Consider the following 82108-nt stretch of genomic DNA (forward strand, 5'->3'; position numbering starts at 1 on the left):
GGCTCATGCCGACAATCATTGCTTTGCCAGCCATCGCGGCAGAGCGTGTTTCAAAGTGATCGACAATATCTGCCGCTACCGAGTTGATCCTGGGCTCCGCGCCCACCAGCTTTTCAAGGGTCGACCACTTGCTCTTTTCGCGCTCGCGGGCCGATAGGTCCTCTTCATCTTCCAGGACTTCATCAAATTCCTGATCGAGCAGCGCCATTTCTTCGGGTTTGAGGTCCAGCTTCGCGAGACGGCTTTCATAATAGATTTTTACCGTCGCACCATCTTCTACGGCGTCCTGAATGTCATAGATGCTGACATAGTCACCAAACACCGCCCGCGTGCTCACATCAGCGCTTTCAATGGGGGTGCCGGTAAAGCCGATGAAAGTTGCGTTCGGCAGCGCATCCCGCATGCTTTTGGCATAGCCATATTTATATTCGCCCGTCTCGCCCTTCAGTTTGGCGGACAAGCCATACTGGCTGCGGTGCGCTTCATCTGCGATGACGACAATGTTGGAGCGGTCCGAGAGAATGGGGAAGCGCGCTTCGCCCTCAAGCGTTGAAAACTTCTGGATCGTGGTAAATATGATGCCACCCGCCGGACGCCCCAAAAGGGCTTCGCGCAGATCATCGCGGCTGTCCGCTTGCAGGGGGTCTTGCTTCAACAACATCTTGGCGCTAGCAAATGTTTGAAACAATTGACCGTCGAGATCGTTGCGGTCGGTTACCACCACCAGTGTCGGGTTGTTCATCTCGGGCTGCTGCAACAGGCGGCCTGCAAAGCACGACATGGATATGCTTTTGCCGGACCCCTGCGTATGCCACACTACGCCGCCGCGCCTGTCGCCGCCCGCGCCACTGGCCTTGATAACCGCGGCGACCGCTTCCCGCACGGCATGAAACTGATGATAGGCGGCAATCTTTTTGATTGTCTCGGCACCGTCTACCTCAAACAGAATGAAATGCTGGATATAATCCATGAACAGGGTGCGGTCGAAGAAACCGCGCACAACTTTCTCCAGTTCCCACTCCAACAGCGGTTTGTCATGTTCGTTCTTGACCGTGCGCCAGGGCGTGAAACGTTCGCGCGGTGCGGTGAGCGAGCCGACGCGGGCATTATAGCCGTCCGAGATCACGAGCACTTCGTTATAGACCATCAGGTCTTCAATTTCGGCCTTATAGGTTTGCAGTTGGTTATAGGCCTTCCAGATATCGGCGCTTTCATGGGTTGGTGTTTTCAGCTCCAGCACACCAAGCGGCATGCCGTTGATGAACACAATCACATCCGGGCGGCGCGGCCCCTTGGTACCCTGAATGGTATATTGGTTAACCGCGAGAAAGCGGTTGTTAAGCGGGTTCTGGAAGTCAAACAGCTTGACCCGGTCGCCGATGCGCTCACCGCCCCGTTCATATTCCACCGGCACACCTTCCAGCACCATTTCATGAAAGGCGCGGTTGTTGGCAATCAGGCTTGGCTGTTTGGGTTTTGAAAGCACGTCAACAGCTTCATCAATCGCAACAGCCGGAATATCGGGGTTTAGCTGTGTCAGCGCCGCCCGCATCCGGCCCAGAAGAAGGATTTGCCGCGTGTTCGCCCGCTCGCCATGCGGGTTATCTTCATGCGCCAGCAAGCCGGGGCCATAGGCCACTTCATAGTCAGCGTCGCGGAACCAGCCGAGCGCGAGTTGTTCGAGGTTGTCTTCGTTCATTTCAGACCCTCAAGAATTGCCGAAATTACCATATCGCGGATACTGGGCGGATAACCATGTTTGCGTAACGTCTTGCGAATGGCGTTCCTTAGTGAGGCTTGCGCACTTTCTCTAGTTTGCCAATCGACTACCAGGTTTTTTCGAATTTCAGTGTCCAGGCTTTTCACCAACCCATAGAGAACGTCCTCAGGTGTACCGGGAGAACAGTCTTCAAGCATCCTAGCCAAGAAGGTGTAGCGATCTTCATCTGCCCTTCTGGAGAATACGCTATCGGGCTGCTGATGAGGTACTTTGGGCGTTTCCCGAGTGGGGATAATTTGCTCAGCCTCACTCTTTGGCTGCGGTTGAGAAGAAGCCTCCATATCAGCTTCCTTCTCAACCAGACGCTCTATCAACTCGCGATCGCGGGGGTCGTTCTTTCGAACCACTTCCTCTGCCAATATAGCGTTGCAGTATTCGGAAGCACCGATCAGATCAGGAAACAAACTGGCAGGATGCACGTTCATTTGCCTCAAATGCCTAAGGCAGGCGGACCGATCATCGGCCGAATTGGGGATGTAGATTTTACATATGTGGTTGGCCACCTCTAACACTGCTTCTTCATCATCTACTTCAGCGTTTTCCAGCACAATATTGATGATTTTATCTTCGATGGATTCGCCATAAGGCGTGTGGATAAAGAGGCCCGCCTGATTGACGAGCCGACCATGATCGTCTTTGCGGGGTTCAATAATCCGGAGTTCATCAAATTCCTTGTGGGTATTCAGGTATGTTTTGTTGAGCGCATAGATAACCCGGTAAGGATTGTTACTTTCATATTCAACGTCGGCACCAAAAAACGCAAAAAACAGCGCGACATAGGGGGAGTGAGTCCAATCAAGAAGCGGCGTATGCAAGCCGTAATGCTGACCAACTGCCCAAAGTTCGTCAGTCTCTGCTTCTTCAACGACGGAATGATCTTGTATCCTGCCCCTGACCGCTTTTCGGAAGCGTTCGATTTGAGCATCCGCCAATTCCTCAGTTACGAACCCGCGTTTATCGTGCCTCCCCAGCGTGGGGCTTAAAGTCCAGTCGAACCGGCGCTGTCCACGAAAAACCCATTCGATGTTGGGGTAGTTGAAAAATTCGCCTTCCAAAAGTTCTGGCAGGTCACGCCAACTGGATAGCTTGGTGACGGGTATGTGGCCACTGGGGTAGCTCCCCGCTACAAGCATAGGATTGACCGCGAAGTCAAAGCCTTTCCAATCGGGTACCGCGCTAAAATAGCGTTGAACATCGTCGTTGGTGATGATGTCCAGCATATATTCGCTTGCCAGTGAAGTGTTGACGACGAAGGTTTCCTTGTCTTCCTCAAGGGTGATGATCTTTTTGGCTGAAAAAATCTTCAGTACGGCGAGGTCGGGGATAAGAAATTTTTCGCCTTGTAACTCAATCCCGCGACCAGGCAATCGTTCCGGGTCTGATAGTGTTAGATACGTTGTAAGATAGGCCCGGTCGCGGTCTGTGATCTCAGGGTGGTTTGGTTCTGGCGTTTGCGTCCATCCAATCAGTTCGCTTTTTGCGCGCGGTGATTTCCGCACACTAAAGCTGGACGGAGCAGATCGACCCACGGCATGCAGGTTTCTGATCAGTTCCGCTTTGGCGTCTTCCTCAGTCCAGAGTTTCGCCATCCTCAAACACCCTCAACTTCATCTTGGGCTTGACCAACAGAGATTTCGCCGGAAAGCAGTTTGGGGAGAAGGACATCGCGGGTTTGCGCAAGGGAGTGGGCCTCCCATCGGTTGGATTCCAATTGGGAAACTAACGAGGATATCAACTTTTCGTAGACTTCAATTAAAGAAGTTGTTGGAAACACCAGTTGCATTTTATGTACAGCAGGAGGTTTAGCCCTTTGTCGCGAGCCAGTTGAACCCGTGACGGTTTCAAGCATGCCTGCCTGAAAATTCGGGCTTTCAATCATTCCGTACAAGAACCCTATGCCCGACAGTTTTTGATTAGGTACAAACTGCATGAACTCAGTGGAACAGATTGAACATGGTTTGGGCTCGCAGATAACCCAAGTACGCTTAGTCGTGGGGTTGAGTTTAGAAACCAAAACTGTGGGCTGCGATATTGCGTATTTGCTACTTTTAATGTTTGAGCCAGCATCGATAATTGGCAGATGATTTGCGTCATAAGCAGGAATACTATAATGCACCCAATCCTTATTCGGGTCTTCGAATGGTTTAACTCCTGTAGTTACCAATGTCGCGTAGTCAGAAAATGGGCGAACTCTCCAGCCATCAGGGATTGGGCCAAGTTCGCTGTCTACCAACTTATTAGGAAATAGGGCTAGGATGTCGGGGGTGATTTTGAGGCGGTTGCAGATGCTGGCTTCGCTTTCGCCGCTCCCTTCTTTTTGGGCCATTTTGGCGCGGGTGGGTTCAAAATCGACAAACCAGCACTTGAAAATCGCCTGCGCCATTTCCTCCAGCGTTTTATTCATCCGCTGGTTCAATTCAATTCGCGCGTCTAAGGTATATAGGATGTTCGCGATCTTCTCTTCGGAAGCACCGATTCTAGGGATTTCTAGCTTCTTTAGTACTGGAATTCTAAGGTTACTAACCGTCGAGCCTGTCCCTTCATTCCAGAAGATTTGATGACGTACTGCTGGAGACTGCAAAGCATAAAATACGTAGGTTGGGTCAACCCCTTCTTTGACCCTGAGCAAAACCTGCCTTTGTCCGACACAACATTCTAGCCCTTCCGGGACCAGGCAGACCTCACCCATCGGAGCTTCACGAGTAAAAATGATATCGTTGGCTTGCGGCTTTGCTCTACGAATTCTATGTGCAAAATGCTCGGCATCCGTATAGCTCTTTGAACTAAGGTCTAACCGACCATTCCGAATATTTTGGTTACGGATAACCAAGAATCCTTGGTCTGTCCATTTAGGTGTTGAGTGCGGACAATCTACAATCAACTCGCACACACCTTCGAGACTTTCTGTTGGCAGCGGCGAACTAGAGCTCATACCCCAGCCCCCCGAGGCTTTGTTTGATCTGGTCTTCGAGCTTCGCTCCTTCTTCAAATTGCGCTTTCAGCTCTGCGGTCAGGCGGGCCATTTTTTCCTCAAACGGTTCTCCGTCGTCCTCTAAATCAGCGGCACCAACATAACGACCGGGGGTGAGCACAAAATCATGCTTTTTGATCTCGTCAAGGCTGGCTGACTTGCAAAAACCGGCCAAGTCTTTATAGCCTTCGCCTGCTTGCCAGTTGTGGAAGGTGGTTGCAAAATCCGTGATGTCATCCGTGGTGAAATCCCTCAGCACACGGTCTTTCATGAAGCCGCGCTCGCGCGCGTCGATGAACAGTATCTCGCCTTTGCGTTTTTTGTCGCGGGCCAGAAACCAGATGCAGGCGGGAATTTGCGTATTGGTGAACAACTGCCCCGGCAGCGCCACCATGCATTCCACCACATCTGCTTCCACCAGCCGTTGCCGGATGGCGCCTTCATTGCCGGTGGATGAGCTCATGGAGCCGTTGGCCAGCAACAGGCCCATTCGTCCCCGCGGTGCAAGGTGGAAAAACATGTGCTGCAGCCAGGCAAAGTTGGCATTGTTTTTTGGTGGTTCGCCAAACTGCCAGCGCTTGTCGCCCTCCAGCTCACTTGCGCCCCATTCGCTCATATTAAACGGTGGGTTTGCCATCACATAATCGGCGCGCAGGTCCGGGTGCAGGTCTCGCCTCAGGGTATCTGCCGGTTCACCGCCGAAGTTAAAATCAATGCCGCGCAGCACCATGTTCATCGCTGACAAACGCCACGTGGTGGGGTTGCTTTCCTGCCCATACACGGAAATATCGCCGCGCCTGCCTTCGTGCTGTTCAATGAACCGCTCGCTGGAGACAAAAAAGCCGCCTGAACCCATGGCAGGGTCATACACCCGGCCCTTGAAGGGCTGCAGCATTTCCACCACCAGGTTCACGATGGATTTTGGCGTATAGTATTGCCCACCCTTTTTGCCTTCCGCGAGCGCGAACTGACCGAGGAAATATTCATACACATGGCCGAGAATGTCTTTTGCGTGCATACGCTGGTGCGCAAAGGGGACGGTGGCGATCAGGTTGATCAGATCACCCAGCCGAGCATCCTCCACCTGCAGCCGGGCATAATCTTTATTGAGAATGCCTTTAAGCTTGGGGTTTTCGCGCTCAACCGCCGTCATGGCATCATCAAGCAGGCGGCCAACGCTTTTGAATTCCTTGCCCCATGGCAGCTTTGCGCCGGGCGCGAGCTTGGCGCTGTTCTGCAGGTTTTTCCAGCGCGCCTCAATAGGCACCCAGAAGATATTGCTCTCCAGGTAATTGTCGCGAATTTCCAGCTCTTCGGCCAGCATCTCGGCGTCGCCGTCCAGATAATCATCGCTTTCGGGGTTGGTGAAGCGCTTCTCAAGCGCCATGCGGCGCTCATCAAACGCGTCGGACACATATTTCAGGAAGATCAGGCCCAGCATCACATGTTTGTAAACAGCGGCATCAAGGGCAGGCAGCAGTTTGTTCGCGCCAACCCACAGCTTTTTTTCAAGCTCTTTCAGAAATTCACTTTCGGTCATGGTCTTCCCTGATTACTCGGTCACTCGAAAAATTCTTCGTCAATCTTCTTAAGGTGCAATGTTTCTTCATCGCGGCAGCCGATGTTATAGCGCAGCATTAATTTGGCAAGGCGTTCACCGTCAATCAGTACAATACGCATGCCAAGGTCTTTTGCTGTTTGTATCGCGTCACTGCTGAAAGCAGACGTTGTGAAGAATATGCCTTTTTGTGCTTTTCTGAGGTTCAGCGCACCAAAAAAATCCCGGATCGCGCCGGGGCCAATGTTGTTACCTTCCTTGTAGCGCTTGGCTTGCACGTATATCTGATCCACCCCCAGCGGGTCCTGATCGATAACGCCATCAACCCCACCGTCGCCAGAGCCGCCAATGCGCCGCCCCGCCTCCTCTGACGCGCCGCCGTAGCCCATGGCCAGTAATAGCTCGACGATCAGGTCTTCAAAAAAATCAGGCGTTGCCTCGCGCACCCTGTCTATCAGGTCGGCTGACAGTGCATGGTTAATTTGCCGGTGTGCGGCACGCAGGACTTCATCTGGTGTTTTGCCGGACTGCTCGGACACATTTAGCACGCTGGTTTCAGCTTGTGTCTCCGTTGGGGTGCCCTTGCGGTTGCGGAACTCCTGAAAAGAGTCAAACTGTGACAGGAACTCAGCATCGATGCTTGTTGGGTTTTGCCCCAGTACCTGAAGGCCCGCCGGGGTGATAACAAAGTGGCCGTATTTGGTATATTTAACCAGACCGGCCTGTTTCAGATAGCCCTTTGCCCAACTGACACGGTTGCGGAAGGTGGTTTGTTTGCCGCTCGGCAGCAGGTGTTCGCGCTCTTCCTCCGTCAGGGAAAATTCGTCAGCCAGACGGTCGAACACCTCAGTATTGGAAACCTCGCCGTGCGCGCACGCCTGCAACACTGGCAGCATCAGTGTTTGATAATCTGGTATCATAAGCCCCCCCCCCGCTGGTTTTTATTTCATGTGAATGGTACACCTATTCACGCAGCTTGTGCGAGTGTATTTTCACCGCTTGGGTAGGGCTATTCGTTTAAGGCAGTTTTCAAAGGGAGTGATATGGCAATTTTACTTTCGGGTATCTGGGACATCCAAAACCGGGAAAGCTATAAAATTCATTTTGCCAGGTACAATCAACATTCGCAGCCACTGGAAGTGTGGGTTCGTGATAAAAGAGAATGGCAGGGTTGGCAGGAATTCAGGCCCGGCCGAAATGACTTCAACCTGCCGTTCATATTCTCCATGATGCAGTTTTATCATGAGCCCGAGACATGGCTGTTTGGTGGCGTGTTTGAGGTGACAGCCAGATATGAGGACCGATATGAAGTTGTGCTAACTGAGCAGGGTAAAGATTTCATTGGCCGCCTTAAAATTCGAACGCCCTATAAAAACAGGGCTACCCGTACCTGTATGGAGCCCTGGTTCAATGACTTCGAGGTCAAAGAAATATTGGCTGAGCCATACACAGGGCAAGCATTTCCAGGCTTTCAGGAAATCGACCTGTCCTTTGAAGAGCTAGAGGCATTGGCCAAGACAGGCCGCCCAGATTGGAAGGCGGCTCTTGAAAGTGTCAAGGGCGTCTATCTGGTGACAGATTGCCGCACGGGCAAAAAGTATGTCGGGGCAGCATACGGTGACCACGGCGTTTGGTCTCGGTGGATGTGCTATATTGAGAGCGGCCATGGCGGAAATGTCGGCATCCATTCACTGATCAAAGAGCACGACCTTGATTACTGCCGGAAGAATTTTCGGTTCGCCTTGCTTGAGCACAGTCTATTCAATGAAACGCGCGACAAGATTCAAGCGCGTGAAGCGTTTTGGAAGAACGTGTTATTCACTAGAGGGGCGCGGGGGCTTAATCGCAACTGAATGGTATGCACCGTAGCTATAATTTGGAGATGCTTCGAGCGAACTAAACTCCACGCGAAGACTAGGGCGCCAAATGCTTCGGTATTGCTTCCGTGAATGCGGAAGCAATTGGGCGAAAAATCGATTCCAGTTATAAGTTATTGAAAAATAAGGGGAAAATGGTGCCGGCACCAGGAGTCGAACCCGGGACCTGATGATTACAAATCAACTGCTCTACCAGCTGAGCTATACCGGCACATCACGGCCTGCACGCGGGGCCCGGCGTTGATCGGTATCCGGGGGCGTGCGTTTGCGTGGCGCATCTTCTAACACAAAAAAAAATACGATCAAGAGCTATATTGACACTTTTTTAAACCGGGTTTTTGCCGGGGTTTTTACGCGCGGGAGCGGTGGGCTGCCGGCCGCTGCCGGTGCCTGCACAAAATATGCACATATTCTGCGCAGATTTGGCAGAATATTGTCGTTTTACTGCACACATCCTGCACAGTTTTGGGCCCTGTGTGCAGGCCTCTTTTTTGCCTGTTCAGCGCGCCCGGCGGAAGGTCAGGTTGTACCTCAGCGCGCCGATGCGCGGGTCCGTGGCTGCCGCAACGGGCCTGATGCCATGATAATACATTCGGGCCTTGCCGCCAAGGATAATGACATCGCCGTCATGGAGCGTTATGTTTCGTGCGCCACCACTGCGGGTTGGGCCAAACAGTTGAAATGTCGCCGGAATTCCGACCGACACTGAGACAATCGGCCATGACTTTTCCGTCTCGTCCTGGTCGATATGCGGGCTCAGCCGCGTGCCAACCCCGTAGCGGTTGATCAGGCAGACATCCGGTTCAAATCCGCTGTACCCCGCAGCAGAGGCTGCCTGTTTCGCAAGCGTTACAAATGCGGTGGGCATCGCGGGCCACGGTGCACCTGTCAGCGGGTCCGTGGTGTCATAACGGTACCCGGTGGGCGCGGAAATCCAGCCATAGCGCCCGCAATTACTCATCGCTACCTGCATTTTCCGTCCGCCGGGTGTGGTCATGTGCCGGAAAGGGGACCGCGCGGTCAGCCTCGTGATTTCCGCGATAATCGCATCGCTGTCGGCAAAGCCCGGCAGTAGGAAAGCGCCGTCACCGAGAGCTTCGACTGCGGGCCGAATATTGGAAAAAAGATCCATTATTACAGGTCCTTACAGTGCATCATGATAGATTACGCCAAGAGTGAACCGGGTGCCCGAGATCACATCGCTCACCCCATGCCGGAGGCTGACCTTATGGTACCCGCTTTTCCCCATCTGTGGCCGTTCGTTAACCGCGAAAACCACTGCGTCCCCGCGCCTGAGCGGCACAACCCGCGCCCGGGATTGCATGCGCGGCCGGTTCTCCACCAGGATAAATTCGCCGCCCTCAAATTCTTCCTCCGGCTCACTCAGCAGCACCGCCATCTGGAAGGGGAAATAGACCTCGCCGTAGAGGTCCTGATGCAGCCGGTTATAGCCGCCTGCCGTATATTTCAGGATGAGCGGGGTTGGGCGTGACTGGCCTTTCTCGTGGCAAAGTTGTTGAAATTCATTATGATTTTCCGGGAAGCTCACGTCGCGGCCAAGGCGTCTGGCCCATTCGTTTGCAGCGTTTGCAAGCGGGGGGAAGCTCTCACGCCGGAGGACGTTGAGCGGGTCCGGCAGCGGGTATCGATAGTAGCGGTAATCGCCTTCACCGTAACCATGCCGCGCCATGAACACCTGCTTGCGGTAGAGGTTTTCATCCTCATAGAGTGCGCGAAAATATGAGCATTCGGCGGCCGTAAGTATTTGGGGGATCACCGCAAAACCTTGATCCAATAGTGCATTTTCCATCGCGCTCCAGTCAAGCGAGCGGATGCGGTGGGCAAGGGGCGCTGCGGTGGGGACGGCGTTCATTCGGATGCCTCCCTGGCCGATACCTCCCTGGCAAGAAGCTTACGTTTGCGCCCTACGCCCCAGCGGTAGCCACTGAGGCTGCCGTCGCTGCGGACCACGCGGTGGCAGGGAATAGCCACTGCAAGGCGGTTGTTCGCGCAGGCGTTGGCTACAGCGCGCACGGCTTTGGGCTTGCCGATAGCTGTGGCAACCTCGGCGTAGGTCGCGGTCTCTCCGGCCGGGATGTCTTGCAGCGCTTGCCATACCTGTTGCTGGAAGGCGGTGCCGCGAATATCAAGCGGCAGGGTTTGCCGGGTGGGCTTCCCGTCCTCCACGAGCGAAAGAACGCTTACGAGCCAACTATCAAGCGTTTCGTTTGCTGGCAGCAGTTGGGCCGCGGGAAATTCAGCGCGGAGCTCGTCTAACAGTGTGTCTTCGTTGTCGCCAAGCTGGATGGCGCATATGCCTCGGCCGGTCGCGGCGACGAGCAAAAAGCCCAGAGAGCATTTCTGAATGCCATAGTGAATATGTTGGCCCTTGGCGCCCGCGCGGTATTCTTTTGGTGTCATGCCAAGAACGCCTGTCGCGGTCTCGTAGAAACGGCTATTGGCGTTATACCCTGCGTCATAAATCGCTTCGGTGACCGTACTGCTGTGTTTCAGCCTGCCTTTTACGTTTTTGGTGCGGTGGCTTGCGGCATAGGCTTTTGGCGTGATGCCGGTAATCTCTTTAAAAATGCGGTGAAAATGATAGGGGCTGAGGCCTGCCTGTGCGGCAATATCAGCGAGCACGGGGGTGGTCTCTGCCGCTTCAATGAAGCGACAGGCACGGGCGACCAGATTTTCTCGCGCCGTCCAGGCCGGAGTTTCATTGGGCTTACAGCGTTTACAGGGGCGAAAGCCGGCGGCTTCGGCATCTGCTGGCGTGTGGTGGAAGGCGACGTTCTCGCGCCGAGGCTGACGGGCGCCGCACGAGGGGCGGCAGTAGACACCGGTGGTTGCGACAGAAAAGAAAAACGCGCCGTCGGCGGTGGCGTCGCGGCGGAGGACCGCCTGCCATCTGTCGTCATCAGAGCTAAACGTGCTGTTGTTCATGCCGGGGACCGATTTTATAATTGCTGCATGTGTCATCGTTCATTCCTCATGTCATATGTCAAGCATTGCCGCGATCATAATTGTGGTGCTATCCAAACGCTCTCCGAAGCTTGCTGCCGAATTCAGTTTTTGGTGATATGAGCGCACAAGGCTTGAGCGCACCGTACACACGGGCCATATAAGAAGTTGAAAAAGCCAAGAACAAACAAAGATGAGGCAGTTTCATGTGGCATAAAGTTTCCGGGCTCTTGGGGCTCGGGTCGACAAAAAAAGACAGCAAGGCCAATGAGGTCCAACTCGCTACGGCGGCGCTGATGGTGCATGTGGCGTCAAGTGACGGCATGTTTTGCGACGATGAGCGTGAACGCCTCACCGATTGCATGACTGAGCATTTCTGGCTGTCGTCGGAAGAAGCGGAAGAAATTATAGACCGCGCGCACGCCGAGGAGCAGAGCGCCCCAAGCCTGTATGGCTTCACACGTGCTATCGCCAAGGAGCTTGATCAGGACGAGCGGCAGGAGATTGTTCGGCTATTGTGGCAGGTGGCCTTCGCTGATAACCACATTGATAACTTCGAGGCCAATGTTTTGGCGAAAATTGCTGGCCTGCTGGGTGTGACGGAGCATGACCGCATCCGCATCAAACATGAAGTGGAAGCCGCGGGCGCCTGACGCCCGCGCCGTTCCGGTACGCTATACCAGAAACATATAGACGACGAAGCCGCTGACCGCAGCAAGGTTGAGGACGGTTACGACCCTAGATATGCCGCCTGACGGGCCTGATCTCTGATGTGTGTGGTTTATGTTCATGTTGGTCTCCTGTCGTGTCGTAATTTATTATTATGACGTTTAAATAGGTTGCCCCTTGTCGCTTTACCAGTGCTAAAATGTGAAACCTGTCGTTGTGTATTGCTCAACGTGGTTGCCGGGCGGGTTTGGTTATGCGATGAGCCGAGCTTGAAAAGATACCGACCGGTATGTATATAAGGTAATGAAATTCAGCCCAAGAGGTCGGGAAGCTACACGAGGTTGAGATGACAAAAACAAAAAACACGCGCGAAAAATTGCTGGATACCGCGATCGATCTGATCTGGAAGAGCAATTATACCCGCGTTGGTGTGAATGAAATTTGCAGGTGTGCCGGTGTTACCAAGGGTGGTTTCTATCACTATTTTGAAACCAAGGCTGATCTGTTTTATGAGGCCTCCATGCACCACTGGGCGCAAAAACAGCCTGAGCTGGATGAGGTGTTTTCGCCTCGCTATTCGCCCATCGAGCAGTTGGAGAATCTGATCAACCATATTCTTGCCCACCAGAGCGAAGAAGCCGGTGACGATAATCCGGTGCTTGGATGCCCGTTTTTTACCGCTGGTGCGCAGGTCGGCTCCGGTGACGATAAGGTGCGCGAGGCAGGGCGGATGATGTGTGCCAATGCGCTGAAGTATGACATTGCGCTGGTCCGTAGCCTCAAGGCGGACGGTTACCTGAACAGCGATTGTGACAGCGAGCAGGTTGCGCGCATGATGTTGCAATATATTCAGGGCTTGTTGTTGTACGGTCGCACCCACGCAGACCTGGATGTCGTCAAGCGGGATATTCGTGCAGGCCTGCACCGCTTGCTTGATATTAAAGCAGAGTACCGCGAAGTCGCCCAGCCCCGGGCGGCGTGAGTCGGCGCCCGCGCGGCCCCTTGTTCAGGTAATAAGTTTAACACAGGTCATTTTGGCTCCCCGGCATATGCAGGGGAGCTTTGCGTTTGACGCGTGGCATGCATCAAAAACCGCAGAATTGCAAGGCTATCACGTTCGTGAATAGCCGCTATTAGAATTAAAAATCACCTCATATCTTGAAAACATACCGATCGGTATGCATTTTAACCTCAAGCGAAACAAACCGACCGGTATGTAAGCCGGTGTCACGACAGGAACCGAGGATCAGAATATGAGCAGCACAAAAGCCTATCTGAAACGTCACACAGCAATTGCCGCCCTGCTGGCCGCAACACTTATTGGTGGTGTTGGTGCCTATCATCTTGATGATGCCCATGCAGGCGAAGCGCCGATTGCAGATGCACCGGCGGCACCCGAAGTGGTGGTCACCACGATTGCGCCAGAAGTTATGCGACAGTGGAGCGAGTTCTCTGGTCGTTTGACTGCGGTGGATTATGTGGAAATTCGCCCCCGTGTTGGCGGAACCATCCATAAAGTCGCTTTTGAAGACGGTGATTTTGTCAATAAAGGCGACCTTTTGTTTGTGATTGACCCACGTCCGTTTGAGGCAGCCGTTGCGCGCGCCGAGGCGCAGCTTGCGTCAGCTAAGTCACAACTGGTGCTTTCGGAGGCTGAGCTCAAGCGTGCAACTGAACTGGTTGAAAGCAGCTTTGTTTCCAAAAGCGCCTATGACCAACGCCAAAACGACTTTGCTGTCGCACAGGCTGCGTTGAAGTCCGCCCAGGCTGAGCTTACAACGGCGAAACTCAACCTTGATTACGCCCATGTAACAGCTCCCGTAGCGGGCGTGGTGAGCCGTGCAGAAATTACCGAAGGCAACGTCATCGAAACCGGCGCATCCGCCCCCGTGCTGACGACGATTGTGGCGAACGACAGGCTCTATGCCGAGTTCAATGTTGACGAGCGCACTTATGTGAACGCCAAGCGGCAAGGTGCTAAAGGCGGCAAGATGCCGGTTATCATGAGCCTTGCAGGTGATGCCGACGTTTCTTACGAGGGTGAGCTGTATTCGTTTGATAACAAGCTTGACCTGCGCTCAGGCACTATTCGCGCCCGCGCGGTATTCGACAATACCGATGGTGCGCTTACCCCGGGTATGTTTGCCGAAATACGCCTCGGTTCACCGACCAAGGAAGAAGTGCTTGTCGTCAGTGACAAGGCCGTTGGTACCGATCAGGACAAAAAGTTTGTCTATACAGTGAACGACAAAAACGTTGTTGTGTACCGGGAGGTCAAACTTGGCCGCGCGGTGTCGGGTGGCCGTGTCGTATTGGCAGGCCTCGATGCCGGAGACCGGGTGATCGTGAACGGCCTGCAGCGGGTCCGCCCCAATGTTACTGTGACTGCGCGCAACCAAGATAGTTCCGTTCAAACGGCGAGTGCATTACAAAGCCGTTAAGGCGGTACCTTGTTCAGGTACGCTATTCGGTAGGCTTCCAGTATTATATCGCGGTAATATATACAGCGCCTCGGTTTCAGCCGGGGCGCGGTCCGGAAAGATTGCATCTGTTGGATGCCTGTATTTTACCAATTTCCCAGTTTGGCCATCGAGTTTGGTTGCCATTTTATTCCGTGCGTCGGCGCTTTTGCGCGCCAGAGCCAACGAGGCGGAGACGATAGATGAATATCTCCAAGTTTTTTATCGACAGGCCAATCTTTGCTGGCGTGTTGTCGATCATTGTTTTTATGGCTGGCCTGATTGCCATGTTCCGGTTGCCGATATCAGAGTATCCGGAAGTGGTACCGCCTTCCATTGTGGTCAGCGCCCAGTTCCCCGGTGCAAACCCCAAAGTGATTGCCGAAACGGTCGCCACTCCGCTTGAGGAGCAGATTAACGGCGTTGAGGACATGCTCTATATGTTCTCCCAGGCGACTTCAGACGGCAATATGACCCTGACGGTAACGTTTAAAATTGGTACCGACCCTGATCTCGCGCAGCAGCAGGTGCAGAACAGGGTGGCGCAAGCCACGCCGCGCCTGCCTGAAGTCACACGCTTGTTGGGGGTGACAACGGTCAAAAGTTCGCCAGACCTGACGATGGTGGTGCACCTGCGCTCACCCAATGAGAGGTATGACCCGCTTTACCTTAGAAACTACGCAGTGCTGAACGTTAAAGACCAGCTTGCGCGTATTGAAGGGGTTGGGCAAGTACGTGTGTTTGGTGCGGGTGACTATGCCATGCGCCTCTGGCTCGACCCTGAGAAGATTGCTGAACGCGGCCTGACCGCCGGCGAGGTTGTTGGTGCCGTACGTGAGCAGAATATTCAGGTTGCTGCCGGTGTGATTGGCGGTGCGCCGTATGATAGCGGTATAGAAGTGCAACTGCCGATCAACGCCAAAGGCCGGCTTGAAAGCGTGGCCGAGTTTGAAAATATCATCATTCGGTCGGGTGAGAATGGCCAGATAACGCGGCTCAAGGATGTAGCGCGTATTGAGCTGGGGGCCCAGCAATATTCAATGCGTTCCATGCTTGATAACAAGCCGGCAGTCGGTATCCCGGTCTTTCAGGCGCCTGGCGCCAACGCGATCGAAATTTCTGACAATGTCCGCGCGACCATGGAAGAACTCAAGAAGAACTTCCCTGAGGGTGTGGACTATGCCATCGCCTATGACCCCACGGTATTTGTCCGTGGGTCGATTGAAGCTGTCGTGAAGACGCTTCTGGAGGCGGTCGCGCTGGTTGTTCTTGTTGTTATCATTTTCCTCCAGACATGGCGGGCATCCATCATTCCGTTGCTCGCCGTTCCGGTGTCGATCGTCGGTACCTTTGCATTGATGCTTATGTTCGGATTTTCCATCAATGCTCTCTCTCTATTTGGCTTGGTGCTGGCGATCGGCATCGTGGTGGATGATGCCATCGTAGTGGTCGAAAACGTTGAACGGTACATTGAAAAGGGCCTCGCGCCGAAGGAAGCGACCTATCAGGCTATGCGGGAAGTCTCCGGCCCGATTATCGCTATCTCGCTGACGCTTGTTGCGGTGTTTGTGCCGATCGCGTTCATCAGTGGCCTGACCGGCCAGTTTTACAAGCAGTTTGCGCTGACTATCGCGATCTCGACCGTGATCTCGGCGTTCAACTCGCTGACGCTCAGCCCGGCGCTGGCGGCACTGTTGCTGAAGGGCCATGGTGCGCCGAAGGATCGGCTGACAAAAGGCATTGATTTTGTCTTTGGCGGTTTTTTCCGCCTGTTCAATCGCGGATTCAAGAAAAGCTCGGACGGCTATTCCTCAGGCGTTAGCAGGATACTGGGCCGCAAGTCCATTGCTGTGGTGCTGTACGTCGTGCTTCTTGGCTTTACCTATCAGGGCTTCAATGAAGTGCCGCCAGGCTTTGTTCCGGCGCAGGACAAACAGTATCTGATCGGTTTTGCGCAATTGCCTGACGGCGCAACGCTTGAGCGTACCGATGCCGTGATCCGTGAAATGGGCGAGATTGCCCTCTCGGAACCCGGTGTGCAGAATGCGGTACAGTTCCCGGGTCTGTCGATCAACGGTTTTACCAACAGTTCAAGCGCGGGTATCATCTTCGTGGCGCTCGACTCCTTCGATAAACGCAAGGGGGAGGAGATGTCAGGCGCGGCAATTGCGGGCCGTCTGCAACAAAAGTTTGGCGGCATTGAAGAGGCTTTCATCGCAATCTTCCCGCCACCACCAGTGCAGGGCCTTGGCACCATTGGCGGTTTCAAGCTGCAGATTGAAGACCGTACCGCCCTTGGCTATGAGGCGCTGAATACTGCGCTTCAGCAAGTGCTGCAGAAAGCATGGGCAGCGCCTGAACTGGCCGGTGTGTTCTCAAGCTACCAGATCAACGTGCCGCAACTGTTCGCGGACCTCGACCGGGAGCGTGCCAAGCAGCTTGGCCTCAACATTGATGAAATCTTCACCACGATGCAGATTTACCTTGGTTCGCTGTATGTGAACGATTTCAACAATTTCGGCCGCACCTATCAGGTGGTGGCACAGGCCGACAAGCAGTACAGGTCCACCACACAGGACGCCTTGCAGCTGAAGGTGCGCAATGCGGCGGGCGACATGATTCCGCTGGCGGCGGTAATGACGCTGGATGAAAGCTATGGGCCGGAAAGCGCCCAGCGCTACAATGGCTTCCGCGCCGCAGACCTGAACGGTGACGCCGCACCTGGCTATTCAAGCGGGCAGGCGCAGGCCGCGATTGCCAAGATCCTTGATGAAACCCTGCCCAAAGGCATGGAGTATGAGTGGACGGATCTGACGTATCAGCAGATTCTGGCCGGGAACACGGCGATATTTGTCTTCCCGCTGTGTGTGTTGCTCGTGTTCCTCGTGCTGGCTGCGCAATATGAAAGCCTTGCTCTACCGCTCGCAGTCATCCTGATTGTGCCGATGGCTGTGCTGTCTGCGATTGTCGGTGTGTGGTTGACGGGAGGTGACAACAATATCTTCACCCAGATCAGTCTCTTTGTGCTGGCGGGACTGGCGTGTAAAAACGCGATCCTGATTGTCGAATTCGCCCGCGAACTTGAGATGGAGGGCCGTTCCACCGTTGATGCCGCGATTGAAGCCGCGCGCCTGCGGCTTCGGCCCATCCTGATGACATCGTTTGCGTTCATCATGGGCGTGGTGCCGATGGTGCTTTCCACTGGTGCGGGTGCAGAAATGCGCAACGTGATGGGTATTGCGGTTTTCTCGGGCATGCTGGGCGTGACTTTCTTTGGCCTTTTCTTCACGCCGGTCTTCTACGTGTTGCTGCGCAAGCTGGAGACGCGGGGTAAAGCGAAAGCATAGAGTCTCATAGCCTCTGCTTATGATCGGAGGAGGTTAATGGCCTCAGGCTTCGGCCTGGGGCTTTTCTTTTGTCAACTGAGAAGGCGTGGGTCTGCAAGCCTGTTTGACAAATATCCCCAGGGGTGTATGTGCTGGTGGCTGTGATTCCATAGAAAAAGGTTATGGGTAATGCGACTGCGGCATATCGAGGTGTTCCACGCGGTATACAGCACAGGTTCAGTCAGCCGGGCGGCCAAGGCGCTTCACGTATCGCAGCCATCCGTCAGCAAGGTGCTGCGGCACGCGGAAGATAGCCTTGGGTATGCTTTGTTTGACCGCGTGAAGGGTAAGATGGTCCCGACACCGGAAGCGCATGCGCTGTTCAGTGAAGTTGACGCGATCCAGGGTCAGTTGGCATCACTGGAAAGCAGAGCTCGTAACTTGGCTGGGGGCAAGTCGGGTCATGTGCGCCTTTCGGTTATGCCCGCACTTGGTCTTCATATATTGCCCTTGGCAGTCACGCGTTTCCGGGAACAATTCCCGGAGGTTACCTTTGACATCAACACTGCGCATTTTGCAGACATTACAGCGGCTATACGGGGGCAAAACTGCGACATAGCCATTGCTTTCAACCCGCCGTCGCTGGCTGGGGTTTCACGCCGGAAGCTCGGCGCTGGCGAACTTTATTGCGCTCACAAGGCTGGCGAATTCGCTCACCGTGGCACAATCAGCCTGGCGGATTTGCAAGGGCGTGACATTATCGGAATCAAGGATAGCGGTCCGTTGTCTCAGTTGTTGGCACAGCGCGCACAGCAAGAGGGTGTCTCGCTGGACGCGGTGGTAACCGTGCAAACCTATTATGTTGCCCGAAATCTGGTGCGCTATGGGGCAGGTGTATCCCTTGTCGATCATCTGACTGCGGCAGCGGGGGAGGCCATTGGGTTGGCGTTTACCCCGCTATCACCGCCGATTCGTTATGATGTCGCGGCGCTCGTCGATGAAAACAGGCCCCTGTCAACGGTGGCAGCGCGCTTTCTTACCTACTTGGGGGACATAATCCATAACCTGAGGTTATGATGTGCAAAAGTCTTTGTATTTTTCTGCTTTTGTCAGGTGTCGTAATGTCCGCGCAGATTTTAAGCACGACAGGGATGAAATCCAAGATGATCACAGCCCCTTATCTTTTGTTCCTTGGTGAAGCGCAGGACCCCATCGCGGTGAAGACCGCGCGCGGTGTGGCCCAGTGGCGCCCGGAGAATTGCCTTGGCGAATATGGCCTGCCAGGCTGTACGGTTAGCCTGGGCCTTCCTTCGATGTCTCCAGCGGCAGCTGCTGTGCTGGGGGCCAAAACATTTGTGATTGGCCTCGCAAACGCTGGCGGTACTATCTCCGACAGTTGGATTGATGCGATCCTTGAGGCGCTGGATTCCGGAATGGACGTGGCCAGCGGGCTGCATCGTCGCCTCAAGAGCGTACCGGTGGTGCGGGATCGTGCCGCGACGCTTGGGCGCCGGTTGCTGGATATCCGCTTCACGGACGAAGCCCTGCCTGTAGGCACTGGCCTGCCAAGGACCGGCCGCCGGTTGTTGACGGTGGGTACCGATTGTTCGGTCGGTAAAATGTACACCACACTTGCGCTTGAACAGGCCATGCGTGCGCGCGGCATGGACGCAAACTTCAGGGCCACGGGGCAGACAGGTATTCTGATCGCGGGCGCTGGTTTGCCGATTGATGCGGTGGTGTCTGACTTTATCTCCGGCGCGGTGGAAAAGCTGACGCCGAATGCTGCACCGGCGCACTGGGATCTGATCGAGGGGCAAGGGTCACTGTTTCATCCTTCCTATGCGGGCGTGAGCCTTGGTCTGCTGCATGGAGCACAGGCCGATGCCCTTGTGGTATGCCACGAACCCGGCAGGCCGCATATGCGAAGTTTACCGCATTATCCATTGCCTGACCTTGGGGAGACAATTGACGCAAACCTTGCTTTCGCGCGCCGTACGAACGAAGCGGCAGCGTTGGTTGGTATTGCCTTGAATACCTCGGCGTTAGGCAAGGAGGAGGCATATGAACTTTGCGCAGACACAGCGCGTCAATATGGTGTAGCTTGCACCGACCCACTGCGCATGGGTGTGGATGAGATTGTTACAGCGTTGGAAAGTTTGCCTCACTCATGAATAGACAAGCCGTTTTCCGGGCCGAAACATGGCGCCTGAAAGAACCTTTCCACATTTCCCGCGGCGTTCGTACAGAAGCTATTGTGACCGTGGTTGAGATATCTGCGGCTGGCCATGTCGGTCGCGGTGAATCCGTGCCATATGCACATTACGGAGAAAGCCAGGACAGCGTTATCGCCCAGATGCAAGGTGTGCGCAAGGCCATCGAAGGGGGCTGTAGCCGGCAGGATCTGCTACAACTCATGCCTGCGGGTGCCGCTCGGAACGCTATAGATTGTGCACTGTGGGACCTTGAGGCAAAAATGGCAGGGAGGACAGTTTATGAACTGGCGCAGGCCAGACCTGCGCTAGCACCTGTTACCGCACTGACGATCGGGATCGGGACGGTTGGCGAAATGGCGTTTAAGGCCGCGATGTTGCGCGATTGTGGCTTGATCAAGGTTAAGCTGAACCGCCATGACGTGGTTGAAAAAGTCCGCGCGATCAGGGCGGAGGCGCCCAAGCCGCGAATGATTGTTGACCCGAATGAGAGTTGGGACATTGAACTGTTATCCGAGGTTCATGGAGACCTGGCCACCTTGGGTGTTGACATGCTTGAGCAGCCGTTGCCCGCAGGTGCGGACCAGGTACTGGATGATTTCCGTTGCATGGTTGCGTTGTGTGCCGATGAAAGCTGTCATACCACAGCCGACCTCACAACCCTTGAGAACCGCTATGATATCGTCAATATAAAGCTTGATAAGACGGGGGGCTTGACGGAGGCGCTCGCGCTGAAGAGGACGGCAGAAGCAAGGGGCTTTCGTGTCATGGTGGGTTGCATGATCGGCACCTCGCTTGCCATGACACCTGCTTTGGTTCTTGCGAATGGGGCCGAGTTTATTGATCTGGATGGGCCGGTCTGGATGGAGCAAGACCGCGTTGGCGGTCTGCTTATCGAGGATGGCCGTATTGAGCCGGGCCCGAAGCCACTTTGGGGACAATAGCAACGGATATTGCCGGCCAACTCTCCTCCCGGCACTGATGGCTTAAGCTATTTGAATGCTCTGCTGCTCTGGACAGTGACGGGTTCCGCTTTGCCTGCCGTATTTCCCGCACTGGACGGTTTACCATTAGCCTCTTTATGCTTTTTTTATATGGATGCCGTGCGTCCGTATCGAAAACTCATGCCGTTTATCTGATCCTTCGTTTGTCTGAAGGAGGTCGACAATGAGTGCGACGACGATGAAAAATGTAACCAAAACGGAGTTCGACAAATTTGCAGCAAAGCTGCAGGCGTGTCTGCGTCTCCACGAGGAAGCATTGAAAGCGGAAGGGCTGGAAGACGAGGTCAAGGAGCTGTCCGAGTGGATAGATCAGGTTTCCGCTGGCTCCGTCACCGTCATAGAGGCTCTCGAAATGCATGGGCCGCAGAATCTTCTCCATCTTAAAGAGAGGATCGCGCTTGCGCTTGAAGAGCAGCAGCGCATTGCAGAAGAGTCCCCAGCTGTGAATCGCAAGAAAGACAAGGAGCAGGGCAAGTATGCCGCTGCTTTTCATGATGTTTCAGAGGCGTTGGATCAACTCATAGAGGCATCAAGTTCTTTTAATATCAAAATTAACAAAGGAGATACTGGCGTGAAGCTCGTAACCCCCGTAGAAGATGGTCAACCCATCGATAGTGGCATTAATGATGAAAACCGTGCCGAGGTAGCAGAGGCGCTGGGCAGCATGCTGGCGTCAACCTATTCGCTCTATGTGAAGTCGCTATTTTACCACTGGAATGTCACAGGCCCTCATTTCCACAGTTTACACAACCTGTTCGAACAGCACTATCAGGACCTGCATGAAGCGGGAGACGAAGTTGCCGAACGCATTCGCGCTATTGGACACTTTACGCCTGGCACGCTCAAGGCCTTTGGTGCGCTCTCGAAAGTTCAGGATGACGATGAGCTGCCAGGGTCTGCAGAAGATATGCTGCGAAACCTCAAAAAAGCGCACTCCGTTTGTGCTGCTGAAGCTCGCAAAGTGCTGAATATTGCTGAAAAGGCGGGCGACGAAGTGACCGTTGATTTGATGGTCGAGAGAATGCGCTTCCATGATGAGGCCGGCTGGATGCTGGGTTCATCACTCTAAGAAATTTTAACGCTCTGGTATTCAATGGAGGAAATAATGAGTAACAATTTGAAAATTCTGCTTGCTGTGGTTGTTGCCGCGATTGTCGTGTTTATGGTTGTAGACCGTGATGATGATCTGGGTGATCAGATTGAGGAGACGGCTAACGACGCTGGCCGTGAGCTTGAAGACGCGACTGAAGAACTGAAAGAATAATTGACCTGCATGGGTCAAAGATATTGAAAAACGGGCCTCGGCCCGTTTTTTTATGCTTTCTTTGTGTTCCTAATGGAATATTTATATGGCGGTTTCTAGCTTGGAATAGGGCGAATTAAAACGAGGGCTGCATGTCACTGGATGTACTTGTATGTGTTAATGGACACCCCAGAAGCCACATGGTTGTTGATGCAGCCCTGAAGAAGGTCCAGGAGACGGGGTCAAGTTGGCGTGTGCTGTACGTTGACTTGGTTGACAGTGGGCCGGGGCACACACGTCGTCACGAGCGCACCATGCGCCTGCTTGAACGTGCGGCTTCCGCTGGGGCCGAAGTTGTGCATCTGGAAGTTGCCGACAGCGGGACTGCAAAAATAGATTACATTCAGGCGTGTCTGGACGCCGGTGAGATAATCTCTCACATATTTATCGGCCAGGTGGTGGAGACCGGGCTATCCTCTTTTTTTAAAAGCTCGCCTGCAGACCGCATCCTTCGCCGGTTTGGGAATTTGACACAAGTTACGGTTGTTCCCCTGGAAGGTGGGCTGGCAAAGCCGAGCCTTTGGACCCGGCTTAATATTGATACGATCTCGTGGGAGGCTGTCGTGGCTCCGGTCGTGGCTGTTGCGGGCGCTTTTCTGGCAGCCGAATGCGTGCGTGCCATGTTGCCCATGATCATGCACCGGATCAACATGCACAACATTGCGCTCATCTTTCTTCTTGCCTGCGTGATTGTGTCGCTTCGCTATGGCTTGCTGTCCGCATTGATTGCGTCTGCCCTCAGTTTTGGGGTTATCAACTATTTTTATGTTGTTCCTGTTGGGCAATTCAATCTCAGTACGATGACGGATTTCATCAATATCGCAATCTATCTGGGTGCGGCGATTATCGTTTCCTTTATGGGAGGACATGTCCGGGCAAGCGTCGAAAATGCAAGGCTGAAGGAGCGGCGATCTCGCGCGCTTTACGATATTCACCAACTGACAGCGGGTGCTGATAGCAAACATCAGGTGCTTGAAATTCTGGATAGGGAAGTTCATAAGCTTTTCAATATGGAGGTCGCCTTTTTTCTCCCGCAGGATAAGTCTGCAGAGGTGAGTGACAAGGCCGGTGTGGTGTTCTCACAATATCCTACAGACACGCACCTGGAGGATAAAGACCTGTTGGCGCTGCAGAAATGTTGGAACCAGGGCCAGACCGCAGGGTTCGGCGCCATGCTGGGGATCGGCTCAAGCTGGCGTTTTGAAATGATGGGCACAGGTCAAAAGAGGTATGGGGTTTTCGGGGTTAAAATCCCGATCAAGGCCCGGCTTGATGCGGGATTTGGTCAGTTGATGAACTCCATGACAGACCATGTTGCAGCCACGCTCGAACGGGTCGAATTGATGAATGAAATGACGGATAGCCGTTTTCGGGAGGAACGTGAGAAACTGCGTTCCATGCTGCTCTCTAGTGTCTCCCATGACCTGAAGACACCTCTGGCTTCGATCATAGGCAGTGTCAGCGTACTACGCAGTTTACGCAAGTCGGGCCGCATTACGGATGAACAGGAAGACACACTTACGGAGACCGCACTTGATGAAGCCCAACGACTGGACAGTTTCATTACCAATATTCTTTCCATGACGCGGATCGAGAGCGGCGAGATAGAGTTCTCCAATAGTTCACATGACCCCAAAGAGCCGGTGAGGACCGTGCTCAAAGCGCTGCGTTCCAGACTGAAGGGACGGGAAGTCCAAGTAACGGGTGACACAGACAATGTACACGTTATGATGGATGCTATGATGACCACGCAGGTGCTCCAAAACATTGTTGACAATGCCGCCAAATACTCTCCAGCGGATACGGAGATCGAGCTTTCTATGGAAGTTGCGGGCGACAATTTTTACTATCACGTGCGGGACCATGGTCCGGGTATTCCCAAAAACATGCTGACTCGTGTATTCGATAAATATGAGCGACTGAATAAAACCGATAGTCAAGTAGCCGGTACAGGGCTTGGACTTGCGATAGCCAAATCAGTGATGCGCGCGCAAGGCGGTGACGTGACGGTTAATAACCATGAAGAGGGTGGCGCGATTTTCACCTTAAAGTTCCCTTATAACAGCAGAGAAAGGATGGAGGCCGCCCAATGAATGTACTGGAAAATGCCAAAATTCTTGTGATTGATGATACGCCGTCCATCAGGACATTTCTGCGTATCTCCATGACAGATTATGGTGCGGTGTTTCTTGAGGCAGCTACTGCGGGGGAAGGGCAAGCATTAAGTACGGAAGAGAAACCCGACGTCATTATTCTCGATCTGGGCTTGCCTGATCGCGACGGGCTTGATTTGTTGCCTGATCTTCTTGCTTCGGGAGATGAAGATACGCCTAAAATTGTGGTTCTGAGCGTGCGTAGTGACCGTAGAACGCGCGAGCTCGCCTATGAGCGCGGCGCAAACGGCTATGTCACCAAACCCTTCATTATGGAAGACCTGATTGAGACGATCGAAAGCGTCATTAATTAGAGGGCGCGGACCTTTCGCGCACCTGCATCAGCTGTCTTGCCTCTTTCTGTTTATCCTCTCTTTATGCTTTCGGGCCCGCCTTCGCATTGTTCTCTAAGTCGTTAATCGTCATTCTGTACTCATCAACGCAGCGCATTAGTGATTTTAGAAAGCGCATTGCGGGTAATTTGAAAGACAGGAGAACGACGATGGCTACCGCTCAGCAGGAAATCAAAAATCTGAAGAAAGACCTGAACCAGATCAAGGAAATGCTCTCCGCTCAGGTTGAAGATGTTACACCAAATGGCGCCGCTGGTCCGCGCATTGACGTGGATGCGATGAAAGACCGTGCACGTGAGGCAGGCGAGAAGGCGCGCGAGTATCTTCGCAGCAAGCAGGACCAAGCAGTAGTGGCACGTGATAAGGCGGAGCAGACAATTAAAGACCGTCCGTTCGTGACGACAGCTGCTGCATTTGCCAGTGGTGCGATTGTAGCCGCTCTTCTGAGCCGTCGCTAAGAGCGACGCAGGAGCCGCTGCAGATGGTTGAAAGCCTTATAAAACTGCTGGCCGGGCAGGTCTTGACATCGAGGCCTGCGCTGGAGCGCCCCATTACCCAGGCAAAGTATGGCTTGCTCGGGGCGCTCGCGGTCGGTCTTGTTTCGGCGGCGGCAGCCCTAACTCTCGGCGGCGCGCTTTACGTTTGGCTCGCCGCGCTGGGAGTGCATCAGGCTTTGAGCCTGCTCGTAGTGGGAGCTCTGCTGGTTATCACAGCATTCGCCATCTGGGGTGTTTCGCGCCGCATGATGGAAAGAGAGATCAGATACCAGGAGATTCGAGCTGAAATCGAAGCCCAGCAGACAGCGCCTGCTGCAGGAGCCGATTTATTGATTATGGTGTCCAGCCTTCTGCAGGAAACCGCCAAGGGCTTTGCAGAGGGGCTAACTACCCCAAAGCCGGGCGGTGATCGGCATACATCGACAGGGGCTAGAGACACAGAAGAATCGCAGTAAAATCTGGAGACCGGCGGTTGCTGCCCGCCACTCCGGACACGCCCCAGGGGCCGTTTTTAACGGGTTTCCTCGCTTCCCCTGGGGCGTTATTCTTACTTTTATTTTCCCTAAACAGCGCCACATCATGGATCCGTTGCGCGCCTATAGACGGGGCCTATCTTGGCGATATCCTGCCGAACAGGCTGGGGCAACCAGAACTTCCTCAAGACTTACCTATTCCTCCTGTAAGACCTCACGTTTCAGCGCGTATAGCGTATTTATGGCTCCTTTATGCCAACCTCCTGCTCCGCCAATCGACCCCTGACGCCGACAAGGGTATTTTGCCTTATACAGAATGCAAATGAATGAACGGAGTTAGATATGACCAAATTGACATCAGTGATTTTTCTGATCGCCTCTCTTTTTGCGATTAGTGCATGTAACACTATTGAGGGTGTCGGCCGGGATGTGGAGTCCGTTGGTGATACCGTCGCGGACGAAGCCAAGGACTAAAACTCGAATACGACGCACAATCTACCCGAGGGGAGCAGCAATAATTTGCCTGCTCCCTTTTGCGTTTACGGACGGCAACAGGCCAGACGGGGCGCTATGTATGTGAAAACAACGCCATTTAGAGAGAGAAGACTACAAGCGACGTTTATCGGGCCATATCAGGCCAAGCTTGCGCACAAACAGGTGTCACCTTGGGGGGCACAAGGAAGGTCACTTCGAGCTGCCGTGACGCGCTCATTCTCTCATGCCTGGAAATAAGGGAGCGGCTCTTTACCTGGATGTCTTATTGCCGGACGGCTGTTGATCTTCTGGCTTGACCAGCTCTTCTTCAGCCATCGGGGCGCGGTCATATACGAAAGTGTCGGGCACATCTGCACCACCTGAGATAATAAAGGACATTGCCTCATCCAGCTTCCAGTTGGTGGGAACAATGTTTTCCACAGGTACGATCTCGAGATAGCCTGATGTTGGATTGGGGGTTGTTGGTACATACACGGCCGCCAGTTCACGGCCAGTACGGCTGTCTTTGAATGTTCGGGTTACGAGCCCCACTGTTTTCATGTCAGCCGAGGGAAATTCGATTAGCACAACGCGTTCTACTTCGTCGGAATTGGTTTGCATGGCTTCGGCCAGCCGTTTGATTGTATTATAGATGGTGCGGGCGACCGGAACGCGCTGGATGAGGTCATCGAGTAGTTTGAAAAATTTTTGGCCGAGCCAGCGCGAGGCCAACCAACCCACGAAATACAGAAGGCTCAACATTATGATAACGGCGAGCGTGGTTTGGAACCAGGGGTCCTTGACGACCCGAAATGCGGCGCCTCCGGGGTCGGCCCAAGCCGTCAGGAGATTGATCGCCGGCGCCGCCATCTGATGAATGAAATCCAGTATGACTCCTAGGAGCAGTAAGGTGAGCCAAATAGGGATAAGGGTGAAAAGGCCCACGATCATATTGTGCCTGGCCTTTGCCCAAAACGAATTCTTGTCCCCATGACTCATGACGTATCTCCAGATTACGTGGCAGGCTTAGAAGGGTAGTATGGCACCGGGGAGCCCTGCTGCAAGATGTTTTGATTTTCTGGTGTCGTTTCTTATACGAAATGACCTTTCCTGCGCTCTGGCGTGCGCGGATCGGAAATTTTTTGTGACAGGAAACGACCGAGAATAAGCAGAACAACGAGAGCGCCGGCCATAAGGCTCATTTCCACACTGGCGATATCCTCGATGGATTTCATCTGGGCAAGCTCACCACCCGCGACCACGTAAAACGCAATCCATGGCACCACGCCAACCAGTGAAGCCAAAAAGAAACGCAGGGCGCTGATATTCGTAACGCCCATGAGCAGGTTGGTCAGGCCAACAGGAAGGCCGGGGACGAGACGCAGTAACAACACGTAAAACCCGCCCATTTCTTCGATCGCCTTATCTATGGAAATAACCTGCCCTGGAAAACGCCCCCTGACCGCGTCCTGAAGGATGTAACGCGCGACCAGAAACGCCGCTACTGAACCCAGTGCCGCGGCAAAGCTGGCTGTAACGGTTCCGACGAGGGGACCAAATATTGCCCCAGCCATCAAGTTTAGCACAAAAGGACCCGGGATGTAGAGCGCCACGAACAGAGTGTACCCAAGCATGAAAGCCATCACAAACAGTGCCGGCGTGGCTTCATATTGGCTGCGCATAAATTCAAGGTTTTTCTGCACTGCATCAAGCGTCAGATAGCCTTCGTTCACCAGAAAGAAACTGCCAACACCTGCAATCAACAGCAGGGCGACGGTTAGTTTTGTCTTGAAGGTCATCCGGGGTCTCCTCAGGTAATGCGTGTCGGGTAACACAGCTCACGCTAAGGTGTCACAGGATATATAAGGGATAAATGCTCACCGCGGGAGCGCGGATAAAAAAGCCATAAATATCTGTGGAGCCCATGCCCTGCTAATGAGATCGCCGGTTTTTATGTTTTTTTTATGCACAGCCTATCCGGCGCGCATCTCATTTTTAGCGGCCTGCCTATATGCTTAGATGCAAGGAAAAAGGAAAATAGAGTTATGCGAGTACCGGAAAATTCCAAGGCTGTCACGCGGACGGAGCGTGGGCGAGCGCGCAAAGTAGGGTTTGAGATAGAGTATGCCGGAGTGCCGTTATGGCGGGCTGCGCGTATTGTTCAAAAGCTATTTGGCGGTGATATTGAGGAACTTTCGAAGGCGGAATGGTATGTCGCTGACACGACTTTAGGTCACTTCAGATTGGAGATCGACGCCGAGCCGGTAAAAAAAATATTAGCAGGCATGGAATACAAAGCCAAAACGAAACCGGACGGTTTCGACCGCCTGATGAAGAAGACGGCCGATGCCGCCGGAGACGTGGTTACATCTATTTCGGAAAAAATCGCTCCGCTAGAAATCATTGCGCCCCCTATACTTATAGACGAGATTGCCGAGCTTGACCGGTTGCGTGAAGCGCTTTTTTTCGAAAACGCGCAGGATACCCAGTCATCACTGCACCATGCCTTTGGTTTGCATATTAATCCGGAAGCGGTGTCGTTGGAGGCAAAGAGTGTTGTAAAGCACATTCAGTCTTTTGCGCTTTTATACCCATTGCTCAAGGAACTGCATGCGGTTGATATTGCCCGCCGGATGACACCTTTTATCGAGCCGTATAGCGATGACTACCTGCAGCACTTGCTTGCAGATGACTATGAGCCCACCATGAACCAGTTAATCAGGGATTATCATCGTTTTAATCCCAGCCGCAACAAGGCACTGGATATGTTACCCATGTTTGCTGAGCTAGACAGCAAGCTGGTGCAGGAGCTTTACGGTGAAGATGAAAAAATCAATGCACGCCCCACCTACCATTATCGTTTGCCTAACTGCGAAGTCTCGAACGGGAGCTGGTCGTTAATGACTGAGTGGGACCGGTGGTTGTTGGTAGAAAGCCTCGCGCTTGATGAAGACCACCTGAAAGATATGAAGCGAGAGTACCGGGAAGACCCGCAAACATTTTCCGACAAGATGAGCGAGCAGGGCACGGTGAAAGCTGGCCAGCGTCTCTCCGTCGGAGGTGGGTAACATGACAGTTGTACAGGAAAACAGCCGTCCCTTAATAGGCATCACAACGGGAGCAAAAGCCAATTACCTTGCATATACAGCGATCGGATACGGTATCTGGTTGGCTGGAGGTCGTCCCGTACGGGTGAGCCCGAAACATAACCTGAGACTTACGCGGAACCTGACTGGACTTGTAGTTTCGGGCGGTGCCGACATCAATCCAAAACTATATGGCCAGACTAATACGCATAGTGTCGGCTTGGACCCATACCGGGACAGGCTTGAAGCCGAATGCGTCGAGATGGCTTATGCAGCCAAGCTTCCTCTCCTTGGCATATGTCGTGGCGCGCAGATGATCAATGTTGTCCGTGGTGGCGACCTGCATCAGGATGTTCCCTCGATCTTCGATGGCTTTTTGCCCACTCAAAGTACGTTTGGTAAGGTTTTTGCGCGTCGTAAGGTGATTATTGACGGGAAAAGCAACTTGCGTACTCTACTTGATAAGCCTGACGATCTTTGGGTGAATAGCCTTCATCATCAGGCAATCAACCGCTTGGGCGATGGCTTGCTCAGTATTGCCCACGACGCCGAGTTTGGCATGGTGCAGGCAATAGAGGGAGCTGATCGAGATCATTTTGTTATTGGCGTCCAGTGGCACCCGGAGTTTATGTTGTATGCCAGCGCCCAGCGCCGTATCTTTGCCGCGCTGGTGGCCGCAAGTGCCAATGGCGGCTCTCTCGCAAAGGACCGCCGTGAAAATTATTCGCGGGACATCAAGGCTCAATTGTTTTCAGACAACCCTGCTTAGGGAACATTGCTAAGCTGGGACCATATGGGATTATATTCATATTAAATATGTTGTGAGAGGGACCTGACTGGTACCGCAGCATAGGGGGATAGATTATGAAACAGAAGAAAAGCACGATTCTGGTGGTCGATGACGAACCTCAGATCAGGAAACTCCTTAAAATTTCGCTGGAAGCCAATGACCTGAAGTGCGAGGCGGCGGAAAAAGGTGGTGAAGCGGTCAGGTTGACTGCGTCTCTCAAGCCAGACCTGATCCTGCTGGACTTAGGCCTGCCTGATATGGACGGTAAGGATGTTATTGCACAAATAAGGGAGTGGACCCAGGTCCCTATTATCGTTTGTTCAGTAAGGGACGGTGATAAAGAAATGATTGAAGCCTTTAATAGAGGGGCAGATGATTATGTTACCAAACCCTTTAATCCGGATGTCTTGCTGGCAAGGATTACGGCAAACCTCAGAAAAGCCGCTACACAGGAGGCAGGTGAGCCAATTTTGAAGAACGGCCGGATCAAAATGGATCTTGTGCGGCATGAAGTGCTGATTGACGACGAAAAGGTGGATTTTACACCGAAAGAATATGACCTATTGCGCTATTTTCTGGTGCAGAGGGGCAAAATGCTTACCCACCGGCAGATCCTGCATGAGGTCTGGGGACCAGCGCATGGCGACGACATGCAGTATTTGCGTGTCTATGTAAGTCAGGTCAGGGAAAAGATTGAGCTGGACCCAGCCAGCCCCGACTATATCGTGACGGAATCCGGTATTGGCTACCGCATGGAGTTGGTGGAAGACTGAGCAGGGGTGTTGCTCGTCATGGCGGCTACTGCGGAATTTATCGTCGCTTTATGAAAGCACGCGGCAGTGCATATCGAGAATTCATCTGAAGCCTCTTAAACTGCATACAGTTGCAGATTTTGCCTGTTCAGGAGGTTCTAATGAAGAAGATTTTATTGACATTGCCGCTCGCTTGCGCGCTTACAGCTTGTGCATCGACCGGTCCCCGCTACATTGCTGCCGATGAACCCGGTGACTTTGGTTATTATGAAAGTGTGATCGAAAAAAATCGCTATCGTATTGCTTATAAAACTGAAGGCGATGATGCGGGTTTGGCCCGCGACTACGCCTTGCTGCGTGCGGCCGAGCTAACATTGGAAAAAGGTTATGACTGGTTTGAGGTTGTAGACCGTGACACGGATATCGACCGCGGTGAAGGTCATGCTCATGCGGTAACCCACATGCGCGTTCATGCGACCACATACCGTGAATGCGGTGTGTTGTCCTGCCGTACGGTGACCCGGCCCGCTTACATAGAACCGATGACAACGGAGACGCGCTATCGTGGCCGCGAAACTACGGTTACGTTAGTTGAAATCGTCATGGGCGAGGGTGACAAGCCTGACGGCGGCGCTTTTTATGAGGCGCACGGTCTCGTTGAAACCATGCGCGAACGTCTCTAATTACCAGGCCGAGCTTAATAGAGGAAAGGCACAGCCCGGTTTGGCTGTGCCTTTTTTTTCATCATTATTTTCTGGGGGTGCGTTCGGTGTGCTTATCCAGCGACAGTTTATCTGCAATGCGTTCCCAAGGCACCAGCTTGAAGTTCTGACGTTCAGCTGGGGCAATGTTGCGTCCGTCTTGTGCAACAAATACACCATACGGGAACCGCGGCCCTAGAGGGGTGCTGATGATATCCAGACCATCTGTCTCGGAGGAACCGTCGATACCAGCTTCGCTGTTGGCAATCACGCGGAATGAACCCCGATAGGTGTGTGGTGCCTGCCGGTCAAAGAGCGCATAGCTATTGTTGCCTTGGCTTGATAGCACAATATAGCCATTTTCTCCTTCACCATAATATATCGAGACACCTTCAAGGTCATCTTTGAGTGCCGGATTCATAGTGGGGTCAGTGATTTTTGTACGAGTTGCACCGGAATCTGGCTCCGCACCATATTTCCACAGCGCCACGTCTTCTTCCGCGACAAACAGCGACCCGGTGTCGTCGTCTGCGGTACAGCCTTCAGCGGTACTGCCAACTGCAAACTCACGCACAGCCGTTGTTTTAACCCGACCATTGGTTCCCTCTTCAAGGCGCCATTGGCGTACAAGGCCATCTTTTTCGTTCATAAAGACATAAGTGTTATTGTCGTTGGCGCTTTGATACATACACAGGCCGTACGGATCATGCATGTCTGTCTTCTGAACGCCATCTGCGATGTCCGATAGCATACCGCTATCCTCATCCATCACATAAATCGATATGCTTTCATCGGTCCGGTTACTGGCCGTTACAATGGTTAGCTTTTGGTCACCAATGGTGACGCCGTAGCGAATGTCTACGTTATTTACCCGGCCATCCGGAAGATATTGATGAACGGTGCCGTCCAGCTTGTAAGAATATAATCCGCCTTGTTTGTTGGTGCCCAGAATCAAGCTTTCGGCCGGATCGGTCGGGTGCACCCAGATAGCCGGGTCGTCGGCCGCATCGCCGCCGTCAGCCACAGGAGCCGTTTCCAGCGTCGGCTTGACAAGAGCAAAGCTTGAGCTGGCGTCGGCGCCGTCTGAAGCGGTGAAAGTGTCAAAAGCGTATGTTTTGGCGATTTCGTCGATTTTTACCAACTTGAAATTAGTGGCGTCGTCGCCGTTGTCTTCGTCCGCTAACACCAGATATCCGCTGCCAGCGAACAGGCTACCGGCGTTATCAACCGCGTCATAGAGCCCACTCGCTGTAAATTTGGCGCTGCCTACATAGCGGTGATCATCCTCAACGTCATATAGGTTGACTTGGCTCGTTTCGACATCCGACGCAAAAAGTACAGCTTGGCCACTTGCTGTATGATGCAATGCCAGCCCGCCTACTTCACCATTGAAGTGACCAAATTTTTTCACGTCTATCAATTCAGGTACTGTCTCTGCCTCGACGTCAGCGTCGAACTGCCAGACGCCGACCGCTTCTTCTGTTACGTAAACTGTGTTGCGGTGGCTATCGGTTACACAGAATTTTGGCTCGGTACCCAGTTGCAGGGACCTGATGAGCTTACTTTTAATTTCGCCGTTATCGGCACTATAGATATTCCATTGCTCGACCTGACCATTGCTCGCGAGCAAAAACGCATAAGTCTCTCCGTCCAGTGGGCTTTTTAGGGCACACATGCCTTCCAGTAGTTGGGCAGACTTGATGGCTCCGGCCTGCTTTTGTTGCAGGGTGCCATTCACGAGTTCGTATGCATTCAAGCTACTGTCCGATGTATCAAGCGCCAGCAGGAGACCGGGTGAGCTACTTCCCAATCCTGGGACGATGTCGAACGATTCAATCTCCCCCCCTGATGTTTTGGAGAGCAATTGCCCGTTGGCGTCGTAGACTTCAATGCCATCCTCAACAGCGCCCAGTATATATTCAGGCGCATTATCTGTGCCTGGCCAAATCAGAGCCGCAGCAGCGCTGTCAGACGTGCTGGGTACTGTCTCCAAGGTGACGGCAACGGTTTTTATTGCAGGTAAACCGCTGGTATCGCTGTCTTTTGCTGATTCTGCTTTTGGCGAGCAGGCGGCGAGAGCGATGACTGCAGCAGTCGCTAAATATCGGTTGAATTTCATTTTGGTTCCTCCCTTTCAGGCTTCCCGAACCTCCAATATGCGTTGTTTCGCATAGCTTTCAAGAGGAAAAGAAAGAAAATTTTCATTTCTGTTGAAAAAAAGAATATAAATTCTATAATAACTCAAACGGAAAAGGTAATTCCCATCATTAATGGGCTTCTGTATCCGTCGGAAGGTGCTTCGCGCTCAGGTACATCTGCTCGGTCGGGCGCGGGTGAAAAGGTTATCAGATGAAACAAAACAGGGAACCTGGGGAGGTTAACATGAAACACGCAATATTAAAGAGCCGACTATTATGTTCGTGCATGATATTGGCTTTGGCGCCGCAGGCCATGGCGCAGGACGAAGAGGTCTCTGATCAACCTGCAGCAGATATCAATTTGGAAGAAATCGTGGTTACCGGTAAAATTGTTACACGGAACCGCACGGCATCCGTGTCGCCGGAACTGAGCTACGATACCGAATTTTTCCAGAAGTTTGAGCCTATTTCTGCAGGCGACATGTTGAAACGCGTGCCAGGCGTGGCATTCACAAGTGATATTGGTGAATATGATGCCCCGCAAATGCGCGGTATGGCGGATGGTTTCACCCAGGTGCTAATCAACGGCCGCCCGGTTCCCGGGGCAGGGAATGATCGTACGGTTCTGGTGGACCGTATTCCTGCTGAAATCATCGAAAAGATTGAAGTTATTCGCAGCCCGGGCGCCGACATTGATAGTCAGGGCGTCGGGGGAACCATCAATATAGTGCTCAAGGAGGGGGCAACCCTTCCTGAGGGCGGGTCTATTCGTGCCAGTGCATTATATTCGGCTAAAGACAAAGAGCTACGCGGTGCCGGTGCGGTTTCCTACGCAGGGCGCAGTGACAACGACAGGGTCTTTTATTCTGTTACCGCAAATATCCAGCAACGTTTTAATGCCAAGAAATTTGTCGAGGAGACTATTGTCGCCGGTGATTTTCCCAATTCCGTTGATGGCCGGGAGCTTTTTGCTCCTGATGATTTTAACGCATCTGTCGCCGATGGCCGCGCGCACCAGCTTGACAGCCGCGAGAACCTAGACATCTCTCTCAATGCCGATGTGACCTTCAAGGTCGGAGATGCTGGTGAGTTTCGCGTGGATGGCTTTTATATTGATACCAACCGTGACGAGCGTGAGGATACGACCGAATGGGAGCGTGACGACGGCGAATTGGTTGGTGACAAAGTGGCAAGTCAGGATACCGCGATTGACCAAAAAAGTTTTGGCATAAGCGGCCTTTACGAGACAAGCCTGTCAGATATTACATCCTTTGATGCTATGGTGCGCTATAGCAAATTCGAGAATACAGAAGATCAGTATGATCGTGAATTTGACTTCGATGATGGCAGTGAAAGTCTTGAAGACCGAGAGCGTGAGCTTGTTGACAGTGTAGACAAGGAATTCGCCGCAGATTTTGGCATCGAGCACGAGCTGGACTTCATGTCATTGAAATATGGCGGGTCCGCCAAGCTCAAGAAACGCGATTATGGCCTTACTCTCATGGAAGCTGATGACGCGGGGGTTCTTGACGTCGATAGTGAAAGCGACTTCGAGGTCAAAGAGAACCGCTACGATGCTTACGTTGTGGGAGAATGGCAACTGGGCAGTTCGATGACCGTTGAGACAGGCCTTAGGCTTGAGCACACCAAAACAACTGTCAATACGGTCGGCGCCGGTGAAGCTTCCAGCACGGTTACGCTCCTGAACCCGTCTCTGCATGTGCAGAGGGATCTGGGTGAAAACGGCCAGTTGCGCCTTAGCGTCGCCCGTACGGTGCGGCGTCCCACCTTTGACCAGTTGGTGCCCGCCGAGTTGCAGGATGAACCGGATGATGACGATATCACCATTGGTAACCCTGATCTGGCGATGGAAAAGTCCTGGGGACTTGATGTTGGCTACGAACATGTCCTGCCCAGCAACGGTATTTTCGGGGTGAATTTCTTTTACCGCAAAGTTTCAGACCTTTCCCAACTGGTGCGAACCGGGGACACTGAAGACGGTGGGCTCTACAGCTATGCTAATGTCGGGGACGGCAAAACATATGGTGTCGAATTTGACGTCAGTACACCACTTTCGTTCCTTGGGCTGGATGAAACGGGTTTCTTCGCGAACTATACCCGTATCTGGTCCAGTAGGTACGATGAGTTTTTGCAGCAAGACGTGCGCTTTAATCATCAGCCCAAATATGTCTATAACTTTGGGATGACGCAAAACTTCCCAAGTATCGAAGCAACAACAGGCTTCAGCTATCAAAAGCAGGGCTTGGCGCGAAGCGTGTTTTTCGCGGAGATCGAAGATCAGTATTATGGCGGAAACCTCGAACTCTTTGTTGAGAAACGCTTCGATTTCGGCTTGGTGTTGCGCCTCACGGCGAACAATCTGCTTAATGCGGAGAGCAATCAGGCAGAGCGTAATTTTGACAGCCTTGCCGATATGCGGGCGGGCGTGGTTGACGAATTCGAGGTTGAGCGCGAAAAGTCAACTCGCGTCTTTCTTCTGACAGCACGATATAATTTCTGATACTCCTTTCCCATGTGCTTTGGGGCACATTTGGAGACTGGGGCCGGTTTTCCGGCCCCTTTTTTTTGCAGGACAATGAAACAAAAAAAGCCGACACATATGACTGTGTCGGCTTTTAGTGGTGAGGATATTGACGTTATAGCGCGACGGTTACCCCTTCTAAGAATGATCGTGACGCCGCTTCTGCCAGAACCAGGGCTCGCAGGCCGTCTTCGCCAGACGTCAAGGGCTCTGTGCCTCCGTCCAGTATATCTCTGAAGTGCAATACTTCGCGCCGGTAGGCCGAGGCGTAACGTTCCAGGAAAAAATGCTGAATTTTATCTGTTGATTCGCCACTGCCCGTATTAATGCGAACAGTACTTTCGTGCCTGTTGCCTGCACAGGCGAGGCCAAGGCTGCCATGGACCTCAATCCTTTGATCATAACCATACACAGCGCGGCGGCTGTTGGATATCTGGCACAGTTTACCGGACGCGGTGCGAAGGGTCACGAGCGCACTGTCGATATCACCTGCGTCCGCAATCTGGGGATCGATGAGGCAGCTTGCCTGCGCGGTCACGAAGGCCGGTTCTTCACCAAGCAACCAACGCGCCATGTCAAGGTCATGGATCATCATGTCTTTGAATAGCCCGCCACTTGTTTTGATATAGGATACCGGTGGAGGGGACGGGTCGCGGCTGGTAATGTGTACCATCTCGACGTCGCCAATTAGTCCCTCACTGGTCCGACGTTTAAGCGCTGCGAAATCGGGATCGTAGCGCCGATTGAAACCAAGGAGCAGGGGCACGTTCCGTGCAGTCGCTCTCGCGATCGCCTTTTCCGTTCGGCCAACATCGAGCGCGACCGGTTTTTCGCAAAATATTGCTTTGCCTGCGTCGGCTGCCTGCTCAATCAGGTCCGCGTGGGTGTTTGTAGCGCTGGCAATGACGACTCCGTGCACGGCAGGGTCTGCCAGTGCGGTCTCAAGATCCGTCACCTGCCCACCACATTGCCCTGCGATTCTGGCCGCTGCCTCTGCTACCGGGTCCACGATGTGTCGTAACTCGATGCCGTCTGTCGCTGCTATATTGGCAGCATGTATCAATCCGATGCGACCTGCGCCAATCAGACAAATCCCATGACTCATATTGGGTTTCCTCCCAGAAAAATTACAAAACAGAATTAAAATTCTTGACCTATTATTAAAATAGAATAAATATTTCTTTTCGTAAATGGTATTTATATACAAAGGTCATCGCGCATCGTACCACGGGCGTCAATCTACCGGGGAGGGCTTATGTTTGAGCATATCACAGACTATCGCAATGGTTTCGAAGTGGGCTATACCGCTATCACGGAGCACACCGATCCAAACGAACCAACCGGGATTGGCGTTGCAGTTTGGCGATTGCAGGCAGGCGACAGTATAAGCGTGCAGTTCAAGAACGAGACAGCGTGGCTTCTCATGAGCGGCAAAGTCACCCTCAAGATTGGCGGCAAAGTGTTGACGTGGTCGCGGGGGTCATTGTTTGATGAACATCCCTCCTGCGTGCACGGAGCAAAGGGCGTTGAGTTTCAGGTAATCGCCGACACCGATGCCGAGTTTACCATCTATCAGTGCGACAATACTGCGACGTTCCCGACTGAAGTTTACGCCCCCGAGAAGGGGATTGATGAACCGCGGGGCAAGGGGCAGGTTGGTGGAACCTGCTTGCGTTTTGTGCGCACTATCTTTGATGACACGAACTCGTCGCCTGATGCCCAGCTTGTTTTGGGTGAAGTTATCACGATGCCGGGGAAATGGTCATCCTATCCGCCGCATCATCACGCTCAACCCGAGATATACCATTACCGCTTCACGGACCCGCGTGGTTGGGGGCACGGTGAGTTGGATGATGATGTGCTTAAAATTCGCCCCTATGACAGTGTTCGTATACTTGATGAAAAGACTCATGCGCAGGTCGCAGCACCTGGGTACGGCATGTACTATGCCTGGGTTATTCGCCATCTGCCGGACAGTCGTTATGGCATCCCCGAATTTGTTGATGAGCATGCCTGGACCATGGATAAAGACGCGGACTTCTGGCAGCCCAAAGGGATTACCCTATGACACGCGAAAAGTGCCTTGATGTCATCTGTATGGGGCGAGCTGGCGTCGACCTCTACGGTGAGCAAGTGGGCGGATTGCTGGAGGATATGAGCAGTTTTGCCAAGTATATTGGCGGCTGTCCGGCGAATATTGCTGTGGGGACGGCCCGGTTGGGGCTCAAAAGCTCCCTTCTCAGTCGTGTAGGGGATGAGCATATGGGCCGCTTCATCCGTCAGACGCTTGTCGCGGAGGGTGTGGATGTCAGCCACCTCCGCACAGACAAAGACCGGCTTACCGCGCTGGTGTTTCTGGGGATACGTGACCGGGATACCTTTCCGCTGATCTTTTACAGGGAAAACTGCGCCGATATGGCCCTGGACGCAGATGATTTTGACGCCGACTACATCGCATCGGCAAAAGCCTTGGTCGTGACGGGGACACATTTGTCCAAACCCGGTGTGCGGCATGCCAGCTTTAAAGCTGTAGAATATGCAAGAGCCGCAGGGACTAAGGTTGTCTTCGATATAGACTACCGTCCAGTACTTTGGGGGCTTACGGCGCTTGGTCTTGGTGAGGAACGTTTTGTGGCGGATTCAGCCGTTAGCGAAAGCGTGGCCGAAATACTTCCGCTTTGTGATCTGATCGTCGGCACAGAGGAAGAGTTCCACATTGCGGGGGGCTCCACTGATACGATGTTGGCACTGAAGCAAGTGCGGCAGAAAAGTGATGCGACGCTGGTGCTGAAATTGGGTCCGGAGGGTTGCACAGTTTTTGAGGGTGATATCCCTCACAAGCTTGAGGAAAACAAACTCCAACCTGGTTTTCCGATTGAGGTGTTTAATGTTCTGGGGGCAGGGGATGCCTTCATGTCGGGCTTGCTGCGAGGCTATATTGCCGGGCGCGATTGGGACGAAAGCTGTCGCCTTGCAAATGCCTCCGGTGCGCTGGTCGTTTCACGGCACGGCTGTGCACCTGCCATCCCCAGTTACGAGGAAATACAGCACTTTATCGCCAAAGGTAGTGCGCATCATAGCTTGCGCCATGATCAGGAACTTGAGCAATTGCATTGGTCCACCACACGCCAGCGAAAGTATGACGAGGTGCTGGCGTTCGCCTTTGATCACCGAAAGCAGCTTGAAGACATGGCCAGAGATGCGGGCAAGGGCACCGAGGCCATCGCTGAATTTAAGACGCTGTGTTTCAAGGCATTTTCACAGGCGAAGGTCCATTATAGTGGCCGGGGTCTCGGCTTGCTGTGTGATAGCCGGCTTGGGCAAGATGCCCTTGATGAGGCCAGCGGTGGCGATATATGGATAGGACGGCCAATTGAATATCCGGGGTCGAGGCCCCTTAAGTTTGAGGGTGGCCCCAGCCTGATGCAGACACTGCGTGAGTGGCCTGAGGAACACTGCGTGAAATGCCTCGTTTTTTACCATCCCGACGATACTGAATCGTTGCGGGCGGAACAAGAAGCTGAATTGCTTCGTCTGGCAGCTGCAGCGCGGGCAACGCGCCATGAACTGTTGGTCGAAATTATACCGCCTGTTGATCTGCCTCGGTCAGATCACACTATCGCCAACGTCATAGAACGCCTCTACGATATCGGCATTTATCCTGACTGGTGGAAATTACCTAGCCCGTTGTCGGATGATGAATGGCAGACGTTGTCAGACATTGTGCGCGAGCGTGACCCACATTGCCGGGGTATTGTCCTTCTTGGCCTTGATGCACCCGAAGCGGATGTGATGGCGGCAATAATAACTGCTGCGCAACATTCTGTCTGCAAGGGCTTTGCTGTTGGCCGTACCATTTTTGGTGACGTTGCCCGCGGCTGGTTTGCGGACGATATTGCAGACGAACAAGCAGTGGCAAGTATGGCGGAACGATACCGGCGTTTGATTGATGGCTGGATCACTGCCCGTGAAACAGCCTCGGCGAAGCAAAAGGTAAAGGCATGAAAACGACACGCTTAACGATGGGTCAGGCGCTGGCGCGCTACCTGATTGCGCAATCCGTTGACGTGGACGGAGAAATATTGCCAATGTTTGAGGGTGTTTTTGCGATCTTTGGGCATGGCAATGTTGCAGGCTTTGGGGAGGCACTGTCACAGGTACAAGACAGCCTCCCGACGTTTAGGGCACATAATGAGCAGGCTATGGCTCATGCTGCAATTGCTTTTGCCAAAGCCAAGCGACGGCGCCAGATGATGGCATGCACTACCTCTGTAGGGCCAGGAGCGACCAACATGGTTACGGCCGCAGCGCTTGCCCATGTCAACCGGTTGCCGGTGCTGTTGTTACCGGGTGATACGTTCGCGAACAGGCGTCCGGACCCGGTCTTGCAGCAGATAGAGAACCCCCAATGTTCTATTGAAGTTGCGAATGAATGTTTCCGCCCGGTCAGTCGCTATTTTGACCGTATTACGCGACCTGAGCAGCTTGTAACAAGTTTACCGCAAGCCATGCGGGTGCTGACGTGCCCGGCGGATTGCGGCCCGGTTACACTTTGTTTGCCACAGGATGTGCAGGCGGAGGCTTATGACTTCCCTCAGGCGATGTTTGAGCCTCAGGTGCACAGGATGCGCCGTCAGGGGCCTGATCTGCATGAGCTTGAGAGGGCGGTACAATTGCTTTCCAAGGCTTCCAGGCCACTCATTATTGCTGGTGGCGGTGTTTTGTACAGCAAGGCGGAAGAAGCGTTGTCTTCTTTCGCGCATCATCGCGGTATTCCTGTTGCAGAAACGCAAGCGGGTAAAGGTAGTCTGTCGTGGGCGTCTGAACTCAATGTTGGCGGTATCGGGGTTACCGGCACCAAAGGCGCCAACGAATTGGCGATGGAAGCCGACCTGATTTTGGCGGTTGGCACCCGGCTTGCTGATTTCACGACCGGGTCGCGGTCGCTGTTTGCGAACCCCGACGTGCAGATATTAAATCTCAATGTAGCAGCGTTTGACGCGGTGAAGCATCGTAGCGTGCCGTTGGTCTGTGATGCGAGGTTGGGGCTCTCTTTGCTTGAAGAGGTGATGCCTCCGGCTGAGGGACGCCGAGTGCAGGCCGCGGAAAAAAGAAGAGAATGGAATGAGGTCACTCAGAACGTGACCAAACCGGATACCCGTCCGCTGCCGTCCGACGCACAGATTTTGGGCGCACTGAACCGTGCGGTGGATGCTCGCGATGTAATTGTCGCCGCAGCGGGCGGGTTGCCTGGAGAATTGCACAAGCTTTGGCAGGTCAAAGCACCCGGTACATATCATCTGGAATATGGTTTCAGTTGCATGGGGTACGAAATCGCTGGCGGTTTGGGCGTTAAGATGGGGACCCATGACTGTGATGTGTTCGTACTTGTAGGTGACGGTTCCTACCTGATGATGAACTCTGAGCTTTCGACATCCATTTTGATGGGCCAGAAGCTGATTGTGGTGCTTGTGGACAATGGTGGCTTTGGCTGTATCAACCGACTGCAAGCGGGCACCACGTCGCGTCCCTTCAATAACCTTTTCGACAGCGGTACACGCATTGACGGGGTGAGGCCGATTATTGATTTTGTGGCTCATGCTCGTTCGCTTGGTGCGCGTTCTGAAAAAGTAAACGGGATAGGAGATCTGGCCTCTGCGGTACGCCGCGCGAAGGTTGCAGACAAAACCAGCGTCATCGTGATTGACGCTGACCCTTCGGTCAGCACCGATGAAGGTGGCCACTGGTGGGATGTGCCCGTTGTAGAGCAATCGGATAGCGCTGGGGCCGATGAACGGGTTTCGCATTATAACCAAATGAAAAGAAAGCAAAAAATTGATGGCTGATAACGTCCGTATCGGCACCAATCCGATCGCGTGGTCCAACGACGACATGCGTGAACTGGGTGGTGCGACCCCTCTTGAGGTTTGCTTAAGCGAGGCAGCAGAGGCGGGATATACCGGGATAGAACTGGGTCACAAGTTCCCGCGTGACGCAAATCTACTTAAACCTATCTTGGCGGCGCATGACATTGAGCTTGTTTCAGGATGGTATTCTTCCGAACTGCTCTCTCGCTCCGTTGAGGAGGAAATCAGGGCTCTTGAACCACACTTGTCGCTGTTGACGGCGATGGGGTGCGAGGTCGTCGTCTGGGCGGAAACCAGCCGCTGTATACACGGCGAGCAAGGGGCCAAACTCTCTTCACGTCCTGTTATGACTGAGGAAGAATGGCCGGTGTTCACTCAGCGGCTGTCTGAGATTGCGGCGCACCTATCCAGACGTGGACTGAAACTCGCATATCACCATCACATGGGTACGGTAATTGAAACCGAGCCGGAGATTGATCGCTTGATGGTTGAAACGAGCGATGATGTTGGTCTTTTACTTGATACGGGGCATTTAACCTTTGCTGGCGGCGATCCTCTCGCGGCGGTGCGTCGCCATATAACCCGTATTGTGCATGTTCACTGCAAAGATGTGCGCAACGCTGTGTTGGCGGGAGTGAAAGCGGAGGATACCAGCTTTTTGCAGGCTGTTGTCGATGGTGTGTTTACGGTACCTGGGGACGGAGACGTTGACTTTCTGCCTTGCCTTCAAGTGCTGGCAGCTGCGGGTTACAAAGGCTGGCTTGTGGTTGAGGCTGAGCAGGACCCCGCGAAAGCTAATCCGTTTGAATATGCCAAATTGGGATACAACACACTTTCTCAACTCTCGCGGGAGGCCGGGCTTGCATAAGCCCGGTTTATCTCTGATTTATTAATCAAGGTTGAGCCAAGTTCGTTGCTCGGCTGACGTAATCCATGTGTCAATTATCCGCTCAATGTCGCGCGCCTGATAGAGGTCGACGGGTACGGGGGCGCCCGCCACAATCGCTTTCATCAACCTGTTCACCTCAATGATCTTAAGGTCGTTGTAGCCAAGGCCATGTCCCGGAGCAGGGCAAAATGCGCCAAAGTCCGGACAACTGCTATCCACCAGCAAGGTCTTGAAGCCCGCGCGCCCAATCGGTGCATTGGCTTCATACAGCCTCAGTTCATTCATGCGCTCCTGATCAAACTCAATACTGCCTTTGGTGCCAACGATCTCGAAGGCAAGCCCCTGTTTTTTGCCGAGGGCGATACGGCTGGTTTCGAGGATGCCCATCGCACCGCTTTCGAATCTCACAAGTGCTTGCGCCTGATCATCGTTTTCCACGGTTCGCATCGTACCTGTGTGATCTTTGCGTCTCTGGATGACCGTAGTGGTATCGCCCGACAATGAAGAGGCCGGCCCGGCAAGATGCATGGCCATGCCTATAATATGGGACCCCATGTCGCCTAGCGCGCCGGTGCCTGCTGCGGTGCGTGAGCAACGCCAACTGAAGGGCACGTCAGGGCTGGCCATGTAATCTTCGTTATGTCTGCCGCGGAAATGTACGATCTCTCCCAGTTCCCCGCTGTCGATCATGGTTTTTGCAACGCTGATCATCGGATTGCACAGATAGTTGTAGCCCAGCATATGGACCAATGGATTTGTATTTGTTGTTTGCGCTTCGTACGCATTGATGATTGCTTCAGCTTCTGTTGCATCGAGAGCGAGCGGCTTTTCGATATAAACATGTTTACCGGCTTGAATTGCCGCGATGGCCATTTCTTTGTGTAGCGCGTTCGGCGTCGCGATGGCGATGACATCAATATCGTCGGCATCCAGCAAGTCTCGCCAGTTTCCGGTGCCGCGTTTGAAACCAAGGGATGTTGCTTCTTGGTCGGCTTTTTGCTGGTCAATTTCGGCGAGAGCCCGACAAACAGGCCTTGCGGGTCCGCCAAAAACCGCATTGTGCGCTGCGTAAGCGATAGCGTGGGTTTTGCCGATGTAACCGCTACCAATTAACCCAATACCTATGTCTCGCATAAGCTTCCTTCCCGAAGTCTGTGCGTGAGTTTATTTGGGCGCTGCAGGAATATATATTCTGCAGCGGAAATTTGCATTCCTTTTTTTACATGGCGGGCTATACTTGCCCACTAAGTCATAAACGCAGCAGAAACTTCACCTAACAGGAGGCCAGTGGGGCATGGTAAAAAGCGAAGGCCGGGCAGGGTATAGTTTTGACCAATTCAATATCGTACTTGCGGGCCGGTTTGATGGTTTGAGCAAGCAGCTCAAGAAGATTGCGCGTTTTATTCTCGATAATCCGGTAGATACGGCGCTCGATACGGCGGCCGATATAGCCAACCGGCTTGAAGTACAGCCGTCAAGTTTGATCCGTTTTGCGCAAGCCTTGGATTTTGAAGGTTTTTCGGAGATCCAGAAAATCTTCCGGAATAATCTGCTGCAGCAGCTACCTGGCTATTCGGCAAACTATTCGGACCGCATCCAGAAATTGAAAGAGGGTGCATCGGAAGGGGGTGACGGCGTTCACCCCATACTCAACGTGTTCCTTGAGGCAAACAGGGATGCGCTTGCCGGGCTGCAAAGCGAGGTGTCCGTTGCAAGGCTCGACGAAGCCATCGACATGATCAAGGCTGCCAGCAATGTTTATATCCTTGGTCAACGCCGATCATTTCCGGTTGCCAGTTATCTATACTATATGATGCGGAATATGGAGATGCGGGCCTTTTTGCTGGACGGCGTTGGCGGTAACTTGACTGAACAGGCGCGTCTGATTAGTGAAGGTGATGTGCTGGTGGTTGCAACTTTCCCCAATTACGCGGATGAAGTGATCGGTGTAGCGAAACAGGCGCGTGATAGTGGTGCTAAAGTCATTGCGATGACAGATAAATTGGTGAGCCCTATCGTTAAGCTTAGCGACAGCTATTTTCTCACGGACAAAGTGACAGTAAGTGGGTTCCGTACCGTCACTGGTACAATGTGCCTGGCGCAAGCCCTGGCTATTGGCCTCGGATTTGACGGTGAACAGATCGTCGCCAAATGAACCTTTAAAGCCAATCATCTGCCAGAAAATCCGAGGCGAGTAGGCCAATCAGAATTGATATATTGACATTGTCCAAAAAAAGAATAAAAATTCTAAAAATAGGTCACAAAAAAATGTAAATTCTTAACGGGCGCTAAGCTCTCTGGGGAGGGGGATTATGTTGGCTCTGGTAACTTTTGTCGCGTTTACCGCATTTGTGGCGATCGTGGCTTACTGGAAAACAAAAGACGATCACATGGACAGTTCCGATGCCTACTTTTTGGGAGGTCGGTCACTGACAGCTTGGGTAATCGCGGGCTCGCTTATGCTCACGAACCTGTCGACGGAACATCTTGTCGGGCTCAATGCAGATGCCTTTAATCATACAATAGCCGTGATGGCGTGGGAAACCACAGCTGCGTTGGCTATGGTGGTTACGGCACTATATTTTTTACCGAGATACTTAAAAAGTGGCCTCACCACTATCCCTGAATATCTGGCGAACAGGTTTGACCAGCAGACGCGGACGATCGCATCACTCTTGTTTCTGTTCTCCTATGTTATTGCAATTTTACCAGTTGTGCTTTTGTTTGGCGCGACGGGACTTGAAAGTCTGTTCGATGTTTCCGCGACGTTTGGGATCAGCAAACCTGCGGCCACGTGGCTCATGGTTTGGGGGGTCGGTACACTTGGCTCTTTATACGCGATATTTGGCGGCCTTAAGGCTGTGGCAATTTCCGACACAGTAAATGGGGTGGGCTTTTTGATTGCCGGGTTGCTGGTACCTGTACTGGCTCTGATGGTTGTGGGGGACGGTGATGCCTGGGCGGGCCTACAGGAAGTTTATGTTGACGAGCGACCCAAATTTGACATCACCGGCGATGAACCGGGCTCTTTCTTGCCGTTTGGTGTGCTGTTTACCGGCATGATCGTAAACCAGATTTTTTTCTGGTGTACCAATCAGTCCATTATCCAGCGAGCTCTTGGCGCCAAGAATTTGGCTGAAGGACAGAAGGGGGTACTGATCGCGGCATCCTTTAAACTTCTGGGTCCCTTTATTATCGTGCTGCCGGGGGTTATTGCCTACCACATGTTCAAGAATGAATTAGCGCCGGAAGATTATCTTCTTGCGTATCCAATGTTGGTCAAGACGGTGCTGCCTGACGCTCTTGTGGGCTTTTTTGCCGCGGTTATGGTCGGTGCGGTTCTCAGTACCTTCAACAGTGTGCTCAATAGTTCCGCAACACTTTTCAGCCAAGGCATCTATCGCGGGCTGATCAATCCGTCTGCGGACGGACCGACAATGGTTAGAAGCGGGCGCTATTGCAGTGTGGCCTTGGCGTTAATAGCGATGGGCTTTGCGCCGCTGATCGATACTAGTGGCAGCTTGTTTAACTATCTGCAAAAGATCAATGCAACCTTCTTTGGCCCTATGTTGGCCGTTATCCTGCTGGGCATGACCACGCGGTTCGTTTCTGCACGTGCGGCAAAAGCGGGCATGGTGTTGGGGCCAGTCATTTTCTATCTGCTGGTGTTTGTATTTGCCGACAGTGTGCAAGTGTTTTTTCAAGGGATTCTTGGGACCGAAGAAAATATCCACTTCCTGCATTTTCTGGCGCTGGTATTTGTCGTGACTACGCTTCTTATCTTGGCCATTAGTAAGATTTACCCGGCATATACCGGATATAGGGAAGTATATACAAACGAGGTAGATATCACACCTTGGCCACATGCGCGCAAGGCAGGGGCAGCGATCTCAGTTGTCACAATTCTCTTTTATGTGCTGCTGGCACAGTGAAACGTCAGGAGATGATGATGTTCAAGTTTAAACCAACAATAACCGTAGCTACAATTGCCTTGCTGGCTGGCGCTGCCTGCGCGCAAGAGAGCGAGCAAAAGCGATCTGGCTCTGAGACTATCTCGTTTCTGGCGTTCGGTGATAGCGGTTATCATTATGGCTACCAAAAGAAGAAGCTTTGGGAAGAACCGTTTCGCACGCTGGAGGCGTTCGAGGCAGATTATCGCGCTGATTGGCGTGAAGATAAAAAGACGCCCTCCGAGTTTCAGATGCCGTCGCTCTATTTTCATCCGGAGATGGGCGGCTATATTATGCGCAGTGGGCAGCAACCCGTCGCTGATGCGATGAAGGCTTACTGTGAAGTCAACGCCTGTGAATTCGGGATGATGCTTGGCGACAATATATATCCTGACGGTGCAACGCTTGGCGCTGATGGTATAGATGATGACAAGCGCTTCGAGGATATTTTTACCATTCCATATCAAGGGCTTGGCGCGGATGATCCAGAATTCCGTATCTATACCGCCTTGGGGAACCATGATTGGCACACCTCGCGAGAGGGGGCGATGGCGCAGGTTGATTATATGGAAAAATCGGACCAGTTTTACATGGACGGTATTTTCTATCGCGTGAAGCCCGAGGCAGGGAATGGTGATGTAGAGCTGTTTGTCATCGATACCGAAGTGTTGCTGTCAGGTGTCGGTTATCCGGAAGCGATCCTCAACGAAGATGGTAGCGAAATGAAAGGCACTGGACCGGACGACATTGACGAATGGGCAAAACCCATCAATGACGCCGAGCGCAATATGGTACCCTGGCTTGAGGATGCGCTTAAAAACTCCACCGCGAAATGGAAGTTTGTAGTTGCGCATCACCCCCTATGGTCGACTGGTGGGTCCAAGTTCGAACAGGCCAAAGCGCTTAGAGAGCTTTTGCTGCCGACACTATGTGAGTATGCGGACGTGTATTTTGCGGGGCATGAGCACTCTCTGGAAGTGCATACGGACACGTGTGAAACTACCCCGCAGGGAAAACGTGAAAAACCTTTGCTGCATGTGTTGTCTGGCGCGGCTTCCAAGGAACGCTCAACCCACAACAAATTCGCGGCCTTTCAAGCTGAAGCCTACCCACAGCAGACAGCACACTATGTGCGCGGGATGATCTGGGGTTTTACCCATGTTGAGTTGAAAGGGGACGAAGGTGTTGTCCGGGTAATTTCCACGCCAACAGACGGATCGGGGGAACCTTACGTGGAGTATGAGCACAAGTTTGAAAATCGCGGCCATTGAAGCGAGTGCGCGGAATGCCCTCTAAGGGGCATTCCGTTTCCCAGTTTGCGAACCGGCGCCTATCTCTATTCTGAAGTCATACTCGTGCGGCGATCGTTTATCAGTTTATTCTTTCTCAGCCAGCTTTGATCTATGATAATACCTCATCAACCATGGTACCGAGGGGGTGTTGTCAGTTTTATGGTGTTTAAACGTTTTTCGAAATTGTGTTGCCTCGCTGCGGTCCTGTCAGCTTGCGCACCACAGGCGGAAAAGCCTGTGGAATATGATTATATCATCAAGGGCGGGGCTGTTTATGCTGGCGGCGGCAATCCGGTGCAATATGTCGATATTGCAGTCCTTGGCGATCAAATTTCCTACATAGGCCCGAATGAGGCAAAAGACATCCCTGCCCGGGAGGTCATCGACGCAACCGGACTGGTCGTGGCGCCCGGGTTTATCGACCCGCATACCCATAGTCTTGGTGACCTTCAGTCGAGCGGGAAAAATCTTAACCTCAATTATCTCAAGCAGGGAGTTACTACCGTATTCGCGGGTAACGATGGTGCTGGAAGCCCGAATGTCGCTGAGGTTATGAGGGGCTTGGAACAAGGCGGTGTGGGCACCAATATAGCGCTTTACATTGGGCATGGAGCGGTAAGGCGCGCCGTTATGGGTGATGAAAGTCGCGCGCCGACGCCTGCCGAGCTGGATACAATGAAGGCACTGGTCAAAAGCGGCATGCAGGAAGGGGCGCTTGGCTTGTCATCTGGGCTTTATTACGCACCGGGCAGTTTTGCGGATACCGATGAAATTGTGGAGCTGGCGTCGGTGGTTGCTGGCTATTGCGGTGTATACGACAGCCATATCCGGGATGAGAGTTCCTATACAGTGGGGCTGTTGGCTGCTGTCACCGAGGCCATTGAAATTGGCCGCCGCGCGGGGGTGCCTACTCATATCTCTCACATTAAGGCATTGGGTGTTGATGTGCACGGTATGAGCAATGAGGTAGTGGCTTTGGTGGATGAAGCCCGTGTCGCTGGCCTTAAAGTCACGGCCGATCAATATCCATGGCTGGCGTCCGGTACAAGTATTGCGGCTAGCCTTGTTCCCCGCTGGGTGATGGCCGGAGGCGGTGACGTTATGAAGTCGCGCCTGGTGGATGCCGATTTAAGGCTAAAAATCCGCGCTGAAATGGCGGAAAATCTTCGTCGCCGCGGCGGAGCAGGAAGCCTGCTTCTAGTCGGAGAAAACACTGAATGGCGAGGAAAAACACTTGCGCAAATGGCGGCCCGGTGGGGGGATGACGCCATAGATGCCGCTATCAGAATTATAATGGCCGGGGACACAAGCGTCGCGTCGTTTAATATGAACAAGGATGACGTTGCGTATTTTATGCAACAGCCCTGGGTTATGACAGGGTCGGACGGCAGTTCTGGGCACCCGCGAAAATATGGGACCTATCCACAAAAATACCAGCAATATGTTGTGAAGGATCGGGTGTTGTCTTTGGCGGAGTTTGTTCACAAGAGCAGTGGGTTGGTGGCGGATACCTTTGGCATGGCACGGCGGGGTTATCTGCGTGAGGGATATGTCGCGGACATTGTTGTTTTTGATCCGCACGCTTACCGCAGCAATGCCAGCTACACCGAACCCGACCGTCTATCCTCGGGGGTGCAGTATCTTTTTGTTGGTGGCCAGCCTGCTATTTGGGCAGGTCAGGAAACCGCAGTTATTGCCGGACGCATTATCAGAAATGAAGCGAATTGCGCTGTAGGGCGATCGGGGCGCTGATACCTGGTACCCGGTAGCGCACCTGGGTTGCGTCTTGTGGCTGGACTCTGATGCAGCCCTGTGGCAGGGCTGGCAGGAATCGTATTAGTGAGTTAACGTGGATCGAATAAAATCAGATGAACCAAGCTTTCCCATTGCTTGATAAGCTTCGCCGGGGCACTGCGGATTTGCATGAAGCATTGCACGAGCACCCGCTATTGTATCCTCTGCAGAATGAGGGCATCACACAAGAGCATTTCGGCGTGATTTTGCAAGCCTCCCACGCAGCCTATTCAGTCATGGAGGCCGCCCTGGATTATTCATCATCGTTGGCGCCGCTTTCCCGTTTTCCGGATACCGACGTGCTCACTCTTTTGCAGAGCGATCTTGCCCGGCATAGTGTTTCCCCGTGCCCAGTCCCTGCTATTGATTATCCAGCGGTGGATACGATCAGCAAACTAGCGGGTTATCTGTATGTAAAGGAAGGGTCCAGTCTAGGAGGGCAAATAATTTCACGAAATCTAGAGCGTCATTTAGGCTTGCGACCAGGGGAGGATCAGCGGTTCTTCGCCGGGTATGGGAGGGAGACTGCCAGTCGGTGGCGTCATTTTCTCGCCCTGCTGCGCGCGGACGCGGCTGAAGTGGATGCGGATGAAGCCATGGAGCAGGCACGAGCGTCATTTTTGGCTGTTCACGCGAGTTGCGACTATGTCGCAAGCCGGGCTGGCGTTGACTAACTCTTGTTTTTTGAGGGGTACACGCCGTGTAACACTGTCTCAAAGTGGCGGAAAACGAGATCGTCGCAGTTGCAGGACATTTGTCTGATAAGATCAATATCCTTGATAATAAGGCGTCCCCGAGCGGTCTCTACACTTCGATTTGATTTGAACCCGGCCATGACCCGCGCGATGTAACTTCGGCCAACGCCCAGCATATTGGCAAGTTCTTCCTGTCGTATAGCTATCACCAGATCATTCGTACGTGCAGTTGATGCCAGAATCCATTTTGATACACGTTGTTCTATGGTGTGAGTGGCGTTACAGGCGACAGCTTGAAAAATCTGTGAGATCAGACAATCCGCGTAGCGCGAGAAAAGACTGGCAATACTGGCGGATTGTTCTTTGGCACGCTCCAGGTTTTTTGATGTAATTTTTATACCAATGCCGGGCATGCGAACTTCGGCTCGGCAATAAGCTGGTAGGTGGCCTTTGCTGACAATGCCGCCAACCGCGCCTTCGCGTCCAATAAGTGCGGTTTCAACCGCGCGAGCATCTTCCAGCATCACCATGAAAGATATCAGGGCTTCGTTGCAGGGAAATATTGCGTGATGCACATCGTCGCCCGCCTCATAGACCACGTCACCGGCATGAAGGGCATACGGTTGAATATATGGTACGAGCAATGCCTTATCCGCAGGCTTCAACGTTTTCAGCAGGTTGTTTTTTTCTAATAACAGTTCATGGCTTTGGTCGTGTTTCATTGTCAGTGCTTTGTTTGCCGGTTAGTCGATATCAGCGAAGTTGTGTATACTTGTGCGCATACACTTGCCAACGATTATGTATAAGAGGAGGCTGTAAATAGCGAACTTTAAATTTATCTGTTTTTCCGGGTCTGTTATCTTAAGTATATACGCTCAAGGTCTAATTCTTGGTGACGTGGGTGTGAACTTCGCTTAAGTTGCAGGAGAGATATGTAGACTAATTCGGGGGTCAAGCTTGGTGAACGTACCGAGAGAGCAACTTTCAGAAGATCAGCTAAAAGAAGCGCTTGATCATTGCGCTAGTGAGCCCATCCACATTCCTGGCTCTATACAGCCCCATGGTTTGTTGGTTGTGTTGGCTGATGACTTGACAATTACCCGTGTGAGCCGCAACGCAGAATTATTTCTTGGTATTAAGCCGGAAGACTGTATCGGGCAGAATATTTCTGCGTTTATTGCGACGGGGCAGATAGAAAAACTGAAGGAAATAGCGCGTGATGCGCCGTTGCAGCCTATTCAGTCTCTCGAACTCACTCTCGGAGAGAGGGTGTGCAGTGCTGTGGCCCATATAAGTGGGTCCGCTTTGATTGTTGAGTGTGAATACATCCCGGTGGAAGCGCCTGCTGCCAGTCGTCTCCATGATCATTTGCGCAATTTTGCTATCGGGATGCACCAAGCCACCCAGTTGCCCACGATGTTTGCTCATATGACAGAGAGCATCCGCGCATTAACTGGCTTTGACCGAGTGAAACTGTATCGTTTCGATGCAGATTGGCATGGAGAAGTGGTGGCTGAAAGCCGTAGCGAGCATATGCCAAGCTATCAGGGGCTACATTTTCCGGCGTCCGACATTCCGGAGCAGGCACGCCGCCTTTATATGCAGCAATATCTCCGCCTGATTGCCGATACCAGTTACCGGCCTGTTGCACTTTACCCCGCTTTCGACCCGGCGCTGGAAGCGCCTCTTGATATGAGCCAGTGTATGCTGCGTAGCGTTTCACCCGTGCATATTCAGTATCTTGAGAATATTAATATCAAGGCATCCATGTCTATTTCGGTCATCCAGAGTGGTAAGCTGTGGGGCTTGGTCGCATGTCATCATAGCAGCCCCCGCCATGTGCCATACGCGGTACGCCATATATGCGAAATAATGGGACATATTTTTTCCGCACAGCTTTCGATGCTGGAGGGGGCCGCAAAACGGGAAGCGCAGCAAAAGCGCGACGAACTGGTTCGCGAATTGGCATCTAATCTTGATCTCAATTCATCGGTAGACAAGCTGCTGGATCAAACTCACCAATTGGCAAGTGAAGCACTGAGCGCACAAGGTCTCGTGGTAAAAGTTCATCCTGAAATATTGAGGTACGGGAATGTTCCATCCCGCAAGATTGTCGCCCAACTTGTCGATTGGCTGAACAAACAAAATGACTGGACGTTTTTGCACACAGATGATGCACAGACATATTTCAAGGGCGTTGAAGGGCTGGAGGGACTGACTGGCGGGCTGCTGGCTGTTCCCATCAGCTCCAAGAGCTACGATTATATTATCTGGTTTCGCGATATGAGGGTTCAGGAAGTTGTTTGGGCGGGTAACCCTGAAAAGCCGGTTGAGGAAACCAAAGCCGGTTATCGGCTGACACCGCGCAGTTCCTTCGAATTGTGGAAACAGACAGTCAGTCAGAAATCACCCCCCTGGACTGCGGATGATATCGAAACAGCCAAAGGTGTAGTTAACGTTCTGTTGGAGACAGAAAAGTTGAGTGCAGAGGAGGCCAACAAGGCTAAGACAGAGTTCCTTGCAAATATGAGCCACGAAATCCGAACGCCGATGAACGCTATTATCGGTTTGTCCCGTATGTTGATGCAGCGGGGCCAGTTAAACGAAGAGCAGGCTGAAATTGTTCAGACCTTGCAGCTCAGTGCAGATGGTTTGCTGGCTCTTATCAATGATCTGCTGGATATTTCCAAGATCGAAAGCCGTAATCTGGAGTTTCAGAAAATAGCATTTGATTTGCCCAAGCTTCTCGAAGACGTCATCAGGATAATATCGGTGTGGGCAGACGATAAGGAGTTAAGTGTCAAGCTAGACCAAAGGCTTGACGGTTTAACCCAGTTTCAGGGCGACCCTGCGCGTATTCGGCAAATTCTGCTGAATTTGGGTAGCAACGCCATCAAGTTTACTAACGAAGGCACGGTCATTGTCTCCGCCGCAGTCAGGCGCGAAGTTGATGAAGCGGTTACCATTGTTGAGTTAAGCGTCACTGATACAGGTATAGGTATCGCTGCCGACAAGCAGGATACGATTTTCCATAAATTTGTTCAGGCGGATAGTTCTATTTCCCGCGAGTATGGGGGCACGGGGCTTGGTCTTGCCATTAGCAAGACATTAGCAGAAGGGATGGGCGGTGATATCTCGCTAACCAGCGTGGCGGGAACAGGCTCGACCTTTACGGTAGCTATTCCTTTGCCTGTCGTAGAAGGGGGGCTTTCGACTGGTGACGCGGATGCGCAGGAAAGTACTGTCGAGCCAAAGCAGACCAAGGTTCTTCTCGTTGAAGATTATCCAGCAAATATATTGGTTGCGAGCTTCTATCTTGAAAATGGAGGCTTCGAATTCGATGTAGCAGAAAGCGGTGAGAAGGCGATAGAGCTTATAAATGAATATAGGTACGCAGCGATCCTGATGGACGTGCAAATGCCGGGACTGGATGGCTTTGAGACTACGGCCGCCATTCGGAAAATGGAAGCTGGGGCAGGCCACGTTACCCCGATTATCGGGATGACGGCGCATGCTCTCGCGGGGGATCGCCAGCGATGTCTCAATGCTGGCATGGACGATTACATCGCGAAGCCTATCGACGAAGAAGAATTACATAGCAAATTAAACGCCCACATCACATAAGCCGGTCAATAGCTTAACAGGGAGGTTCTGACTGTTGCTTAAAGTCTTGATGGGCGGGCTGGTATATAGGCACCACCACCATAGTTTGATTAAAGATAACTATGGCGGAGGGTTCTTCATGCAACGACCGCTGGCACACTATGCCTTGTCAGTCAGAGATATCGGCTTTGTCGTGACGTTCACGTAATTGATCATCAGGTTCGCCCCATGTGCGATTGACTTTGACGCCGCGTTTTACCGCCGGACGATCTGCAATCTGTTCGGCCCACCGGATAACGTTTTTATACTCGTGAACAGAAAGGAATTCGGCGGCGCTATAAAGACCTCCACGTACCAATAGTCCATACCATGGCCAAATAGCTATGTCCGCGATGGAGTAATCGTTCCCAGCCATATACTCATGATTCGCCAGGTGTTTATCAAGCACATCCAGTTGACGCTTCACTTCCATGCTGAAGCGATCGATTGCATACTCTATTTTTACCGGGGCATAGGCGTAAAAATGACCAAACCCACCGCCAAGATATGGCGCGCTACCCATTTGCCACATGAGCCAGTTCATGCATTCTGTACGTGCCTTTGCGTCCGTCGGTAGCAACACACCAAACTTTTCTGCCAGATAAAAAAGTATCGAACCACTTTCGAAGACACGTGTTGGTGTTGACGTACTATGATCCATCAGTGCCGGGATTTTGGAGTTAGGATTAACGTCAACAAAACCTGACCCGAATTGGTCGCCTTCCTGAATATTGATGAGCCACGCGTCATATTCAGCATCCTCATAACCAGCTTCCAGAAGCTCTTCCAGCATCACGGTCGCCTTCACCCCGTTGGGCGTGGCCAGAGAATAGAGTTGTATTGGATGTTTGCCCACAGGAAGAGGTTTGTCGTGGGTAGACCCTGATACTGGACGGTTAATATTGGCAAACCTGCCTCCGCTTCCCTTCTCCCACTTCCATATTTCTGCTGGAGAATAATCGGAAAGTTCCTGGGTCATAATTTGTGTCCTTCAGTTTCGCGAAACCTTGTCCAGTTTCAAGAGGGGGTCGTCCAGCATCCATTGCCGTGCCCTTCAGCTATGTAGGTCCGCGTGCCTCGTTATCCAAGGAAGATGACTTAATTTATATCAAAACATGATGGTGGGGCGTCAACCATGAGATGCCGGTATCGCAGTAGATGACCTGCTTCTATCAAGGCATCGGACGGATGACTGCACTCGGTTCAGTCGTTACGGCTTTCCAGACTAAAGGGTAAGGACTTTTTTTGCAGGCTGCGCATCCGATTGTAGGCTGACATTACATGAGACTGCATCGAGTGATCAGCCCAGTCGCCGTCCCGTGCTTCCATGCTGTCGATAATTTCCTTGTGGTGAGAATTACTCCGCGTAAGTTCTGCCGCTGTGAAGTTGTGGGCAACTTTGTAGACAATGGGTGGAGAGATGAGCCGCTCAAGCGCTTGAGCCAAAATTTGACTGTTCGCGGCTGATACAATGGTCTGGTGAAATGCGGCGTTCTCTTCAAGGAAACCTGGAATGTCAAAAGGAGGGCCGCTCGCCAGAATTTTGTCGATCTCATCTGTATGGCGGCGAAGGGCGGCAATCTGTTCATCTGTTATATATTTGCTGGCGCGGCGGGCAACCAAACCTTCAGTCATTGCTCGCAGTTTGAAGATGTCTTCAAGTTCGTGTTCTCCCCAATCTGCGACAGCAACGCCAGAATTCGGCCGCATGACCAGATAGTTATCGGCCGTCAATTGTTTGATCGCCTCTCTGATCGGGGTGCGGGATACACCGATCAAAGCCACAAGCTTTGCCTCAATGAGGCGCTCACCTGGCGTGAATGTTCCATCCAGCACGGCGTTTTTTATCACGTTATAAGCTTTGTCCCGCGATTTACTCACTTCCGGCCCTCAATTTTGAAATTCATCGCCCGTGGTTGCCACGGTCAGCCTTGTGGATAAAGTTTTTAAACGCATTGGGCGCATGGGGCAAGAGAGGTGGCGTTATGGATCGAGGTAACAGCGGTATTTATGACCATCCGAGGATGGTCAGTTACAATTAAATTATTCCTTCATCGGCGAGGGCCTGAAGGTCGGTCTCGCTGTAGCCCAGAACCGCTCCATATATGTCCTGATTATGTTGCCCCAACTCTACCGGCCCGGGCCAGTTTACCTGCCCCGGCGTGTCGGACAGCTTGGGAAAGGTATTTTGCATGGCGAGTTTGCCAAAATTTGGGTGATCAACTTCTATCAGGGCTTCGCGTGCTTTGTAATGGGGGTCCTTGAACATATCCTCCGCTTTGAAGATTTTGCCAGCAGGAATTCCGTGCTCATCCATCATTGTCTGGACGTCCTGCGCAGACTTATCCTTGCTCCAGTCTGCTATCATCTTGTCCAGTTCCTGTTGTCGTTCACCGCGCGCCTTATGGGTCGCATAGCGTGGGTCTTCGGCAAGTTCAGGTTTGCCCATGGCCACTGCAAGGCGTTTCCACACGGTATCCTGATTGGCGGCGATTAGAATGTCCCCATCTGTTGTCGGGTAAGCATTCGATGGGGCTACTTTGGGTAAGATTGATCCGGTCCGCTCTCGGTTGTACCCGCTATGGGAATACTCGGCGGCGACGGATTCGGTCATTGCCAGTACGGCCTCATAGATCGCGCTGTCCACGACCTGACCTTTCCCGGTCTTTTCGCGATTGTAAAGTGCCATCAGCGCGCCAATTGTGGCGTATGTTGCAGCCAGTGAATCGCCAATTGACAAGCCGATCCGGCTCGGTGGTGTGCTGGGGTCACCCGCCAGATTTCGCATGCCGCCCATGGCTTCGCCAATGGAGCCGTACCCGGCTTTTGAAGAATAGGGCCCGCTTTGGCCATAGCCGGACACGCGAATCATGATCAATCGCGGATTGATGGCGCTCAATGTTTCATAGTCGAGACCCCAGCGTTCCATTGTGCCAGGGCGGAAGTTCTCAAGAATAAAGTCGGCTTCTTTTACCAGTTCCTTGAGGATGTCCTGACCTTTCGGCTCCCGCAGATTCAAGGTAATGCATTTTTTGTTCCGGGAAACAACAGGCCACCACAGCGGCGCGGCTTGGCCCCATTTGCGCATGGGGTCACCGATACCGGGCGCTTCAATCTTGATGACTTCAGCCCCGTGGTCAGCCAACAGTTGCCCACAAAACGGGCCGGCGATGAGCTGCCCGAGTTCCAAGACTTTCAAGCCTTTCAGTGCGCCGAAATCCAATGACCCTGCCATTTTACCTCTCCCGTAACCGAACGTTCTGACCATTTATAACGTCATTTTTTCAAAAATGTATACAAAATATAAGAATATGGCAAAATAAACTGATTATATCTTGATATTGTATGCAATTGATGTTTGGATTGCATTAAGCCTTAATGGAAAGCAGTGGGTAGGGCATGGAACCATCAGTCGAAATCGTGGAAGTCAGCGCTCGTGACGGGCTGCAAAATGAAAGTGCGGTCTTTGAGACATCAGAAAAGGTGCGCTTGATCGAGGCGGCCTTGAGTGCTGGGCTTAAGCGGCTGGAAGTGGCCAGTTTTGTTAACCCCAAGCGTGTGCCGCAGATGGCGGATGGCGAGGCTGTTATAGCAGCGCTGCCAGACAAATCTGATGTCACTTATATCGGCCTAGTGCTGAACAAGCGCGGTCTGCTTCGCGCGCTGGAGACCAGGTCAGGTGGCAAGAGAGGCGTTGACGAAGTCGGCCTTGTTGCTGTGGCGACAGATACATTTGCACAGCGCAATCAAGGGCAGACCAGTCTGGAGTCTGCTGAACTTTGTCGCGATATGCTGGCGCTTGCCAGCCGAGAGGGAATGCGAGGGCAGGTTACATTGTCTGCTTCATTTGGCTGTCCATTTGAGGGGCGTGTCAGCTTCGACCATGTGATTAATATGGCAACCATCGTTGCCGAAGGCGAACCTGTCGAAATCGCTATTGCTGACACAATCGGCGTCGCCAGTCCGGCCCGCGTCACAGAATTGGTGGAGCGTTTGGGTGCTGTGTTGCCGGAGATGCCTTTAAGGGCCCATTTTCATAATACGCGAGGTACTGGGCTTGCCAATGCTTACGCAGCGTACCATGCGGGCGTGAAAACCCTTGACGCTTCGATCGGTGGGCTTGGTGGTTGCCCTTTCGCGCCCAAGGCTACGGGTAATATCTCGACGGAAGAACTTGTTTATATGCTGGAAGAAAGCGGGATTGGCACGGGGGTTGACCTGGCCAGGCTTTTGGAAAGTACAAAGTGGATAGAAAGCCATCTTGGCCGACGGCTACCGTCTTTGGTGGCTCAGGCGGGGGCGTTCCCAACACCGGAAGTTGCCTGTCTTTGAATTAATACGAGGTGACATGGGCCGTGAGCTTTATCGCATCCGTGGCATTGAGGGAGGAATAGATATATGACATACAGACTGGGCGTTGATGTGGGGGGCACATTCACCGACCTTCTTCTTATTGACGAAGATACCGGGCGAACCTGGCGTGACAAAGTGCCAAGCACGCCTGAGGATCCTTCGCTTGCAGTGGTCGCAGGTACGAAGGCAATTACTCAGGCTGCAGGCATCAACCCTTCCGAAATATCTCAGTTTTTACACGGTACCACCGTTGCCACCAATGCAGTGCTTGAAGGCAAGGGCGCAAAAACCGGGTTGGTGGTCACCACCGGCTTTCGTCAAGTTTTGCAGGTGGCGCGTTCGTTGGTGCCGGGTGGCCTCGCAGCTTGGATCACATGGCCTAAACCCGAGCCTCTGGCCGCACTTGAAAACACGGTTGAAGTCTCGGGCCGTATGGACGGGCAGGGGCAGGAAGTGTCACCCGTGGACAAGGCCCAAGTTCGCGAGGCACTTGCCCAGCTACAGTCGAAGGGCATCGAAGCCCTTACCATTTGTCTTATGAACAGCTACATAGACGGCAGCCACGAACGCATTGTCGGTGAGGTGGCGCGAGACATGTTCCCTGATATTCCGGTCTCGCTTTCTCATGAAGTGTTGCCAGAGATGAAAGAGTACGAGCGTGCGCTGACGTCGGTCGCCAACTCTCTCGTGCGGCCGGTGATGGCTATGTATGTCTCCAACCTGCGCAAGGAACTGCGCAAGCTGGGCATGGATGCACCAATCAACCTTCTGCGCTCGGACGGAGGCCTGATGGGCAGTGAGAAGGCGGAACTTGAACCTGTCAACCTGTTGATGTCAGGTCCCGCCGGTGGCGTCACCGGTGCTTTGTGGGTCTCTCACAAGGCGGGTATCGGCAATATTTTAACGCTGGATGTGGGCGGTACCTCTACCGATGTAGCGCTTATTGAAAATGGCGCGCCAAAAGTGCGCCGTGAAACCAGTGTTGGCCACCTGACCGTGCGCGCGTCTTCGCTGGATGTCAAAACCGTAGGCGCAGGTGGTGGTTCTATCGCTCATGTGCCGGAACTGACAGGTGCGCTGCGTGTCGGACCTGAAAGCGCAGGCGCTGTGCCGGGGCCGGCATGTTATGGCAAGGGGGGCGAGGCGCCAACGGTTACCGATGCCCATCTGGTGCTTGGTAACCTGCCGGAAGCCTTGCTTGGCGGGTCTTTTAAGCTCGACAAAGATGCTTCCCAAAAGGCTGTGCAGAAAATTGCCGATGCGATTGGGGTCACCCTGCAAGAAGCGGCACAAGGCATCATCGATATTGCCAATGAAAATATGTATGGCGCGCTCAGGCTGGTGTCGGTCCAGCAAGGCTATGATCCGCGTGAATTTGCGCTGATGGGCTTTGGTGGTGCAGGCTCTCTGCACTCCAATGCCGTGGGCAAGCTTATGGGCAGTTACCCGGTCATCATCCCGGTGAGCCCCGGTGTGTTGTGTGCGACGGGAGATGCCACCACACAGATGCGATATGAACATGCGCGGTCTTACAATAAGGGCGTTAGCAAAACCACAGACGATGAGATCGCCGAATGGCTCCGGGATATGAAGGAAACAGTGCACCGCGAACTGGATGCAGAAGGTGTTGCCCGCGCTGACCAGCAAGTCGTCTTCGAAGCTGGCGTGCGTTATATGGGGCAGGGGTTTGATGTCGATATGACAATTAACCTTGAAGCATTTGAGGCCGGATATGGCATTGAAGCGCTGAAAGCTGCATTCGATGAAGAACACAAACGTCTGTTCACATTCAATCTGAATGTTGAGCATGAAGTCGTGATCTTGCGCGCGATCGGGCTAGGCACCGGGGCAGAAATGCCGGCCGCTGAACTGCCTGAGGGCAACGGCGATCCGACTGATGCCGTGCTTAATGATCATGAAATGTGGGTTGGCGGCCAAAAGCACTCGGCGAAGATTTACGATCGGTTGAAACTGAAGTCGGGCGACAAAATACCTGGCCCTTGCATCATTTGTGAGATGGACAGTACCGCGGTTGTCCTGCCCGACCATGTAGGCACAGTCGACGGCTTTGGAAATATTCTCATCAACCCGGTTTCAGAAACGTAGGAGGGCGTAATGACGGCACAGATTATTGAGCGCAACACGGCGTCCTTCAACAAGGTTGATGTCGATACGATCACGCTGGATATTATCGAAAACGCATTGAGAAATGCGCGGGAGGAAATGGACGCAACGCTGTTCCGGGCTGCCATGAGCCCAGGCATCCGGGAGCAGGGCGACGCCTTTCCACTAATTGCGGACCGTGGCGGCAAGATGATTGTCGGTCAATTTGGCAGCTTCATTGACGGTTTCCTGCGTGGCTATGATGGGACGATTGAAGAAGGCGACATGTTCTGGCTTTCCGATCCCTATAGCTGTGAGGGGGCTGTCAGTCATAATAACGACTGGCTGATACTGAGGCCGATATTCCGAGACGGTCGCTTGTCGGCCTGGGCGTGTATGTTTGGTCACATGACCGATATTGGCGGCAAGGTGCCGGGCTCATTGCCCACCGATGCGCTCAGCATTTTTGAGGAAGGCATCCGCATACCGCCAATCAAGATTTTCAAGAAAGACGAACTTCAGGAGGACATCCTAAAGCTTGTGTTGCATCAGACACGGATGCCTGAGTGGTGCCGCGCTGACCTCCACGCTGTGATTGCCAGTTGCCGCGTGGCGGAAAAACGTGTGAATGAAATATGCGACCGCTTCGGTGACGATGTATTCGCGGGCGCGACGGACGAACTGTTGGAGCGCAATAAGCGCGCCATGGGCCATCTGCTCAATACCACTGTATCCGAGAAAAAAGTCAGCTTTGAAGATTATGTTTGTGACGATGGCCGCGGATACGGGCCCTATAAAATAAAATGTGCCATGTGGCGTGAGGGTGAAACCGTCATCCTGGATTTTGAGGGCACCGACCCGCAGGCGATGGGGTCTATCAACTTCTATCTCAATGAAAATATGCTGAAGATGTTCTTCGGTATCTACATGGTGATGGTTTTTGACCCACAGATCATGTTCAACGACGGATTTTACGACCTTGTGGATGTTCGCATTCCCGAAGGGTCACTGCTGAAGCCCAAGTTTCCGGCTGCACTATCTTGCCGCACCCATGCACTTGGCCGCATTTTTGATGTGCTCGGGGCGCTTCTCGGCCAAGGGCAGCCTGAGTTTTTGAACGCTGCTGGGTTTTCGTCTAGTCCCCATCTGATGTTTTCCGGTAACCGGGAAGATACCGGCGAATGGTTCCAGCTATTCCAGATTGGCTTTGGTGGCATACCCGGACGACCGTGGGGCGATGGACCTGATGGTCACAGCTTGTGGCCAGGTTTTACCAACGTACCCAATGAGTTTCTTGAGCGGTATTTCCCACTGCGTATCACGGAATATACGTCGATCCCCGATAGCGGTGGTCCGGGCTTGAACCGGGGTGGGAACGGTATTCTAATGACTTATGAGTTCCTGAACCGGGGAATTATCAGCATTCATGACGATCGCTGGTTTACCGCACCATGGGGCGTAAATGGCGGAGAGCCTGGCGCGCGATCGACAAAAATACTGCGCCGGGCTGACGGTAGTGAACGGGTGCTCCCCAGCAAATGCGACAATGTCGAAGTCGAGAAAGGTGACCGCCTTGACTATATCACTTGGGGCGGTGGCGGCTGGGGGAACCCTCTTAAACGCGCACCGGAACTGGTAGCCCTTGAGGTGGAGCGCGGCCTGATAAGCCGCGTCGGCGCCGCAGATAATTACGGCGTCAAAGTCAATGACGACTTCACTATCGACGAAGCCAGAACCAAGGCACTTCGTGAAGAAATTAAGCACAAATTTGATGAAAGCCAGATTTTCAATTTTGGCCCTGGCATTGAGGAAACGCGTGCCAATTGCATGGCTGAAACCGGTTTGCCGGCGCCCGTCGCGCCGCGTTGGTGATGACAAACGCCGGATAGGGAAACTGAATGGATTTGCAGCGTAAATCATTAAAGCTTGGTGCCAGGCCGGCGCTTATCCTTGTGGATATGATCAACGGATTCACTGACCCGTCGAGTCCGCTGGGCGTCGAATGCCCGGATGTCGTAACGGCCAATGCTAAATTGTTACAGGTGTTTCGAGATCAGGGCCTTCCGGTTGTCTTTACAACGACGCTCTATCGCGCACCCGGCGAAGCCAGTGTTTTTCGGGCAAGGGTTCCTGCGCTGAATATCCTGCAGCCGGGTAGCCGCTGGGCCGAGGTGGACGCGCGACTGCTGCCGTGTTCTGGCGAACCTGTTGTCGAAAAGAAATGGGCCAGCGCTTTTTTTGGGACTGATCTTTCGGCTCATCTAATTGCTCTCAAGGCTGACAGCCTTGTCGTGACCGGGCTGACGACCTCGGGCTGCGTCCGGGCAACGGCAGTTGACGGCTTGCAATACAATTATCCTGTTTTCATTCCCCGCGAAGCGGTTGGTGACCGAAACCAGGATGCACATCACGCGAACCTGCATGACCTTCATGCCAAATACGCGGATGTGATTGCCCTTCAAGATCTGCTGGCAGCGCTTAGGCGTTCCGCTTGAACAGACGTGGGCAAATGTTTGGAGGAAATGAACACATCTAACAGCCGCAGTACTGGGACTGCGCCTAGCAACACTTTGAAATGGAGTGGAGGGGAACATGAAACGCAATCTACTGACGGGCCTATTGTCAGGGGCCAGCTTATTCGCGCTGCCACATGTGCCGGTTATGGCTCAAGAGGGGGCAATACAATTTGAAGAAATTACCGTCACCGCGCGGCGGCGAAGTGAAAGCCTTACCGATGTGCCGGGAACAGTGACCGCGCTGACATCATCGACGCTTGAAAGCGCCGGCGTGGAGAGAGCCGCAGATTTCATCAAACTTATTCCGGGCGTTACCTTGGTTGATGCTGCCGAGGTCGGCGATACACAGGTGAACATTCGGGGAATTAACGGCGCTCGAGATGCCGAAAACAGTTTTGCTTTCATTCTGGACGGCATTCTCTATACCAACCCGGCCGCTTTTAACCGGGAATACACAAACCTTTCGCAGATCGAGGTTTTCAAGGGACCGCAGGGGGCTATCTATGGCCGCAACGCGGCGGCAGGCGCCATTATCGTCAACACCGAAATGCCGGATGGTGACAGCAGCGGTATGGCGCAGGTCTCCTACGCCGAAGACGACACCTTCACCGCAAAAGCATCCTATACCGGTGCACTTGGTGATAATACCTTCTTTCGCATCAGCGGTGACTGGCGCAAAAGTGACGGATATTACCGCAACCGTTACCTCGGTGGTGCCGCGACGGTTGACCAGTTTGAAGGTGGCAATGTCAACGCAAGGCTGGTGAACAAGTTCGGAGATAACGCCACCCTTGATACCAAAGTGCGTTACGGTGAAGTCGAGGGGGGCGCTATTGGCTTTAACTCGACCTTCAACCTGCCGGTGTTTGCGGAAGCGACCAACACGCCTAACGCTTTTCAGGATGTGAACGATTTTGCGTTTGTGTTTGATGCCAATGTGCCGTCCAACAATAACCAGAAGTCGTTCGAGGCATCTACCAAGCTTGTGTATGATATGGACACGACATCGCTGACGGCGTGGGTGCTTTATAGCGATATCAAAAACGACCTGATTTCGGACGGCACATCAGCTGCGTTCGGCTTCTATGCGCCCGACGCTGCGTGTCAGGAAAGTGCTGCTGCGCTGACGGGATACGGGCTGCTGGCGCCACAATTCATTGGCCAGACACCAAATGGTGTGATCTTTGATCCAAATGGCTCCTTCCTTGGCGCCTATACGCCCACCACATGCGACGGCATTCAGGAGCAACTGAGGAACCAGAAAGATCTCAGCGCCGAGCTTCGCCTTGAATCAGCAGGTGACGGTCCGATCAAGTGGATGGTTGGCACCTATTTCCTGACGATTGACCGTGAAGTTGGTGTATCGCTTAACCGGGATGGTGGTGATGCGCCACTGCGGGGACTGTATCAGGCCTCAGGCCCGAACCGGACAGCCGCACTTGTGCACGATAACTTCGACAGCAATGTGTGGGCAGTGTTTGGGCAGTTCAGTTATGACCTGAATGAGCGTACGGAATTTTCGGCCGCTCTGCGTTACGACAATGAGAAGCGTAAGGTATCCAGCCTTGTGCCGTTTGACGCGCGTCAGGATGTCATCGATCTGAACTTCGATGGTGTGTTTGACGATCCGCTAAACCCGGCGCTGTCGAGCCTCATCAACACCACGGGCGTTATCCCAGATGCCGAGGAAACCTACACTGAGTTGCAGCCGAAGCTGTCGCTTACCTACGACGCCACCGATGACCTGACGCTCTTTGCGTCATGGGGGGTTGGCTTCAAGGCAGGCGGATTCAACAACTCCGGTAGCGCCGCTACTGTGAATATCTTCAACAACAGCTTCATCAACGGTGGGGTTGGTATCAATTTCGCTGACGAGCTTGGTGTCGACCTGCCGGTTGTCAGTGATCAGTATGATGAAGAAACCTCAAGTGCGTTTGAGGCTGGCTTCAAAACCAACTTTTTGGACGGTCGTTTGCGAGTGAATGGTACCGGCTACTACACCAAAGTAAGCGATATGCAGTTCTTTGAGTTCTTCGTTGGTAGTTTTGGTTTGCTGCGTGTGGTTTCCAATATCGACAAGGTGGACATCTACGGTGCCGAACTTGATATCAGCTATTCCGTTAATGAGTATCTATCGGTCTATGCGGCAGGTAACGTTACTGAAAGCGAGATCAAGGAAAATGGTGCACGTCCCGATACAGTGGGCAACAAGTCACCTTACACGGCGAGCTATACCCTGAACGCGGGCTTCGATGTGAATGTGCCGTTCACCGATACATTGTCAGGCTTTGCACGCGTCGATACCCAGTTTGTAGGCCCTACGTGGTTCCACACCGTACAGGAAGGCCAGCGCTCTACTATCTTCCAGCCGTTGTTTGAAACTGGCTTTGGCGCCGGAGCGGGTGCTTTCGGTATTGCAGATTATTCGGTTTCAAGACGTGACGCTTACCAGACTGTTGACCTGCGGCTTGGCATCGAGGGTGAAGGCTGGCGCGTTACGGGCTTTGTCACTAACCTTTTTGACACAGACTATCTCGAAGAGGTGATACCGGCACCGGAGTTTGGTGGTTCATTCGATTATCCAGGTACGCGTCGGCGTATCGGGGTAGAGTTGAATTACAGGTTTTAGGTTTCCCAACTGAAAACAAAACATGTTCAATGGCGGGGTAATCCCGCCATTTTACTTTTTAGCACCGAGGAAGCGCCGCCTTCCAGGCGCGGTTGCACTCTGCCTCTGCTCTGACTGTTGTGAGACGGTCAAATCAAGCCACTATGACGAATTTTTATAACGTTGGCAGTCTAGCGGCAAGGTGCATAAACCTGTCATGAGATACCCCTATGCTAACGCCATTTAAAGTGGTCAAGAGTATAGGGTTCCAGGTGGTCGGTATGAGCGGGGGGTACAGGGGATTTTCCTCATGTCGCGGGTTTGGCAGCGGTTTTCTGGTTTCCGGAAGGCTGTTGCTGAAGTTTTGCTTGATGCTTCTCACGTCTTCGACGTTGGTTTTGGCCACCGATGACATAGCTTCCCAAGGTACAGACATATCTATCGCAGGGGTGAGTACGATAGAGGCTGCACTGCAAGCGGTTTCTGAGGAACTTTCCATCAACATTCTGGCTACCAGCGTTGACATTGCAGGGTTGACGGTGGGGGTTGAACAATTGCCTCGCGCACCAGAGGCAGCGTTAAGAAGTCTTCTTGCAGGGTCCGGTTTACATCTTGTCAACGTAAACGAACGAACTTTCGCTATTGTGAAGGGGGTGGCCTCAAGATCGGTGCAAGAGCAACAAGACGCTCTCTTCTCGCCTTCAACTGCGCTGAAAATGCGGGGCCTAGAAGAGATTATAGTGACGGGGACGAGAAACGGCGTACGCCCGGCCCTTGATGCGATGGCGCCGGTCGACAGCTTCGCAAGTACTACTCTGATGGCCCAGCCCGCAGAGGAACTGATCGATATTCTGGCGACATTGTTGCCCGGTTTCACCGCGCCAAGGCGCCCTCTGTCGGACGGTCAGATTTTTGTGCGACCAGCAAGCCTCAGAGGTCTTTCGCCAGACCATATGCTGGTTTTTGTGAATGGAAAGCGGCGGCACCGCACAGCATTCCTTGGCGGCCGGGGAGAGCAGGCTCCAGAGCTATCCAATATATCCCAGCTCGGTGTCGCGCGGGTTGAGGTACTGCGTGACGGGGCGTCCGCTCAGTATGGCTCAGATGCCATTGCAGGCGTCATCAATGTCATACTTGATGAAAAGGAGGGGTTTCGGGCCTTTGGCCAATATGGCGAATATTATGGCGGGGATGGCGACTTGTACCGCTTCGGTGCGCGCAATGGCTGGCGATTAGGGGGCGAGGGATTTTTTACTGCTACCGCAGAATATTTTGAGCAAGCCATGACGTCGCGCACACGCCAACGTCCGGACGCTACCGAATTTAAGCACAGGCACCCGGATATCGAAGTGCCTGAGCCAGTGCAAAACTGGGGCCAGCCAGAGCGGAAGGGCTTTCTCCTTGGCTTTAATTCTGGCTGGAGTATTTTTTCTGATAGCCAGCTATACTCCTTCGGAAGTTACGGTGAAAGCGATGGGTGGTCAGACCTCAACTGGCGAAACCCTGACACAGTAAGCGCATATGATCATTCTACTGCGTTCCCGGAGTTTGATCTCAGGCATATTTACCCGGCAGGCTTTACACCAAAATTGGGTCAGGACGACACCGATTTTGCCCTGACAGTCGGTGCAAAGGGTAGCATTTGGCAGGGTGCCCTCGAATGGGATATCTCTACAGGTTTCGGCGAAAGCAGAATAAAATATCAGCTAGCGGATAGTATCAATGCCTCTCTGGGCCCGGACAGTCCGACGCGCTTTTATCTTGGCCGACTGGGGCAGAAAGAATTTAATAGCAATATTGATCTTACCTACCGAATGGAAAAGCTTTTAGGCGACCCCGTGAGTGTTGCGCTCGGTGCGGAAAGGCGTGCTGAGACATATAGTATCGGGGCGGGAGATCCCGCCTCCTACAGTGTGGGTCCGGGTGCTGGCGACGGTTTGCCCGCAGGGGCTGATGGCTTCCCCGGCTATAGCGATAGCCAGGCTGGTAGCTTCAACCAGACAAGTTATGCGGCATATATAGATGTTGAGGTGCCACTTGTGTCGCGCTGGAAAATCGGTTTTGCAGCACGCCACGAAAAATATTCCGGCTTTGGCAGCGCGTTGGACGGCAAGTTCTCCTCGCGATTGGAGTTGACCAACCGCTTGGCGCTCAGGGCGACATTGTCAACAGGTTTCAGTGCACCAACGCCCGGCCAGCTTTTTAGTGAGAGAACTTCCAAAAGCCTTGATGTTGAGGATCTTACAACGATCACCTCTGGTCGCTTTTCGCCGGACGGCGCGGTTGCGAGAGTCATTTCCGCGCGTCCCGGTGTCGCGCTCGAGCCTCTTGGGGCAGAGAAGGCGCGCAATATAAACATTGGACTGACATACAGAAACCAGGCTGGTCTTGCCTTCAGTCTTGATTTTTACAGGGTTAGCGTCAAGGACCGGTTTGGCCTGTCGGAATCATACGAGCTTACTGCGCAGGAACAAAGCGTACTGGCCGCTTTGGGTGTGCCTGATGCTAGCGGGATTTCGAACGTTAACTTCTTGCAAAATGATTTTGACACGGTGACTCGCGGTGTCGATCTGTCGGTTGGCTACAGCATGCCATTCGCTGGCGGATTGCTTGGCTTAAACCTCGCTTACAACCTCAATGAAACCAAGGTGACAGGAGGACGACTGTTTTCAGATGCTGTTGAAAGACATATCATTGAAAATGGCGCGCCAGGGAGCAACCTTATTGCGGGCTTTGAGTATCAATCGGGTCGGTTTGAGGCGACATTGCGCGGCCGGATTATAGGCCAGTGGGCAGACCAGTCGCAGGACAATGGCGAAGGTGAGATACAGACCTTTGGTGCGGAGTCATTTTTAGACGCCTCCGTTAAGTATCATGTCTCCGACCACCTTTTACTGCATGTCGGTGCGGTGAATATGCTTAACCAATATCCAGACCAAGCGACGTTTCAACGAAACCGTGGCCTGATTTATTCCCGTAACACGCCATATGACACAGATGGGGGATTTTATTATCTCCGCGCAGAAGTATCATTTTAATTCAGCAATTTAGCATTTCTTCTGACAATGCTTCGCGCGGTTTTTTGTCGGGTTGTGTGAAGCTTTCGTGAAATTAGTCGGTCGGCCCGCAGAAAAAAATCCAGATACGTCAGTGAAGGTGTGAAGCAACTCAAGCAGGTCTGTCTGGCCAGTTTGAAGTTTCCGCAAAACGCCGAAAATATTTTGAGGAACACCCATGTTTTATCACCAATCCATTATTCGTACGTCTGTTCTTGCGGGCGTATCGGCAATGTGTCTTGCCGGCGTTGCCAACGCCCAGGATTCCGACACAGATACCGGTATTGCAGATGCAGACCTTGAAACAATTATCGTGACGGGAACACGCGGGACGAACCGGACGGTATTCAGCTCTCTTGCGCCAATCGATGTGGTCTCAGACAAAGCCATCGATCAGACAGCGTCTGAGGACCTGTTGGACACGCTTGCGCAGACGATACCTTCCTTCAATGTCCAGCGCCTGCCGATGGCGGATGGGCTTGTGTTTGTTCGTCCTGCTACGCTACGCGGCCTCTCGCCAGATCACACCCTCGTTCTTGTCAACGGGAAACGGCGGCACCGGTCGGCACTGTTAGGCAGCAATGGCGCACAGTCACCGGATCTTGCAACCATTCCGTCCTACGCCATCAAGCAAGTTGAAGTGCTGCGTGATGGTGCATCTGCACAATATGGGTCCGACGCAATCGCCGGTGTTATTAATATCATTCTAGACGATGAAGCCGGTATGAAGGCATTTGGCCAGTTCTCGCAATATTATGAAGGGGATGGTGATAACTATCGCGGCGGTGCCCAGGCCGGTTTCGAGTTGGGTGAAAACGGTTTTGTCAATGGTACGTTTGAATACTTTGATGCCGCGCGTACGTCACGTTCCCGGCAACGTCCTGATGCGATTCAGTTCCAGAATGACAACCCAGACATTGAAGTCTCCGATCCCGTACAGAACTGGGGGCAGCCAGAGCGCTCGGGCTTCAGGTTCGCCCTGAATTCCAAGTATGCATTATCGGACATGCTGTCTGGTTATCTCTTTGGTACCTATGGAGAAGGTGAAGGTGTATCAGACTTTAATTGGCGTAATCCAAGCTCCACAAGTGCTTATGCACCCTCTGATGCTTTTCCTGATTTCGATTTGAATGATATTTACCCGGCCGGTTTTTCACCTCAGTTTGGTCAGGAAGACAAAGATATTTCCTTTACCGGCGGCTTTGAAGGCCAATTGATGGACGGCAGTTTGAGTTGGGACCTCAGTGCCGGGTACGGAAAAAACGAAATCGATTATATGATGGATAACTCTATCAACGCGTCGCTTGGGCCCAATAGCCCGACATCTTTCTTCATTGGTACACTCAGTCAGCGCGAAACCAACGTTAACCTGGACTTCAACTACGAACTCAATATTGCCGGTTTCGATGCCCCTGTGAATATCGCTTTTGGCGGGGAACACCGTAAGGAAGTTTATGAAATTGGCGCAGGTGACCTTGCGTCCTACGACATTGGCCCAGGTGCCGTAGATGGTTTGCCTTCAGGTTCCAATGGCTTTCCAGGCTTTAGCGACAGTCAGGCGGGTGAGTTTGACCAGAAGAGTAGCGCAGCATACATCGATGTTGAAGTTCCGTTGACTGATCGTTGGACCGTTGGCCTCGCAGGCCGATATGAGGATTTTTCAGGCTTTGGCGATACGTTGAACGGTAAGCTTTCTACCCGTTTCGAGCTGACCCGCGAGTTTGCGTTGCGTGCGACTGCGTCCACCGGGTTCAAGGCTCCAACAGCGGGTCAACTTTTCAGTGAGCGTACGTCACAAGGGCTGGATACAACCACCTTGAATATCTTCACAACAGGCCGCTTTTCCCCTGTGGGAACGGTTGCCGAACTGGTTTCTGAGCGGACGGATGTCAATATCGAACCCCTGAGTGCGGAAGAGTCAGACAATATCAGCCTTGGGCTTGTTTATCGGAACGATGCCGGTTTCAACCTGAGTGTGGATGTTTATCAAGTGAAGGTACAGGATCGCTTGGGTACTTCCAGCACGCTGACCCTGACTGCTGAGGAACGCACGGCCCTTGGGGCGGCGGGGGTGCCGGGTGGCAGCAGTATTACGCGGGTCAACTTTTTCCAGAACGACTTTGATACCCGGACGCGGGGGTTTGATGTCGTCGCTTCCTATGCCGTCGATATGGGTGATGGCAGGCTCTCGATCACCGGTGCATATAACTATAACGAAACCAAGGTCACGGACGGTAATCTGGAATCAAACGAAACCGCCCGCATCCGATTTGAGGAACTGAAGCCCAAGCACATTGCCACCGCTTCGGCCAACTATGCATTGGGTGCCCTGGACCTCTACGCGGGCGCGAGGTACTACGGTGCTTGGACGGACTATTCCGACAATGCGTCCGGGGAAATCTTCCAGAAATTTGGCGGGGAGTTTTTCTTCGACGCCTCCGCGACCTGGCATTTCACTGACACTGTTTCTATGCGTGCAGGAGCGGAGAATATTTTCAATAACTTTCCGGATGAAGCCACCTATCAAGCTAATCGTGGGCTGATATACTCCCGCAATGCGCCCTACGATACGGACGGCGGGCTCTACTACGTACGCCTGGATATTGCCTTTTAAAGGTGACCGGGGTTCGGTCGACTGACGAACGAGTTACGGAGAGTGCCTGCGGGCTCTCTCCTGTTTATCATATTATCTCGGGACAACTTTTGGGCCGCGCGCCAGACAAGGACATGATTATGGTACAGCTTTCGCGCCGCGAACTTCTACTGGTAACGGCAGGTGCGCCAGCCGCGACGGCCATGGCTTCTGCGGTTAAGGCAGCAGTCCCGGCACAGGCCATGGTCACTGACATGGCAAATGAAGGCTACTGGGCATCGGTGGCTCAGGGGTATGATATGACCGAAGCTATCACCAATGCGGAAAACGGAAACTGGGGTGTGATGGCCCGCTCCGTTCTTGAGGCTTATATTGATCACACTCACCGGGTAAACCGCGAGAATTCATTCTTCTCCCGGCGCGTATATGGTCCGTTGTTTCGTGATATTGTTGCCGACGTGGCGGGTCGGCTCGGGGCTCAGGTCGGGGAGGTTGCCTTTACCCGTGGCGCCACTGAAGCGCTGCAGAATATTATCGGTGGTTTCAACATGCTTGGCCCCGATGATGCCGTAATGTATGCGGACCTCGATTATGGCTCTGTACAGGCGGCAATGGCTTTTCAGGCACGCAGATGTGGCGCTGCAGTGGTGCAACTCAATGTTCCTGAACCCGTAAGCCATGGTGAACTGGTCGATTTTTACCGGGATGCCATGAGCCAGAATCCGAACGTCAAACTTCTGCTGCTCACGCATATCAGCCACAGGACCGGGTTGATGATGCCTGTACGCGCAATTGTGCAGGAAGCGCGGGCGCGTGGCATACGGGTTGTGGTGGATGCCGCGCATTCTTGGGGGCAGGTAGACTTCAAGGTTGATGACCTTGGCGCAGACTACATTGGTTTTAACCTGCACAAATGGATTGGGGCACCCATTGGCGTTGGCGCTATGTATATCCGTGCTGACCGTTTGGCAGATATCGACACCAATATATCGGCTGAACCTGCTCAGGCTGATAGTATCTGGGGCAGGGTTCACACGGGCACAAGTAATTTTGCTGCCTACCTTACCGTGCCGGATGCATTTGCTTTTCATGATCGCATCGGTGGCGGTGCCAAGGAGAGACGGCTGCGTCATTTACGGCAAACCTGGGTAGGGGCGGTGCAAGCCAGCGATGTATCAGATCATGTGGATATTCTGACACCAGAGGACAAGCGCTTACATGGGGGTATCACGTCTTTCCGCATCAAGGGTGTGACAGGTGCTGACGACAATAAAGCCATCGTGGAAGACATGCTGACTCAGCACGGTATTTTCACCGTGCACCGCACCGGTGTGGCCAAAGGCGGATGCGTTCGCATTACTCCGGCTTTGTATAACAGCCAACGAGATATGCAAGACGTTGCGGCTGCCGTCATTGCCGCTGCACGTAAGGCTGTCACCCCGCAGTCATAAAGTCTGGATACACCTTCCTGCAATGAATGATCACCGAAATATAGGGTCCTTGTTCCGGGGACATGCAGGCATGCTCCGGGCATATGCTCAGGCAAAGGGCGCCTCCAGGGAGGAGGCAGAAGAAGTTGTGCAGGAGGCTTTTGTTCGCCTGCAAAACTATGGGCCGCAAAAAAAAATCCAGAACGATATCGCATTTTTGCGCACCATAATCGTCAATCTTATCAGAGACGGCTTTCGCAAGAAGCGCAATATTGTCTCTGAGCTTGAATATGATGATGTGATCTTTGAGGCTGTGCAGCCAACGCCGGATCAGGAAGCAACCCTTGACGCCAAGCAATCTCTGCGGCGTGTTCTTAAGGATATCGGGGGATTGCCGCCGATCACCCGGGAGGTTTTTGTCCGCTACCGGCTCGAGCGCGAGACTTATGACGAAATCGTTGCCAGCACCGGCTTGACACTAGCTGTGGTGCGGCGGCACCTCCGGGACGGGATCATCTTGCTGAACGAGGCCAGAAGAAAGCGTGATACCCTTGACCGATAAAATACATATAAGCGCTGATACCTTTGAGGCTGCAGCCGATTGGCTGTTGATGATTGATGAAGATCCGAATGTCCGTGTGAGCGAGGCTTTTGAACGTTGGCTATATGCTTCCCCTTCGCATTTACAGGCTTTCGTGGAAGTGTCGCGAAGCTGGGATGCGGTGGCACCCGAGCGACTTGGCTATATTGCGCATGTTTTGGTCGCTGTAAGGAAGGTGGCCAGCCTACGGCAGCGCGCCCTCTTTCCTTCGCGCCATCAGGTTGGTTTCGCTTTAGCGGGCGTTGCGGCCCTTGTCTGCGCGGCGATTATTTATATGACGCAGGCTTTTCCCACTGGTGCAAAATCCTTCTATCATGCAGAGGTAGGTGAGATTCGCTCCATTGAACTGGCGGATTATAGTGTGCTGTACCTTGACACGGACACTAGTGCAGCAGTTGAGCATTCCAGCGACAGTCGTATAGTGACCCTGGAATATGGCAGGGTTTTTGTAGACGTAAATGGCGCAGACCCAAGGGTTTTCAAGGTGATGACCGGTCCGTTGGCCTTTACCGCGACAGGTACCGCCTATTCTGTGCTGACGCAGCCGGGCGGCTATTGCCTGGAAGTATATGAAGGTACGGTTGAAATTCGCCGAGACCAGCGGCTTCTTGGCACATTCCATGCCGGAGAGGGTGCGCAGGTTTTGGGCTATGCCGTGAACCGATTTGATGTTTCAACCTCGCGGACGGAGCAACCAGACTGGACACGGAATCGGGTGGTCTTTGAGGGAACACCGCTGGCGGAAGCGGTAGCGAAATTCAACCGCTACAGTCATAAAAAAATCGTGCTTTCTGCTTTTGTGAAGCATGACATGCCGGTAACTGGTACGTTTGCACTCAATGATGTTGATGCATTTCTCGGTTCTGTCGAAGTTATTTTGGGCGCCAATATTCGTGAAACCGATAACAAGGTTTTAATTGAATAAAGTGAGTGAGGCCGGGGCCCTGGTCCTCGGCCTTTAAACTCTTTTGCGCGCAGATTGCGGGTGTTCTGGAAACGCAGGGCAGAAACCTCACAGATTTAGAAGCGATACTCAAGTGAAACCGTGACAGTACGCGGTGGTGCGTAAAATCCAATGATGGAATCGCCATATGCGAGACCGGGGAAATAATATCCGCCGGTCCGGTATTTTTCATTGCCTAAATTGCGGCCATGAACACCGATGCGCCAGTCGGCCCGAGCCGATGTCCATACCACGCTTATATCATAAAGCTGATAGGCTTTTTGGTCGATCTCGGACACTGGTGTTTCAAACATGGAAGACATGCTGCGAAAAGATACGCCACCACGTATATTAAGATCGCCTTTTGTACCCAAATCATAACGGTAGTTCAGAGACAGATTTCCGTTCCACTTTGGCGTGTTCTGGAATTGACGGCTGTCGGCCACGTCAGTGAGGATATATGCCGTGGGAACTGCCGGATCAGCTCTGTATGCGAGATACTCATCGAATCCTGCATCGATGTAGCCCACGCCGAAATCGGCGCTCAGCGCCTCTGTGAAGCGTGCAGTTCCTTCAATTTCAGCGCCTTTGATCTTGGAACTTCCAACATTGTCGATAAAACTGACAAGACCCGAACCCGTGGCATTTAACTGCTGGCTTGTAACCTGTTGCCCGTTGTATGCAGCATGGAACAGAGCCGAGGCCATGGTGAGACGGCCATCAAAAAATGTGCCTTTGAGACCAAGTTCGTATGAATCAACCGTTTCTGGATCGTAACCATTTATAGTTTCGGGCGTGGCTACGGCATCGCCGCGCATGTCAAACCCGCCTGACTTGAAACCACGACTGTAAGCTGCGTAAATGTTCATGCTAGGGGAAAGCGCATAAGATACGCTGGCACGCGGCGTCAGTTCCTCGAACGCTACTGAGTTAGTATAGTCCGTCAGGAGTTGAATTTGGACTCCGTTTTCGCCAGATAGCGGGCTTCCGAGTCCTAAATAGTTCGCTTTGAACACGACGCCGGTCTTTTCATCACGCGTCCAGCGTAGACCGAGTGAGACGCTAAGTCTCTCAGTTAGGTCTATGTCAACGTCTGCAAAGGCTGCGTATGATTTTGTGTCTACGGTGCCGCTGGTCCCCTGGGTTAGGTTTGGGGTGGGTGTGCCAGGGATGGCGGATGCGCCCAGACCGATTATGGTGTCGTACCCACCACTCGCGGAAGCATCAAGATAATAAACACCCGCGAGACCGCGCATACCGCTGAAACTGAACGACGCCTGAAATTCCTGCGAGAATTGATCGTCATCATACACCGTTTCAGGCGCAGCGATATCAAGCACCGGTGCCGGCGTGCCGTCAAAATCGATGCCTTCGGTGATCGTAACTCCGTCGCGATATGCACTGATGGATTTTAAAGTCAGGCTCTCACTGACTGACCATTCTGCAAGAAAGGAAACACCTTCAGTGATGACCTTGTTATAGTCACCCAGCCCAGCCCAGGTGTCATAGACGTTTTCTGTGACCGGGAATGCGCTTAAGGGAACATCAATACCGTATGGATCGGTGATGGGAGGTAATGCATAAGCTTCGGGTACAGGCAATTCACGGTGGCCGTGATTGGCATTCGATGTGTCTTCTGTTCGGTCGGCGGAGGCGCGGAAAAACAGGTCTGGCGTAGGACTGAACTCGACACTCAGGCGCCCCGCCCACGCATCTTTGTCATTGGTTTCGGCCCCGGAGAAATGATTCTCGCCGTAACCATCGCGTTTATAGAGGCCGACTGCACCACCCACGTGAAGCGTTTCCGTGACCGGGGTAGAACCCGCAAAAATAAAGTCACGCTGCCCGTAGGTGCCGACGTTGGCGCGCGCGCGAAAGGTTGGCTCGGCCTTGATCTTGGCGGTTACGTATTTAACGGCGCCACCAATAGTGTTTCTGCCGTATAATGTGCCTTGTGGGCCGCGGAGAACTTCGATCCGCTCCACATCAAGGATATCAAGAATCGCACCTTGGGGTCGGGCAATGTAGACGTCGTCGACATAGAGCCCCACGCCTGGCTCAAAGCCCCAAAGGGGATCTTGCTGCCCGATGCCGCGAACAAAGGTTGTCAGCGTTGAATTTGTGCCGCGAGAGACCTGAAGTGTCAGGTTTGGTGTTGTTCGCTGAAGGGCTGTGATATCGGTGGCACCGCTTAGGTCCAATTGTTCGCCGCTCCGGGTTGACATGGCAATCGGCACGTTAAGCATACTTTCACCGCGTCGTCTGGCGGTGACCACGACGGTTTCTATCGTGGCATCAGCCTCCGCTGCTTGTGTTGTATCCTGTGCATTGGCTGACTGGGTGGCGACAATAAGCGATAGCGAGGACGAGAACACCGCAAGCATGGGGGACCATGCATCATATTTTTTGATCGTCATCGGCTATCCTTTTCCTGAGTGAGGTATTGTCTGCTCTCAGATGAATGACTTTGCCGGTGCCGTCAATTGTCGTGTGTTATTATTTTCACGCTCTTCGCGATCGGCCCTTTGGTCATTGCTGCCTAATGGTGTAAGCTTACATGGTAAGTTTTTGGTTTTATTGTTTTAAGATCAATGGTTATCATCTTTTTGGACCCGTTGTTAAAGACTGCCCGGTGATATAGGGGCTGCCTTTAGGGGCTGTTAATTGACAGATATGCCCGGTATTCCTACAGTCCGGCCGCATAGAGCGACGGGGCGGTAACGGTATGTATATATTGCATGGCTGAAAACATTGGCAATTATGATTTGGCTGGTAAATCAGCAGTCCCCAATGCTGGCTGGTTGCTGCGTTCAAAGCTTGAAGCACCACGCATACTTATCAACGTAGTTGACCGAACGGCGCTGCAGGGAGCAGAGAACAACGTGGTTCTTTTCCCCCTTACATCGATTGTTGCGCCTGCGGGCTTCGGGAAATCCACGTTGCTTGCTCAGTGGCGGTGTAATTTCCTCAAGGCGGGGCATACCGTCGCGTGGCTTAGCCTTGATGAAGCAGACGGGGAACCAAGCCAGCTTCTGAGCTACTTGATTGCGACGCTGTCAAAAGCAGGTGTTGAAGTGGGCCAGATGGAACTCCTGGCAGAACAGGGGCTGTCTGAGACTTCCATTCAGGCAACAGCAGAAAGTCTGCTTGAGGTCATCTCTGGGCATCCTGCGGAAGTTGTCCTTATGTTAGACGATATGCACCGGGTGGAGGCCGGGCGAGCGCTAAATCTCATTCGTATGATGGTGCACAACGCGCCAGAGAACCTGCACATTATCATCAACGCAAGGCAAGGGGTTGCGCTGTCTTTGGCCGAGTTTATCGCAGCAGGCAAAGCGCAGGAGGTTGAAGCAGAGCAACTTCGCTTTGATCTCGAAGAAACCAGTCAGGCCGTTGGTGACAGTTCCGATGCGGCTTCGTTGAAGGCATTGCATGACAGGACGGAAGGGTGGCCTGTGGCTGTGCAACTGGCGAAGCTTGCGCTGGCCAAACGTCCACATAGCGATAATTTTTCCACATTGATTTCAGGTCAAACAGGCCACCTGTCAAATTATCTTGCCGAACAGATCATCAGTGGACTGGAGCCGGCACAGATCAACTTGTTGATGAAAACGGCATTGTTGGAAAGGTTTAACGCAGCGCTTGCGAATGCGATTTGCGGCATAACTAACGGCGCGCAGTTGATTGACAGCCTTAACGGCTTGAGTGCTTTGCTCGTTCCGATTGACGCTGACGGTGTTTGGTTCCGCTATCATCACCTCTTTGCAGATTTTCTGAAAAACCTGCTTAATTACACGCAGCCTGATGAAACAAAACGCATTCATATCGCTGCGGCTAACTGGTTCGAGCAGGAGGGACTTATAGCCGAAGCAGTAAGACACGCGCGTCTTGCTGGCGATGTTGACCGAAGCGCGGCCATTATCGAAAATGCAGGCGGGTGGGCCCTTGTATTATATGGTGGCATTGGTTTTTTAAGAAACCTGCTGAAAAATCTTACTTATACAGAATTAGCGAAGTATCCACGCCTGTTGTTGGCGCAGTCTTATCTTGATATCAAAGACGGTCATTTGGCAAATGCGAGGCGTTGTTATGAAGATGCGCTGGCTCTTGCGGACAAGGACTTTGGTCACATTGCCGAATTTTCCACGCCGCTGAACCGAGATATCCTAAACCTGAGCATGCTGTTGCAGGTTTATGAAGATCGGCTGGACGGCGCGGATCAGGCGGGTCGCATGCAGCACTACCGCAACGTCTTGCCTGAAGGCGATGCTCTTGCTGGCGGGCTTATCGCCTGCACCCAGACCTTGACCGAAATTGCGCATGGCCGGTTGGCAGAGGCGTTGATCACAGTCCGCCATGGCTTAAGAGATATGCGGCGGGCGGATTCCACTCTCGGGGTGAACTATTGTTATCTGCATTGGGGGTTGGCGGATTTCTATCTCGGCAATTTTCAGCATGCCGAGGCTAGTCTTTGGGAAGCGCGTGAACTTGCGGCAGACAATTTTGGTGCGGATAGTGGCCTTCATGCCATGGTGGACGTGCTGTTGGGGGGGCTTGAATATTGGCGAGGTACGGTCGAAGAACATAGCGGACTTTCCAAGGTCTTTCTAGCGGCGGCTAAGCATGTTGAGCAGTTCGATGGCTGGTTCGAAATTTATGCCATGTCTTTAGACGTGACGCTGACTGCCGCTCTTGATCAGGGCCAGCTAGAGCTTGCCCGTGACAGTGTAGAAAGAATTGAAGCGGTTTACGAAAGCCGGAACATCAAGCGCTTGAAATATCTAACTCTGGCGGGTCGTCTACGTATTGCCCTTGCAGAGAATAGCCATGACATAGCCGAACGCCTAGCCAGTCAACTTCGGGAGTTGATGCCCTTGGGATGCTGGCGTTCAGATCCTTATCTGTGGCGTCCATATCAAAGTGCAGGCCTCGCACTCGCAGAAGTATACAGCACAGGAAAGCGGCGCGATGCGATAGCCGTTATCGATGACCTGTTGGCTTGCGCTACCACTTTCGGCGCACACTTTTTTTGTGGTCTTCTTTACCTGAGGAAGGCGCGCCTGCTTGATTTGGCGGGAGACAGGAAAGTAGCCCTTGCACAGATCCAGTATGCGCTGGATAGCGCGGTTAACGAAGGTATGCGCCGGCCTTTTCTGATTGTGCCGGACTTGTTGCCCCTACTGCGTGCTGCGATTAAATACGGTCGGGAGGAGGCCTGGAGTTCGCGGGCTCTGGCGTTGCTGTCCAGCTGTGTCGCTGCCTATCAGGAGGCGCGTTTTTCGCGCAAAGCGGCCGATCAGATTGGTTTGAGCAAGCGTGAACTGGATGTGCTTGAACAGTTGGCTGTGGGCGGTGCAAACAAAGAAATAGCACGCGCGCTGGATATGACTGAAAATACTGTGAAGTTTCATTTGAAAAATCTGTTCAAGAAACTGGGCGCTGAGAGCCGGGGGCAGGCGATTGATCTGGCCCGGTCACGTAATATTATTACGTGAGCCTACCCGTGCAGGTTTTGTGGCCTACCCGTAATAGCGCAGCACCTACACACCGACCCTGTAGAATGATGCTCATGAGACAAGGAAGCTAATGGCGGAAGTGGGACCAGTGTGGTGAACCGTTACAGTGACGCCGACACCGGTCCCCATAATACGTCAAAAAAATACAGGGAGAGGCTGATGCGCCCGATTAGATTTAACAGGTTGGCTGGCACCACGGCTTTATCGACTGTCCTGCTGACAGCCGGTGCTATGGCACAGGACGCTGGTACATCCAGCAGCGATATAGCGCTGGAAGAAATTGTCGTGACCGCACGGATGCGTGCGGAAAGCCTGCAGGATGTGCCGCTTTCGGAGACAGCATTCTCTGCGCAGCAGATCAAGGATGCGCGGGTTGATCAGGTTAGCAACTTTATCAATCTCACGCCCAATGTTGTACTGTCGGAAGCGCAAAGCGCGGGCACATCGTTCATGACAATTCGCGGCGTGAGCCAGGTTCGTAACGGTGAATCGCCGGTTGCGACCGTGGTTGACGGCGTGCTGCAAATCAATTCACGCCAGTTCACGCAGGAACTGTTTGATATTGAACAGATCGAGGTTCTGCGCGGCCCGCAAGGTGCGCTTTATGGCCGCAACGCCATTGGCGGTGCGATTCTCATTTCTACACGCAAGCCGACAAACGAGTTTGAAGGTTATGCCCGCGCCGGTATCGGTAAAGGGGGTGAATACGTGGTGGAAAGTTCCTTCAGTGGGCCTATCGTGGAAGACAAGGTGCTGTTCCGCCTGTCAGGCCGCTACCGTGACCGCGAGGGCTATCTTGATAACCCGTATCTTGGCGTGAAAGCTGACCCTTACGAAGACCTGTCGTTGCGCGGCATGGTACAGCTTTTCCTGAGCGAAAGGCTGACCGCAGATGTGCGGGCCAGCATCAGCCGCACTGACGGTGGCGCGCTGAACTATCAGTATCAGTCGGCCACCTTCCAGGGCGACACCTGCTTTATCGACAACCCGTTTGGCGACTTTGGCGCCGTCAGTGCAGACAATGTCAGCCGCCGGATCTGCTCCACCAACCTGGGTGAAGCGGAACGCAATATCGACGAACTGTCAGTCAAGCTCGACTATGAAGCAGATGCCTTCACCTTGACGAACATCTTCTCGTGGAATCGGGTGGAGGAATATTCCGCCGGTGACCAGTTCCCTTACACTGCCAGCATTGACGTGCTGGGCTCGATCGACGGTACACAAACCCAGTATGCCGACGTGGAAGCCTGGAGCAATGAACTGCGCATCGCATCCAGCACCGACAGCCGCCTGCAATGGATGGCCGGGGTGTATTACCTTGAGACCGACCGTTTCCTGTCCAGCACGGTAGGGGACGACAACGGGCAGGGCATCACCCATGTCGAGCGCGAACCTTTTTATAATGATGCCGCGAACCCGACCGTCTCTTTCCTCGCGGACGATAATAACAACACCGCCTGGGCGCTGTTTGGTAACGTCGCCTATGACGTAACTGACGCGTTTGAGCTGTCGTTTGCTGCGCGCTATGACGAAGACCACCGCAAGCAATATGTGCTGCCGATCAGCAATGGTGCGCTGCCAGCCGGTTGTTCGGTAGCAACGCCTGAGAACTGCAACAAGGAAGAAACCTTCAGCAAGTTCCAGCCCAAGGTAACCGCGCGCTATGACCTGAGCGAAGATGCCAGCCTTTATGGTTCGTGGGGCATTGGTTTCCGCTCCGGCCAGTTTAACCAGAGCGGTACGGCGGAAGCTGCGCTTGCTGGTGGTGTCGCCGGTGTGAAAGATGTGGTTGATCAGGAAGAAGTTGAAACCTGGGAACTGGGCTTCAAGAGCGAACTGTTCGACAAGCGCCTGCGTTTCAATACCTCGGCTTTTTATACCACCGATAAAAACCCGTTCTACTTCGTCTTTATTGGTGAGGTAGGCGCCCAGGTGCTCGTGAACATCGATGAGGTTGAGCTTTACGGTATAGAGGTTGAAGCCACGGCAAACCTGTTTGAAGGCTTTGATGCATACACCGGCTTTGGCTACACCAAAAGCGAGATCAAGGACTATGCCACCAACCCGGGTGCGGTGGGCAACTGGGCGCCATATGTGCCCAGAACCACCTTTAACCTTGGCGCGCAGTACCGGACCAGTATCACCGAAAACCTCGGCGTATTTGCCCGCGTGGACTA

60 protein-coding genes and 1 tRNA gene (1 of these 61 cut by a window edge) are annotated in these 82108 nt (G+C 52.9%); 42 read left to right on the forward strand and 19 right to left on the reverse strand.

Features of this window, described 5'->3' with window-relative positions; all coding sequences use genetic code 11:
• The 5 genes in view from ACN0VM_RS05115 to ACN0VM_RS05135 are tightly spaced (at most 20 nt apart) and all read right to left on the reverse strand, a layout consistent with a single transcriptional unit that may run on beyond the window.
• A protein-coding gene (locus ACN0VM_RS05115; RefSeq protein ID WP_417449772.1) for a type I restriction endonuclease subunit R crosses the window boundary here: on the reverse strand, positions 1-1699 show its 5' portion. The gene continues 1400 nt to the left of window position 1, outside the view; the window shows 1699 of its 3099 coding nt (coding positions 1-1699); it begins with the start codon at positions 1697-1699; its stop codon lies off the left edge, out of view.
• Complete coding sequence (locus ACN0VM_RS05120; protein ID WP_417449773.1) at positions 1696-3369, reverse strand: FRG domain-containing protein; 1674 nt, start codon at positions 3367-3369, stop codon at positions 1696-1698. The genes ACN0VM_RS05115 and ACN0VM_RS05120 overlap by 4 nt, the downstream gene beginning before the upstream one ends.
• Before the next feature lie 2 nt (positions 3370-3371).
• Positions 3372-4712 carry a restriction endonuclease subunit S gene (locus ACN0VM_RS05125; protein WP_417449774.1) on the reverse strand — a complete coding sequence of 447 codons (1341 nt, stop codon included), beginning with the start codon at positions 4710-4712 and terminating at the stop codon, positions 3372-3374.
• Positions 4702-6291: a type I restriction-modification system subunit M gene (locus ACN0VM_RS05130; RefSeq protein ID WP_417449775.1), complete on the reverse strand. Its 1590-nt coding sequence runs from the start codon at positions 6289-6291 to the stop codon at positions 4702-4704. The genes ACN0VM_RS05125 and ACN0VM_RS05130 overlap by 11 nt, the downstream gene beginning before the upstream one ends.
• A 20-nt stretch (positions 6292-6311) precedes the next feature.
• Complete coding sequence (locus tag ACN0VM_RS05135) at positions 6312-7229, reverse strand: restriction endonuclease (RefSeq protein ID WP_417449776.1); 918 nt, start codon at positions 7227-7229, stop codon at positions 6312-6314.
• A 123-nt stretch (positions 7230-7352) separates the two neighbouring features.
• On the opposite strand from ACN0VM_RS05135, the gene ACN0VM_RS05140 reads away from it, so the two are divergent.
• Positions 7353-8162 (forward strand): GIY-YIG nuclease family protein, encoded by an 810-nt coding sequence (locus ACN0VM_RS05140; RefSeq protein ID WP_417449777.1) that lies wholly within the window; start codon positions 7353-7355, stop codon positions 8160-8162.
• 159 nt (positions 8163-8321) lie between these two features.
• On the opposite strand, the gene ACN0VM_RS05145 is transcribed toward ACN0VM_RS05140, so the two are convergent.
• The 4 genes from ACN0VM_RS05145 to ada all read right to left on the reverse strand — a co-directional run bounded on the left by ACN0VM_RS05145 (position 8322) and on the right by ada (position 11168).
• Positions 8322-8397, reverse strand: a tRNA-Thr gene (locus ACN0VM_RS05145).
• Between the two features lie 288 nt (positions 8398-8685).
• Complete coding sequence (alkB, locus tag ACN0VM_RS05150) at positions 8686-9318, reverse strand: DNA oxidative demethylase AlkB (RefSeq protein WP_417449778.1); 633 nt, start codon at positions 9316-9318, stop codon at positions 8686-8688.
• A gap of 12 nt (positions 9319-9330) precedes the next feature.
• Positions 9331-10059 (reverse strand): 2OG-Fe(II) oxygenase, encoded by a 729-nt coding sequence (locus ACN0VM_RS05155; protein ID WP_417449779.1) that lies wholly within the window; start codon positions 10057-10059, stop codon positions 9331-9333.
• Entirely contained in the window at positions 10056-11168 is a 1113-nt protein-coding gene (ada, locus tag ACN0VM_RS05160; RefSeq protein WP_417449780.1) for a bifunctional DNA-binding transcriptional regulator/O6-methylguanine-DNA methyltransferase Ada, read from the reverse strand. Before ada ends, ACN0VM_RS05155 begins: the two co-directional genes overlap by 4 nt.
• Before the next feature lie 188 nt (positions 11169-11356).
• On the opposite strand from ada, the gene ACN0VM_RS05165 reads away from it, so the two are divergent.
• The 14 genes from ACN0VM_RS05165 to ACN0VM_RS05230 all read left to right on the forward strand — a co-directional run bounded on the left by ACN0VM_RS05165 (position 11357) and on the right by ACN0VM_RS05230 (position 26074).
• Positions 11357-11803: a TerB family tellurite resistance protein gene (locus ACN0VM_RS05165; protein WP_417449781.1), complete on the forward strand. Its 447-nt coding sequence runs from the start codon at positions 11357-11359 to the stop codon at positions 11801-11803.
• A 362-nt stretch (positions 11804-12165) separates the two neighbouring features.
• Positions 12166-12801 (forward strand): TetR/AcrR family transcriptional regulator, encoded by a 636-nt coding sequence (locus tag ACN0VM_RS05170; protein WP_417449782.1) that lies wholly within the window; start codon positions 12166-12168, stop codon positions 12799-12801.
• A 271-nt stretch (positions 12802-13072) separates the two neighbouring features.
• Positions 13073-14260 carry an efflux RND transporter periplasmic adaptor subunit gene (locus ACN0VM_RS05175; RefSeq protein WP_417449783.1) on the forward strand — a complete coding sequence of 396 codons (1188 nt, stop codon included), beginning with the start codon at positions 13073-13075 and terminating at the stop codon, positions 14258-14260.
• Positions 14261-14481: 221 nt separating this feature from the next.
• Complete coding sequence (locus ACN0VM_RS05180; RefSeq protein ID WP_417449784.1) at positions 14482-17625, forward strand: efflux RND transporter permease subunit; 3144 nt, start codon at positions 14482-14484, stop codon at positions 17623-17625.
• Positions 17626-17793: 168 nt separating this feature from the next.
• Entirely contained in the window at positions 17794-18681 is an 888-nt protein-coding gene (locus ACN0VM_RS05185; protein WP_417449785.1) for a LysR family transcriptional regulator, read from the forward strand.
• 74 nt (positions 18682-18755) lie between these two features.
• Positions 18756-19778: an N-acetyltransferase DgcN gene (gene dgcN / locus ACN0VM_RS05190; protein ID WP_417449786.1), complete on the forward strand. Its 1023-nt coding sequence runs from the start codon at positions 18756-18758 to the stop codon at positions 19776-19778.
• Positions 19775-20761, forward strand: coding sequence for an N-acetyl-D-Glu racemase DgcA (gene dgcA / locus ACN0VM_RS05195; RefSeq protein WP_417449787.1), 987 nt, complete (start codon positions 19775-19777; stop codon positions 20759-20761). The genes dgcN and dgcA overlap by 4 nt, the downstream gene beginning before the upstream one ends.
• Before the next feature lie 223 nt (positions 20762-20984).
• Entirely contained in the window at positions 20985-21890 is a 906-nt protein-coding gene (locus tag ACN0VM_RS05200; RefSeq protein ID WP_417449788.1) for a Dps family protein, read from the forward strand.
• A 36-nt stretch (positions 21891-21926) separates the two neighbouring features.
• Positions 21927-22085: a hypothetical protein gene (locus ACN0VM_RS05205; RefSeq protein WP_417449789.1), complete on the forward strand. Its 159-nt coding sequence runs from the start codon at positions 21927-21929 to the stop codon at positions 22083-22085.
• Between the two features lie 131 nt (positions 22086-22216).
• On the forward strand, positions 22217-24217 hold the full coding sequence (locus ACN0VM_RS05210) for an ATP-binding protein (protein WP_417449790.1): 2001 nt from the start codon (positions 22217-22219) through the stop codon (positions 24215-24217).
• Entirely contained in the window at positions 24214-24591 is a 378-nt protein-coding gene (locus ACN0VM_RS05215; RefSeq protein WP_417449791.1) for a response regulator, read from the forward strand. Before ACN0VM_RS05210 ends, ACN0VM_RS05215 begins: the two co-directional genes overlap by 4 nt.
• 188 nt (positions 24592-24779) lie before the next feature.
• Positions 24780-25088, forward strand: a complete 309-nt coding sequence (locus ACN0VM_RS05220) for a hypothetical protein (protein WP_417449792.1) — start codon at positions 24780-24782, stop codon at positions 25086-25088.
• 23 nt (positions 25089-25111) lie between these two features.
• Entirely contained in the window at positions 25112-25582 is a 471-nt protein-coding gene (locus ACN0VM_RS05225; protein ID WP_417449793.1) for a hypothetical protein, read from the forward strand.
• A gap of 360 nt (positions 25583-25942) precedes the next feature.
• A complete protein-coding gene (locus ACN0VM_RS05230) occupies positions 25943-26074 on the forward strand; it encodes an entericidin A/B family lipoprotein (protein ID WP_417449794.1) in 132 nt (43 codons plus the stop codon).
• Positions 26075-26344: 270 nt separating this feature from the next.
• On the opposite strand, the gene ACN0VM_RS05235 is transcribed toward ACN0VM_RS05230, so the two are convergent.
• Both ACN0VM_RS05235 and ACN0VM_RS05240 read right to left on the reverse strand, forming a co-directional pair.
• Positions 26345-27025, reverse strand: a complete 681-nt coding sequence (locus ACN0VM_RS05235; RefSeq protein ID WP_417449795.1) for a DUF502 domain-containing protein — start codon at positions 27023-27025, stop codon at positions 26345-26347.
• A gap of 140 nt (positions 27026-27165) precedes the next feature.
• On the reverse strand, positions 27166-27873 hold the full coding sequence (locus ACN0VM_RS05240; protein ID WP_417449796.1) for a TVP38/TMEM64 family protein: 708 nt from the start codon (positions 27871-27873) through the stop codon (positions 27166-27168).
• A gap of 246 nt (positions 27874-28119) precedes the next feature.
• On the opposite strand from ACN0VM_RS05240, the gene ACN0VM_RS05245 reads away from it, so the two are divergent.
• The 4 genes from ACN0VM_RS05245 to ACN0VM_RS05260 all read left to right on the forward strand — a co-directional run bounded on the left by ACN0VM_RS05245 (position 28120) and on the right by ACN0VM_RS05260 (position 31385).
• The gene (locus ACN0VM_RS05245) at positions 28120-29142 is read left to right on the forward strand and encodes an amidoligase family protein (RefSeq protein WP_417449797.1); all 1023 of its coding nucleotides are present in this window, start codon (positions 28120-28122) and stop codon (positions 29140-29142) included.
• 1 nt (position 29143) lies between these two features.
• Positions 29144-29929 carry a gamma-glutamyl-gamma-aminobutyrate hydrolase family protein gene (locus ACN0VM_RS05250; protein WP_417449798.1) on the forward strand — a complete coding sequence of 262 codons (786 nt, stop codon included), beginning with the start codon at positions 29144-29146 and terminating at the stop codon, positions 29927-29929.
• A gap of 95 nt (positions 29930-30024) precedes the next feature.
• Positions 30025-30723, forward strand: a complete 699-nt coding sequence (locus ACN0VM_RS05255) for a response regulator (protein ID WP_417449799.1) — start codon at positions 30025-30027, stop codon at positions 30721-30723.
• A 140-nt stretch (positions 30724-30863) separates the two neighbouring features.
• Complete coding sequence (locus ACN0VM_RS05260) at positions 30864-31385, forward strand: CC0125/CC1285 family lipoprotein (RefSeq protein WP_417449800.1); 522 nt, start codon at positions 30864-30866, stop codon at positions 31383-31385.
• 64 nt (positions 31386-31449) lie between these two features.
• Here ACN0VM_RS05260 and ACN0VM_RS05265 read toward each other — a convergent pair whose 3' ends face one another.
• Complete coding sequence (locus ACN0VM_RS05265; RefSeq protein WP_417449801.1) at positions 31450-33522, reverse strand: phytase; 2073 nt, start codon at positions 33520-33522, stop codon at positions 31450-31452.
• Between the two features lie 263 nt (positions 33523-33785).
• Here ACN0VM_RS05265 and ACN0VM_RS05270 point away from each other — a divergent pair, with 263 nt between their 5' ends.
• Positions 33786-36062 carry a TonB-dependent receptor plug domain-containing protein gene (locus ACN0VM_RS05270; protein WP_417449802.1) on the forward strand — a complete coding sequence of 759 codons (2277 nt, stop codon included), beginning with the start codon at positions 33786-33788 and terminating at the stop codon, positions 36060-36062.
• A 136-nt stretch (positions 36063-36198) separates the two neighbouring features.
• Here ACN0VM_RS05270 and iolG read toward each other — a convergent pair whose 3' ends face one another.
• Complete coding sequence (iolG, locus tag ACN0VM_RS05275; protein WP_417449803.1) at positions 36199-37188, reverse strand: inositol 2-dehydrogenase; 990 nt, start codon at positions 37186-37188, stop codon at positions 36199-36201.
• 150 nt (positions 37189-37338) lie between these two features.
• Here iolG and ACN0VM_RS05280 point away from each other — a divergent pair, with 150 nt between their 5' ends.
• From ACN0VM_RS05280 to iolE, 4 genes are read left to right on the forward strand one after another with little or no spacing between them, the layout of a single operon-like run.
• On the forward strand, positions 37339-38151 hold the full coding sequence (locus ACN0VM_RS05280) for a 5-deoxy-glucuronate isomerase (RefSeq protein ID WP_417449804.1): 813 nt from the start codon (positions 37339-37341) through the stop codon (positions 38149-38151).
• Positions 38148-40088, forward strand: coding sequence for a bifunctional 5-dehydro-2-deoxygluconokinase/5-dehydro-2-deoxyphosphogluconate aldolase (locus tag ACN0VM_RS05285; protein WP_417449805.1), 1941 nt, complete (start codon positions 38148-38150; stop codon positions 40086-40088). The genes ACN0VM_RS05280 and ACN0VM_RS05285 overlap by 4 nt, the downstream gene beginning before the upstream one ends.
• Positions 40085-41929 (forward strand): 3D-(3,5/4)-trihydroxycyclohexane-1,2-dione acylhydrolase (decyclizing), encoded by a 1845-nt coding sequence (gene iolD, locus ACN0VM_RS05290; protein ID WP_417449806.1) that lies wholly within the window; start codon positions 40085-40087, stop codon positions 41927-41929. Before ACN0VM_RS05285 ends, iolD begins: the two co-directional genes overlap by 4 nt.
• The gene (gene iolE, locus ACN0VM_RS05295; protein WP_417449807.1) at positions 41922-42818 is read left to right on the forward strand and encodes a myo-inosose-2 dehydratase; all 897 of its coding nucleotides are present in this window, start codon (positions 41922-41924) and stop codon (positions 42816-42818) included. Before iolD ends, iolE begins: the two co-directional genes overlap by 8 nt.
• Positions 42819-42839: 21 nt before the next feature.
• Here the strand turns inward: iolE and ACN0VM_RS05300 are convergent, their stop codons facing one another.
• The gene (locus ACN0VM_RS05300) at positions 42840-43973 is read right to left on the reverse strand and encodes a Gfo/Idh/MocA family protein (protein ID WP_417449808.1); all 1134 of its coding nucleotides are present in this window, start codon (positions 43971-43973) and stop codon (positions 42840-42842) included.
• Between the two features lie 160 nt (positions 43974-44133).
• Between ACN0VM_RS05300 and ACN0VM_RS05305 the strand changes: the two genes are divergently transcribed.
• The 5 genes from ACN0VM_RS05305 to ACN0VM_RS05325 all read left to right on the forward strand — a co-directional run bounded on the left by ACN0VM_RS05305 (position 44134) and on the right by ACN0VM_RS05325 (position 50549).
• A complete protein-coding gene (locus ACN0VM_RS05305) occupies positions 44134-44994 on the forward strand; it encodes a MurR/RpiR family transcriptional regulator (protein ID WP_417449809.1) in 861 nt (286 codons plus the stop codon).
• Positions 44995-45151: 157 nt separating this feature from the next.
• Positions 45152-46771, forward strand: coding sequence for a solute:sodium symporter family transporter (locus ACN0VM_RS05310; RefSeq protein WP_417449810.1), 1620 nt, complete (start codon positions 45152-45154; stop codon positions 46769-46771).
• 17 nt (positions 46772-46788) lie between these two features.
• Entirely contained in the window at positions 46789-48060 is a 1272-nt protein-coding gene (locus tag ACN0VM_RS05315; protein WP_417449811.1) for a metallophosphoesterase, read from the forward strand.
• 258 nt (positions 48061-48318) lie between these two features.
• Positions 48319-49833: an N-acyl-D-amino-acid deacylase family protein gene (locus tag ACN0VM_RS05320; protein WP_417449812.1), complete on the forward strand. Its 1515-nt coding sequence runs from the start codon at positions 48319-48321 to the stop codon at positions 49831-49833.
• A gap of 116 nt (positions 49834-49949) precedes the next feature.
• On the forward strand, positions 49950-50549 hold the full coding sequence (locus tag ACN0VM_RS05325; RefSeq protein WP_417449813.1) for a biliverdin-producing heme oxygenase: 600 nt from the start codon (positions 49950-49952) through the stop codon (positions 50547-50549).
• Here the strand turns inward: ACN0VM_RS05325 and ACN0VM_RS05330 are convergent.
• Positions 50546-51292, reverse strand: a complete 747-nt coding sequence (locus ACN0VM_RS05330) for a Crp/Fnr family transcriptional regulator (RefSeq protein WP_417449814.1) — start codon at positions 51290-51292, stop codon at positions 50546-50548. The two genes, ACN0VM_RS05325 and ACN0VM_RS05330, sit on opposite strands and share 4 nt — an antisense overlap.
• A gap of 238 nt (positions 51293-51530) precedes the next feature.
• Here ACN0VM_RS05330 and ACN0VM_RS05335 point away from each other — a divergent pair, with 238 nt between their 5' ends.
• Positions 51531-54194, forward strand: coding sequence for an ATP-binding protein (locus tag ACN0VM_RS05335; protein WP_417449835.1), 2664 nt, complete (start codon positions 51531-51533; stop codon positions 54192-54194).
• Between the two features lie 148 nt (positions 54195-54342).
• On the opposite strand, the gene yghU is transcribed toward ACN0VM_RS05335, so the two are convergent.
• The 3 genes from yghU to ACN0VM_RS05350 all read right to left on the reverse strand — a co-directional run bounded on the left by yghU (position 54343) and on the right by ACN0VM_RS05350 (position 57447).
• Positions 54343-55191, reverse strand: coding sequence for a glutathione-dependent disulfide-bond oxidoreductase (gene yghU, locus ACN0VM_RS05340; RefSeq protein ID WP_417449815.1), 849 nt, complete (start codon positions 55189-55191; stop codon positions 54343-54345).
• A 224-nt stretch (positions 55192-55415) separates the two neighbouring features.
• Positions 55416-56093, reverse strand: a complete 678-nt coding sequence (locus tag ACN0VM_RS05345; RefSeq protein WP_417449816.1) for a GntR family transcriptional regulator — start codon at positions 56091-56093, stop codon at positions 55416-55418.
• A 157-nt stretch (positions 56094-56250) separates the two neighbouring features.
• Positions 56251-57447 carry a CaiB/BaiF CoA transferase family protein gene (locus ACN0VM_RS05350; protein WP_417449817.1) on the reverse strand — a complete coding sequence of 399 codons (1197 nt, stop codon included), beginning with the start codon at positions 57445-57447 and terminating at the stop codon, positions 56251-56253.
• Positions 57448-57611: 164 nt separating this feature from the next.
• Here ACN0VM_RS05350 and ACN0VM_RS05355 point away from each other — a divergent pair, with 164 nt between their 5' ends.
• The 10 genes from ACN0VM_RS05355 (at position 57612) to ACN0VM_RS05400 (ending at position 74397) form a co-directional block, all read left to right on the forward strand.
• On the forward strand, positions 57612-58544 hold the full coding sequence (locus ACN0VM_RS05355; RefSeq protein WP_417449818.1) for a hydroxymethylglutaryl-CoA lyase: 933 nt from the start codon (positions 57612-57614) through the stop codon (positions 58542-58544).
• 66 nt (positions 58545-58610) lie between these two features.
• Positions 58611-60671, forward strand: a complete 2061-nt coding sequence (locus ACN0VM_RS05360) for a hydantoinase/oxoprolinase family protein (RefSeq protein ID WP_417449819.1) — start codon at positions 58611-58613, stop codon at positions 60669-60671.
• A 9-nt stretch (positions 60672-60680) separates the two neighbouring features.
• Positions 60681-62540: a hydantoinase B/oxoprolinase family protein gene (locus tag ACN0VM_RS05365; protein ID WP_417449820.1), complete on the forward strand. Its 1860-nt coding sequence runs from the start codon at positions 60681-60683 to the stop codon at positions 62538-62540.
• Positions 62541-62566: 26 nt separating this feature from the next.
• The gene (locus tag ACN0VM_RS05370; RefSeq protein WP_417449821.1) at positions 62567-63163 is read left to right on the forward strand and encodes an isochorismatase family protein; all 597 of its coding nucleotides are present in this window, start codon (positions 62567-62569) and stop codon (positions 63161-63163) included.
• A 97-nt stretch (positions 63164-63260) separates the two neighbouring features.
• Positions 63261-65813 carry a TonB-dependent receptor gene (locus ACN0VM_RS05375; RefSeq protein ID WP_417449822.1) on the forward strand — a complete coding sequence of 851 codons (2553 nt, stop codon included), beginning with the start codon at positions 63261-63263 and terminating at the stop codon, positions 65811-65813.
• 350 nt (positions 65814-66163) lie between these two features.
• Positions 66164-68830 carry a TonB-dependent receptor plug domain-containing protein gene (locus ACN0VM_RS05380; protein WP_417449823.1) on the forward strand — a complete coding sequence of 889 codons (2667 nt, stop codon included), beginning with the start codon at positions 66164-66166 and terminating at the stop codon, positions 68828-68830.
• Positions 68831-69026: 196 nt separating this feature from the next.
• Positions 69027-71462 (forward strand): TonB-dependent receptor plug domain-containing protein, encoded by a 2436-nt coding sequence (locus tag ACN0VM_RS05385; protein WP_417449824.1) that lies wholly within the window; start codon positions 69027-69029, stop codon positions 71460-71462.
• 119 nt (positions 71463-71581) lie between these two features.
• Positions 71582-72892, forward strand: a complete 1311-nt coding sequence (locus tag ACN0VM_RS05390; protein ID WP_417449825.1) for an aminotransferase class V-fold PLP-dependent enzyme — start codon at positions 71582-71584, stop codon at positions 72890-72892.
• A gap of 22 nt (positions 72893-72914) precedes the next feature.
• A complete protein-coding gene (locus ACN0VM_RS05395) occupies positions 72915-73433 on the forward strand; it encodes an RNA polymerase sigma factor (protein ID WP_417449826.1) in 519 nt (172 codons plus the stop codon).
• Positions 73423-74397 (forward strand): FecR family protein, encoded by a 975-nt coding sequence (locus ACN0VM_RS05400; RefSeq protein ID WP_417449827.1) that lies wholly within the window; start codon positions 73423-73425, stop codon positions 74395-74397. The genes ACN0VM_RS05395 and ACN0VM_RS05400 overlap by 11 nt, the downstream gene beginning before the upstream one ends.
• Positions 74398-74492: 95 nt before the next feature.
• Here ACN0VM_RS05400 and ACN0VM_RS05405 read toward each other — a convergent pair whose 3' ends face one another.
• Entirely contained in the window at positions 74493-76832 is a 2340-nt protein-coding gene (locus ACN0VM_RS05405; protein WP_417449828.1) for a TonB-dependent receptor, read from the reverse strand.
• A 321-nt stretch (positions 76833-77153) separates the two neighbouring features.
• Here ACN0VM_RS05405 and ACN0VM_RS05410 point away from each other — a divergent pair, with 321 nt between their 5' ends.
• Both ACN0VM_RS05410 and ACN0VM_RS05415 read left to right on the forward strand, forming a co-directional pair.
• Positions 77154-79910, forward strand: coding sequence for a LuxR C-terminal-related transcriptional regulator (locus ACN0VM_RS05410; RefSeq protein WP_417449829.1), 2757 nt, complete (start codon positions 77154-77156; stop codon positions 79908-79910).
• 180 nt (positions 79911-80090) lie between these two features.
• Positions 80091-82108 (forward strand): TonB-dependent receptor (locus ACN0VM_RS05415; protein WP_417449830.1); only part of this gene is annotated, 2018 nt, incomplete at its 3' end.

This window comes from Kordiimonas sp., assembly GCF_048260245.1.
Lineage (GTDB): Bacteria > Pseudomonadota > Alphaproteobacteria > Sphingomonadales > Kordiimonadaceae > Kordiimonas.

Excerpts from the sequence above, each read along its gene's own strand:
- ACN0VM_RS05285 (WP_417449805.1), top strand. The coding sequence starts at position 38,148 with ATGACACGCGAAAAGTGCCTTGATGTCATCTGTATGGGGCGAGCTGGC.
- yghU (WP_417449815.1), bottom strand. The coding sequence starts at position 55,191 with ATGACCCAGGAACTTTCCGATTATTCTCCAGCAGAAATATGGAAGTGG.
- iolD (WP_417449806.1), top strand. The coding sequence starts at position 40,085 with ATGAAAACGACACGCTTAACGATGGGTCAGGCGCTGGCGCGCTACCTG.
- ACN0VM_RS05265 (WP_417449801.1), bottom strand. The coding sequence starts at position 33,522 with ATGAAATTCAACCGATATTTAGCGACTGCTGCAGTCATCGCTCTCGCC.
- ACN0VM_RS05220 (WP_417449792.1), top strand. The coding sequence starts at position 24,780 with ATGGCTACCGCTCAGCAGGAAATCAAAAATCTGAAGAAAGACCTGAAC.
- ACN0VM_RS05355 (WP_417449818.1), top strand. The coding sequence starts at position 57,612 with ATGGAACCATCAGTCGAAATCGTGGAAGTCAGCGCTCGTGACGGGCTG.
- ACN0VM_RS05170 (WP_417449782.1), top strand. The coding sequence starts at position 12,166 with ATGACAAAAACAAAAAACACGCGCGAAAAATTGCTGGATACCGCGATC.
- ada (WP_417449780.1), bottom strand. The coding sequence starts at position 11,168 with ATGACACATGCAGCAATTATAAAATCGGTCCCCGGCATGAACAACAGC.
- ACN0VM_RS05375 (WP_417449822.1), top strand. The coding sequence starts at position 63,261 with ATGAAACGCAATCTACTGACGGGCCTATTGTCAGGGGCCAGCTTATTC.
- ACN0VM_RS05310 (WP_417449810.1), top strand. The coding sequence starts at position 45,152 with ATGTTGGCTCTGGTAACTTTTGTCGCGTTTACCGCATTTGTGGCGATC.
- ACN0VM_RS05315 (WP_417449811.1), top strand. The coding sequence starts at position 46,789 with ATGTTCAAGTTTAAACCAACAATAACCGTAGCTACAATTGCCTTGCTG.
- ACN0VM_RS05370 (WP_417449821.1), top strand. The coding sequence starts at position 62,567 with ATGGATTTGCAGCGTAAATCATTAAAGCTTGGTGCCAGGCCGGCGCTT.
- ACN0VM_RS05325 (WP_417449813.1), top strand. The coding sequence starts at position 49,950 with ATGAACCAAGCTTTCCCATTGCTTGATAAGCTTCGCCGGGGCACTGCG.
- ACN0VM_RS05120 (WP_417449773.1), bottom strand. The coding sequence starts at position 3,369 with ATGGCGAAACTCTGGACTGAGGAAGACGCCAAAGCGGAACTGATCAGA.
- iolG (WP_417449803.1), bottom strand. The coding sequence starts at position 37,188 with ATGAGTCATGGGATTTGTCTGATTGGCGCAGGTCGCATCGGATTGATA.
- ACN0VM_RS05230 (WP_417449794.1), top strand. The coding sequence starts at position 25,943 with ATGACCAAATTGACATCAGTGATTTTTCTGATCGCCTCTCTTTTTGCG.
- ACN0VM_RS05245 (WP_417449797.1), top strand. The coding sequence starts at position 28,120 with ATGCGAGTACCGGAAAATTCCAAGGCTGTCACGCGGACGGAGCGTGGG.
- ACN0VM_RS05260 (WP_417449800.1), top strand. The coding sequence starts at position 30,864 with ATGAAGAAGATTTTATTGACATTGCCGCTCGCTTGCGCGCTTACAGCT.
- ACN0VM_RS05380 (WP_417449823.1), top strand. The coding sequence starts at position 66,164 with ATGCTTCTCACGTCTTCGACGTTGGTTTTGGCCACCGATGACATAGCT.
- dgcN (WP_417449786.1), top strand. The coding sequence starts at position 18,756 with ATGAAATCCAAGATGATCACAGCCCCTTATCTTTTGTTCCTTGGTGAA.
- ACN0VM_RS05130 (WP_417449775.1), bottom strand. The coding sequence starts at position 6,291 with ATGACCGAAAGTGAATTTCTGAAAGAGCTTGAAAAAAAGCTGTGGGTT.
- ACN0VM_RS05410 (WP_417449829.1), top strand. The coding sequence starts at position 77,154 with ATGGCTGAAAACATTGGCAATTATGATTTGGCTGGTAAATCAGCAGTC.
- ACN0VM_RS05135 (WP_417449776.1), bottom strand. The coding sequence starts at position 7,229 with ATGATACCAGATTATCAAACACTGATGCTGCCAGTGTTGCAGGCGTGC.
- ACN0VM_RS05205 (WP_417449789.1), top strand. The coding sequence starts at position 21,927 with ATGAGTAACAATTTGAAAATTCTGCTTGCTGTGGTTGTTGCCGCGATT.
- ACN0VM_RS05250 (WP_417449798.1), top strand. The coding sequence starts at position 29,144 with ATGACAGTTGTACAGGAAAACAGCCGTCCCTTAATAGGCATCACAACG.
- ACN0VM_RS05175 (WP_417449783.1), top strand. The coding sequence starts at position 13,073 with ATGAGCAGCACAAAAGCCTATCTGAAACGTCACACAGCAATTGCCGCC.
- ACN0VM_RS05185 (WP_417449785.1), top strand. The coding sequence starts at position 17,794 with ATGCGACTGCGGCATATCGAGGTGTTCCACGCGGTATACAGCACAGGT.
- ACN0VM_RS05165 (WP_417449781.1), top strand. The coding sequence starts at position 11,357 with ATGTGGCATAAAGTTTCCGGGCTCTTGGGGCTCGGGTCGACAAAAAAA.
- ACN0VM_RS05360 (WP_417449819.1), top strand. The coding sequence starts at position 58,611 with ATGACATACAGACTGGGCGTTGATGTGGGGGGCACATTCACCGACCTT.
- ACN0VM_RS05385 (WP_417449824.1), top strand. The coding sequence starts at position 69,027 with ATGTTTTATCACCAATCCATTATTCGTACGTCTGTTCTTGCGGGCGTA.
- alkB (WP_417449778.1), bottom strand. The coding sequence starts at position 9,318 with ATGGATCTTTTTTCCAATATTCGGCCCGCAGTCGAAGCTCTCGGTGAC.
- ACN0VM_RS05350 (WP_417449817.1), bottom strand. The coding sequence starts at position 57,447 with ATGGCAGGGTCATTGGATTTCGGCGCACTGAAAGGCTTGAAAGTCTTG.
- ACN0VM_RS05155 (WP_417449779.1), bottom strand. The coding sequence starts at position 10,059 with ATGAACGCCGTCCCCACCGCAGCGCCCCTTGCCCACCGCATCCGCTCG.
- ACN0VM_RS05210 (WP_417449790.1), top strand. The coding sequence starts at position 22,217 with ATGTCACTGGATGTACTTGTATGTGTTAATGGACACCCCAGAAGCCAC.
- ACN0VM_RS05180 (WP_417449784.1), top strand. The coding sequence starts at position 14,482 with ATGAATATCTCCAAGTTTTTTATCGACAGGCCAATCTTTGCTGGCGTG.
- ACN0VM_RS05270 (WP_417449802.1), top strand. The coding sequence starts at position 33,786 with ATGAAACACGCAATATTAAAGAGCCGACTATTATGTTCGTGCATGATA.
- ACN0VM_RS05215 (WP_417449791.1), top strand. The coding sequence starts at position 24,214 with ATGAATGTACTGGAAAATGCCAAAATTCTTGTGATTGATGATACGCCG.
- ACN0VM_RS05235 (WP_417449795.1), bottom strand. The coding sequence starts at position 27,025 with ATGATCGTGGGCCTTTTCACCCTTATCCCTATTTGGCTCACCTTACTG.
- ACN0VM_RS05125 (WP_417449774.1), bottom strand. The coding sequence starts at position 4,712 with ATGAGCTCTAGTTCGCCGCTGCCAACAGAAAGTCTCGAAGGTGTGTGC.
- ACN0VM_RS05300 (WP_417449808.1), bottom strand. The coding sequence starts at position 43,973 with ATGCGAGACATAGGTATTGGGTTAATTGGTAGCGGTTACATCGGCAAA.
- ACN0VM_RS05225 (WP_417449793.1), top strand. The coding sequence starts at position 25,112 with ATGGTTGAAAGCCTTATAAAACTGCTGGCCGGGCAGGTCTTGACATCG.
- iolE (WP_417449807.1), top strand. The coding sequence starts at position 41,922 with ATGGCTGATAACGTCCGTATCGGCACCAATCCGATCGCGTGGTCCAAC.
- ACN0VM_RS05140 (WP_417449777.1), top strand. The coding sequence starts at position 7,353 with ATGGCAATTTTACTTTCGGGTATCTGGGACATCCAAAACCGGGAAAGC.
- ACN0VM_RS05365 (WP_417449820.1), top strand. The coding sequence starts at position 60,681 with ATGACGGCACAGATTATTGAGCGCAACACGGCGTCCTTCAACAAGGTT.
- ACN0VM_RS05390 (WP_417449825.1), top strand. The coding sequence starts at position 71,582 with ATGGTACAGCTTTCGCGCCGCGAACTTCTACTGGTAACGGCAGGTGCG.
- ACN0VM_RS05280 (WP_417449804.1), top strand. The coding sequence starts at position 37,339 with ATGTTTGAGCATATCACAGACTATCGCAATGGTTTCGAAGTGGGCTAT.
- ACN0VM_RS05330 (WP_417449814.1), bottom strand. The coding sequence starts at position 51,292 with ATGAAACACGACCAAAGCCATGAACTGTTATTAGAAAAAAACAACCTG.
- ACN0VM_RS05405 (WP_417449828.1), bottom strand. The coding sequence starts at position 76,832 with ATGACGATCAAAAAATATGATGCATGGTCCCCCATGCTTGCGGTGTTC.
- ACN0VM_RS05255 (WP_417449799.1), top strand. The coding sequence starts at position 30,025 with ATGAAACAGAAGAAAAGCACGATTCTGGTGGTCGATGACGAACCTCAG.
- ACN0VM_RS05305 (WP_417449809.1), top strand. The coding sequence starts at position 44,134 with ATGGTAAAAAGCGAAGGCCGGGCAGGGTATAGTTTTGACCAATTCAAT.
- ACN0VM_RS05240 (WP_417449796.1), bottom strand. The coding sequence starts at position 27,873 with ATGACCTTCAAGACAAAACTAACCGTCGCCCTGCTGTTGATTGCAGGT.
- dgcA (WP_417449787.1), top strand. The coding sequence starts at position 19,775 with ATGAATAGACAAGCCGTTTTCCGGGCCGAAACATGGCGCCTGAAAGAA.
- ACN0VM_RS05395 (WP_417449826.1), top strand. The coding sequence starts at position 72,915 with ATGAATGATCACCGAAATATAGGGTCCTTGTTCCGGGGACATGCAGGC.
- ACN0VM_RS05200 (WP_417449788.1), top strand. The coding sequence starts at position 20,985 with ATGAGTGCGACGACGATGAAAAATGTAACCAAAACGGAGTTCGACAAA.